The 113,573-nt window shown below is 64.5% G+C and carries 101 protein-coding genes (2 of these 101 only partly in view); 49 read left to right on the forward strand and 52 right to left on the reverse strand.

The features are described 5' to 3' along the window. From KUF59_RS43210 to KUF59_RS43225, 4 genes are all read right to left on the reverse strand, one after another. Positions 1-949 carry the 5' portion of a substrate-binding protein gene (locus KUF59_RS43210; protein WP_212458128.1) on the reverse strand. The gene continues 269 nt to the left of window position 1, outside the view, so only the first 949 of its 1,218 coding nucleotides appear in the window; it begins with the start codon at positions 947-949; the stop codon falls past the left edge of the window. Between the two features lie 4 nt (positions 950-953). After that, positions 954-1,811: a branched-chain amino acid ABC transporter permease gene (locus KUF59_RS43215; RefSeq protein ID WP_212458129.1), complete on the reverse strand. Its 858-nt coding sequence runs from the start codon at positions 1,809-1,811 to the stop codon at positions 954-956. A gap of 36 nt (positions 1,812-1,847) precedes the next feature. Continuing rightward, positions 1,848-3,362 carry an amidase gene (locus tag KUF59_RS43220; protein ID WP_212458130.1) on the reverse strand — a complete coding sequence of 505 codons (1,515 nt, stop codon included), beginning with the start codon at positions 3,360-3,362 and terminating at the stop codon, positions 1,848-1,850. A gap of 161 nt (positions 3,363-3,523) precedes the next feature. Beyond that, positions 3,524-4,711, reverse strand: coding sequence for a substrate-binding domain-containing protein (locus KUF59_RS43225; protein ID WP_258768051.1), 1,188 nt, complete (start codon positions 4,709-4,711; stop codon positions 3,524-3,526). A gap of 180 nt (positions 4,712-4,891) precedes the next feature. Between KUF59_RS43225 and KUF59_RS43230 the strand changes: the two genes are divergently transcribed. After that, on the forward strand, positions 4,892-5,335 hold the full coding sequence (locus KUF59_RS43230) for a MarR family winged helix-turn-helix transcriptional regulator (RefSeq protein ID WP_212458132.1): 444 nt from the start codon (positions 4,892-4,894) through the stop codon (positions 5,333-5,335). A 310-nt stretch (positions 5,336-5,645) separates the two neighbouring features. Here KUF59_RS43230 and secA read toward each other — a convergent pair whose 3' ends face one another. Continuing rightward, positions 5,646-8,495, reverse strand: a complete 2,850-nt coding sequence (gene secA / locus KUF59_RS43235; RefSeq protein WP_212458133.1) for a preprotein translocase subunit SecA — start codon at positions 8,493-8,495, stop codon at positions 5,646-5,648. A 359-nt stretch (positions 8,496-8,854) separates the two neighbouring features. Here secA and KUF59_RS43240 point away from each other — a divergent pair, with 359 nt between their 5' ends. Then, positions 8,855-9,766 carry a peptidylprolyl isomerase gene (locus KUF59_RS43240; RefSeq protein WP_212458134.1) on the forward strand — a complete coding sequence of 304 codons (912 nt, stop codon included), beginning with the start codon at positions 8,855-8,857 and terminating at the stop codon, positions 9,764-9,766. Between the two features lie 112 nt (positions 9,767-9,878). Further along, positions 9,879-11,120, forward strand: a complete 1,242-nt coding sequence (gene argJ / locus KUF59_RS43245; RefSeq protein ID WP_212458135.1) for a bifunctional glutamate N-acetyltransferase/amino-acid acetyltransferase ArgJ — start codon at positions 9,879-9,881, stop codon at positions 11,118-11,120. 164 nt (positions 11,121-11,284) lie between these two features. Here the strand turns inward: argJ and KUF59_RS43250 are convergent, their stop codons facing one another. Continuing rightward, positions 11,285-12,643 (reverse strand): TadE/TadG family type IV pilus assembly protein, encoded by a 1,359-nt coding sequence (locus KUF59_RS43250; protein WP_212458136.1) that lies wholly within the window; start codon positions 12,641-12,643, stop codon positions 11,285-11,287. Between the two features lie 145 nt (positions 12,644-12,788). On the opposite strand from KUF59_RS43250, the gene KUF59_RS43255 reads away from it, so the two are divergent. Continuing rightward, positions 12,789-13,199 (forward strand): (deoxy)nucleoside triphosphate pyrophosphohydrolase, encoded by a 411-nt coding sequence (locus KUF59_RS43255; protein ID WP_212405446.1) that lies wholly within the window; start codon positions 12,789-12,791, stop codon positions 13,197-13,199. 60 nt (positions 13,200-13,259) lie between these two features. Here KUF59_RS43255 and KUF59_RS43260 read toward each other — a convergent pair whose 3' ends face one another. Beyond that, positions 13,260-14,108 (reverse strand): methyltransferase domain-containing protein, encoded by an 849-nt coding sequence (locus KUF59_RS43260; RefSeq protein ID WP_212458184.1) that lies wholly within the window; start codon positions 14,106-14,108, stop codon positions 13,260-13,262. A gap of 214 nt (positions 14,109-14,322) precedes the next feature. On the opposite strand from KUF59_RS43260, the gene KUF59_RS43265 reads away from it, so the two are divergent. Genes KUF59_RS43265 through KUF59_RS43280 form a run of 4 tightly spaced genes read left to right on the forward strand, consistent with a single transcriptional unit; the run spans position 14,323 to position 16,800 of the window. Beyond that, entirely contained in the window at positions 14,323-15,123 is an 801-nt protein-coding gene (locus tag KUF59_RS43265) for a ComF family protein (RefSeq protein WP_212458185.1), read from the forward strand. A 35-nt stretch (positions 15,124-15,158) separates the two neighbouring features. Continuing rightward, on the forward strand, positions 15,159-15,434 hold the full coding sequence (gene grxC / locus KUF59_RS43270) for a glutaredoxin 3 (protein WP_212458137.1): 276 nt from the start codon (positions 15,159-15,161) through the stop codon (positions 15,432-15,434). Next, a complete protein-coding gene (locus KUF59_RS43275; RefSeq protein ID WP_258768052.1) occupies positions 15,431-16,321 on the forward strand; it encodes a carbon-nitrogen hydrolase family protein in 891 nt (296 codons plus the stop codon). Before grxC ends, KUF59_RS43275 begins: the two co-directional genes overlap by 4 nt. Further along, on the forward strand, positions 16,318-16,800 hold the full coding sequence (locus KUF59_RS43280) for a DUF1178 family protein (protein ID WP_212458139.1): 483 nt from the start codon (positions 16,318-16,320) through the stop codon (positions 16,798-16,800). Before KUF59_RS43275 ends, KUF59_RS43280 begins: the two co-directional genes overlap by 4 nt. A 97-nt stretch (positions 16,801-16,897) precedes the next feature. Here the strand turns inward: KUF59_RS43280 and KUF59_RS43285 are convergent, their stop codons facing one another. The 3 genes from KUF59_RS43285 to KUF59_RS43295 form a co-directional block, all read right to left on the reverse strand. Next, positions 16,898-17,797, reverse strand: coding sequence for an EamA family transporter (locus KUF59_RS43285; RefSeq protein WP_258770090.1), 900 nt, complete (start codon positions 17,795-17,797; stop codon positions 16,898-16,900). A gap of 288 nt (positions 17,798-18,085) precedes the next feature. Then, a complete protein-coding gene (ubiG, locus tag KUF59_RS43290) occupies positions 18,086-18,859 on the reverse strand; it encodes a bifunctional 2-polyprenyl-6-hydroxyphenol methylase/3-demethylubiquinol 3-O-methyltransferase UbiG (RefSeq protein ID WP_212458140.1) in 774 nt (257 codons plus the stop codon). Positions 18,860-18,874: 15 nt separating this feature from the next. Then, positions 18,875-19,342, reverse strand: coding sequence for a PH domain-containing protein (locus KUF59_RS43295; RefSeq protein WP_212458141.1), 468 nt, complete (start codon positions 19,340-19,342; stop codon positions 18,875-18,877). A gap of 149 nt (positions 19,343-19,491) precedes the next feature. Between KUF59_RS43295 and KUF59_RS43300 the strand changes: the two genes are divergently transcribed. The 3 genes from KUF59_RS43300 (at position 19,492) to prfA (ending at position 24,444) form a co-directional block, all read left to right on the forward strand. Then, positions 19,492-20,748 (forward strand): aspartate kinase, encoded by a 1,257-nt coding sequence (locus KUF59_RS43300; RefSeq protein WP_258768053.1) that lies wholly within the window; start codon positions 19,492-19,494, stop codon positions 20,746-20,748. Between the two features lie 284 nt (positions 20,749-21,032). Continuing rightward, positions 21,033-23,300 (forward strand): phosphoenolpyruvate--protein phosphotransferase, encoded by a 2,268-nt coding sequence (ptsP, locus tag KUF59_RS43305; protein WP_258768054.1) that lies wholly within the window; start codon positions 21,033-21,035, stop codon positions 23,298-23,300. Between the two features lie 58 nt (positions 23,301-23,358). After that, positions 23,359-24,444, forward strand: a complete 1,086-nt coding sequence (prfA, locus tag KUF59_RS43310; protein ID WP_212458144.1) for a peptide chain release factor 1 — start codon at positions 23,359-23,361, stop codon at positions 24,442-24,444. A gap of 144 nt (positions 24,445-24,588) precedes the next feature. On the opposite strand, the gene KUF59_RS43315 is transcribed toward prfA, so the two are convergent. Both KUF59_RS43315 and KUF59_RS43320 read right to left on the reverse strand, forming a co-directional pair. Then, positions 24,589-25,062: a MarR family winged helix-turn-helix transcriptional regulator gene (locus KUF59_RS43315; RefSeq protein ID WP_258768055.1), complete on the reverse strand. Its 474-nt coding sequence runs from the start codon at positions 25,060-25,062 to the stop codon at positions 24,589-24,591. A gap of 115 nt (positions 25,063-25,177) precedes the next feature. Next, the gene (locus KUF59_RS43320) at positions 25,178-25,660 is read right to left on the reverse strand and encodes a hypothetical protein (protein ID WP_258768056.1); all 483 of its coding nucleotides are present in this window, start codon (positions 25,658-25,660) and stop codon (positions 25,178-25,180) included. Positions 25,661-26,039: 379 nt separating this feature from the next. Between KUF59_RS43320 and prmC the strand changes: the two genes are divergently transcribed. Together prmC and KUF59_RS43330 are read left to right on the forward strand one after the other, a co-directional pair. Beyond that, positions 26,040-26,918, forward strand: a complete 879-nt coding sequence (prmC, locus tag KUF59_RS43325) for a peptide chain release factor N(5)-glutamine methyltransferase (protein WP_309500903.1) — start codon at positions 26,040-26,042, stop codon at positions 26,916-26,918. Positions 26,919-27,394: 476 nt separating this feature from the next. Beyond that, positions 27,395-28,162, forward strand: coding sequence for a DUF4167 domain-containing protein (locus KUF59_RS43330; protein ID WP_212458147.1), 768 nt, complete (start codon positions 27,395-27,397; stop codon positions 28,160-28,162). A 77-nt stretch (positions 28,163-28,239) separates the two neighbouring features. Here KUF59_RS43330 and KUF59_RS43335 read toward each other — a convergent pair whose 3' ends face one another. Then, the gene (locus KUF59_RS43335) at positions 28,240-28,983 is read right to left on the reverse strand and encodes a methyltransferase domain-containing protein (protein ID WP_212458148.1); all 744 of its coding nucleotides are present in this window, start codon (positions 28,981-28,983) and stop codon (positions 28,240-28,242) included. A gap of 108 nt (positions 28,984-29,091) precedes the next feature. On the opposite strand from KUF59_RS43335, the gene gloB reads away from it, so the two are divergent. The 3 genes from gloB (at position 29,092) to KUF59_RS43350 (ending at position 31,048) form a co-directional block, all read left to right on the forward strand. Next, on the forward strand, positions 29,092-29,859 hold the full coding sequence (gene gloB / locus KUF59_RS43340; protein WP_258768057.1) for a hydroxyacylglutathione hydrolase: 768 nt from the start codon (positions 29,092-29,094) through the stop codon (positions 29,857-29,859). Between the two features lie 9 nt (positions 29,860-29,868). Beyond that, the gene (locus KUF59_RS43345; protein ID WP_212458150.1) at positions 29,869-30,291 is read left to right on the forward strand and encodes a cupin domain-containing protein; all 423 of its coding nucleotides are present in this window, start codon (positions 29,869-29,871) and stop codon (positions 30,289-30,291) included. Positions 30,292-30,364: 73 nt separating this feature from the next. Continuing rightward, entirely contained in the window at positions 30,365-31,048 is a 684-nt protein-coding gene (locus tag KUF59_RS43350) for a flavin reductase family protein (protein WP_258768058.1), read from the forward strand. On the opposite strand, the gene yddG is transcribed toward KUF59_RS43350, so the two are convergent. The 3 genes from yddG to KUF59_RS43365 all read right to left on the reverse strand — a co-directional run bounded on the left by yddG (position 31,045) and on the right by KUF59_RS43365 (position 34,259). Further along, positions 31,045-31,926, reverse strand: coding sequence for an aromatic amino acid exporter YddG (gene yddG / locus KUF59_RS43355; RefSeq protein ID WP_212458152.1), 882 nt, complete (start codon positions 31,924-31,926; stop codon positions 31,045-31,047). The two genes, KUF59_RS43350 and yddG, sit on opposite strands and share 4 nt — an antisense overlap. 169 nt (positions 31,927-32,095) lie before the next feature. Then, positions 32,096-32,821 (reverse strand): acetoacetyl-CoA reductase, encoded by a 726-nt coding sequence (gene phbB / locus KUF59_RS43360; RefSeq protein WP_212458153.1) that lies wholly within the window; start codon positions 32,819-32,821, stop codon positions 32,096-32,098. Positions 32,822-33,080: 259 nt separating this feature from the next. Then, complete coding sequence (locus KUF59_RS43365) at positions 33,081-34,259, reverse strand: acetyl-CoA C-acetyltransferase (RefSeq protein WP_212458154.1); 1,179 nt, start codon at positions 34,257-34,259, stop codon at positions 33,081-33,083. 318 nt (positions 34,260-34,577) lie between these two features. Here KUF59_RS43365 and phaR point away from each other — a divergent pair, with 318 nt between their 5' ends. Together phaR and KUF59_RS43375 are read left to right on the forward strand one after the other, a co-directional pair. Then, positions 34,578-35,162 (forward strand): polyhydroxyalkanoate synthesis repressor PhaR, encoded by a 585-nt coding sequence (phaR, locus tag KUF59_RS43370; protein ID WP_212458155.1) that lies wholly within the window; start codon positions 34,578-34,580, stop codon positions 35,160-35,162. 366 nt (positions 35,163-35,528) lie between these two features. After that, positions 35,529-38,390 carry a PAS-domain containing protein gene (locus KUF59_RS43375; protein ID WP_212458156.1) on the forward strand — a complete coding sequence of 954 codons (2,862 nt, stop codon included), beginning with the start codon at positions 35,529-35,531 and terminating at the stop codon, positions 38,388-38,390. Between the two features lie 170 nt (positions 38,391-38,560). Here the strand turns inward: KUF59_RS43375 and KUF59_RS43380 are convergent, their stop codons facing one another. After that, on the reverse strand, positions 38,561-39,025 hold the full coding sequence (locus tag KUF59_RS43380; protein WP_212458157.1) for a MarR family winged helix-turn-helix transcriptional regulator: 465 nt from the start codon (positions 39,023-39,025) through the stop codon (positions 38,561-38,563). A gap of 95 nt (positions 39,026-39,120) precedes the next feature. On the opposite strand from KUF59_RS43380, the gene KUF59_RS43385 reads away from it, so the two are divergent. The 5 genes from KUF59_RS43385 (at position 39,121) to KUF59_RS43405 (ending at position 43,355) form a co-directional block, all read left to right on the forward strand. Next, a complete protein-coding gene (locus KUF59_RS43385; RefSeq protein ID WP_258768059.1) occupies positions 39,121-39,486 on the forward strand; it encodes an antibiotic biosynthesis monooxygenase family protein in 366 nt (121 codons plus the stop codon). A gap of 27 nt (positions 39,487-39,513) precedes the next feature. Further along, positions 39,514-39,960: a hypothetical protein gene (locus KUF59_RS43390; protein WP_212458159.1), complete on the forward strand. Its 447-nt coding sequence runs from the start codon at positions 39,514-39,516 to the stop codon at positions 39,958-39,960. Between the two features lie 245 nt (positions 39,961-40,205). Further along, positions 40,206-41,168, forward strand: a complete 963-nt coding sequence (locus KUF59_RS43395) for a tripartite tricarboxylate transporter substrate binding protein (RefSeq protein ID WP_212458160.1) — start codon at positions 40,206-40,208, stop codon at positions 41,166-41,168. A 188-nt stretch (positions 41,169-41,356) separates the two neighbouring features. Continuing rightward, positions 41,357-41,842: a tripartite tricarboxylate transporter TctB family protein gene (locus KUF59_RS43400; RefSeq protein WP_212458161.1), complete on the forward strand. Its 486-nt coding sequence runs from the start codon at positions 41,357-41,359 to the stop codon at positions 41,840-41,842. 4 nt (positions 41,843-41,846) lie between these two features. Next, positions 41,847-43,355 (forward strand): tripartite tricarboxylate transporter permease, encoded by a 1,509-nt coding sequence (locus KUF59_RS43405; RefSeq protein ID WP_258768060.1) that lies wholly within the window; start codon positions 41,847-41,849, stop codon positions 43,353-43,355. A 114-nt stretch (positions 43,356-43,469) separates the two neighbouring features. Here the strand turns inward: KUF59_RS43405 and KUF59_RS43410 are convergent, their stop codons facing one another. Beyond that, positions 43,470-45,164, reverse strand: coding sequence for a bifunctional diguanylate cyclase/phosphodiesterase (locus KUF59_RS43410; protein ID WP_212462449.1), 1,695 nt, complete (start codon positions 45,162-45,164; stop codon positions 43,470-43,472). A gap of 211 nt (positions 45,165-45,375) precedes the next feature. Between KUF59_RS43410 and KUF59_RS43415 the strand changes: the two genes are divergently transcribed. Next, entirely contained in the window at positions 45,376-45,639 is a 264-nt protein-coding gene (locus tag KUF59_RS43415) for a hypothetical protein (protein WP_212462450.1), read from the forward strand. A gap of 19 nt (positions 45,640-45,658) precedes the next feature. On the opposite strand, the gene KUF59_RS43420 is transcribed toward KUF59_RS43415, so the two are convergent. The 3 genes from KUF59_RS43420 to mtgA all read right to left on the reverse strand — a co-directional run bounded on the left by KUF59_RS43420 (position 45,659) and on the right by mtgA (position 47,561). Then, positions 45,659-46,300, reverse strand: a complete 642-nt coding sequence (locus tag KUF59_RS43420; protein ID WP_212462451.1) for a hypothetical protein — start codon at positions 46,298-46,300, stop codon at positions 45,659-45,661. A 141-nt stretch (positions 46,301-46,441) separates the two neighbouring features. Continuing rightward, positions 46,442-46,624, reverse strand: coding sequence for a 50S ribosomal protein L32 (gene rpmF, locus KUF59_RS43425; RefSeq protein WP_024509484.1), 183 nt, complete (start codon positions 46,622-46,624; stop codon positions 46,442-46,444). 262 nt (positions 46,625-46,886) lie between these two features. Continuing rightward, positions 46,887-47,561, reverse strand: coding sequence for a monofunctional biosynthetic peptidoglycan transglycosylase (gene mtgA / locus KUF59_RS43430; RefSeq protein ID WP_212462452.1), 675 nt, complete (start codon positions 47,559-47,561; stop codon positions 46,887-46,889). 160 nt (positions 47,562-47,721) lie between these two features. Between mtgA and KUF59_RS43435 the strand changes: the two genes are divergently transcribed. Next, positions 47,722-48,645, forward strand: a complete 924-nt coding sequence (locus tag KUF59_RS43435) for a polyprenyl synthetase family protein (protein ID WP_212462453.1) — start codon at positions 47,722-47,724, stop codon at positions 48,643-48,645. A gap of 123 nt (positions 48,646-48,768) precedes the next feature. Next, the gene (locus tag KUF59_RS43440) at positions 48,769-49,455 is read left to right on the forward strand and encodes a DUF1345 domain-containing protein (RefSeq protein ID WP_212462454.1); all 687 of its coding nucleotides are present in this window, start codon (positions 48,769-48,771) and stop codon (positions 49,453-49,455) included. 62 nt (positions 49,456-49,517) lie between these two features. Here KUF59_RS43440 and KUF59_RS43445 read toward each other — a convergent pair whose 3' ends face one another. Together KUF59_RS43445 and KUF59_RS43450 are read right to left on the reverse strand one after the other, a co-directional pair. Next, complete coding sequence (locus tag KUF59_RS43445; RefSeq protein ID WP_212462455.1) at positions 49,518-51,281, reverse strand: caspase family protein; 1,764 nt, start codon at positions 51,279-51,281, stop codon at positions 49,518-49,520. Between the two features lie 180 nt (positions 51,282-51,461). After that, entirely contained in the window at positions 51,462-51,902 is a 441-nt protein-coding gene (locus tag KUF59_RS43450) for a GFA family protein (protein ID WP_212462456.1), read from the reverse strand. 94 nt (positions 51,903-51,996) lie between these two features. Here KUF59_RS43450 and KUF59_RS43455 point away from each other — a divergent pair, with 94 nt between their 5' ends. From KUF59_RS43455 to KUF59_RS43465, 3 genes are all read left to right on the forward strand, one after another. Next, positions 51,997-52,371, forward strand: coding sequence for a nuclear transport factor 2 family protein (locus tag KUF59_RS43455; RefSeq protein WP_212462457.1), 375 nt, complete (start codon positions 51,997-51,999; stop codon positions 52,369-52,371). Positions 52,372-52,847: 476 nt separating this feature from the next. After that, complete coding sequence (gene bla / locus KUF59_RS43460; protein ID WP_212462458.1) at positions 52,848-53,705, forward strand: class A beta-lactamase; 858 nt, start codon at positions 52,848-52,850, stop codon at positions 53,703-53,705. Positions 53,706-53,752: 47 nt separating this feature from the next. Beyond that, on the forward strand, positions 53,753-55,360 hold the full coding sequence (locus tag KUF59_RS43465) for a Na+/H+ antiporter (protein WP_212462459.1): 1,608 nt from the start codon (positions 53,753-53,755) through the stop codon (positions 55,358-55,360). Positions 55,361-55,450: 90 nt separating this feature from the next. On the opposite strand, the gene KUF59_RS43470 is transcribed toward KUF59_RS43465, so the two are convergent. The 4 genes from KUF59_RS43470 to KUF59_RS43485 form a co-directional block, all read right to left on the reverse strand. Next, the gene (locus KUF59_RS43470) at positions 55,451-56,296 is read right to left on the reverse strand and encodes an N-acetylmuramoyl-L-alanine amidase (RefSeq protein ID WP_212462460.1); all 846 of its coding nucleotides are present in this window, start codon (positions 56,294-56,296) and stop codon (positions 55,451-55,453) included. A gap of 345 nt (positions 56,297-56,641) precedes the next feature. After that, positions 56,642-57,538, reverse strand: coding sequence for a TauD/TfdA dioxygenase family protein (locus tag KUF59_RS43475; protein WP_212462461.1), 897 nt, complete (start codon positions 57,536-57,538; stop codon positions 56,642-56,644). A gap of 153 nt (positions 57,539-57,691) precedes the next feature. After that, positions 57,692-58,969 (reverse strand): flavodoxin-dependent (E)-4-hydroxy-3-methylbut-2-enyl-diphosphate synthase, encoded by a 1,278-nt coding sequence (ispG, locus tag KUF59_RS43480; RefSeq protein WP_212462462.1) that lies wholly within the window; start codon positions 58,967-58,969, stop codon positions 57,692-57,694. Between the two features lie 12 nt (positions 58,970-58,981). Then, complete coding sequence (locus tag KUF59_RS43485; protein ID WP_258770092.1) at positions 58,982-59,830, reverse strand: DMT family transporter; 849 nt, start codon at positions 59,828-59,830, stop codon at positions 58,982-58,984. Between KUF59_RS43485 and KUF59_RS43490 the strand changes: the two genes are divergently transcribed. Next, positions 59,751-59,981 carry a hypothetical protein gene (locus tag KUF59_RS43490; RefSeq protein WP_258770097.1) on the forward strand — a complete coding sequence of 77 codons (231 nt, stop codon included), beginning with the start codon at positions 59,751-59,753 and terminating at the stop codon, positions 59,979-59,981. The genes KUF59_RS43485 and KUF59_RS43490 overlap by 80 nt on opposite strands. On the opposite strand, the gene KUF59_RS43495 is transcribed toward KUF59_RS43490, so the two are convergent. Continuing rightward, positions 59,966-60,457 (reverse strand): Fur family transcriptional regulator, encoded by a 492-nt coding sequence (locus tag KUF59_RS43495; protein ID WP_212462464.1) that lies wholly within the window; start codon positions 60,455-60,457, stop codon positions 59,966-59,968. The genes KUF59_RS43490 and KUF59_RS43495 overlap by 16 nt on opposite strands. Before the next feature lie 158 nt (positions 60,458-60,615). On the opposite strand from KUF59_RS43495, the gene KUF59_RS43500 reads away from it, so the two are divergent. Genes KUF59_RS43500 through KUF59_RS43510 form a run of 3 tightly spaced genes read left to right on the forward strand, consistent with a single transcriptional unit; the run spans position 60,616 to position 63,821 of the window. Then, positions 60,616-61,098: a MarR family winged helix-turn-helix transcriptional regulator gene (locus KUF59_RS43500; protein WP_212462465.1), complete on the forward strand. Its 483-nt coding sequence runs from the start codon at positions 60,616-60,618 to the stop codon at positions 61,096-61,098. Further along, on the forward strand, positions 61,091-62,260 hold the full coding sequence (locus KUF59_RS43505) for an HlyD family secretion protein (protein ID WP_212462466.1): 1,170 nt from the start codon (positions 61,091-61,093) through the stop codon (positions 62,258-62,260). The genes KUF59_RS43500 and KUF59_RS43505 overlap by 8 nt, the downstream gene beginning before the upstream one ends. 4 nt (positions 62,261-62,264) lie before the next feature. Beyond that, positions 62,265-63,821, forward strand: a complete 1,557-nt coding sequence (locus KUF59_RS43510; protein ID WP_212462467.1) for an MDR family MFS transporter — start codon at positions 62,265-62,267, stop codon at positions 63,819-63,821. Between the two features lie 148 nt (positions 63,822-63,969). On the opposite strand, the gene KUF59_RS43515 is transcribed toward KUF59_RS43510, so the two are convergent. The 4 genes from KUF59_RS43515 to pcaF form a co-directional block, all read right to left on the reverse strand. Next, entirely contained in the window at positions 63,970-65,034 is a 1,065-nt protein-coding gene (locus tag KUF59_RS43515) for a phosphotransferase family protein (RefSeq protein ID WP_249141025.1), read from the reverse strand. Positions 65,035-65,112: 78 nt separating this feature from the next. Beyond that, on the reverse strand, positions 65,113-66,798 hold the full coding sequence (locus tag KUF59_RS43520) for a methyl-accepting chemotaxis protein (protein ID WP_212462469.1): 1,686 nt from the start codon (positions 66,796-66,798) through the stop codon (positions 65,113-65,115). Positions 66,799-66,955: 157 nt separating this feature from the next. Then, positions 66,956-67,849 (reverse strand): dioxygenase family protein, encoded by an 894-nt coding sequence (locus tag KUF59_RS43525; protein ID WP_212462470.1) that lies wholly within the window; start codon positions 67,847-67,849, stop codon positions 66,956-66,958. A 121-nt stretch (positions 67,850-67,970) separates the two neighbouring features. After that, the gene (pcaF, locus tag KUF59_RS43530; RefSeq protein ID WP_212462471.1) at positions 67,971-69,179 is read right to left on the reverse strand and encodes a 3-oxoadipyl-CoA thiolase; all 1,209 of its coding nucleotides are present in this window, start codon (positions 69,177-69,179) and stop codon (positions 67,971-67,973) included. 216 nt (positions 69,180-69,395) lie between these two features. On the opposite strand from pcaF, the gene mutS reads away from it, so the two are divergent. After that, positions 69,396-72,134 (forward strand): DNA mismatch repair protein MutS, encoded by a 2,739-nt coding sequence (gene mutS / locus KUF59_RS43535; RefSeq protein WP_212462472.1) that lies wholly within the window; start codon positions 69,396-69,398, stop codon positions 72,132-72,134. Between the two features lie 41 nt (positions 72,135-72,175). Here mutS and KUF59_RS43540 read toward each other — a convergent pair whose 3' ends face one another. From KUF59_RS43540 to KUF59_RS43570, 7 genes are all read right to left on the reverse strand, one after another. Then, entirely contained in the window at positions 72,176-72,889 is a 714-nt protein-coding gene (locus KUF59_RS43540; protein WP_212462473.1) for a hypothetical protein, read from the reverse strand. 296 nt (positions 72,890-73,185) lie between these two features. Then, a complete protein-coding gene (locus KUF59_RS43545; protein WP_212462474.1) occupies positions 73,186-74,862 on the reverse strand; it encodes a methyl-accepting chemotaxis protein in 1,677 nt (558 codons plus the stop codon). Positions 74,863-75,158: 296 nt separating this feature from the next. After that, positions 75,159-75,962 carry a hypothetical protein gene (locus KUF59_RS43550; RefSeq protein WP_212462475.1) on the reverse strand — a complete coding sequence of 268 codons (804 nt, stop codon included), beginning with the start codon at positions 75,960-75,962 and terminating at the stop codon, positions 75,159-75,161. A 176-nt stretch (positions 75,963-76,138) separates the two neighbouring features. Then, complete coding sequence (locus KUF59_RS43555) at positions 76,139-76,648, reverse strand: OsmC family protein (protein ID WP_212462476.1); 510 nt, start codon at positions 76,646-76,648, stop codon at positions 76,139-76,141. Positions 76,649-76,703: 55 nt separating this feature from the next. After that, the gene (locus KUF59_RS43560) at positions 76,704-77,489 is read right to left on the reverse strand and encodes an ABC transporter ATP-binding protein (protein ID WP_212462477.1); all 786 of its coding nucleotides are present in this window, start codon (positions 77,487-77,489) and stop codon (positions 76,704-76,706) included. Further along, the gene (locus KUF59_RS43565; protein ID WP_212462539.1) at positions 77,489-78,337 is read right to left on the reverse strand and encodes an ABC transporter permease; all 849 of its coding nucleotides are present in this window, start codon (positions 78,335-78,337) and stop codon (positions 77,489-77,491) included. Before KUF59_RS43565 ends, KUF59_RS43560 begins: the two co-directional genes overlap by 1 nt. Positions 78,338-78,552: 215 nt before the next feature. Next, positions 78,553-79,527, reverse strand: coding sequence for an aliphatic sulfonate ABC transporter substrate-binding protein (locus tag KUF59_RS43570; RefSeq protein ID WP_212462478.1), 975 nt, complete (start codon positions 79,525-79,527; stop codon positions 78,553-78,555). Positions 79,528-79,714: 187 nt separating this feature from the next. Here KUF59_RS43570 and KUF59_RS43575 point away from each other — a divergent pair, with 187 nt between their 5' ends. After that, positions 79,715-82,504, forward strand: a complete 2,790-nt coding sequence (locus KUF59_RS43575) for a [protein-PII] uridylyltransferase (protein ID WP_212462479.1) — start codon at positions 79,715-79,717, stop codon at positions 82,502-82,504. Between the two features lie 130 nt (positions 82,505-82,634). On the opposite strand, the gene KUF59_RS43580 is transcribed toward KUF59_RS43575, so the two are convergent. Beyond that, the gene (locus KUF59_RS43580; RefSeq protein ID WP_212462480.1) at positions 82,635-83,165 is read right to left on the reverse strand and encodes a methylated-DNA--[protein]-cysteine S-methyltransferase; all 531 of its coding nucleotides are present in this window, start codon (positions 83,163-83,165) and stop codon (positions 82,635-82,637) included. A 101-nt stretch (positions 83,166-83,266) separates the two neighbouring features. Here KUF59_RS43580 and KUF59_RS43585 point away from each other — a divergent pair, with 101 nt between their 5' ends. From KUF59_RS43585 to KUF59_RS43595, 3 genes are all read left to right on the forward strand, one after another. Then, positions 83,267-83,629 carry a DUF1304 domain-containing protein gene (locus tag KUF59_RS43585; protein WP_249141030.1) on the forward strand — a complete coding sequence of 121 codons (363 nt, stop codon included), beginning with the start codon at positions 83,267-83,269 and terminating at the stop codon, positions 83,627-83,629. Between the two features lie 133 nt (positions 83,630-83,762). Then, positions 83,763-84,992: an ABC transporter substrate-binding protein gene (locus tag KUF59_RS43590; protein WP_212462481.1), complete on the forward strand. Its 1,230-nt coding sequence runs from the start codon at positions 83,763-83,765 to the stop codon at positions 84,990-84,992. Between the two features lie 342 nt (positions 84,993-85,334). Continuing rightward, positions 85,335-86,561, forward strand: coding sequence for an ABC transporter substrate-binding protein (locus tag KUF59_RS43595; RefSeq protein ID WP_212462482.1), 1,227 nt, complete (start codon positions 85,335-85,337; stop codon positions 86,559-86,561). A gap of 208 nt (positions 86,562-86,769) precedes the next feature. Here KUF59_RS43595 and KUF59_RS43600 read toward each other — a convergent pair whose 3' ends face one another. Next, entirely contained in the window at positions 86,770-87,195 is a 426-nt protein-coding gene (locus tag KUF59_RS43600; RefSeq protein WP_212462483.1) for a DUF1330 domain-containing protein, read from the reverse strand. Positions 87,196-87,342: 147 nt separating this feature from the next. Here KUF59_RS43600 and KUF59_RS43605 point away from each other — a divergent pair, with 147 nt between their 5' ends. Beyond that, positions 87,343-89,547: a transglycosylase domain-containing protein gene (locus KUF59_RS43605; RefSeq protein ID WP_212462484.1), complete on the forward strand. Its 2,205-nt coding sequence runs from the start codon at positions 87,343-87,345 to the stop codon at positions 89,545-89,547. Positions 89,548-89,830: 283 nt separating this feature from the next. Here KUF59_RS43605 and KUF59_RS43610 read toward each other — a convergent pair whose 3' ends face one another. The 4 genes from KUF59_RS43610 to KUF59_RS43625 form a co-directional block, all read right to left on the reverse strand. Continuing rightward, the gene (locus KUF59_RS43610) at positions 89,831-90,670 is read right to left on the reverse strand and encodes a M48 family metallopeptidase (protein ID WP_212462485.1); all 840 of its coding nucleotides are present in this window, start codon (positions 90,668-90,670) and stop codon (positions 89,831-89,833) included. A 217-nt stretch (positions 90,671-90,887) separates the two neighbouring features. After that, complete coding sequence (locus KUF59_RS43615) at positions 90,888-92,216, reverse strand: polyhydroxyalkanoate depolymerase (protein ID WP_212462486.1); 1,329 nt, start codon at positions 92,214-92,216, stop codon at positions 90,888-90,890. 123 nt (positions 92,217-92,339) lie between these two features. Next, a complete protein-coding gene (locus KUF59_RS43620; protein ID WP_258768062.1) occupies positions 92,340-93,158 on the reverse strand; it encodes an ABC transporter permease in 819 nt (272 codons plus the stop codon). Beyond that, a complete protein-coding gene (locus KUF59_RS43625) occupies positions 93,155-93,949 on the reverse strand; it encodes an ABC transporter ATP-binding protein (RefSeq protein WP_212462488.1) in 795 nt (264 codons plus the stop codon). Before KUF59_RS43625 ends, KUF59_RS43620 begins: the two co-directional genes overlap by 4 nt. 139 nt (positions 93,950-94,088) lie before the next feature. Here KUF59_RS43625 and KUF59_RS43630 point away from each other — a divergent pair, with 139 nt between their 5' ends. Further along, positions 94,089-95,411 (forward strand): ActS/PrrB/RegB family redox-sensitive histidine kinase, encoded by a 1,323-nt coding sequence (locus KUF59_RS43630; protein ID WP_212462489.1) that lies wholly within the window; start codon positions 94,089-94,091, stop codon positions 95,409-95,411. A 103-nt stretch (positions 95,412-95,514) separates the two neighbouring features. Further along, positions 95,515-96,069, forward strand: a complete 555-nt coding sequence (locus KUF59_RS43635; RefSeq protein WP_212462490.1) for an ActR/PrrA/RegA family redox response regulator transcription factor — start codon at positions 95,515-95,517, stop codon at positions 96,067-96,069. Positions 96,070-96,175: 106 nt separating this feature from the next. Here the strand turns inward: KUF59_RS43635 and KUF59_RS43640 are convergent, their stop codons facing one another. From KUF59_RS43640 to KUF59_RS43650, 3 genes are all read right to left on the reverse strand, one after another. Continuing rightward, a complete protein-coding gene (locus KUF59_RS43640) occupies positions 96,176-96,481 on the reverse strand; it encodes a Rossmann-fold NAD(P)-binding domain-containing protein (protein ID WP_212462491.1) in 306 nt (101 codons plus the stop codon). A gap of 153 nt (positions 96,482-96,634) precedes the next feature. Then, the gene (locus KUF59_RS43645; protein WP_212406122.1) at positions 96,635-97,126 is read right to left on the reverse strand and encodes an MmcB family DNA repair protein; all 492 of its coding nucleotides are present in this window, start codon (positions 97,124-97,126) and stop codon (positions 96,635-96,637) included. 196 nt (positions 97,127-97,322) lie between these two features. Beyond that, complete coding sequence (locus tag KUF59_RS43650) at positions 97,323-98,921, reverse strand: alpha-amylase family glycosyl hydrolase (protein WP_212462492.1); 1,599 nt, start codon at positions 98,919-98,921, stop codon at positions 97,323-97,325. Positions 98,922-99,077: 156 nt separating this feature from the next. On the opposite strand from KUF59_RS43650, the gene KUF59_RS43655 reads away from it, so the two are divergent. Then, positions 99,078-99,758: an MBL fold metallo-hydrolase gene (locus KUF59_RS43655; protein ID WP_212462493.1), complete on the forward strand. Its 681-nt coding sequence runs from the start codon at positions 99,078-99,080 to the stop codon at positions 99,756-99,758. A 3-nt stretch (positions 99,759-99,761) separates the two neighbouring features. On the opposite strand, the gene KUF59_RS43660 is transcribed toward KUF59_RS43655, so the two are convergent. After that, on the reverse strand, positions 99,762-100,130 hold the full coding sequence (locus KUF59_RS43660; RefSeq protein ID WP_212462494.1) for a winged helix-turn-helix transcriptional regulator: 369 nt from the start codon (positions 100,128-100,130) through the stop codon (positions 99,762-99,764). 125 nt (positions 100,131-100,255) lie between these two features. On the opposite strand from KUF59_RS43660, the gene KUF59_RS43665 reads away from it, so the two are divergent. Continuing rightward, positions 100,256-100,558 (forward strand): hypothetical protein, encoded by a 303-nt coding sequence (locus tag KUF59_RS43665; RefSeq protein WP_212462495.1) that lies wholly within the window; start codon positions 100,256-100,258, stop codon positions 100,556-100,558. Positions 100,559-100,642: 84 nt separating this feature from the next. Here KUF59_RS43665 and KUF59_RS43670 read toward each other — a convergent pair whose 3' ends face one another. Then, positions 100,643-101,815 carry an extracellular catalytic domain type 1 short-chain-length polyhydroxyalkanoate depolymerase gene (locus KUF59_RS43670; protein ID WP_258770093.1) on the reverse strand — a complete coding sequence of 391 codons (1,173 nt, stop codon included), beginning with the start codon at positions 101,813-101,815 and terminating at the stop codon, positions 100,643-100,645. Between the two features lie 128 nt (positions 101,816-101,943). Continuing rightward, entirely contained in the window at positions 101,944-103,347 is a 1,404-nt protein-coding gene (locus KUF59_RS43675) for an MFS transporter (protein ID WP_258768063.1), read from the reverse strand. 229 nt (positions 103,348-103,576) lie between these two features. Here KUF59_RS43675 and KUF59_RS43680 point away from each other — a divergent pair, with 229 nt between their 5' ends. Next, positions 103,577-104,815: an LLM class flavin-dependent oxidoreductase gene (locus tag KUF59_RS43680; protein WP_212462498.1), complete on the forward strand. Its 1,239-nt coding sequence runs from the start codon at positions 103,577-103,579 to the stop codon at positions 104,813-104,815. Positions 104,816-104,909: 94 nt separating this feature from the next. Next, on the forward strand, positions 104,910-106,286 hold the full coding sequence (locus tag KUF59_RS43685) for a cytochrome P450 (protein WP_212462499.1): 1,377 nt from the start codon (positions 104,910-104,912) through the stop codon (positions 106,284-106,286). 112 nt (positions 106,287-106,398) lie between these two features. Here the strand turns inward: KUF59_RS43685 and KUF59_RS43690 are convergent, their stop codons facing one another. Continuing rightward, positions 106,399-107,238, reverse strand: a complete 840-nt coding sequence (locus tag KUF59_RS43690; protein ID WP_212462500.1) for an SDR family NAD(P)-dependent oxidoreductase — start codon at positions 107,236-107,238, stop codon at positions 106,399-106,401. 179 nt (positions 107,239-107,417) lie between these two features. Here KUF59_RS43690 and KUF59_RS43695 point away from each other — a divergent pair, with 179 nt between their 5' ends. From KUF59_RS43695 to KUF59_RS43710, 4 genes are all read left to right on the forward strand, one after another. Continuing rightward, complete coding sequence (locus tag KUF59_RS43695) at positions 107,418-108,380, forward strand: sensor histidine kinase (RefSeq protein WP_212462501.1); 963 nt, start codon at positions 107,418-107,420, stop codon at positions 108,378-108,380. Between the two features lie 219 nt (positions 108,381-108,599). Then, a complete protein-coding gene (locus KUF59_RS43700) occupies positions 108,600-110,336 on the forward strand; it encodes a putative bifunctional diguanylate cyclase/phosphodiesterase (RefSeq protein WP_212462502.1) in 1,737 nt (578 codons plus the stop codon). A 293-nt stretch (positions 110,337-110,629) separates the two neighbouring features. Beyond that, positions 110,630-112,072: a sigma-54 interaction domain-containing protein gene (locus KUF59_RS43705; protein WP_212462503.1), complete on the forward strand. Its 1,443-nt coding sequence runs from the start codon at positions 110,630-110,632 to the stop codon at positions 112,070-112,072. 196 nt (positions 112,073-112,268) lie between these two features. Continuing rightward, positions 112,269-113,573: the 5' portion of an MFS transporter gene (locus KUF59_RS43710; protein ID WP_212462504.1), read on the forward strand. The gene runs 6 nt beyond the window's last position; the window shows 1,305 of its 1,311 coding nt (coding positions 1-1,305); it begins with the start codon at positions 112,269-112,271; its stop codon lies off the right edge, out of view.

The raw sequence follows: 113,573 nt of genomic DNA on the forward strand, positions 1-113,573 counted from the left end.
AGTTGCCGGGGAAATCCTTCTCATAGGCCGCCTGGATCTTGGCGTCGAACGGGTTCTCCTTGGTCAGCACTTTGAAATAGTCGAGACAGCTTGCAAGCCCCTCGATCTCCGCGGCCTGATTGATGTTGAGCGTGTTCTCGTCATAGTAGACGCAGGCGAGCCGACCGCCGTTCTTGAGGAAGCCCGCTTCATAGAGCTGCTTGAAGAAGGGCCCGACGCCGGGCGGAATGACGGTGTTGAAGACGACGTCGACCTTGTTGGAGATGACGCGGTTGACGGTCGCCGAGAAGTCGACCTGATCGAGCGGGTAGTATTCCTCGAACACGACTTCGCCGCCGTTCTGCTCGATCACCTTGCGGGCATAGACGTTGAGGGTGTGCGGCCAGACATAGTTCGCGCTCGGCAGCGCAAACCTCTTGCCGCCGTTCTTGATGAGCCAGGGGATGAACTCGTCGCACTGCTGCGCCGGCGTCGGTCCGGTGCAGAACAGGTACGGCGTGCACTCCTTGCCTTCGTAGAGTTGCGGGTAGATGTAGAGCGTCTTGCCGCGTGCGACGATCGGATCCTTGATCGCGTTGCGCATCGAGCTTGTGATGCCGCCCAGCACCATATCGACCTTGTCGCGCTGGATGAGCTTGCGGACATTGCCGACGGCGACCGACTCATTCGAGGCGGTGTCCTCGATGTAGAGCTCGAGCGGGCGCCCGAGCAGGCCACCGGCCGCGTTGATCTCCTTGATCACCATTTTTGCAACATTGGCGTCGGCGTTGCCGGCATAGGCGATCGGACCTGTGAGATCGGTCGCGATGCCGACCTTGATCGGGGCTTCGGCGGCATTGGCCCAGGGGGCCGGAATCACCCAGCTTCCGATCCCGGTTGCGACCGCGCCGGACGCAAAGGCGAAATTGGACAGAAAGCGGCGACGTGAGAGCTTGATGCGATCGAACATGTGACTAAACCCCTTTTCCAGCGATGAGGCCCTGCGGCCGGAATTTGATGAAGACGATGGCAAGAACGAAGACGAGGACGTCGGCGACGACAGGCGCCATGACCCAGGGCAGCGCCGCGCTGAGCGTGCCGATCACGCCGGCGCCCGCGACGGGACCGATGAACGATCCGACGCCGCCGACCATGACCGCGACAAAGCCCTGGATCAGGAAGCGGATGCCGAGATCGGCATAGAGGCTGAACACCGGTACGATCAGCGCGCCCGCAAGGCCCGCAAGTGCCGAACCGAAGGCGAAGGTGGCGCCGTACATCAACGGCGTGGAAATGCCCGACGCGCGCGCCAGCGACGGGTTTTCCAGCGTGGCGCGCATGCGCAGACCGAAACTCGTGCGCGACAACAGGAGATAGCAGGCGCCCATCACCAAAAGCGTGATCACGATGATGGTGAAGCGCCAGGCCGAGATGTGCATGGTGCCGATGTCGATCGAGCCGCCGATCGGCTCGGGCACCGTCAGATAGAAGCCGCCGATCAGGCCGCGCACGGCCTCGCGGATGATCAGGCCGAGCGCGTAGGTTCCGAGCATCGCCACGATCGGTGCGGCATAGAAGCGGCGGATGATCAGCGCCTCCAGCACGAAGCCGAGCGCGCCGACGACGAAGGGCGCCGCAACCATGCCGGCCCAGATCGGCGCGCCATGGCTGTAGGCGAGATAGGTGACGTAGGCGCCGAGCAGGACGAACTCGCCCTGCGCGAAGTTGAAGATGCCCATCATGCTGGCGATGATTCCGAGCCCCAGCACGACCAGGACGATGATCGCGCCGAAGCTCAGGATCTCGAACGCTGCGACGAATGCGCTAGCCATGCGTTGCGATCCATCCGGCCTGCACGACGACTCTCCTCACATCTTCTTCCAGTCGCCGATCTGCTCGAAGGCATGCGCTGCGCGATAGATCGTCGATTCCTCGAACATGCGGCCGACCAGCATCAGGCCGACGGGCAGCCCGTCGACCATGCCGCAAGGCAGCGACATCGCCGGATGATGCGTGATGTCGAACGGCGCGGTGTTGGAGATCATCTCGAGCGCGCGGGCGACGTATTCCTCGCGACTCGCGGTGGGCTCCGGCAGCTTGGTCGCCTTCATCGGCGTCGTCGGCAGCAGGAGGAGGTCGTAATCCCCGAACGCCTTGTCATAGGCGGCGGTGAGCCGCCGCGAGATGTTGAGCGCCTTGCCATAGAAGCGCGGGCCGAAATTGTTGTTGATGTAGGTGCCGAGCATCATGAACAGTTTCGTGGTCTCGGACAGAGAATCGGCCTGGCGGCGCCAGCCGCGATGAAAATCCATCAGCGACGTCGAATAGAGGTCACCGCGGCTGAGGCCGTAGCCGTCGCCGAACATCATGGTCTGGGTCAGACCTTCGGTGCCGATCGGGGTCCAGATCGCCGGACCCATCAGATGCATCGGGATCGACACCGTCTCGACGGTTGCGCCGAGATCCCTGAAGCGCTTGGCAGCCTCACGGACGCTTTCGTTGACGGCGGCCTCCGCGTTCGGCTGCTCAAAGCCTTCCTTGAGGATTCCGATCTTCATGCCCTTGACGCCGGCCCCCAACGCCTTGGTGTAGTCCTCGACCTTCGGCGACTTGATGCGGGGATCGTAGCCGTCGTCGCCGGCGATCACTTCCAGCAGCAGCGCGTTGTCGGCGACCGTCGCCGTCATCGGGCCGGTGTGGTCGACATAGATCTCGATGGGCATGATGCCGGTATAGGGGACGAGGCCCCAGGTCGGCTTCATGCCGTAGGTGCCGCAGAACGACGACGGCATGCGGATCGAACCGCCCTGGTCGCCGCCGATGGCCATGTCGACCTCGCCGAGCGCGACGACGACGCCCGAGCCCGACGAGGAGCCGCCGGCCGAATAGCCCATCTTGTGCGGATTGTGCACCGGCCCGTAAGAGCCGGTGTGGCTGCCGCCGGACAGGCAAAAGTGCTCGCAATGGGTTTTTCCGACGATCTCGGCGCCGGCATCCAGCATGCGCGTGACGATGGTGGCGTCGAAATCGGGCACATAGCCTTCCAGCGTCGACGAGCCGTTGGTCATGGGCACGCCGGCCAGCATGATGTTGTCCTTCAGAGCGACGGTCTTGCCCTTGAGCTTGCCGCTCGCCGCACCCTTCACGGTCGACTTGCGGTACCAGGCGTTGCGCGGGTTCTCTTCCGGCGAAGGCCGGTAGCCGGGCGTGCGCGGATATTTCACCTCCGGCACCTCATCGGGCATCGCGGCGACGAGATTGTAGGCGTCGATCGAGCCCTGCATCAGGCCGCGGAACGAGGCGACGTCTTCATCGGTCAGCGACAAGCCGCACTGCTCGGCGACTGCGCGAAGTTGGGTTGGCGTGGGAAGGGCAACTGACACGACGCTCTCCTGACGTTTTTTTGAATCCCTTTGGGCGAGGAGCCTTGGACCCGCGCGGTCATCGCGGGCCGTCCGGCTTCGTTCCGGTATTCAAAACGGAAATATTTTCCTTTTCAAGTATTATTTCGCATTTCCGCGCCCGCAGGCGGCGCGACCGTTTGTCAGACGGTCTTGATCAGCTTGAAGTCGAGACCGTCGGCCTCGGCGAGGTACATCGGCATCCGGGCATGGCCGTTGCGGACGGTGACGGGTCCGCGCGCGCCGCTGTAGACGACGTTGCGCGCTGCAGCGAGCATCGGCCCCATCGACAGCGTGCCGGCCTTTTTGGCCACCGCCTCGAGAAAGCACAGCCCTTCATAGCTGGATTGGCCGAGCGAACCGATCGGCGGAGCGTTGAGACCGAACATCGCGCTGTAGCGGCTCTGGAAGTCGTCATTGGCCCGCGAGCCGACCCCGGGAAAGTAGCCGGAGGCGCAGAACAGGTTCTCGCTGTTGTCGGCGCCGATGCCGAGCAGCACGGTCTCGTCCATCGCACCGGCCAGGCGCAGCGTGCTGGCACCGAGGCCGCATTCGCCGAACGCGCGGTTGAAGGTGATGCTGTCGGTCCCGATCAGCGAGATCAGCACCACGTCGGGCTTTGCGGCACGAATGCGCGCCAAATGCGGCTCGTGATTGTCCTCGCCGAGCGGGACGAACTCTTCGCCGACCACCTGCCCGCCGGTCTCGTTGATGTATCGCTTCACGGCACGATGCGACTGCCACGGCCACACATAGTCGCTACCGATCAGATACCAGCGCGATGCCTTCTTGACGTCCGCCAGCCAGTGGATCGACGGCCGGCTCTGCCAGCGCGGCGTCTCGCCAATCGCCATCACGCCCGGGGTCTGCTCGCCGCCTTCATAGACGGGCGTATAGATGTAGGGAATGCGGTTACGGGTGGTGACCTTGCGCAGGGCGACTCGGACCGCGCTGGTGTGCAAGCCGACGATGAGATCGACCTCGTCGAACGCGATCGCCTGCTCGGCGAGCTGCAGGATATCGTCGAGCGGCCCGCCTGCGTCGTAGATCGACAACTCGATCTCGCGTCCGAGGATGCCGCCGCGCTTGTTGATCTCGGCTACCGCGAGCTGCGCACTGCTGGTCGCGCACGGACCCCAGACCCCGGGCGAACCGGAGCAGCAGATGAAGCCTCCGATCCTGAGCTTGCTGCTGGCGCCGCGCCGCCTGAAGAAGACGCTATCGTCGGGCGACAACCCGCAATCGGCCGCCGGCGACGACAGATTCCTCAGCAGCAGGGACGGCGGAAATGTGGGCCCGCCGCGAGCCGGGAAGTTTACCGTCGAGCGCACGCCAACTCCTGTCTGGCACCAGACCTGAAAGCACATTCAGCGGGCGGCCCCGGCATCCGCCCTTTTGTTGGGCAATGATCCTATTTTGAAAATATTGAATATTCAAGAATTGAAGTGCATATAGATGCAGCAGCGATTGCAAGACATTCACTCATTTGGATCGATACGAAGTCGTAAGCCGTGGCCAAACCGCCGAAAGACAATTCCCCGATCACCGAGCATCTCGCCTACCTGCTGGCGCAGGCCAACCGGGAGATCAACCGCCAGTTGGAATCGCGGCTGAGCAAGGAGGGCGTGCCGGTCGAGCAATGGCGCATCCTGAAAGTCCTCTCCGACGGCAACGGCCACTCGATGGGGGAGCTGGCGGACGCCGTGCTGCTCAATCATCCGACCCTGACCAAGATGATCGACCGCATGGTGTCGGACGCGCTGGTCTATCGCCTGCAGGATCCGAAGGACCGCCGCAAGGTGCTGATGTTCGTCTCTGACCGCGGCAAGGCGCTCAGCAAGCGGCTCAACTCGCTTGCGGTCAGCCAGGAGGAGCACATCCTCGAAAGCTACGGCGACAAGTCGACGAACGAATTGAAGCGGCTGTTGGAGAGCCTGATCGACAGCTCGAATTGAGCATCTCACCTCGCTTCAGCGAGCACACCGACGCGGCGGATAACGCGAACACAATCGTAGCTGTCATCGCCCGCGCAGGCGATCCGGTATTCCAGAGACGGTTGTGATTGAACCGAGAAGCCGCGGCGTACTGGATGCCCAGCCTGCGCGGGGCATGACGGCGGAGAGTGAGGCGCGATGCTCGCCCCAAAAACTCGTCATTGCGAGCGCAGCGAAGCAATCCGGAATCTCTCCGCGGAAAGACCCTGGATTGCTTCGCTGCGCTCGCAATGACGGTGGAAAACGAGGCGCGCGCGTCGCGCCTCAGCCCTTAAGCATACCGCCCGTGGCAATGCTTGTACTTCTTGCCGCTTCCGCAGGGGCAGTCCTCGTTGCGGCCGACCTTGCCCCAGGATGCGGGATTTTTGGGGTCACGCAGGGCGGCATCCGAGGCGTTGGCCTGCGGGGCGAGGGAGACGTTGGCGAACGCCATCTCGTCCTCACCGGTGTCCGGATTGACCTTGTGCGCTTCCATCGCCGGCAGCACGGGGGCTTCCTGCTCCGGCGGCACGATCTCGACCCGCATCAACTGCGCGGTGACGGCCTCGCGCAGATGCGCGCTCATCTCCTGGAAGAGGTTGAACGCCTCGGTCTTGTACTCCTGCAGCGGATCGCGCTGGCCGTAGCCACGCAGGCCGATGACCTGACGCAGATGGTCGAGCATGATCAGATGTTCGCGCCAGAGATGGTCGAGCGTCTGGAGCAAAATGGTCTTCTCGACGTAGCGCATCACGTCGGGACCCCATTGCGCGACCTTCGCCGCCATGTGCTCGTCGGCTTTGGTCTCGATGCGCGTGAGCAGCTCCTCGTCGGCGATGCCCTCTTCCTTGGCCCACTCGTCGACGGGAAGATCGAGGTCGAGCACGCGCTTCAATTCTTCCTTCAGCCCCGCGACGTCCCACTGCTCGGCATAGGCATGCTCGGGCACGTGCTTGGCGACGAGGTCGTCGATGAAGGCGTGACGCATGTCGGAGATGGTTTCGGCGACACTCTCGTCCTTCATCAGGTCGACGCGCTGGTCGAAGATCACCTTGCGCTGGTCGTTCTGGACGTTGTCGAACTTGAGCAGGTTCTTGCGGATGTCGAAGTTGCGCGCCTCGACCTTCTGCTGCGCCTTCTCCAGCGCCTTGTTGATCCAGGGATGGATGATGGCCTCGCCCTCTTGCAGGCCGAGCCGCTGCAGCATGCTGTCCAGCCGATCCGAGCCGAAGATGCGCATCAGATCGTCTTCCAGCGACAGGAAGAACTTTGAGCGTCCGGGGTCGCCCTGACGGCCGGAGCGGCCGCGGAGCTGGTTGTCGATGCGGCGGGATTCGTGACGCTCGGAGCCGATGATGTAGAGGCCGCCCGGCTTCTTCACGGTCTTGGCGGGTTTTGAACCCTTCGCCGGCTCGAGCTCGACGGTCTCCTCGGCCTTCAGCACGATGTCGCGGAAATGCTCGATGTCGGCCTTGATCTGCTCGATCTTCCTGGCCTTCTCGGCCTCGTCCTCGATGCCGGCGGTCTCCTGCTTGAGGCGCATCTCGAGCGAGCCGCCGAGCTTGATGTCGGTGCCGCGTCCCGCCATGTTGGTGGCGATCGTGATAGCGCCGGGAACGCCGGCTTCAGCCACGATATAGGCTTCCTGCTCGTGGAAGCGCGCGTTCAAGACCGCGAACAGCTTTGCCGGCTTGCCCGCGCGGGCGGCAGCGTAAAGCTTCTCGAGCGCGCTCTCCTTGCCGAAATCGATCTGCTTGTAGCCGTTCTGCTTCAGGAACTCGGCGAGCACTTCCGACTTCTCGATCGAGGCGGTGCCGACCAGCACCGGCTGCAGCCGCGAATTGGCGCGCTCGATCTCGGCGAGGATGGCCGAGTATTTTTCCTTCTGCGTGCGGTAGACCTCGTCGTCCTCGTCGAGGCGCGCCACCGGCAGATTGGTCGGGATCTCCACGACCTCGAGCTTGTAGATGTCGAACAGTTCGTCGGCTTCGGTCGCCGCCGTACCGGTCATGCCCGCAAGCTTCTCGTACATGCGGAAGTAGTTCTGGAAGGTGATCGAGGCGAGCGTCTGGTTCTCGGGCTGGACCGCGACGTGCTCCTTGGCTTCCAGCGCCTGGTGCAGGCCTTCCGAATAGCGCCGGCCGGGCATCATGCGTCCGGTGAACTCGTCGATGATCACGACCTCGCCGTCGCGGACGATGTAGTCCTTGTCGCGGGTGAACAGCGTGTGTGCGCGCAGCGCCTGGTTGACGTGGTGCACGACCGAGACGTTCTCGACGTCGTAGAGCGACTCGCCCTTGAGCTGGCCGGCGTCGCGCAGCAGCGTCTCCAGCCGCTCCATGCCGCCTTCGGTCAGCGTCACCGTGCGCTGCTTCTCGTCGACCTCGAAGTCGGTCACCTTCGTCAGCTTCGGCATGAAGGTGTCGATGGTGTTGTAGAAGTCCGAACGGTCGTCGAGCGGGCCGGAGATGATCAGCGGCGTGCGCGCCTCGTCGATCAGGATCGAGTCCACTTCGTCGACGATCGCGTAGTAGTGCGGCCGCTGGACCATGTCCTCGAGCCGGTACTTCATGTTGTCGCGCAGATAGTCGAAGCCGTATTCGTTGTTGGTGCCGTAGGTGATGTCGCAGGCATAGGCCGTCTTGCGCTCGGAATCGTCGAGCCCGTGAACGATCACGCCCGTGGTCATGCCCAGGAAGCCGTAGATCTGGCCCATCCAGCCGGAGTCGCGGCGGGCGAGGTAGTCGTTGACGGTGACGACGTGGACACCCTTGCCGGCGAGTGCGTTGAGATAGACCGCAAGGGTCGCAACCAGCGTCTTGCCTTCGCCGGTCTTCATCTCGGCGATGTCGCCCTCGTGCAGCACCATGCCGCCGATGAGCTGGACGTCGAAATGGCGCTGGCCCAGGGTGCGCTTGGCCGCCTCGCGGACGGTGGCAAAGGCCGGGACCAGGATGTCGTCCAGCGTCTTGCCGGACGCGAGCTGTTGCTTGAACTCGTCGGTGCGGGCCTTCAGCGCTTCGTCGGAAAGTTTTGCAAGCTCGGGTTCCAGCGCGTTGATGGCGTTGACGCGGGACTGGTACCCCTTGATCCGCCGGTCATTAGCGGAGCCGAAAAACTTGCGGGCGAGCGCGCCGATCATACCGAATTCCTTGCCAAATTCCTGTGTTCGCGAATACCGCGTTGCAGCCAAGAGGTTGTCACCAACTTGCCTATCAACTCACCGTGACGCCTCGCGGCGCCAGCCCCGGATTGCGGGGTCATCCGCCATATGGGTGGGAATTAAGCAAATCTAGGTTCAACGGCCGAAAACGCAGCAAAATAAACGCCATCGCCATTGACGCGACCGGCCAGAGATATGGCCCGGTCGGGGCCTTGTCAACGGCGGGCGGATTGCGGCTAATTCATCATTTTGACAGACTTTTCGCGTTGCCAAGGCCCCCCGATTGGGCGAGTGTCCGCCCCGCTTTGAGCAGCCCTGCCTCAACATAAGGATTTTCCATGACCACCTCGTTCCCGGTAACCACCGGCCAGCGCGTTCGCCTTGCCTCTGCCCTGGCGGGATGCCTTGCACTGGCGCTGACCCTGGGGAGCCCCGTCCGGGCGGCCGACGATCCGGTGCTGGCCAAGGTCAATGGTGCGGAGATCAAGAAGAGCGATGTGACGCTGGCTGAGGAAGAACTCGGACCGAGCCTGGCGCAGATGGATCCGGCTACCAAGGACGAGAACGTCCTGGCCTTCCTGATCGACATGAAGATCGTCGCCAAGGCCGCAGAGGACAAGAAGATCGCCGACGGCGAGGAGTTCAAGAAGCGCCTGGCGTTCGCCCGCAACCGCCTGCTGATGGACAGCCTGCTGGCCCAGGAAGGCAAGGCGGCGACCAACGACGACGCCATGAAGAAGGTCTATGAAGAGGCTTCCAAGCAGATCACCGGCGAACAGGAGGTGCGCGCCCGCCACATCCTGGTCGAGACCGAGGACGAGGCCAAGGCGGTGAAGGCGGAGCTCGACAAGGGCGCTGATTTCGCCGAGCTCGCCAAGAAGAAGTCCAAGGATCCGGGCTCCGCCGACGGCGGCGACCTCGGCTTCTTCACCAAGGAGCAGATGGTGCCGGAATTCTCGGCGGTGGCGTTCACGCTCGAGCCGGGCAAGATCTCCGACCCCGTGAAGTCGCAGTTCGGCTGGCACATCATCAAGGTCGAGGAAAAGCGCGCCCGAAAGGCGCCGGACTTCGAGCAGGTCAAGGCCCAGATCGAGAATTACGTCACCCGCAAGGCCCAGGCCGACTACGTCGCCAAGCTGCGCACCGAGGCCAAGGTCGAGCGTCTCGACAAGCCGGCCGCGGATGCGGCCAAGCCGGACGCCGCCAAGCCGCCGGCCGACAACAAGATGGCGCCGCCCGCGAAGAAGTAAGAATTCGCTGTCACTTCGCTGACGCTGAGAGTATTTAGGAGTTGTGATGCCCGGGCTCGTCCCGGGCATCTGCATGTCTGCACCACCCGCTACCTCGACAAGGCGCCCTCCGATGTCCTCCACCGTCTCCCCGCTCGCCCCGCAGAACGTTCCCGACATGCCCGAAATCGCGGGCATCAGGCTGGCCACGGCCGAAGCCGGCATCCGCTACAAGAACCGCACCGACGTGCTGCTCGCGGTGATGGACAAGGGCACCGCGGTCGCCGGCGTCTTCACCAAGTCGAAATGCCCCTCCGCGCCGGTCGAATGGTGCCGCGCCAAATTGAAGGGCGGCAAGGCGCGCGCGCTCGTCGTCAATTCCGGCAACGCCAATGCCTTCACCGGCAAGACCGGCCGCCAATCCACCGCGCTCACCGCCGCGATCGCCGCCAAGGCCGTCGGTTGCAGCGCCAACGAGATTTTTCTGGCCTCGACCGGCGTGATCGGCGAGCCCTTGGATGCGACCAAGTTCGACGGCGTGCTCGGACGGTTGGCCGATGGCACTGAGCCCGGCGATTACCTGGCTGCGGCCAAGGCGATCATGACCACCGACACCTTCCCCAAGGTCGCGACCGCGACGGTGAAGCTCGGCAAGGCCAAGGTCACCATCAACGGCATGGCCAAGGGCGCCGGCATGATCGCGCCCGACATGGCGACGATGTTGTCTTTCATCTTCACCGACGCACCGATTGCGCCCGCGGCCTTGCAGGCACTGCTCAAGAGCGGCGTCGAGGACACGTTCAACGCCGTGACCATCGACGGCGACACCTCGACCTCGGACACGCTGCTGGCCTTCGCGACCGGCGCGGCAACCGCAAACGGCGCGCCAAAAATCAGCCGCGCCAGCGATCCGCGCCTGAAGGCGTTCACAAAGGCATTCCGCGAGGTGCTGGCCGATCTCTCCGAGCAGGTCGCACGCGACGGCGAAGGCGCGCGCAAGCTGGTCGAGATCACCGTGGAGGGCGCGACGACGAAGGCCTCCGCGCGGAAAATCGCGATGTCGATCGCGAACTCGCCGCTGGTGAAGACCGCGATCGCGGGTGAGGACGCCAATTGGGGCCGCGTGGTGATGGCCGTCGGCAAAGCCGGCGAGCCCGCCAATCGCGACAAGCTGTCGATTGCGTTCAACGGCATCCGCGTCGCCAAGAGCGGCGCGCGCGACCCGTCCTATGACGAGGCCCAGGTGTCGGAGGCGATGAAGGCGCCGAAGATCGCGATCAAGGTCTCGCTAGGCCTTGGCAAGGGCCGCGACCGCGTGCTGACCTGCGATCTCACCAAGGAATATGTCGCGATCAACGGCGATTATCGGTCGTAGCGGTCATCCGTCATCCTGAGATGCGAAGCGTGCGGTGCGAAGCAACGCCCGTGCAGCCTCGAAGGATGTACGGCCCCGCCGGCGCCGCACGGATGCAGCCGGGCCGTCGCCCTTCGAGGGCCGCTGAAGAAGCGGCCGCCTCAGGGTGACGGTGCTGATTCAGTTCAGCTCGAAATCCGGGCGTCGGCGACGGCCTTCTTGAACAGCGCGTTCATGGCGTCCGAGATGCCCTGGGTCGGGCTCACCTCGAAATAGAGGCCGGGCGAGGCACAGCTCTGCATGTTCTGCGCGACCTCGCTGTTTGGGGACGGGCCGAACGGCCCCTGATTGAACGGATCAATCCAGCTCATGTACCAGCTGTTGGTCGGAAGCTTCAGATAGGTGGTGTAGAGCACGGCGACCTTGATGCCGCGGTCCTTCAGCGTGGTGCAAAGCGCGGGATTGATCGGCGACTGGCAGCGCGACATGCTGCCCACCGTCTTGATCGGCTTGAGACATCCGGAATTGTTTTCATCCGCCAGGCCGTCGGAGACGAAGAACACATACTTCAGCGGTGCCGTCGACGTCCCCGCACCCGGCGCGCTGATCGCAGTGTTGAGCGCGGGAAACACCGTGCTGAACGGGGTGTCCATGTCCTTCGTGTAGGAATCGTTGTTGCCGTAGACGCCCATCAGGTCGATGTTTCCGGCCGCCGTCTTGGCGCTCGTCAGGCTGGAAGACAGCGAAAACAGCGCGCGCAGACCGATCGTCGCGGACGATGCACCGAAATCATAGATCGCCATGCGGAACTGATTCGAATAGGTCTGGGTCGCCCCCGCCGTGTCCATCAGCGATTGCGTGGCGCTGCGCAGCACGTCGATCCGCGTGGTCACGCCGAGCGTCTTGGCGAGATTGTAGTAGTTGTTGGAGTCGTTGTAGTCGTGACAAGCGAAGGCGCACTGGTCGTTGGGCTTGAAGCTGTTGCCCGTCGTTGCGTTGACCAGGGTCGTCACGTCCGTCGGCGTCGCCGCCACGCCCATCGACGGCGAATTGTCGAGCAGCAGATAGAAATCGATATAGAGCGGCATGTTGGCCGTCGAGGTCGACGTGCCCGACATCGTCAGCGTGCTCTTGCCGATCACACTGAGGAACATGGTGTTGATGCTGGCGGAATAGGTGACCGTGGACGTTATCGTCGAGCCGCTCTTGACCACGGTCGGGGTGACGCTGATGAGCGTGTAGCCGGTCTGGTTGTCGCGATTGCCGTCGAATATCTTGGTCGCGTCGGTGACGCCGACCGTGATCGGGCCATCCGACGTCATCGAGCCCGCCGCGATGAAAGCGGGCGAGGCCTTGGCGATCGATCCGACGCTCGCGGCGTCCGCGGCGGCCTGGAGTTTGGCGCGGATCTGCGTCGCACGGGAATAATCGACCGCACAGCCCACTGTCGTGATCAGCGGGACGCAGGCGAGCGCAAAAACGACCGAGATGTTACCGCGCCGGTCGCGGATGAACCGGCTGAAGGTGCTTCGCACAGGGCGCATGAAATCAGGTCCAGAGTGATAAAAGGCGTTTTCACTCTAGGAGCTGTCGATTAAATATGACTTATGGCAAAAGCGGTCCAATCGTTTAAGTCGGGTTAACGGACCGCTTGCTGCCTTCCCCACCTAACAGCATTCCCAAAAAGGCATGGCCGATCTCAAACTGACACTGGTGGTGGCCTGCGCCCTGATCGATGCGGACAAGCGCGTCCTGATCGCACAGCGGCCCGAAGGCAAGTCGATGGCGGGCCTCTGGGAGTTTCCCGGCGGCAAGGTCGAGCCGGGCGAACGGCCGGAACAGACGTTGATTCGCGAGCTGCACGAGGAGCTCGGCATTTCCGTCGCCGAGCCCTGCCTCGCGCCGCTGACCTTCGCAAGCCACGGCTATGACAACTTCCACCTCTTGATGCCGCTCTATGTCTGCCGCCGCTGGGAGGGATTTGCGGTCGCCCGCGAGGGACAGGCGCTGGCCTGGGTCCGCGCCAACAAGCTGCGCGACTATCCGATGCCGCCGGCGGACATCCCGCTGATCCCGCATTTGATTGATTTGTTGATGTGAGCGGCACTGTCATTCCGGGTTCGGTCCTGCGGACCGCCCCGGAATGACGGAGCTAGTGGCTCAACTCTTCCCCGCCTTCTTCACCGCCTCCGCCAGACTCGCTTTCGCCGAGCCGGGCTTCAGCGGTTGCTGCTGGCTCGCATGCGGGGCCCAGCCGGACAGCCAGACGATGTCGAAGGTGGTGCGGATGCGGCCGTCGGGATCGGCAAAGCGCTCCGCATAGATTTCCGCCATGCGCAGCAAGGTCCGCCGCCGCGTCGGCATGCGCCGGCGCTCCACCAGCACGTTGGCCGCGCCCATGCTGCGCAGATCCTGCATCAGGGCAAAAGCGCTTGCGTAACGCACCACGACGCGGTCGACATCGGTAACCGGCAGCGCAAAGCCCGCCCGCTGCAACAGCGCGCCGATGTCGCGCAGATCCGCGAACGGCGCCACGCGCGGCGACACGCCGCCCTCGCATTCGGCCTCCGCAGCGGCAAAGGCCTGCCGCAGCTCCGTCAAACTGTCGCCGCCGATCATCGCCGCGAGCAGCAAACCATCCGGCCTCAGCGCGCGCCGGATTTGCGCGAGCACGCCCGGCAGGTCGTTGACGAATTGCAGCGCCAGCGCCGACGCAATGAGATCGAGGCTTTCGGATGCGAAGGGCAGCTTCTCATCGCCGGTCGCATCGAGCTCGACCCGTTGAACCGACGGCAGACGCGCGCGCAGCGCCGACAAGCCCTCGCCCGGCGTCCAGAGGTCGGCCGCGGCGTGAAAATCGCGCATCACCGCGGCAAGTCGATCCGTCATGTCCTCGTTCACGCGATCCAGCAGGAAAGCGACCTCGCCTTGCGCCCGCGCGCGGCGTTGCCGCGCATGCAGCAGCGCGCGATCGAACAGGATGGGCGGAGTTTGCGGGTTTTGCGCCATTCTGCTGGTTACGCCGATCCAACCGGCAATGGCAACTCTCGTGTCCCGGACGCGACGCAGCGCGCAGCGGTGCGGCGCAGATCCGGGACCCATGCTTCCGCGCATCCGACTCCTGGGCCCCGGCTCAGCAGCGCACCGCAAAGAGCGCTGCGCTGCGTCCGGGGCACGAGAGAGCGGCTTGAGCGCGGCGTGCCACAGCGCTAGCCTTTCGGCCATGGAAGCCGACAGCGTTCCTACCCGCTCCCTGTGGCGCGCGCCGCTTGCGGCCGGCCGTCACATGCTTAGGCGTGTCGCACGGCTTGCGCTCGACATCGCGCTGCCGACGCTGTGCGTGTCCTGTCGCGAGCCGGTGGACGGCGAAGGCGTTTGCGCGGCGTGCTGGGCAAAGCTGTCGTTCATCGAGCCGCCCTATTGCCCGCGGCTTGGCATTCCCTTCGTCTACGATCCCGGCCCCGACATGCTGTCGATGGAGGCGATTGCCAGCCCGCCGGCCTATCACCGCGCCCGCGCCGCGGTGCGCTATGACGACGTCGCGCGCACCCTGGTGCATTCGCTGAAGTACCAGGACCGCACCGACCTCGCGCCGGCGATGGGCCGCTGGATGGCCCGCGCCGGCCGGACACTGCTGACTGAGGCCGACATACTGGTTCCGGTGCCGCTGCATTGGCGCAGGGCCTGGCGCCGCCGCTACAATCAATCGGGCGCGCTGGCGCAGGTGATCGGGCGCCAGAGCGGGGTGAAGGTGAAAGGGGACGTGCTGCGCCGGATCCGCGCCACCGAGCAGCAGATCGGCCTGTCGCGCACCCAGCGCGCCACCAATGTGCAGGGCGCATTCCAGGTATCCACCGACCGTCAATCCGAGGTGCAGGGCCGCCGAATCGTCCTGATCGACGATGTCCTGACGTCAGGTGCGACGCTGGATGCCTGTGCGCGGGCCCTGCTGCGCGCCAAGGCCGCCCAGGTCGACGCGCTGGTGTTCGCCCGGGTTGTCGAGAGCGCCTCGCGTCCCATATAATTCAAATAATTCAGGAAATGAGAGCGCCAGACGACATGAGCACTGCCGTCGAGATCTACACGAGGCCGGGCTGCGGCTATTGTTCCGCGGCCAAATCGCTGCTGACCCGCAAAAAGGCTGCATTCACCGAGTTCGATATCGCCAAGGATCCGTCCTGGCGCCAGCAGATGTATGACCGTGCCGGCAACGGGGCGACCTTTCCGCAGATCTGGATCGGCGACATCCATGTCGGCGGCTGCGACGAGCTCTACGGGCTCGACCGCGCAGGCAGGCTCGACGCCATGCTCGCCAGTGTGAAGGCCGTCTCATGAGCCAGAATCAAGCGCAGGACCGCAGCTTTACCGCTGCCATGGTGCAGATGCGGACCGGGCTTCTGCCCGAGCCGAGCTTCGAGCAGGCGAGCAAGCTGATCCGGCAGGCGGTTGCAGCCGGCGCCGATTATGTGCAGACGCCCGAAGTCAGCAACATGATGCAGTTGAACCGCAAGGCGCTGTTCGAGCATCTGGCGAGCCAAGACGACGACAAGTCGCTCAAGGCCTATCGCGCGCTCGCGGCGGAACTGAAGATCCATCTGCATGTCGGCTCGCTGGCGCTGCGCTTCTCGCCGGAGAAGGCGGTCAACCGCTCCTTCCTGATCGGGCCCGACGGCGGCGTGCTCGCGAGCTACGACAAGATCCACATGTTCGACATCGAGCTGCCGGACGGCGAGAGCTACCGCGAATCCGCGAATTATCAGCCCGGCGAGACGGCCGTGATCTCCGACCTGCCCTGGGGGCGCGTCGGACTCACCATTTGCTACGACGTGCGCTTCCCTGCGCTCTACCGCGCGCTGGCTGAGGCCGGCGCGTTCTTCCTCACGGTGCCCTCGGCCTTCACCCGCAAGACCGGCGAGGCGCATTGGCATGTGCTGCTGCGCTCGCGCGCGATCGAAACCGGCTGCTTTGTGTTCGCCGCAGCCCAGGCGGGCCTGCACGAGAACAAGCGCGAGACCTATGGCCACTCGCTGATCATCGATCCCTGGGGCGAGATCCTCGCCGAGGGCGACGTCGAGCCCGGCATCATCATGGCCAGAATCGACCCTGCCAAGGTCGAGACCGCACGGCGAGCCATTCCGTCGCTCCAGCATGGCCGCCGTTTTGGCGTTGCCGACCCCAAGGCGGGGCCGGACCATCTGCATCTGGTACGGGGATCGGCATGATCCGCTACGCGCTCCGCTGCGACCGCGACCACGAGTTCGAGAGCTGGTTCCAGAGCTCGTCGGCCTACGAGTCGCAGGTCAAGCGCAAGCTCGTGACCTGCCCGATCTGCAACTCGACCAAGGTCGACAAGGCGATCATGGCGCCGCGCATCGTCGGCAAGAAGGGTCGCGGCCGTGCCGCGCCGCCGCCCGAGGCCGTCGCCGCCACCACGCCCGAGGCTGCATCATCAGCGCCGACGTCGCTGATGATGGCGCAGGAGCGCGAGCTGCGCAGCAAGCTGAAGGAGCTGCGCGACCACATCGTGAAGAACGCCGACAATGTCGGCGAGCGCTTTCCCAACGAAGCCCGCGCGATGCATTACGGCGACAAGGAGCACCGCCCGATCTATGGCGAGGCCTCGCCCGACGAGGCCAAGGCGCTGATCGACGAAGGCATCGAAGTCTCGCCCCTGCCGACGCTGCCGGAAGACCGCAATTGACGCGCGAAGCGCGTCATCCCGGGATGGTCCGAAGGACCAGACCCGGGATCTCGAGATTCCGGGTTCGATGCTACGCATCGCCCCGGAATGACGGCAGTTACACACCCACCAGCACCGCGACGCCGATCACGATCAGCACGATGCCGATGAGCTCGCGCGGTGCGAGCGGCTGCTTGAACGAGTAGTAGGCAACGCCCTGCGCGAACAGCACCTCGACCAGCGCCAGCGTGCGGACATTGGCGGCGGCCGTCAGCGCGAACGACAGGAACCAGAATTGCGAGGCGAAGGCGCCCATGAAGCCGGCGAGCATCGACGGCTTCCAGAGGCCGAGGATGGCCCGCAGCACCTCCGGCGCGCGCCAGAGCAGATAGACCGTCAACACCAGCGTCTGCACGAACAGGCCGAGCACCAGCGTGAACGACGAGGCCGTTACGAAGGAGACGTTCGGTACGGTGATGATGGCGCCGCGGAAACCGATCGCGGAGAGCGCGAACGCCGCGGCCGCGACGAGGCCGATGACGGTCGGCTTCAACTCGGCAAAACTCTTCTCCCCGCCCGGCCGCAGCGCCGTGATGACAACACCGATTGTCGCGATCACGATCGCCAGCACCTTCAGCCAGGTGAGATGATCGCCGAGGAAGACGAAGCCGAAGATCGCGGTCTGGATCGCTTCGGTCTTGAGATACGCCGTCGTCACCACGAAAGAGCGCTCGTTCATGGCGAGCAGCATCAAGCCGGTCGCGACGATCTGGCTGAGCGCACCGAGCAGCAGCCACGGCCAGAACGCACCCGGTGGCGCGCTGAGATGGTCGCCGGAGACGACCAGCACGACGCCAAGAAACAGCACCGAGAAGGGGAAGCCGAACAGGAAGCGGATATTGGTCGCGCCCCACGTCCCCAGCGGCTTGGTCAACGACCGCTGCATCGCATTGCGCGCGACCTGCCCGAGCGCAGCAATGATGGTGAAGGGAATCCAGAGGCTGGTGACGGTGAGCATGGGTGGGATGGCGAGGAGGACGGTGGAGAGCTTGTGATGCAACGTGCCGCCGGCCGCCCGACAGGTCAATCATGCCCACGTCATAGGAGCGATGCTTTCGCCACAAACTCCGCCGTCGTCCTGGACAAGCGAAGCGCAGATCCAGGACCCATTACCCCAGGGAGTGGTTTGGCGAAGACTCGTGGTTACGAGGTTCGCAATACAACTTCTCCCTGGGGTAATGGGTCCTGGCCTTCGCCAGGACGACACCGAACGTTTGGAAGCAGAGTGGCCTCAACGGACCGCCCCTCACACCATCCCTTCCGCCACGACCATGTAGTTCACATCCATGTCGGAGGAGAGCGTCCATTTGTCGGCGAAGGGGCTGTAGACCACGCCGGTCTGCTCGGTGATGACGAGGCGGTTGTCGAGCAGGTGCTTGGTGAGCTCGTCGGGGGTGACGAACTTGTTCCACTCGTGGGTGCCGCGCGGCAGCCAGCGCAGCACGTATTCGGCGCCGACGATGGCGAGCGCAAAGCTCTTCCAGTTGCGGTTCAAGGTCGAGACGACCATCAGGCCGTTCGGCTTCAGCATCGCGGCGCAGCGGCTGAGGAAAACGCCGACATCGGTGACGTGCTCCACCACCTCCATCGCCAGCACGATGTCAAATCGCTCGCGCGGGTCGATCTCCTCCACCGTGGTGCAGCGGTAGTCGATCGAAAGATGCGCCTTGCCGGCATGAAGCTTCGCGGCGGCAATATTGCTTTGCGAGGGGTCGACGCCGATCACCTGCGCGCCGAGACGCGACAGCGGCTCGCACAACAGGCCCGCACCGCAGCCGATGTCGAGCAGGCGCAGGCCGCCGAGGCAGTTGAGGCTGCGCACATTGCGCTCGAACTTGCGGCAGGCGGCGTCGCGAATATAGCCGAGGCGCAGCGGATTGATCTTGTGAAGGGGCGCCATCTTGCCCTTCGGGTCCCACCACTCCGCCGAGAGCTTTGAGAATTTTGCGATTTCGGCGGCATCGACGGTCGAGCCCTGCGGGCCCATCGCCGTTGCGGAAGTATTTTGCTGCATGCTCATGAAGAACGCGCCGTCCTACCGCGCGGTGATCGAATTGCGGAACGCGAGCGGCGAGGCGATGGTGGTGATGGTCTCACGCCCCTCGCCGACGCCGTTGATGGTCACGTCGCCATAGTTGAGAATACGTCCAGGGATGGTCTGGTTGACGTCGACGCTCTCGACCTTGTCCAGCGCCATCTCGAAGGTCCGCCGCTTGATGAACCCGGTCTTGTGCACGACCCGCAGATTCGTCACGTCGGTCTCGGTGGTAAAGCGATGGAACCAGCCCTTGACGGTCCAGTACAGGGCGCCCAGTGCCGCCAGGCCGGCCGCCACGAGGCACAGCAGCACCACGCCATCAACGGTGGTCTGCCGGGACATGCCGAACAGCACCAGCGCCACGATCCAGGCCAGAATCGCCGGGAAATAGAAGATCCAGTGCGCATTGGTCGAATACAGCACCCGCTCGCCCGGCTGCAGGATCTCGTCGATATAACGCGCCATAACCTCGCTAAACCCATCCCCCGCACGGTCCCGAACCCGCAGGAACCCGCTTGCCCCCGGCCGCGCCGCTCTGTATACGCGCGGTCGGTATCCGCAGCATATCGCGCAGGTCACCTTACTTATCCTTATGAAGGAATGCACGCGTCGTCATGAGCCGCCTCGTGATGAAATTCGGCGGCACGTCCGTCGCCAATATCGACCGTATCCGCAACGTCGCACGCCATGTGAAGCGTGAGGTCGACGCCGGGCACGAGGTTGCCGTGGTGGTGTCGGCGATGTCCGGCAAGACCAACGAGCTCGTGGCCTGGTGCACCGAGGCCTCGCCCATGCACGACGCGCGCGAATACGACGCCGTGGTCGCCTCAGGCGAGCAGGTGACGTCGGGCCTGTTGGCGATCGTGCTTCAGGGCATGGGCATCCAGGCCCGCTCCTGGCAGGGCTGGCAGATCCCGATCAAGACCAGCGACGCCCATGCCTCGGCCCGCATCGAGGCCATCGACGGCACCGAGATCATCAACCGCTTCAAGGAGCGCAAGGAGGTCGCCGTCATCGCCGGCTTCCAGGGCATCAACCCCGAGACGGGCCGCATCACCACGCTCGGCCGCGGCGGCTCGGACACCTCGGCGGTTGCGGTCGCCGCCGCCGTCAAGGCGGACCGCTGCGATATCTACACCGACGTCGACGGCGTCTACACCACCGACCCGCGAATCGTGCCGAAGGCACGCCGGCTCGACAAGATCGCGTTCGAGGACATGCTGGAACTGGCGTCGCAGGGCGCAAAAGTCCTGCAGGTCCGTTCGGTGGAACTCGGCATGGTCCACAACATGCCGATCTTCGTCCGGTCCAGCTTCGACAAGCCCGAGGATATCGACCCGCACGCCAATCAGCCGCCGGGCACGCTGATCTGCAGCGAGGAGGAGATCATGGAAAATCACGTCGTCACCGGCATCGCCTTCTCCAAGGACGAAGCCCAGATCTCGGTGCGTCAGATCGAAGACAAGCCGGGCGTCGCCGCCTCGATCTTCGGCCCGCTCGCGGACGCCAACATCAACGTCGACATGATCGTGCAGAACGTGTCCGAGGACGGCAAGACCACCGACCTGACGTTCACCGTTCCGGCCGCGGACTATGCCCGCGCCAAGGACACGATTACCGCCGCCAAGGCCAAGATCGGTTACGCCCGGCTCGACAGCGCCACCGACGTCGCAAAAATCTCGGTGATCGGCAGCGGCATGCGCAGCCATGCCGGCGTCGCCGCCCAGGCGTTCTCGGCGCTCGCAGCGCGGAATATCAACATTCGCGCCATCACAACCTCCGAGATCAAATTCTCGGTTTTGATCGACACCGCCTATACCGAGCTTGCAGTGCGCACCCTGCACACGCTCTACGGTCTCGATCAGGTTTAGACGAATTTTCTCTTAGCGGTCGCAGCAAACGCGAAGGTGTACACACCTTCGCGTTCTGGCAGGCGTTTTGCTTGGCAAAACAAGCCTCAATTCGCTATACGGCGAACAGGGTGGGCTGCCGCAGACTGGGCCCAGTTCGGGTGGCGCTGATTCGGCGCAAGCTCTAAGTCGACAGAAGATTTGGGCTTGTACCGGCGCTGGACGAGCAAATTCGTTGTTTTTCTGGAGTTTTGGGCCAGCCGCCGGCCACCTGCCGGTCGGCACATGGAGGAGATTGACAGCACATGCGGAGCGCGTCGGGAGGTCCCCGCGTCTTGTTGAGACGGCTCCGCGAAACCATGGCGGAGCAGGTCTCGGCCCAGGAGCGGCTGGACAAGATCGTGGTGCTGATCGCCGCCAACATGGTGGCCGAGGTCTGCTCGGTCTATGTGCTGCGCGTCGACAACACGCTCGAGCTCTACGCCACCGAAGGCCTCAACCGCGAAGCGGTGCACCACACGGTGCTGAGCGCCCATGAGGGCCTGGTGGGCCTGGTCGCCAGCGAAGCCACCCCGCTCAACCTGAGCGACGCGCAGAGCCACCCGGCCTTCTCGTTCCGCCCGGAGACCGGCGAAGAGATCTACCACTCCTTCCTCGGCACGCCGATCCTGCGCGCCGGCAACACGCTCGGCGTGCTCGTCGTGCAGAACCGCGCCAAGCGCACCTATGTCGAGGAGGAGCTCGAGGCACTCCAGACCACCGCCATGGTGCTGGCCGAGCTGATCGCTTCAGGCGAATTGTCGGCGCTCGCCCAGCCCGGCCTCGAGCCGGCCGCGCGCCATTCCGTGCACAAGAGCGGCGCGATCCTGTCCGAGGGCATCGCGCTCGGCCACGTCGTGTTGCACGAGCCGCGCGTCGTCATCAAGGACTACATCGCCGAGGACCTGCCCAAGGAGATCAAGCGGCTCGACACGGCGCTGGCGAAGCTGCGCGCCGACCTCGACCGCATGCTGGAGCGCGGCGACGTCGCCGAGGGCGGCGAGCACCGCGACGTACTGGAAGCCTACCGCATGTTCGCCAACGACCAGGGCTGGTCGCACAAGCTGCATGAGGCCGTGGCCACCGGCCTCACCGCGGAAGCGGCCGTCGAGCGCGTGCAGTCCGACACCCGCGCCCGCATGCTGCGCGTGACCGATCCCTATTTGCGCGACCGCCTTCACGATCTCGAAGACCTCGGCTACCGCCTGATGCGGCAGCTCGTCGGCCAGGACCACGCGCCGTCGCGCGAGCAGATGCCCGACAACGCCATCGTGATCGCGCGCGCGATGGGCCCTGCGGCCCTGCTCGACTACGATCGCAAGCGCCTGCGCGGCATCGTGCTGGAGGAAGGCACCGCCAACTCGCACGTCTCGATCGTCGCCCGCGCGCTCGGAATCCCCGCGGTCGGCGAGGTGCCGAACGCGCCCGGCATTGCCGATCCCGGCGACGCCATCATCGTCGACGGCACCTCGGGCTCGATCTATGTGCGGCCCTCGCAGGAGATCGAGGCTGCCTATGCCGAGCGCGTGCGCTTCCGTGCCCGCCGCCAGGCGCAATATCTCGCGCTGCGCGACCTGCCCTGCGTCACCAAGGACGGCCAGAAGGTCGAGCTGATGATCAATGCGGGCCTCGCCATCGACCTGCCGCATATCGACGACACCGGCAGCGCCGGCATCGGGCTATTCCGCACCGAGCTGCAGTTCATGGTCGGCCAGAGCCTGCCGCGCACCAGCGACCAGCTTTCGCTCTATCGCACCGTGCTCGATGCCGCGGGCTCGAAGCCCGTGACCTTCCGTACCCTGGACATCGGCGGCGACAAGGCGCTGCCCTACATGGAGGCGGTGGTCGAGGAAAATCCCGCGCTCGGCTGGCGCGCGATCCGACTCGGGCTCGACCGTCCCGGCCTGTTGCGCGGCCAGATCCGTGCGCTGCTGCGCGCCGGCGGCGGTCGCGCGCTGCGGGTGATGTTCCCGATGATCTCGGAGGTCGCCGAGTTCGATTCGGCGAAAGCGCTGGTCGAGCGCGAGCTGACCTATCTGCGCCAGCACGGCCATACGCTGCCCGAGCGCATCGACATCGGCACAATGGTCGAGGTGCCGGCGTTGCTCTACCAGCTCGACGAGCTCCTGAAGAAGGTCGACTTCATCTCGGTCGGGTCGAACGACCTGTTCCAGTTCCTGTTCGCGGTCGACCGCGGCAACGCAAAAGTGTCCGAGCGCTTCGACACCATGTCGGCGCCGATCCTGCGCGTGCTGCGCGAGATCGCGCGCAAGTCGAACGCGGCGAAGAAGTCGGTATCGCTGTGCGGCGAGATGGCCTCAAAGCCGCTCGGCGCGCTGGCACTGATTGCGATGGGCTATCGCTCGCTGTCGCTGTCGGCGACGGCGCTTGGGCCCGTGAAGGCGATGATCATCGACCTCGACGCTAAAAAGGCCGAGGCGATGCTCGGCCCGCTCCTGGATGCGCCGGCCGGCACCGTCTCGATCCGGCAGAAGTTGACGGAGTTTGCGGAAGCCGAGGGGCTGTCGTTGTAGCGGGCCGGCTTCTGTCGATCCCGCCTCCGCCCCCTTTTCCGCCATTGAGACTGAACCGATGTCGTCACTCCCTGAAGCCAAACTGGACGTTCTGCTCGCGCATCACGCTTCGCTCGAGGCCGAATCGCTCGGCCAGCTCTCCTCCGAACGCTACGTGCAGATCACTCGCGAGCTCGCCGAGATCGCCCCGCTGATCGAGGCGGTGAAGACCTATCGTGCTGCCGTCAAGGAACTCGCCGACACCGAGGCGCTGATCGCCGATCCCGCGACCGATGCCGAGATGCGCGGCATGGCGGAAGCCGAGCGCGACGAGCTGACGCCGAAGATCGAGGAGCTCGTGCAGAAGATCCGCGTCGCGCTGTTGCCCAAGGACGCCATGGACGACCGCAACGTGGTGCTGGAAATCCGCGCCGGCACCGGCGGCGACGAGGCCTCGCTGTTCGCAGGCGATCTGTTCCGCATGTATGAGCGCTTCGCCAGCCTGCAGGGCTGGAAGGTCGACGTGATCTCGGCCAGCGAAGGCACGGTCGGCGGCTACAAGGAAATCATCGCCGAGGTGCAGGGCCGCGGCGCGTTCTCGAAGCTGAAGTTCGAATCCGGCGTGCACCGCGTGCAACGCGTGCCCGACACCGAGACGCAGGGGCGCATCCATACCTCGGCTGCGACAGTCGCCGTTCTGCCCGAGGTCGAGGATGTCGACGTCGACATCAAGAACGATGATTTGCGAATCGAGACCATGCGCGCGCAGGGCGCCGGCGGCCAGCACGTCAACAAGACGGAATCGGCGATCCGCATCACCCACATCCCGACCGGCATCGTGGTGATGATGCAGGACAGCCGCTCGCAGCATAAGAATCGCGCCTCCGCCATGAACATCCTGCGCTCGCGCATCTACGACGCCGAGCGCCAGCGCGTCGAGGCCGCGCGCTCCGCCGACCGCAAGGAGAAGGTCGGCTCCGGCGATCGCAGCGAACGCATCCGCACCTACAATTTTCCGCAGGGGCGCGTCACCGACCACCGCATCAATCTGACGCTCTACAAGCTGCCGCAGGTGATCTCGGGCGAAGCGCTGGGCGAATTGACGGACGCACTGACCACCGAGCACCAGGCTGCCCAGCTCGCCGCCCAGGGCGCGGCGGCATAGCGGCCGGCCCGCGCGTCTAAAGCGCGATGGCGTTAGGTCGAATCATCATCGCGCTTTAGGTCTTTGTTTGAGCATGATCTCCGCGCAAACGCGTTCCGCGTTTGTCGCGAGGGAAAACCGCTGCGCACTTTTCCGGATCATGCTTTAGCGCGATCTTGATCGAAACGATCGCAGGATCTTGCCGAGCGCCGGACTTGCGGCCCGCAATTCTTCCAGATGAATCCTTGAAAGGGCCTGCAGCTTCTGCTCGCCCTTGGCCGTCAGCCTGACGAGAACGCGCCTTGCGTCTTCGGGATCGGCGCCGCGGCTGATCAGCTTCAGCTTCGCCATGCGGTCCATCAGCTCGACCGCCGTGTGGTGCCGGATCAGCAGGAAGCGCGCGACGTCGCCGATGCTTGCGGCCTCCCGCGTCGCAAATCCCTTGATCGCCAGCAATGCCTGATGCTGTTGCGGCGTCAGGCCGGCCTTTTGGGCCGCGGCCTCGCTGAACGCCAGGAAGGTGCGGACCTGATAGCGGAATTGCGCCAGCGCCGCGTAGTCAGCTTCGCGCATCGCCGCGCCGGCCGAGCGCCGTGCCGGGACTGCCGCCGTCCGGCGCTTCGGCTTCGACTGGACCATGGCCACACCCCTTGCTTCGATCCCGTCACCCCGCGACAGGAGTTCGAAACTAGCAAGGTTGGCGTCCCCTAACCAACCGTCCGGCCGGCCGATGCACAGCTATCCGTCTCAGGATCTACTCGAAGCCCGAGAGCAAAATCTTCACCAGCACGACCTGAAACGCGACGGGAATGCGGACGCTCTTCCGCCTGATCGACCGTTGCAGGGCACCCACGATCTCGGCACTGGTCAGTGCGCCCGACGACGCATTGGCGATAAGCCCGGCCCACATCTCCGACAGCGAGCCGCCGGGCCGCACCGTCGGCCGGATCGTCACGCCGCAGCCTTGTGCCCAGGCGATGATCTCGCGCATCGTGCGCGGGCCGCAATTACGCGCGGTCGCGAGACGCTCCGCGGACAGTGCGAGAAGCAGCTCGCGCGACGGCGACCACGGCCCCTTCGGTGGCTGCTCGCCGGTGAGCTCGACCGCGAGCTCCTTGAGGACGTTCTGCGCGCGCACGCTCAGCGACTTCATCGGGCCGGGTACCGGCTTCGGCGGAGTCGGGGCTGCCGGCGGGCGCCGGCCAGCGGGCCTGACGCGCGCGTCCGGCGCGAGCAACTCCGCATCCTGTGGCCAGGAGCGTTGCGTCCTGGCACCTGCCGTTCTCGTTTGCCGCACCATCTCGCCTGCCGAACTCGCCCGTCACGTACCTATAAAGGCTAATATAGATCGTAACACGATATGTTTTTGCGAGACAATTTTCGTCGTTCGACCAAAGGCGAAATTGACTTGAGGTCATCACAAGCAAAGCTTGCGGCAAGAGCTACACGGGGATGTGACGTGCCCGGCTCTCGTCGCACAGGATCCTTGCGAAGACGTTTTGATCGTCATATGCAGTCATGGTGGTCACCCTGTCGCGCGATCAAACGCTGCCGGCTCCGTTGACGCAAGCATTGCTGCCGTCCTATCCACGCTGGCAGGCAAGATAGGCACAGTGGTGACCGAGACCCGTCCCAGCATCGAGACCGCGCGGCGCGCCCTTGTGGCGCGGCTGGCGGCGGCCGGCATCGAGGAGGCCGCGCTCGATGCGCGAATGCTCATCGGCGCAGCGCTCGGCCTCGATCTCACGGGCCTCGTGGCGCAGGCGAACCGGCAGGTCACCGCCGACGAAGCGGAGCGGCTGGAGCGTATTGTGCAGCGACGGCTGGCGGGCGAGCCTGTCGCGCGCATCCTCGGCATCAGGGAGTTCTGGGGCCTGCCGTTTCACCTCTCGCAGGCAACGCTGGTGCCGCGGCCCGACACCGAGACGGTGGTCGAGCGCGCGCTCGAGATCTATCGCGAGCGTCCAGCATCAATGCCGCCGCCACGCATCGTCGATATCGGCGTGGGGTCGGGCGCGATCCTGCTCGCGCTGCTACATGAAATTCCCGGCGCCTTCGGCGTCGGCACCGATCTCAACCTGGACGCGCTTCGCACGGCCAAACGCAATGCGGCCGCGCTCGGACTTTCCGACCGCGCGGCGTTCGTCGCCTGCTCCTATGTCGATGCGCTCGCCGGCTCCTTCGATCTCATCGTGTCGAACCCGCCCTATATCCGCTCCGCCGATATCGCGACCCTGAGCCGCGAGGTTCGCGAGCATGATCCGCATCTCGCGCTCGACGGCGGCCGCGACGGCTTTGATGCCTATCGCGCCCTGATCCCGCAGGCGGCCGCGCGTCTTGTGCCCGGCGGAGCCCTGATCGTGGAGGCCGGCCAGGACCAGGCCGGCGAGATTGAAACCTTGATGCGGGCTGCCGCGTTATGGATCGAGAGGCCGCCCAAGGCTGATCTGGCGGGCATCCCAAGGGCCGTGTCGGCCCGAAAAATGCCCCCATAAAAGCCCGATTGGGCTGCAAAAACCTCTTGGAATATCCCGTGGGAACGACTACGTTCCGATCAAACATCGGTGCCGGCCCCGTAGACCCACGGGCGAAAGCCGGGCTCTCGGGCGAGAGCTGCACTGTATTGAAGGTTCCAAGCCGCAGGTCCTGTTAAGCGCGATGGCCCATTGAGCTGCGCTGCTTCCCGACCGCAAAGTGAACGAAAGCCTGATATTGCGCTTGAAGACTTACGCAACAAAGCAGGGCTTGTTTCGGCAGGCAACATGAATGGGTTCGCTGGCGATGAGCGCTAGCGCGTGGGGAACGCGTCTTTGTTGAACGCGACGATTGACGGCATTGGCAGGCGATTGGGCAGGCACTTGAGCCGCATCCCGCGCGCGGTGCGCGTGCGAAGCTTGCGCCGCAGCAACCGCGGTCTCTCTCAACGGTAAGTAGTGCGTCTAACTTTCAGGGCTGGATTTAAAGGCAGGACATGAGAAACGGTCAAAACAAGCAGCGGATGCGCAACCGGAATAACAACAACAACAATAACAACCGGCGCGGCCAGAACCCGATGACCCGGGTTTACGAGTCCAACGGACCCGACATCAAGATTCGCGGCACCGCCTCGCACATCGCCGAGAAATATCTTCAGCTCGCGCGTGACGCGCGCTCCTCCGGCGACCCGGTCGCGGCCGAGAACTACTACCAGCACGCTGAGCACTATTTCCGCCTGATCGCCGCCGCCCAGGAACAGTTCCGCCAGAACCAGCAGCAGCCGCGCGGCGACGAGCCCGTCAGCACCAGCAGCGAGGACGGCGAGGACGACGGCGAGAATTTCTCCAACTTCGGCCAGGAGCCGGGCTTCGTCCCGCAGCCCCAGCAGCAGCCCTTTATGCGCGACAACCAGCAGCGCGATCACCAGCGTGACCATCAACGCGACCGCGACAACCAGCCCTACCAGCGCGATCAGCAGCAGCCCCGCGAGCATCGCGAGCGCGACCATCGTCAGCAGCAGCAGCCGCAATACCAGCCGCAACCGCAGAACCAGCCGCAGCCGGTGATTGCCGATGCTGGCAGCGTCGACCGGCTGCCCTCCTTCATCACCGGCGCGCAGCCGCAGGTGAATGGCAGCTTCGAAGGTGGCGGTAGTGGCGGTGGCGAGCGCTATCCGCGGCGGCGCCGTCGGCCGCACGGCCCGCGCCCCGAGCGCGAGGCGGCACCTGCCGGACAGGGCGACGATCACGCGGCGGGCGAGTAAGCCACGCGCTCTGTGCGAGTCTCGAGTTGCAAACGTCCCGGCCCCGCCGGGACGTTTTGCTTTTCGGATTTGCTTTTTCAGCGGCGCGTTGCTGCGGGCGAGGACGGCACCAGCACCGGCTTCAGCGACGGAATCAGCCGCGCGCGTTCGCGCGTGGCGGGGATGACGCGATAGACCTGCTTGGTCGCTTCGACGATGTGCACGCCGGCGAAGGGCAGCGACAGCGCAGCACCCGCCCGCTCCCACACCAGCGCCGACTTGAGCAGCCAGCCGCCGGCATAGGGCGGCATGAAGAGCGCCTCGCCCCAGGACGCCGGCGTGAACCAGGTCTGGCGCAGGAGGTCGGTGATCTGCGAACGCGAATAGGGCCGGCCGTGACCGAACGGCGTGCTCTCGGTGCGGGTCCAGACGCCACGCCGGTTCGGGATGACAGCCATGACGCGGCCCGACGGCGCCAGCACCCGCCATACCTCGCGCAGCAGCGCCGCCGGATCGTCGCACATCTCCAGCGCATGGACGAGCAGGATGCGGTCGAACGCCGCGTCCGGCAGCGGCAGCGAGAATTCGTCGACCAGCGCGGCCAGCGCAGGCCGCCCCGTGGGCCATTTCAGCACGCCCTGGGCCGCCGGCATGAAGGCGATGCAGCGCTCGGCGTCTTCGCGGAACAGGCCGAGATAGGGCGTGGGATAGCCGATCCCGAGCACCCGCTGCCCCTCGGCGCCAGGCCAGCGCTGCCTGATGCCGCGATTGATCAACTGCCGGGCCACGATGCCGAGGCGGCGCGAGTAGAAGTCGCGAAGATCAATCACGTCGATGGTCATGGCGGCAATGTAACATGCGAGCGGCGGATGCCGCGCGCGGAATATTGCATTGCCTGCGCAGCGTTAACGCCATATTTGTCTGACGGGGCTGAGCGCGATGGAGATGTCATGGCCGCCGAAATTCGTACTTTCACCTGTTTAAACGACAATTTCGGTTATCTCATCCACGATGTGGAAACCAAGGCGACCGCCTCGGTCGACGCCCCGGAAGCCGGCCCGATCCTGAAGGCGCTGGAGCGGGAGGGCTGGACGCTCACCGACATCCTCATCACCCATCATCACGGCGACCATGTCGGCGGCGTTGCCGAGTTGAAGCAGAAGTATAACTGCCGCGTCGTCGCCCCGCATGACAAGACGACGAAGATCGCCAATGTCGACCTCAGGGTCGTCAACGGCGACGTCGTGAAGATCGGCAATCTGCTCGGACGCGTGCTGGAGACGCCAGGCCATACGCTCGATCATATCTCCTACGTCTTCGATGCGGAGAAGACGGTGTTCGCCGCCGACACGCTGTTCTCGATCGGCTGCGGCCGGGTCTTCGAGGGCACCTACCCGATGATGTGGGATTCGCTTCTGAAGCTGCGCGCCCTGCCTGACGACTTCAATCTCTATTGCGGCCACGAATACACCGCCTCCAACGTCAAGTTCGCGCTCACGGTCGAGCCGGACAATCCGGCGCTGCAGGCCCGCGCGGCCGAAGTGACGAAGCTCAGGGCCGAGAACAAGCCGACCATTCCCTCACTGCTTGGTGATGAGAAGCGAGCAAACGTGTTCCTGCGCGCCGATGAACTCTCGGTGGCAACCAAGCTACACATGAGGGGCGCGGATGCCGCCGCCGTGTTCGGCGAGTTGCGCGAACGCAAGAACAAGTCCTGACGGGGACCAATGCCGACAGCAGCCGAGATCATTGCGCGCCTCGAGCTCCGACCACACCCCGAGGGTGGCCACTATCGCGAGACGTTTCGCGACCAGACCACCGATGCCAACGGGCGGTCGCGCTCGACTTCGATCTACTTCCTGCTCGCCCGCGGTGAGCGCTCGCACTGGCATCGCATCGACGCGGTGGAGGTCTGGCACTATTACGCCGGAAGCCCACTGACGCTGCGCATCGCCCATGACGGCTGCTCGCAGCACCTGGTGCGGCTCGGCACGGATCTCCTCGGCGGCGAGCGGCCGCAGGCGATCGTGCCCGCATGTGCATGGCAGGCCGCCGAGAGCACCGGCGAATGGACCCTGGTCGGCTGCTCCGTAGCGCCAGCCTTCGAGTTTGCGAAATTCGAGCTCGCGCCGAAGGGCTGGGAGCCGTGACGCAATCTGGAATCGGGTGGGATCAATCCATCACCCATCGTAGGACGGCGCTCGCAACGAACAGGAGCGCATCATGCACGGAACATTCGGTTCCCCGACGATCCAGATCGACCCCGCCATTCTCTATTTCGGGACGCCCGTCGTCCTGATCGGCTCGTCCAATGAGGACGGCTCGCACAATCTTGCGCCGATGTCCTCGGCCTGGTGGGTGGGATGGCGCTGTGTGCTCGGGCTCGCGCGCAATTCAAAGACCACCGAGAACATGATCCGCAGCGGCGAATGCGTGCTCAACCTGCCGTCCGCGGATCTCGTCGCTGCGGTCGATCGTCTGGCCCGCACCACCGGTTCGGATCCCGTGCCGCCGAGCAAGGCCTATCGCGGCTACCGGCACGAGAAGGACAAGTTCGGCGTGAGCGGCCTGACTGCAGTTTCAGCGGAGACCGTCGGCGCGCCGCGCGTGGCGGAATGCCCGGTGCAGATGGAAGCGAAGGTCGCGCATGTGCACGAGATGGCGCAGGACGACCCGATGTTTCGCGGCCATCTCACCGCAATCGAGGTCCGCATCACGCGCGTGCATGCGCATCCCGACATCATGATGGAGGGTGCGAGCAACCGCATCGATCCCGACAAATGGCGGCCGCTGATCCTGAGTTTTCAGGAGTTCTATGGGCTCACGCCGCAGCGCCTGCAGCGCTCAGAGCTCGGACAGATTCCGGAGGTGATGTACCGGCCGCCGGGCTGGCGGCCGGCGCTCTAGCCAGACTTAACCGTCTTCTTCCACACCATGTCCTTCGCCGCGATCAGGCCGCCGCCGGCGATCAGGATCGCGGCGATGGCGATATTGGCGCTGGCTTTCGCGTAGCCTGCGGCGATCAGGAATCCGGTCGAGAGCAGCGGCGTCGCGTAGGAGGCCGCGCCCAGCACGCGGATGTCGCCGCGCTTCATGCCGATGTCCCAGGCGTAGAACGCGGCACCCACGGGGCCGATGCCGAGCCCGAGCACCGCGAGCCATTGCAGCGTGGTTGTCGGCCACACGGTGGTCTCGACGCCGAGATGCACCAGCGCTGCGAGCGCTGCGGTTGCCAGGCAGAAGCCCGCGACCGCATCCGTCGGCACCGCCTTCAGGCGTCGCGACAGCACCGAATAGGCTCCCCAGACGAAGGCGGCGACGACGGCTGCGATCAGCCCGGGCACTTGTCCCGGTGCGAAGCCACTGGTGTTGCCCGCAAACAGCGTCACCGTGCCGACGAGACCGAGCACCGCGCCGATGACGTGATGGACGGCGAGCCGCTCGCCCGGCAGGAACGAGGAGAACAGCACGATCAGCAGCGGCCAGAGATAGTTCAGCAGGCCCGCTTCTGCCGGGGGCGCGAAGCGCAGCGCGAGGAAATAGAGCGCGTGATAGCCGAACAGCCCGCCGATGCCGACCGCCCACACCACAGGCGGCTGACGCAGGCTGGCCGCCGCCTCGCTGCGTCCGATCCAGGTGAGGAGGCCGACGAGGCCGCCAATCGCGAAGGTCATTGCGGCGAGTTGGAACGCCGGAATCGTGCCGGTCGCAACCGTTAGCAACGCGAGCAGCGACCAGAGCAAGATTGCGGTCAATCCGATCAGCGTGGCGGTACGGGAAGTCATCGAAGGAGGCCTTGTCATTCCGGGGCGGCTCGAAGAGCCGAGCCCGGAATCTCGAGATTCCGGGTCTGGCGCTGTCGCGCCATCCCGGAATGACAGTGCATGCGCAGATGCCCGGGACAAGCCCGGGCATGACGACGCGGCTGATATCAGAGGACGTGATGCGTCCGCATCACACCATGTATTGCCCGCCGTTGACCGACAGCGTCGAGCCGGTGATGGCGCCGGCCTCGTCGGCGGCGAGGAACACGACCGCGCGCGCGATTTCTTCCGGCTCACCCAGGCGCCCGATCGGGATCAGCGGCAGGATCGACTTTTCAAGCACGTCCTTCGGCACCGCCTGCACCATCTCGGTATTGATGTAGCCCGGGCAGATCGCATTCACGGTGACGCCGCCCTTGGCATTCTCCAGCGCGAGCGCCTTGGTGAATCCGATCTCGCCGGCCTTCGCCGCGGAATAGTTCACCTGGCCGAACTGGCCCTTTTGGCCGTTGATCGAGGAGATGTTGATGATGCGCCCGAACTTGCGTCCACGCATCCCTTCAATGACCTGACGCGACATGTTGAACAGCGAGCCGAGATTGGTACCGATCACTGCGTTCCATTGTTCCTGGCTCATCTTGTGGAAGGCACCGTCCTTGGTGATGCCGGCATTGTTGACGAGCACGTCGACAGGGCCGACCTCGGCCTCGACCTGCTTCACGCCCGCGGCGCAGGCATCGAAGGAACTCACGTCCCATTTGTAGACGGCAATGCCGGTCTCGGCCTTGAACTTCTCCGCCGCCGCGTCATTGCCGGCGTAGCTCGCCGCGACCTTGTAGCCCGCAGCCTTCAGCGCCTTGCTGATTGCAGCACCGATGCCCCGCGTACCACCCGTGACCAATGCGACACGTGCCATATTGTATTCCTTCCCTCAACGTTACTTAGGACGTTTACTTAAACGCATAATTCGACGTTTCCGACGATTTCAGCGATCGTTTTAATGACGGATTATGCGGGTCATTTGACGGACATCAAGAACAAAACGCCCGGCGGTGAGCCGGGCGTTTGTCTTTAGTCGAGGCTTACGCGGTTGCGAAGAATATTTGAGATGCAACCGCCGCCTTTTTAGCCGCGTGCAGCGCACGCGTTACTTTTTAGTCGCGAGCCAAGGCTTTTTAGTCGCGGGCCAAGCACATCGCGATGCCCATGCCGCCGCCGATGCAGAGCGTGGCGAGGCCCTTCTTGGCATCGCGCTTCTGCATCTCGTGCAGCAGCGTCACCAGCACGCGCGCGCCGGAAGCGCCGACGGGATGACCGATCGCGATCGCGCCGCCATTGACGTTGACCTTGGACGTATCCCAGCCAAGGTCCTTGTTGACGGCGCAGGCCTGCGCCGCAAAGGCTTCGTTGGCCTCGATCAGATCGAGATCGCCGACGCTCCAGCCGGCCTTCTTCAGCGCGGCGCGCGAGGCCGGGATCGGGCCCGAGCCCATGATCTTCGGATCGACGCCGGCCTGCGCCCAGGACACGATGCGCGCGAGCGGCTTCTTGCCTTCCTTGGCCGCCTGCTTCGCCGTCATCAGCACCACGGCGGCAGCGCCGTCATTGATGCCGGAGGCCGAACCCGCGGTGACGGTACCTTCCTTCTCGAAGGCGGGACGAAGTTTTGCCATCGCCTCGAGCGTTGCACCATGGCGAGGATATTCGTCGGCGCTGACCACCACATCGCCCTTGCGGGTCTTGATGGTGACCGGAACGATCTCGTCGTTGAACTTGCCGGCCTTCTGCGCGGCTTCCGCCTTCTGCTGCGAGGCGACCGCGAACTCGTCCTGCTGGGCGCGGGTGATCTGCCACTGCCGCGCGACATTCTCGGCGGTGTTGCCCATATGGTAGCCGTTGAAGGCATCCCACAGCCCGTCCTTGATCATGGTGTCGACGAACTCGAGCGCGCCCATCTTGACGCCGCCGCGCAGGTACTGGGCGTGCGGGGCCATGCTCATGGATTCCTGGCCGCCGGCCACGACGATTTCGGAATCGCCGTTGAGCAGCGCCTGGTAGCCGAGCGCAACCGTGCGCAGGCCCGAGCCGCAAAGCTGGTTGACGCCCCAGGCCGGGCTCTCCACCGGGATACCGGCCGCGATCGAGGCCTGGCGAGCCGGGTTCTGGCCCTGAGCAGCGGTCAGGATCTGCCCCATGATGACTTCCGAGACCCGGCCGGGCTCGATGCCACCACGCTCCAGCGCGGCCTTGATGGCGATGGCGCCGAGGTCATGGGCGGGAAGGGTCGCGAAGGCTCCGTTGAAGCTTCCGACCGGGGTGCGGGCGGCGCTGACGATGACGACATCGTCTGACATGGGCATCTCCTGGGGCTTGAGGTTCTTTTTCGAAGGGGCAGGCGAGCGATCGAAATGGGTTCGCCAGTCTCGAATGTCATCCTGTTAACGTCGTTGCGGCATGTCAATCGGCCGGAGACCGGTTTTACGCCGCACCGCATTCAAAATAGCGTTCTTGGCTGTTTCGCAAGCAACTTTTTGCTCCCCGATTAACCGTGGCGCACAAAACGGTAGCGTGAGGCCGTTGAAAATGCTTATTTTGTTGCGTTGCGTACTCTTCCCGCCCTGCGGCAATTGCCGTCGGGTTCCCCGTTCTCAGCGTTGTTCAAGTGAGAGCCCATGGCGAAATCAGACCAACCCACCACCATCAAGAAATACGCGAACCGCCGGCTCTATAACACCGGGACGAGCACCTATGTGACGCTGGAAGATCTCGCCGCCATGGTGAAGGAAGGCGAGGATTTCCTGGTCTACGACGCCAAGACCGGCGACGACATCACCCGCTCGGTGCTCGCGCAGATCATCTTCGAGCAGGAGAACAAGGCCGGCCAGAACCTGCTCCCGACCACCTTCCTGCGCCAGCTCATCCGCTTCTACGGCGACAGCATGCAGATGGTGGTGCCGAAATATCTGGAGCAGTCGATCGCGACGCTGACCCAGGAGCAGGAGAAGTTCCGCAAGCAGATTGCGAGCACTCTCTCCGGCACGCCCTTCGCGCCGCTGGAAGAACAGGTCCGCCGCAACATGGAGCTGTTCCAGCAGACCTTCTCGATGTTCAAGCCGTTCGCCCCGCGCACCGGCTCGCCGGAGCCCGAGCCCGACGCCGGCGCCGAGCCGCCCAAGGACGCCAACATCGACGAACTGCGCCAGCAGATGAAGGACATGCAGGAGCGGCTGGAGCGGATGTCGAAGAAGGAAGAGTAGGTTTTTCTTTCGTACGCCGCGGCCTGTCTGCAAGCCGCTTTACCAATACCAACCCCACGATGTCGTCCTGGCGAAAGCCAGGACCCATACCGCGTGATCTCTCGATCGCGTGCAGTGTGAATACCGGCTGAAATTCCACGACTGCCAATCTTCGCCAAACCCTCCCTGGGGTAATGGGTCCTGACTTTCGCCAGGACGACGTTGGGGCTTGCTTCCCCAATCCCGTCATCGCGCGCGCAGCATCCCAACCGCAGTCACCCTCCGTAAACTACCGCGCTTAAGGGAATTTTCCCGGATCGCCGCTACGCTCAGCGCCTCAGTTACGTTGCGTTAAGTGTGTTGGCCCGCCCGAGAAGCTCCTCACCGATGACGACGAACCGCAAGACCAGGCCGGAGGCCGCCGGCACGGAAGCCCTGCTCGCGCTGAGCCAGCTTGCGCTCGATCGCATGGAGCAGGGCGTCTGTGTCTACGACGCGGACAACCGGGTCATACTGTTCAACCGGCGCTATCTCGAGCTGTTCAACATGTCGGCCGACGTGGTGCGGACAGGCGCGAGTTATCGCGATGTGCTCGCGCACTCGGCCTCGCTCGGCAACTTTCCCGTGAGTGAGGTCGACAATCTCTTCCGCGAGCGCATCGCGCTGCTTTCGGCCGGCAAGCCGTTTCGCGCGGAGCAGAGGCTGTCGAACGGGCTAGTGCTGGCGCTCGACCTGAAGCCCCTGCCCGAGGGCGGATGGATGACGATCTGCGACGACGTCAGCCGCCTCGCCCGGCTCGAGGCGGAGTTGCGTTTGCAGGCCGAGCGCAGCCGGCACGCGCTCGCCAACATGTCGCACGGCCTCGTGATGTACGATGCCGAGGGCAGTCTGATCGTCTGCAACAACCAGTTCATCGAGCTCTATGGTCTTGATCCCGACATCATCAAGCCGGGCGTGGCGCACCAGGCGCTGGTCGAGCACTGGTTCGCACGCGGCAATTCGGCCGAGACGCCGGCCGAGACATTCCACGACAACCGGATGAAAGAGGTTCGCCGGCAAAGTCCGAACATGGTGTTTCTCAAGCGCTTCGACGGACGGATCACGCAGGCCGTCTCGCGCTTCCTGCCCGAAGGCGGGTGGGTGACCTCGCATGAGGACGTCACCGAGCGGCGGAAGCAGGAAGAGGCGCTGAAGCAGCAGAACATGCTGCTCGATGGCGCGCTCGAGAACATGGCGCACGGGCTGTGCTTCTACGACAGCGACATGCGGCTGCGTCTCAGCAACAACCGCTATCGCGAGATCTACCGGCTGTCGGAAGAGGAGGCCCGGCCCGGCACGCATCTCGGCGAGCTGATCGAACGCTCGATGGCCAACGGCGCCTTCTCCTCGGAATACTCGCCGCAGCAAATTCTCGATGCCGCTCGCGCCCGCATCAAGAGCCGCGACCACTCCGCGATGCGCCGGCGCATGGCTGATGACACCGTGGTCTCGGTGCGCTATTGCACCTTGCCCGAGGGCGGCTTCGTCGCGACCTATGAGGACATCACCGAGCGCGAACGCGCGATCGAGGAGCTGAGCGAGCAGTATCGCCGGTTCGACGCGGCGCTCAACAATATGAGCCAGGGGCTGTGCATGCTCGACAGCCATCTGCGCGTCATCGTCTGCAACACCCGCTACATCGAGATGTACGGCCTCTCGCCCGACGTGGTGAAACCTGGCATCTCCATGCGCGAGATCATGGAGTATAGCTGCTCGCTCGGCATCCACCCGAACACCACGGCGGCGCAGCTCTATGCAGATTATGTCGAGCGGTTGCGCGAGGGTGAGCACACGCTGCACCGTCACCTCAGCGACGGGCGCATCATCAAGCTGAACCACAAGCGGATGGCGCATGGCGGCTGGGTCGTCACCTATGAGGACGTCACCGAGCGCCACAAGGCGCAGGCGCGCGTCGCCCATATGGCGCGGCACGACTCATTGACGGAATTGCCCAACCGCACGCTGTTCCGCGACAGGATGAACGACGGCCTGGCCGAGATCACGGTGTCCGGCGGCGAGATGGCGGTGCTGTGCCTCGACCTCGACAATTTCAAAACAGTCAACGACCGGCTCGGCCATGCTGCCGGCGACCGCCTGTTGCGCTGGGTGGCCGCGCGGCTGAAGGAGCATGCCGGCGAGCACGACACGGTGGCGCGGCTCGGCGGCGACGAATTCGCGCTACTGCAACGCGGACCGCAACCGGAATCCGCCGAACGGCTGGCGCGCCGTCTGGTCGAGATCATCGGCCGGCCGCCGCCGCTGGAGAACCAGTCGATCCATGTCGGCGTCAGCATCGGCATTGCGCTCGCGCCCGAGCACGGGCTCGACGCCGATGAATTGATGAAATGCGCCGACCTCGCGCTATACCAGGCCAAGGCCAAGGGCCGCGGCGCCTACCAGCTCTTCCAGCCCGAGATGGAGGAGCTGGCACGCTCGCGGCACGCGCTGGAGCACGATCTGCGCGGCGCGCTGGAAGCGCGCGAATTCCATCTCGTCTTTCAGCCGCAGGTTCGCCTCGATAGCTCCGAGCTGACCGGCTTCGAGGCGCTGTTGCGCTGGAAGCACCCGGTGCGCGGCATGGTGTCGCCCGCCGAATTCATTCCGATCGCGGAGGAGACCGGACTCATCATTCCGATCGGCGAGTGGGTGCTGCGGGCGGCCTGTGCAACCGCGGTCACCTGGCCCGAGACCATGACCATCGCAGTGAACCTGTCGCCGGTGCAGTTCCGCTCCCGCGGGCTGGTCGCCATGGTCACGAACGCGCTGGCCGAAGCCGGCCTGCCGCCGCAACGGCTCGAGCTCGAGGTCACCGAGACCGCGCTGCTCGACGACAACGAGACCACCATCGACACGCTGCACCAGCTCCGCGCCCTCGGCGTGCGCATCAGCCTCGACGATTTTGGCGTCGGTTATTCCTCGCTGAGCTACTTGCGCAAGTTTCCGTTCGACCGGATCAAGATCGACCGCTCCTTCGTCGGCACGCTCGGTGAGAGCCCGGAGAGCGTGGCCATCGTCCGCACCATCGCGAGCCTCGGCTCCGTGCTTGGCGTCGAGACCACGGCCGAAGGCGTCGAGACCTCGGACCAGCTCGAATTCGTCCGCGCATCCGGCTGCACCGCCGTCCAGGGTTTTTACTTTGGCCGCCCCTGCCCCGCCGCGGAGATCGATCGCATGATCGAGAGCCTGAGCGCGATCCGCCGCGTGGCGTAAAGCTGCAACCTCGAAGGAATCGTAGGGTGGGCAAAGGCGCGTCAGCGCCGTGCCCACCATCTCTCTACGCCTCGAAAGAAGTGGTGGGCACGCTTCGCTTTGCCCACCCTACGGACTCCGCGCAAGCCGGGCGAGGGAGCCCCGCGAGTCGCGCGGTAACAGCTCACGCCTCACTCCTCATCATTGCCCTCCAGCCGGTCGCGTAGCGCCGTCACCACGCGATGCGCGGTTTCGATCTCCTTGACCGATAGTCCGTCCGCGAGACCATTGACCCACGGCGCCTGCAGGCGGAGCGCCGCGTCGAAGGTCTGCTGCCCCTTGCCGGTGAGGACGACGAGCTGCGCGCGGCGATGATGCGGATTGGTCTCGAATGCGACGAGCCCGTCGCGTTCGAGATCGTTGACGATGCGCTGCACGTTCTGGCGGTTGGCCCCGAGGTTGCGGGCGAGCCAGGCGACCGGCTCGGGCCGCTCTGCACTGACGATGGCCCCCAGGATCTGCCAGCGAGCGCTGGTCAGGCCGAGCTGCGCCACCAGCCGGTCGCCGGCCGTGAGAAGCAGGCTGTTGGCGCGGAACAGCTCGAGAATGCAGTCGGTCAAGGCGTCGCCCGCCGGGGTTCTCTTGGTCCTGGTCATTCGTCACCATATTTCTATCTTGACATCATCATGTCAATTAGCTACGACCTATCATACCGAATTGACATCATATACCCAAATTGACGGAACCGACCATGGCCCTGCGTCCTCTCGACCCCGCCTTCCCGATCGACCGGCAGATCGCGATCGATGCCGGCCCCGTCGTGCTGGTGAATTTGTTCACGCTCGACAAGGCCGACGAACAGCAGTTCCTGGAAACCTGGCAGGACGACGCCGCCTTCATGAAGCGGCAGCCCGGCTTCATCTCCACCCAGCTTCACCGCGCGCTCGGCGACAGCCCGACCTATCTGAACTACGCAGTGTGGGAATCGACCACGGCCTTCCGCGCCGCGTTCACACATTCGGAATTCCGGGCGAAGATTTCGGCCTACCCATCCTCCGCCGTCGGCAGCCCGCATCTGTTCCAGAAGGTCGCGATTCCCGACATCTGCGTCGCGTAGGCGTCGCGCGCGCGAGGACAACACGACATGATCAAGAGCATCCATCCCATCGCCGGCGCTGTCGCGATCGTCACGATTGCGGCGTTCTGGCTATCGACGGCGCTGACCGAGCTGTTCGCGCCCCACGGGGTCGTTGCGCTGGTCAAGACCGCGATACCATGGGGTTTCCTGCTGCTCATTCCGGCGCTGGCCGCGGCAGGAGGCTCGGGATTCGGCCTGGCCAAAGGGCGGCGGGCCGGATTGGTCGGGGCGAAGATCAAGCGCATGCCGTTCATCGCTGCGAACGGCATTTTGGTTCTCATCCCCTCGGCACTGTTCCTCGCGTCCAAGGCGAACGCTGGCGAGTTCGATACAGGCTTCTATGCCGTGCAGGCGCTCGAACTGGCCGCAGGCGCGACAAACATCACGCTGCTCGGCCTGAACATGCGGGACGGCCTGAGAATGAAGGGCAGGCTTCGCCGCCAACCGGCGTGACGCACCGACGATCGCGACGCTGAACGTCTGGTCGCCCTGTCGGCTCCGTTGAAAATTCCGTGTCTCGGCACGTGCGCGCAAGACCAATTGTCGCACGTGCTTTCTGCCGCGGAAATCGTCCGTCTCCGAGCGCTGCGCGATTGGCGCGATGCGCTTTTCTTCTCCGGCTTTTTCAGGGACAATCCTCCCTGCAAGAAAACCAAGAACAGCGGTCGGTCGACGACGACCGCGAGGGAGGCGTTGCGATGTCGCGTTATCGGCTGGGAACGATTGTATTTGCCATGGGTGCGCTGCTCTCCGTTGCGGCCGGCGCCCAGGATTATCCGACCAAGCCGATCACGCTGATCGTGCCGTGGCCAGCCGGCGGGTCGACCGACCTCTCGATGCGCGCGATCGCCGACAGTGCCTCGAAAGTGCTGGGCCAGCCGATCGTGATCGACAACAAGGCCGGCGGCAGCGGCACGGTCGGCCCCGCGACCATGGCGGCGGCGGCAAAGCCCGACGGCTACACCATCGCGCAGATCCCGATCACGGTGTTCCGCCTGCCCCTGATGCAGGAAGTGTCTTGGGATCCGGCGAAGGATTTTACCTACATCGTCCATCTCACCGGCTACACGTTTGGCGTGACTACCAGCGCGGAGTCGCAGTTCAAGAGCTGGAAGGACGTGGTCGACTTCGCCAAGGCCAACCCAGGCAAGGTGACCTATGCGACGCCGGGCACCGGCACCTCGCTGCATATCGGCATGGAGCAGATCGCCGCGATGTCCGGCATCAAGCTCACCCAGGTGCCGTTCAAGGGCGGCGCGGAGACCAACGCCGCGGTGCTGGGACAGCACACCATGCTGCAGGCCGACTCCACCGGTTGGCGGCCGCTGGTCGACGCCGGCAAGCTGAAGCTGCTGATGGTGTGGACCGGCGCGCGTTCGCCGAACTATCCCGACGTGCCGACGCTGAAGGAGCTCGGCTATCCCATGATCTACGACTCCCCGTTTGGAGTCGCGGGTCCCAAGGGCATGGACCCAAAAATCGTCGCCAAGCTGCACGATGCCTTCAAGAAGGCGGTCGAGGACCCCGCGGTCATCGCCACGCTCGCCAAATACGACATGGTGCCGAACTACAAGAACACCGAGGACTACAAGAAGTTCGTCGTCGAGGTCACGGAATCCGAGCGCAAGGTCATCGACACGCTCGGGCTGGCGAAGAAGTAGACTGGCGAAGAACAACTTGAGTTGCCGCAAATTCCGGCGTCATCCTGAGGTGCGAGCCGCCCTTGCGGCTCGCCTCGAAGGATGGACACGGGCACCGTCGCCCTTCGAGGGCCGCTGAAGAAGCGGCCACCTCTGCGACAACGGCTTCGCCGTTGCGCGAGGGTGGCGGTGGTCTGGAGGCGCTTCACATGGACAACGACCGCAACGTCAAACTCCGCCTCAGCAATTCCGAACTCTGGGGCGGGCTGATCGGGCTGGCGCTCGGCGGCTTCGTGATCTGGCAGGGATTGAAGCTCAAGCTCGGCACCATCAACGATCCCGGCTCCGGCTATGTGCTGTTCTACACAGGCATTTTGATGTGCGTGTTCGCGGCCGCCATCATCTTCTCGGCGATCACCGAGGGCGGGCCGACGCTGGCGTCGCGCTGGGAGAATACGCGCTGGACCAAGCCGCTGCTGCTGATCGCCTGCCTCACCGCGTTCTCCTTCGCGCTGGAGCCGCTCGGCTTCCTGCTGTCGTCGATCCCCTTGATGCTGCTGCTGTTGCGCCTGATCGATCCGGTGCGCTGGACGCTTGCGGTCCCGATCGCGGTGCTGGTGCCATCAGGCATGTGGTGGGTGCTCAAGCGCCTCTTGTTGATCCAACTGCCTTCGGGCCTGTTCGGGATCGGTTGATCGCATGGATACGCTTGCCAATGTCGCGCACGGGTTCGGCGTCGCGCTGACCGGAATCAACCTGCTCTACTGCTTCATCGGCGTCTTCATCGGCACGCTGGTCGGCGTGCTGCCCGGCATCGGGCCGATCTCGGCGATGTCGCTGCTGCTGCCGGTGACGCTGTCAGGCACGCCGGAATCCGGCATCATCATGATGGCCGGCATCTACTACGGCTCGATGTATGGCGGATCGACCACCTCGATCCTGGTCAACATCCCCGGCGAAGCGGCCTCCGTCGTCACCTGCATCGACGGTCACCAGATGGCGAAGCAGGGCCGCGCCGGCCCCGCGCTCGGCATCTCCGCCTTCGGCTCCTTCATCGCCGGCACGTTTGCGCTCGTCGCCTTGATGCTGGTGGCGCCAAAGCTTGCGAGCATCGCCATCGCGTTCGGGCCTGCGGAGTATTTCAGCCTGATGGTGCTCGGCCTCGTCGTGCTCACCTTCCTCACCCAAGGCTCGATGCCGAAGGCGCTCTTGATGGCCTGCATCGGCGTGGTGCTCGGCCTGATCGGGCTCGACAGCATCACCGCGCAGCCGCGCCTCACCTTCGGCCGCATGGAGCTGATCGACGGCATCGGTCTCGTGCCGGTCGTGATGGGGCTGTTCGGCGTCGCCGAGGTGCTGCTCAACACCGAGCAGGTGATCAAGCGCGACATCATCAACACCAAGATCACGCAGCTATTGCCGAACAAGGCGGACTGGCAGGCCAGCACGGGGCCCGTGGCGCGCGGCACGCTGCTCGGCTTCCTGCTCGGCATTTTGCCGGGCGGCGGTGCGGTCGTTGCCTCGTTCGCCTCTTATGCGCTGGAGAAGCGGCTGTCGAAGACGCCGGAGCGCTTTGGCCATGGCGCGATCGAGGGCGTCGCGGGTCCGGAGTCCGCCAACAATGCGGCGGCCGGCGGTGCGTTCATTCCGCTGATGACCTTGGGCATCCCACCGAATGTAGTGATGGCGCTGCTCTTGGGTGCGTTCGTCATCCACGGCCTGCAGCCGGGGCCGCTGCTGATTACGCAAAACCCCGGCCTGTTCTGGGGCATCGTCGCCAGCATGTATATCGGCAACCTCATGCTGCTGGTGCTCAATTTGCCGATGATCGGCATGTGGGTGCAGCTGTTGAAGCTGCCCTACAACATCCTGTTCCCGCTGATCATCCTGTTCACGATCCTCGGCGTCTACTGCTCGAGCAATAACGTGTTCGACGTCTATGTGATGATCGCCTTCGGCGCGATCGGTTACTTCATGCGCAAGCTCGGCTTCGAGCCGGCGCCGCTGGTGCTGGCCTTCGTGCTGGGGCCGATGATGGAGAACAACTTACGCAAATCGCTGATCCTGTCGCAGGGCGACCTCTGGACCTTTGTGCAGCGACCGATTTCGGCGACGTGCCTCGCGCTGGCGCTGGTGCTGTTGATCGCGCCGCTGTTGCCCGCGCTGCGCAAGAAGCGCGAGCTGGTGGCGCTGGATGAGGGGGCGTGACGCGAATTCCGGCGTCGTAGGGTGGGCAAAGGCGCTCTTCCGCCGTGCCCACCATCTTTCCGCGATTGCGACAGAGGCGGTGGGCACGCTTCGCTTTGTCCACCCTACAAATTCCTACCCTGCCGCGGGCAGCGCGCTGTCCGGCGGCGCGCCCCACGGACGCTCAGCCGACGCAAGGCCGATCAGCCGGCCTTGGATGAAATCGCAACCCCAGTCGCGCAGCAGGTTGGCGGCCTCCTCGTCCTGCACCCATTCGGCAACCGTCTTGATGTCGAGGCGGCGGGCGAGGTCGATCAGCGTATGCACGAAGGCGCGGTCGTCGGCGGAATGGGTGATGTTCTGCACGAAGGCGCCGTCGATCTTGACGATATCCACGCCGAGCTTGCGCAGGTTGCGGAACGAGGTGTAGCCGGCGCCAAAATCGTCGATGGCAATGCGGCTGCCAAAATGCTTGAGGCGCCCGACGAAGGCGCGGACGTCGTCGATGTCCTGGATCGCGACCGTCTCGGTGATCTCGACGATCAATCGCTCGGCGACGCCGGGATGGGCAAGCATCAACGATTCGATGGAAGCCCACCAGTCCGGATCCATGGTGGTGTCGGGCGAGATGTTGAGGCTGAGCTGCACATGCGGCGAGGCCGCCAGCTCGGCAACCACGAGCTCGAGCACGCGGTGATCGACGAGCCGGATCAGGCCGAGCCGTTCGGCGACCGGCACGATATCGGGCGCGAGCAGCGTTGAGCCATCGCCCTGCTCCATCCGCACCAGGCATTCGTAGAACGCGCCCTCGCGCGAGGCGGCCGCCACCACCGGCTCATAGGCGAGCACGATGCGGCGTTCGTTCAGCGCGGTGACGATCTCGTCGGTGACGCGGATGTTGACGCGGCGCTGCGCATCGCGCTCGGCGTTCGGACGCCAGATACCGAACGAGCCGGCGCGCCGGCGCTTGGCGGCATCCAGCGTCTCGTGGGCGCGGTTGACCGCCTCGTCGGCGTTGCGCGCGTAGCGCGGCACGCTGACGGCGCCGATCGAGGCCGTGACCGAGACCGGTCCGGATCTCGTCGGCACCACATCGTCGCGGATGCCGGCGAGGAAACGCTCGGCCGCGACGTTCATGTCGTCGATGGTGCAGTTCTTCAGGATCAGGCCGAACTTGTTGCCGGAGAAGCGGCCGAGCACGTCACCGCCGCGTAAGCGCGCGCGGATGCGCTTGGCGATGTCGAGGATCACGGCGTCGGCGACGTCGAAGCCGAAGGCGTCGTTGACGCGGGCGAGATGATCGATGCCGACCAGCATGAAGGCCGCGGTCGAGCGGAAGCGGGTCGATTCTTCGATGGCTTCCGCGAGCGCGGCGATCAAATGGGTGCGGTTGAGTTCGCCGGTGAGCGGATCGAGACGCGCGAGCCTCACCAGCTCCTCGTCGCGGGCATGGCGCTCATTGTTGACGCGGACGATGCCCTGCGCGCGCACCGGCCGGCCGTCAGGGCCGGCGAACCAGCGCCCGGTCTCCTCGATCCAGAGCAAAGGCTCGGAGGCGCTCATGCGCACGCCGTATTCAACCCGGTAGGGCGTGCCGTCGGCGCCATGCACGGCGGAGGTCTGGGCTAGCGCGGCGGTCCGGATCGACTGCGCGGGCTCGATCAGTTTTGAAAATTCGGCACCGGAGGCGAGCCGCTCCGGCGGGATGCCCGCAAAAATCTGGCCGGCCTGGTCGCCCCACTGGATGGCGTCGCTGGCGAGGTCCCAGACGAAGACCTCCTGCCCGAGGGAGGCGAGGATGTCGGAGGCCTGCGGCACTAAAAGGGTCAAGATCGCCTCGTTTCGGGACAGCGGGAGCCTTCCGCCGGCTCAGGATAGAGCCAGAATCGCCCCCGACCCTAGGCAAAGTTCATTAACAGTCTGGAAACCACGTTCGGAAAGGCCATGGGAACCATTTCAGCCCGTCCGGCATAGGCCTTGCGAGTACATGACACGCAGAGGGCGTCGCGTCCCAAAACGCGACAGTCGAGCCGGATATGCGATGTTGAGTACCGAACGACCAGACGAGGCAGGCGAGCACGGCACGGGTACCGCACTGGTCCCGCTGACGCCGACGCTGACGTGGGTCCACAAGAGCGTGCTGCCGCGGCCCGACCCGAGCTTCGTCACCCAGTTGATCGCCAACGCCGAGCATGTGCCGCAGGCAAGCCGCTTGCGCCGGGCTTCGCCCGCGGATGCGAACATCGCCTATGGCGACAAGCGCCCGCTGGCCAGCGTCGTTGCGCGAACCCGACAGGTTGCTTGAACTACACCAATTGAATCAGTTAGCGCTGCGGCTGCTCGGGCGGGGCCGGCGTACCGTTGCTCGGCTGGAGCTGCGGCGAGACTTCCGGCGCGGTCGCGGGGCGCGGCGCGGGATGATCCTTCAGCACGGATTCAGCGACAGACTGGGCTGACGGCGCAGGAGGTGCGGGCTGCGGCGCAGGTGCAGGCACAGGTGCCGGCTGCTCGATCGGCTCGAAGTCAGGTGCCTTCGCGGCCTCCTCGGCTTCGCGACGGCCCGCCTTGCGTGAGACGGGCGCGGCCTCGGCGTACGCGACACGGCGGCGCGTGCGCTGGGCGATGCCGCCGAAGAAATCGGCCATCGCAAGCAGCGTCAGCAGGAAGAAGGTGGAGTTGCCGAACTTCGGCCACATCACGAATTCGGCCGCAGCCGCGCCGAACACGATCAGCGACAGCAGATGATCCATCAGGAATTTGCCGCCGGGCCGCGCGCCCTTCACGACCTCGAGCAAAAGCAGCACGATGCCGAGCGCAAGCAGGAGGTCGTTGAGCGTGACCGACCAGGCTTCGCCCGTGATCATCGGCACCCTGAACAGCACGTCGCCAAAGGACACGGTCGGCATCAAGAAGGCGATGATGTTGTAGACCGCGAGCGGGATGAGGAGCAGCGGGAAACCGACCATCGCGTTTGGGCCTTCCTGATCAGGACATCCCGGCAGGACAATGCGGCGGCGAAGCATTGGCTCCGCCGCCGTCACCGTCTTAACTCACTGGTTGGCCGAATTCAGGCGGGTCAAAACGTCCCGCCCGAGAACACACCGGCCTCAGGACTCTTTCTTCTTCAGGACCTGCCGGCCCTTGTACATGCCGGTCTTGAGGTCGAGATGATGCGGACGGCGGAGCTCGCCCGAGTCCTTGTCTTCCACGTAGGTCGGCTTCTTCAGCGCGTCCGCCGAGCGGCGCATGCCACGGCGCGACGGCGAGGTTTTACGTCTCGGAACGGCCATTTCGATATCCTCTAGGGATTGGTGTTCGGGGGCATCGTCCGGAGGACGGCTCAGCACCCAAACGGGGCGAGCGGAATGCCGATCAAGGCCGCGCTTATAGAGGAAGGCCGGCCGTAAATCTAGAGCGTTTTCGAGCAAAGTGGACGCCGGTTCGCGTCAAGAAAACGCGTCAAAACAAGAATCTAGAGCCCGTTCCGATTCCATCGGAACGGAAGGGGCTCTAGGGTTTTGGACCGGAAAAAGTGCCCGAAAAGGGCTGAAATCAACGATTTTCCCGCCAGCAGGTCTGCAATGAGCTGGCTTGCGCCCGCGCCACATAGGTTACGGCCAGCCGCCGAACGCCCGGCCCGGGGGTGCGGGCGCTACGCTTGACCGGATTGGGCAGGATCGAGGCCAACAGCGCCGCCTCCCGCGCCGAGAGGTTCGCGGCCGATTTGCCAAAGGCAAAGGCGGCCCCGGTTTCGACGCCGAACTGCCCCTGGGGCCCGAGCTCGGCGATGTTGAGGTAGATTTCCAGAATCCGCTGTTTGGGCAGCACCAGGTCGATCCACAACGCCAACGGGAACTCCAGCACCTTCCGGATGGGGTCCCGGCCCTGCCAGAGGAACAGGTTCTTCGCCACCTGCTGGGTGATGGTGGAGGCGCCCCGGAACGGCGTGCCATCCTCCTGCGCGTCGTCGATCGCCTCGCGCAGCGCGCCCCAGTCGATGCCGTGATGCTTGCAGAAATGGGCATCTTCCGCGGCGACCACCGCGCGCGGCAGGTAAGGCGACATGTCAGACAGATCGATCCATTGCCGGTGCATCGGCGCGCCGCGCAGGGAACGCCAGGCCATCAGCGTCGAGACGGGATGGCCGGTGCGGTAGAACGGCGTGATCAGATAAGGCACCAGAAGCGCGACGAGACACACCAGCAACAGGATTTTGACGACGCGCAAGCGGGCTTTCCGGGCGTGGCACTGAAGCTTAACAACGGCTCGGCTATTAAGTCTGTGATAATTCGGGTCTTTTCCAGCGCTTTTAAGGCGTTCCAAATGATTGACTGACACGCCCGCATAAAGGATTGTCCGGCCAATTTCGCATTTGGAGCCTTTCTTGATGACCGGCACGACCCCGCCCGACTTCGCCAAACGCCTGGACAAGACCGCCGACGATACCGAAGCCCTGCTGTCCCGGCTGTTGTCGGACGACGTCCTGCCCGACGAGATCGCGCGGCCGAAGCGGCTGATGGACGCGATGCGCTATTCGAGCCTTAACGGCGGCAAGCGGCTGCGCCCGTTCCTCGTGGTCGAGAGCGCCGCCGTGTTCGGCGTGCCGCGCGAGGCCGCATTGCTCGCCGGCGCGGCGCTGGAGTGCATCCACTGCTATTCACTGATCCATGACGATCTGCCGGCGATGGACAATTCGGACCTGCGCCGCGGCCGCCCCACCCTGCACAAGAAGACCGACGATGCGACCGCGATCCTCGCCGGCGACGGCCTGCTCACGCTCGCCTTCGACATCATCACCCGCGACGAGATCCATCGCGACGCCAATGTGCGGCTGCTCTTGACGCGCGCGCTGGCGCGCTGCGCTGGCATTGGCGGCATGGTCGGCGGCCAGATCCTCGATCTCGCCGGCGAAGGCCGCTTTGGCGGCAACGAGCCGATCGATGTCGCCCGTATTCAGCAGATGAAGACCGGCGCGCTGCTCCGCTATGGCTGCATCGCCGGCGCGATCCTCGGCCAGGCCTCGCAAAAGGAATATCAGGCGCTCGACGATTACGGCCGCGCGCTCGGCGAAGCCTTCCAGATCGCCGACGATTTGCTCGACGTTGAAGGTGATGCGGCCGCTCTCGGCAAGCCCTCGGGGCAAGACGCTGCACTCGGCAAGACCACCTTCGTCACCCAGCTCGGCATCGAAGGCGCCAAGCAGCGCGTGCGCGATCTCCTGGCGCGCGCCGACGCCGCGGTCTCAATCTTCGGCGACCGCGCCGCGGTGCTGCAAGCCGCCGCGCACTTCGTCGCCGAGCGGAAGAACTGATATCGACGAGGCCGATCGAATCGGCCTCCCGTCGGGTTTTCTTCATCTCGCCCCGCTTGCGAGGCGAGGGAGTGCACGGCCGCTGCGGTCGCAGCGAAAGTTCAACGAGAGGGCCGCAACCCCATGGGCATCGACAAAGACGATCCTGTCCTTGTCCGCTTCCGAAACATGTCGCGGCCGATGCGCGTGGTTTATGCGCGGCCGCGCACCTTCATCGCGCTCGGTACGGGCATCCTCGTCTGCCTGCTGCTGCCCGGCTCGTTTCGGCTGGTGACGCGGCTGTTGATCGGCTGGGATGCGCTGATCGCGACCTACCTCGTGCTGGTCTACGGCATGATGCTCAACAACGATCACCGCCATATCGGCCGCGCCGCCGCGATGCAGGACGACGGGCGCTTCGTGATCCTGCTGGTGACGGCGATCGGCGCATTCGCGAGCATCGCGGCGATCGTCTCTGAGCTTGGCGTGCCGCACCGCGGCGTGTTCGAACTGACCATCGCGATCACCACCATCGCGCTATCCTGGGCCGCCGTGCACACAACCTTCGCCCTGCACTATGCCCACGACTATTATCGTCACCCGGTCGGCGGACTGCAGTTTCCGAGCGGCGACAAGGACGATCACGCGGACTACTGGGATTTTGTCTATTTCTCGTTCGTCATCGGCATGACCGCGCAGGTCTCCGACGTCGGCATCACCGACAAGACCATCCGCCGCACCGCGACCGCGCACGGCATCGTCTCGTTCATCTACAACACGGCGCTGCTGGCGTTGACGGTGAACATCGCGGCGAGCGCGATTTCAAACTAGCTCGCCGTCCCGGGCAGGTCGTGCAATTGTGCACGTGGGCCGGGACGACGGCAGAGAGTCGGCTACCGGCAGACCTCGGCATTGGGAATGGCGTAGGGGCCGCCGCCGCCGCGGAATTCCAGACGGCAGCCGCGCGCGACGGGACGGCAATGGAGGGTGTCGCAATAGATCTGTCCGCCGCCTGCACCGGCCGCCGCACCCGCCTGCGCGCGCTGCCGTGCCGGACGCTCCTGCTGCTGCTGGCCGTCATCGCGCTTCGCGGTCGTGGGCTTGCCCGCACGCTTCTTCTCGCACTCATTGTCGTCGTTCAGCACATAGCCGTCGCGGCAGACGATCTTCGTACACTTGTCGCCGTCGGCCTTATAGCCTTGCTCGCACACCATCGGGCAGACGCGCGATTGTTTGGTCTTGATGCTATCGAGCGCATCGGTGCTGGCAACCTTCACGTCGAGCTTGGTGCCGGCATAGCGGTTGAACAGCGTCAGCGAACGTTGCGAGGCCGCATTCCAGTTGCCGTCGGCGGAGCCCGAGTAGCAGCCGACCCGGCCGAGCTCGGATTGCACCGATTTGGTGAGATCGAGCTGCGAGGTCGCAGGCGTCAGCGCGGCGACAGTAGTGCCGCCCGGCGCCGTGCGCGCCGCCGAATTGTCCTGGGTCGTCGTTGCAGCAAGATTGACGCGCTGCTGCTCGGCGGCAGCCGCCTGCTTCTGCGCCTGCTCCTTGGCCTGCTGCGCGGCAAGCTGCGCCTGCTCGGCAGCCTTGGCATTGGCTTCGGCTTTGGCCTGTGCATCCTTCTGCGCGCCGGCCGCGGCGAGACGATCGCGCTCGGCCTCCGCCTGCTTGGCCTTCTCCATCGCCGCCGCATGGGCCTGCTCGGCCGCGATCTTGTCGACCTGAAGCCTTGCAAGGCTCGAATAGAAGCCGTCCGGATGCTGCGCCAGGAACGCGTCCCACGCCGCCTTGTTGCCGACCTGGAGCGCAAGTTCATAGTCGCGCCGCACCTCGGCCTGCGGATTGGCCGGAGGCGCGGTCGGCGCCACGGCGGCGACCTTGGCCGGCACCAGCGGCACGTCGTCGCCACCGAGCGAGCCGTACACGAACGGCTCCTGCTTGTTGTTGGTGGTCTTGAGCACGTCGTCGCGCACGAAGCCGAAAGCGCGACGGACGTCGAGGCCGGGCGTCGTCAGATGGTTCGACAGCGCGACGGTGAACGGGCTGTTGGCGCCGTCGCCGTCCTGCGCCGTAAAGCCGGCCTTCGCGGAATAGGCGATCAGCGTGTTCGGGCTCGCCGGCTCGACCTGGGCGAGACCGCGGCCGATGCCGCGCGAAGCGATCGTGCGCTTCATGGACTTCGCAAAGGGATTGTCGCGGCAGGCATCGAGGATCACCAACCGAAGCTGTTTTGCGGGGTCGATCGCGACCAGCACGCGGTCGAGCGACAATGCTTCGTCATAGACGTCGGTATCGCGCTCGAGCTTGGCGTCGACCGGGATCAGATAGTTCGAGCCGTCGACCTCGATGCCGTGGCCGGCGTAATAGACCACGGCGATGTCGGCGCTGCGCGCGGCATCGGCAAAGTCGCGCAGCGCGCGCCGCGTATCCAGCGCCGACAAATCGTGGCGGGAGTCGACGACGTCGAAGCCGGCGTCCTTCAGCGTCTTCGCCATCACACTCCCGTCGTTGACCGGGTTCGTAAGCTGTGGCGCGTTTTGATAGGCGGAATTGGCCAGCACCAGCGCCACGCGTTTGGCGGCAAAGGCGGGCCCGGCGCCAAGCAACAGCGCGAAAGCGAGAAGAAGCGGGCAAAACCTGAACAGATTGCGCATGACACGGCTTCCAAAAAACGAGGGGAATTCGACACCCTCTCAGCCTTGGTAGCAAGATCCGGCCCGGACGCTTGTGAGGGATATCACGAAGCCAGCGCCGGGAACCCTTTTCATTAGTCTCGCCAAACCTCTAGCGGTTCGTTTGCGCCTGCCCCGGGGCGGTTCCCTGCCCCGTCCGCCTCACCCGGCGCCGACATGCCCCTGATATTGTGGCAGATCGTCCGTGATCTCGTACCAGGGCGCCTTGGAGCCCACGAAAATGTGGGCGGTCGGCCGGATCGTGGGGGCGTCGACCAGCGTTCCCATCGCCACGTGCATCCATTGGCCGTCGCGCACCACGGAATAGAGCAGCGAACCGCAGCGCCGGCAGTGCGCGTCATGGTTCGTTTCTTGGGTGGTGTCATCGCCATAGATCAGGCGCGCGTTTTCGCCGCCGACGACGCGAAACTTGCTCCGCTCGATGCCTGCGAACGGCTTGAAGGCGGCGCCGGTGGTGCGGCGGCAGTTCGAGCAGTGGCAGTTCAGCGCGTAGGCGAATTCGTCCGCAACCTCGTATCGTACGGCGCGGCAGAAGCATTCGCCGGCAAGGATACGAGCGTTCTTTTCTTTTAATGCAGCCATGACGAAATCCCACCGCGGACGACCAAGTCACCCATAGCGCAATTGGGCGCGCGCGACTAAGTTTGCCGCGAACAGACATTCGGGAGGATAACCGATGAGCTATGACCGTTCGAGCGTCGAGGCCGTGGTGCAGGGCTATTTCGACGCGCTCTACGAAGGCGATGCCGACAAGCTCGGCGCAGTGTTTCACCCCAGCGCTGATCTGCGCTGGGTGGAAAAGGGCGAGCTGAAGATCCTGACCGTGCCGGACTGGCTCGCCTGGGTGCGCAAGCGCGCCTCCGCGAAGGCCGAAGGCAAGCCGCGTGATGATTTCATCGTCACCATAGACCGTTCCGACGACAAGACCGCCTTCATCAAGGTCAAGTGCCAGCTACCGCCGCGCTATTTCACCGACTATCTCGTCGCGATGAAGCTCGCCGACGGCTGGCAGATCGTGTCGAAGTCGTATCGGTATGACCTGAAGGATTGAGTGCTTTCTCCCTCTCCCTGTTCTTACGAGGAGAGGGGCCGTCTCCGCAAAGATGGCATCAGTTGGAATCGCGGAGACTCCCCCTCACCCGGAATCCGCACTACGCGCGCATTCCGGCCTCTCCCCGCGAGCGGGGCGAGGCGAAAGGACCGAGAACTGCGTCCACAAACTCGTCATTGCGAGCGTAGCGAAGCAATCCAGACTGTCACCGCGAAAAGATTCTGGATTGCTTCGCTGCGCTCGCAATGACGGAGACTGCGGGTAGAGCGAAAGTCCCCCACAACACCTGCGCGCCGTCTCCTTCGCACCGCGCGGCCTGGCGGCCGCGGGCGAGTAGACCATGGGCATGGCGTCTTGCGGAGCAGGTTTTCGGTCACGCTTGCGCGAAGCGTCATAAATTTGTCAGGACACTGTCCGAAACCAAAATCGGCCGCTTCCGTCGCGTGCCGCCTCGTTCATCTCGGTTAAGGATTCCCATGACCCTGGATCGTCGTTCCCTGCTGGCAGGCCTTGCCCTCATGGCTGTCGGCCCCGCCCGCGCGCAGGAAGCCCCGCCCGAGCTGGAAGCGTACGAGCGCCAGAGCGGCGGCAAGATCGGCGTCCATGCCGAAAACCTCCTAACCGGCGCAAAACTCTCCTGGCGCGCCGACGAACGCTTCGTGATGTGCAGCACCTTCAAGGCCTCGCTCGCGGCCTGCGTGCTGTCACGGGTCGATCGCGGCGAGGAAAAACTCGACGCGATGATCTCTTACGGCAAGGCCGACCTGCTCGACTACGCGCCGGCGGCGAAGGAGAACCTTGCCTCCGGCGCGATGTCTGTCACCGACATGTGCAAGGCGATCGTGGAGATCAGCGACAACACCTGCGCCAATCTGTTGCTGGCGCGAATCGGCGGCCCGGCCAAGCTGACCGCGTTCTGGCGCAGCATCGGCGACAACGTGTCCCGGCTCGATCATGACGAGCCGGAGCTGAACCGCTCGCCGCCCGGCGATCCCAACGACACCACGACGCCGGCGGCAATGATTGGCAATCTCCGTCGCCTCGTCATCGGCGACGCCCTGTCCGCGACGTCGCGCGCGCAGCTCACCGAGTGGATGGTGAATTGCAAGACCGGCGCCAACCGCCTGCGCGGCGGCCTGCCCAGTAGCTGGCGGATCGGCGACAAGACCGGCAACAACGGCAGGGACGCCTCGGGTGACATCGCGGTGGCCTGGCCAAAGCCTGATGCACCGATCCTGATCGCGGCCTATACGCAAGGCGGCAAGCCTGACGCCGCGCAGCTCCAGGCGGTGTTTGCCGGCGTCGGGCGCATGGTGGCACAAAAGCTGGGCTGATCCGGCCGGATTGACCAGGCCTGCGCTTCCGAGGCAAGTGAACGGTCATGGAAGCCAAATTTCAGACCTTTCTCATCCTGCTTGCGGTGCTTGCGGGCACGGCGCTCGCGGCGCGGCGGTTCAACGTCGCACCGGCCATTCTACTGATGCTCGCAGGCGTCGGGCTCGCCTTCGTGCCGGGCATGCCGCCGGTCGAGCTGCCACCGGAACTCGTGCTCTTGATGGTGCTGCCGCCGCTGATCTACTCGGCGAGCGTCGCCATGAGCTGGCGCGAGTTCAAGAACAATCTGCGCCCGATCGTGCTGCTCGCGGTCGGCTGCGTGATCTTCACCGCGGCGATGGTGGCGACGGCCGCGCACTATCTGATCGGCATGCCCTGGACCATCGGCTTCCTGATGGGCGCGATCGTCGCGCCGCCTGACGTGGTCGCGCCGCTCGCGATCGCGCGCCGGCTACACATGCCGCGACGGCTGCTGGTCATCCTCGAAGGCGAAGGGCTCGCCAACGACGCGACCGCACTGATCCTCTACCGCTTCGCGCTCGCTGCGATCATGACCGGAAGCTTCTCGCTGCCGCTGGCGGCCGGCGAATTCATGCTCATCGTCGCCGGCGAGATCGCGTTCGGCATCGGCGTCGGCTGGCTCTCCTTGCGCGCCCGCAAATGGGCGCGGGATCCGCAGGTCGAGCTCACGCTCTCGCTGATCACGCCCTACATCGCCTATTGGCTGCCCGAGCATGTCGGCGGCTCCGGCGTGATCGCGACTGTCGCCTGCGGCCTCTATGTCAGCTGGAACGGGCCGCTCTGGATCTCGTCGGCCACGCGCCTGCAGGGCATCTTCTTCTGGGACCTGATCATCTATTTGATCGAGGGCATCCTGTTCCTGCTCACCGGCTTCCAGATGCGCGATCTCTACGAGAAGTCGAAGGCGTTTCCGCTGGACGAGATCATGATCGCCACCGCCGTGGTGATGGTCGTGATCATCGTCGCGCGCTTCGCCTGGCTGTTTCCGGCGACCTACCTGCCGCGAATGCTCAGCAAGTCGCTGCGCGAGCGCGATCCGTCGCCGCCCTGGCAATGGCCGTTCACGCTCGCCTTCACCGGCGTGCGCGGCGCCGTCTCGCTCGCGGCCGCGCTCGCGCTGCCGTTCGCCTTGCCCGGCGGCGAGGCCTTCCCCTATCGCGACTTGATCCTGTTCGTCGCCTTCGGCGTCATCTTCATCTCGCTGATCGGTGTCGGCCTCACCTTGCCGCCGGTGGTGCGCTGGCTCGGCATCGCCGATGCCGGCCGCCACGAGCATGTCGCCGAGCATGAGGCCGAGATTTCCGCGCGCAGGCAGGCGCTCGAAGCTGCGCTGAAATCGCTCGACACCATGACCGAACAGAAGGACATCTCGGATGAGGTCATAAGACTGCTGCGGGCTCGCCACGAGATCCGCACCAACCAGCTCCCCGATTCGCTCGACCCCTCGCACCACGACGTCTCCGCCACCGGCACCGCGCTAACCCGCGAGCTGATCGCCGCCGAGCGCAAATTCATCCACGTGTTGCTGCGCGACGGCCAGATTACCGACGAGACCCGCCGCCGCATCGAGCGCGACCTGGATCTGGAAGAAGCAAGCCTCGCGAACCGGGAATATAAGGGGGCGCCGCTGTAGCGGCACTAGCAGCCTCGTCCCGGACAAGCGCAGCGAAGCGGAAGCGCAGATCCGGGACGACTACCGAGAGTGCCGATAGCTCTCGTCCGACTACTGCCGCCTCTCGCAAAACTCCTTCATCGCGTCCGCCACCGCCGCTGCAATCAACCCATGCCGCTCCGGCGAGTTCATCGCCATCTCCTCGTCGCGGTTGATGATCGAGCCGCCTTCCAGCAACACCGCCGCGCTTCTGGTGCGGGAGAGCACGACGAGCTGGTCGTAGCTGTAGACACCGACATCCTTGTCCAGCAGCGGATGCCGGTAGCGGCCCATCAGCGGCAGTGTGTACTGGGTCGCATAGTGCAGGCCGCGCTCCTTCAGCTCCTTGCCGAGCAGGCGCGCGAACATCATGCTGATCGCAAAGTGCGGGTTTTGCCGGGACACGAACAGCGAGTGGCCGGAGAAGCGGTCGCTAAAATGGCTTTTTGCACCTTCGAACTCCCATTCCTCGAGCAATTTGTCCGGTACCGAATCGTGATGAACGGACAGGAAGAAATCCGCTCTCGCGTCGTTGGCGACACCGACACGCCTCAGCAGGCTCACCCTCGCCTTGCCGTCCGTGACCAGCAGGCGCGTCGCGGCAAAGCCTTCGGACTTGAGCTTGCCGACGATCAATTTCGCCAGCCTGAGATTGAAGCCGAATTCGGGATCGTTGCGCGCGCTCAAGGCGCCAAACGACTCCGAGGTGTGACCGACATCGACAAAAATCCGGAACTTTGGCTTCTCGCACTTCACCGCCGGCAGCGGCGCCGGCTTTGACTTCGGTTTTGGCTTGGCCTTCGGCTTGACGAGCGGAGGCTTCTTGGCCGTGGCCGCGACGCTTGGACCTGCCGGCGCGAGCGTCAGCACGACGAGCGCTGCGACGAGGCCGGCGATGATGCTCCGCGCCTGCCGCAAGCGCTACTCCGCCGCCGCGATGCGGGGACGCCCGACAAAGCCCGCGACATAGGCGTCGCGCTCGCCTTGCGTCAACGGCCGCTCGCCCATGCCGTCCCCGGATCTGCTTCGGTCAGGAATTTGTTGTCCTCCGCGCGGAGCATGGTGGATTCTCCGGACGTTATTTTCGGCAAGATTGGCGCGGGAGTGGAGGAACGTCAACGCAAGAACGGCTCTCGTGTCCCGGACGCGACGCGGCATGAAATGACGCGACGCAGACCCGGGATCCATTGTGGCTGGGTGGGCCCCGGCTCAGCAGCGCACCGCTGAAGAAGCGCTGCGCTGCGTCCGGGGCACGAGAGCGAGCTATACCGGCCTCTCCCCCTTCACCGTCACCCGCGTCCCTGACCTCGTGTGGGGCCAGTAGTCCCACATCGCGCGGTGCTGGGTGCAGCGGTTGTCCCAAAAGGCGATGGCGTTCTCGGTCCAACGAAAGCGGCATTGGAACAGCGGGTTCTCCGCGTGCTGGTAGAGATAGGCCAGCATCGCGTCGCTCTCGTCGCGGGGAACGCCGTTGATGTGACGGGTAAAACCGCGGTTGACGTAGAGCGCTTTCTTGCCCGTCACCGGATGTGTACGCACCACCGGATGCTCGGCGTTCGGATAGGAGGGCCTGTCGGCGACGCCGTAATTGGCGTAGAGCCCGCGATAGATCGGCTCGCCGTCATGCAGCGCCGTGAGGCCGTCGAGATAGGCCTTCATGCGGTCCGACAGCGCCTCATAGGCCGCATACATGTTGGCGAACAGCGTGTCGCCTCCGCGCGGCGGGCATTGCTTGATGTAGAGGATCGAGCCCATCGGCGGCTCGAGGTCACACGACACGTCGGAATGCCAGCCCTCGCCGTTCGCCCGCGGCGAGTTCTTGTCGGCATAGATCTTCATCAGCGCCGGGTCTTCATCCTCGTGGGGCGCGGCTGGATGAAAGTGCAGCTCGCCGAACTTGCGGCCAAAGGCGAGATGTTGTTGTGGCGTGATCTCTTGGTCGCGGAAGAAGATGACGAGGTTTTCGGCGAGCGCACGGTGGATCTCGTCCATCTGCCGGTTGGAGCGCGCCTCGCCATCGACGAGCTTGCCGATGTCGACACCGGAGATTTCCGCGCCGATGATCGGCGTGAGCTTTTCGACGGCGATCGTCTCATAGGCCGCGCCGTCCTCCGCCATGTGGCGATAGCGCGGGCCTTGCTTGCCGGACAAAGAGCTCATGGGCGGTGTCTCCCGATCGTTCTTGATTGGAAGGCATCGTAGCAATGTCGGGCGGGTTAGCGAAGCGTAACCCGCCGCTTCGCGCGCGCAAAAAAAATAGGGCGGGTTACGCTTGCGCTAACCCGCCCTACGATTCCTGACCTTGGAGGAAACCTACTCCGCCGCAGTCACCGGCACCTTGGCGCCGTAGCGCTGGTCGATGTAGTCGATCACCAGCGCCTTGAAGTCGGCGGCGATGGTCGGACCGCGCAGCGTGCGGAACTTCTTGCCGTCGACGAAGACGGGCGCGGCCGGCGCTTCGCCGGTGCCGGGCAAGGAGATGCCGATATTGGCGTGCTTGGATTCGCCGGGGCCGTTGACGATGCAGCCCATCACGGCGACGTTGAGCTCTTCGACGCCCGGATATTTCGTCTTCCAGGTCGGCATCTCCTCGCGGATGAAATCCTGGATCGAGCCTGCCAGCTCCTGGAACGTGGTCGAGGTGGTGCGGCCGCAGCCGGGGCACGCCGCGACCAGCGGCACGAAGGTGCGGAAGCCCATGGTCTGCAACAGCTCCTGGCCGACCTGCACCTCGCGGGTGCGGTCGCCGCCGGGCTCCGGCGTCAGCGAGATGCGGATGGTGTCGCCGATGCCCTGCTGCAAGAGGATGCCGAGCGCGGCGGACGAGGCGACGATGCCCTTGGTGCCCATGCCGGCTTCGGTGAGACCGAGATGGATGGCGTAGTCGGAGCGGCTGGCGAGAACTTCATAGACCGCGATCAGATCCTGCACCGCCGACACCTTGGCCGACAGGATGATGCGGTCCTTGGGCATGCCGAGCTCTTCGGCGCGCGCCGCCGAGAGCAGCGCGGACTGCACCATGGCTTCGCGCATCACCGCGCGCGCATCGCGCGGATTGGCCGAGGCCGCGTTCTCGTCCATCAGCTTGGAGAGCAGCTCCTGGTCGAGCGAACCCCAGTTCGCGCCGATGCGGACCGGCTTGTTGTTCTTGTTGGCGATCTCGATGATGTCAGCGAATTGCGTGTCGCGCTTGTCCTTGAAACCGACATTGCCGGGATTGATGCGATACTTGGCGAGCGCTTCGGCGCAGGCCGGATAGGCCGCGAGCAGCTTGTGGCCGATATAGTGGAAGTCGCCGATCAGCGGCGTATCGATGCCGCGCTTGAGCAGGCCGTCGCGGATATGCGGAACGGCGGCAGCGGCCTCCTCGCGATCCACGGTGATGCGGACCATCTCGGAGCCGGCGCGGGACAGCGCTGCGACCTGGGCGATGGTGCCGTCGATATCGGCGGTGTCGGTGTTGGTCATCGACTGCACGACGATCGGCGCGCCGCCGCCGACGGCGACGTTGCCGACCTTGACCTGAGTGGTGTGATGGCGCGGCTGCGGCCCCGCGATGTCGGAATCGATGGTGTTTTCGGGCTTGTTCATGGCGTCCAAATATCAGGTTTTGGTGACTTTCAGCAATGCATCAGCGGGCGCCTGCACCACCGGACTCGGCCGATTAACCAGAAAAAGTCCAGCAATTACAAGGAGCGCCGCGGCACCGAAGGCCAAGCTTAGATTGTCATGCATGATGAAATAACTACCCACCACGCCAAACAAAGGTGTGATGAAGGTAAAAGCCGACAATTTGCTGGCCGAATAAGCCTTTACCAGCGCGAACCAAAGCGTGAACGTCGTTCCGACCACCCAGACGGCCTGAAACACCATCAGGGTCAGGGAGAGCGGACTGGGCTGGTGCGTGATGGATTCGCCGAACAAATAGGCCGCGAGCCCCAGAATCGGGATCGACATCGCCACCTGATAGCCTAGCGCCTTCTCCGGCGCCGCAAAACGCAGCCGGGTCGACTTGGCAACCAGCGTGGTCGCCGCCCAAAGCGAGGCGCCGCCGACGATCATGAGATCACCGAGCAGCACTTTTGCGTCGACGTCCGCTTGCGGCACGCCGATCGCCAGCGCCACACCGGCAAAGCTCACGGCCAGGCCCAGCCATTGCGTTCCGCTGAGCCGCTCGCCGAGCACCTGATAGGAGCCGAGTGCGACGAAGAACGGCGCGGTGTAGAGGAACACGACCGCGCGGGACGCCAAGGTGAAGCGAATGCCCTGATAGATCAGGACGAACTCCACGCCGAACATCAGCCCGGCGATGACGCCGGCCTGCCATGTGCCGTCACGCTCGAAGAATTTTACGCCGCGCAAGGTGCCGACGATGAACAGCACCGGCAGCGCGCCCATCGAGCGGATCATCGCCTGCAGCATCGGCGGGATATCCGGCAGAACCAGCTTCACCGCGATCTGGTTAAAACCCCAGGTCAGGCACAGCATGAGCATGAGGGCGATGGCGCCGGCACTGAGGGGGCGCCCGGCGGACGGACTTGTTGGTTCTGACATTTCTTCCCGGGACCGGCTTCTTGCCGTGTTGTTCTATGAGCTTGTCTGACAATGGGTGCAGGTGCCTGTGATCTCGACCACGGACAGTCGTGGCGCAAAGCCGGAACTGCGCGCCGCCTGGTTGAGGCCTTGCGCGAAGGGCGCGGCCTGGATCTCGCCGACCAGGCCACAGCGCTCGCAGATCAGGAACGCCACCGCCGAGGTCGCGTCGTGGTCGTGGGCGCAGGCGAGATAGGCATTGCGGCTTTCGATGCGGTGCACGAGACCGTTGGCCATCAGGAAATCGAGCGCGCGATAGACCGTGATCGGCGCGGGCCGCGGCATCGACTTCGCGAGCTCGTCGATCACCTCATAGGCGCCGAGCGGCCGGTGGCTGGAGAGCAGCGCCTGCAGCACCTGGCGGCGGATCGGCGTGAACTTTTGCGACCGCTGCTCGCAAACCGCTTCGGCATGCGTCAGCGCGTCCGCAGTGCAGCGGCCGTGATCGTGATCGGGCGCAGGAAATGCCGGCTTTGTGAGGCTCATCGCAGCCCATTTGTAGCATTTCGGCCCGGGAACCCAAAGCGCGCCCCCGCAATCGGCTGCCAGCCATGCTTTGGCGGCGGAGCAGCGTCCCGTTAACCCGGCATGCGGGAGATCGTAAGCTTACTTATAATATCGCAAGCTTATTGGAGACCAAGCATATGAGCCGCGGTTCCGTGGACCACAACTTCCTGTTCACGCTGGGCGAGGTGTTCCGGCTGATCCGGGTCTATGCCGACAAGGAGGCGTCCCGCTTCGGCATCACCCGCGCGCAATGGGCGGTCCTCGCCAAGGTCGAACGCAGCGAAGGCATGAAGCAGTCGGAGCTCGCCGAGCTCCTGGAGATGCAGCCGATCACGCTGACCCGCCTGATCGACAAGCTCTGCGACAACGACTGGATCGAGCGCCGCAGCGACGCCAGCGACCGCCGCGTCAACCGTCTCTATCTGAAGAAGGCCGGGCGCGCCTTGCTCGGCAAGATGAGCGGCCTGCGCTCCGAGCTCACCGCCAACGCGCTCGACGGCATCAACCCGGCCGATGCCCACCGCCTCCTCACCCAACTCGAAACAATCAAGGAAAACGTGCGCACCGCGATCCAGAATTCCGGCGCGGAGCAAGTGCGTAAGGAGCCACGCTATGGCTGATCAGGTCATCAAATTCGCACCCGAGCAGAAGGGCGCGCCGAGCGGCAAGCCGACCAAGAAGCTCGCCGCAGAACCGCGCCGCCGCCTGATGGCCGGCATCCGCCGCTATCGCCGCTTCCTGCTGATGGTCGTGCTGCCGTCCGTGGCCGCAATCGCCGGCATCACCTTCTATCTGCACGGCGGCCGCTACGTCGGCACTGACGATGCCTATGTCGGCGCACAGAAGGTGCTGATCACCCCTGACATCTCCGGCAAGATCGACAAGGTCGTGGTGAAGGAGGGGCAGGTCGTCAAGGAGGGCGACGTGCTGTTCGAGATCGACGCGGTGCCGTTCCGTCTCGCGGTGGACCAGGCCAAGGCCACGCTCGACCAGGCGCGCACGACCTATGACAATCTCGTCGCCAACATCAAGATCTACGGCCAGATGCTGGACCTTGCGCAGCAGGGCATGGACCTGAAGCAGAAGGACGTCGAGCGCAAGCAGGCGCTGGTGAAGAACAATTTCGGCTCGCAGCTCGACCTCGACAACGCGTCGACCGCCGTGGTCACCGCCGGCGCCCAGGCGCAATACGTCAAGCAGCAGCTCTCCAACGCCACGACGCAACTGCTCGGCAATCGCGAGCTGCCGCTGGAACAATTCCCGCCCTACGCTCAGGCCAAGGCCAAGCTCGACGAGGCCCAACGCAACCTCGACCACACCGTGCTGCGGGCACCGATGAGCGGCGTGGCGACGCAGGTCGAGCAGATCCAGCTCGGCCGCTTTATTTCCGCCGGCACGGCAGTGTTTTCGATCGTCGACATCGCCCACCCCTGGGTCGACGCCAATCCGAAGGAAAGCGACCTCACCCATGTCACGGTCGGCCAGAGCGTGACGCTCGAGGTGGACGCATTCCCCAACCACGTCTTCAAGGGCAAGATCGGCTCGCTGTCGCCCGGCACCGGCGCGCAGTTCGCGATCCTGCCGCCGCAGAACGCCACCGGCAATTTCGTCAAGGTGGTGCAGCGCGTGCCCGTGCGGATCTATTTCGACGACAACGACAAATACGTGAAGAAGCTGAAGGCCGGCATGAGCGTCTATGCCACCATCGACACCGGCCATCAGCGCACGCTGACAGGTCTGCTCGGCCTGTCGGCCACCGCGAACCAGGACAAGGACGACTGATCCGATGTCCGGTCCTGCGGCAAACCTGATGGTCCCCGGCCTGCGCCGGAACATGGTGACGATCTGCGCCATGACCGCGACCATCATGCAGGCGCTCGACACCACGATCGCCAACGTGGCGCTGCCCTACATGCAGGGCACGCTGTCGGCCTCGCAGGACCAGATCAACTGGGTGCTGACCTCCTACATCGTCGCCGCCGCCATCATGACGGCACCGGTGGGGTGGATCGCCAACCGGTTCGGCCGCAAGCGCATCTTCATCATCTGCTCTGCAGGTTTCACCTTCGCATCCGTGCTGTGCGGTCTCGCGCAGGACATCAACCAGATGGTGCTGTTCCGCCTGCTGCAGGGCGTGTTCGGCGCGGCGCTGGTGCCGCTGTCGCAATCGGTGATGCTCGACTATTACACGCTCCAGGAACGCGCCAAGGCGATGTCGATCTGGGGCATGGGCGTGATGATGGGCCCGATCATGGGCCCCTCGCTCGGCGCGTGGCTCACCGAGACCTATTCCTGGCACTGGGTGTTCTTCGTCAATCTGCCGTTCGGCGCGATCACCGTGATCGGGCTGATCGTCTTCATGGACGAGACGAAGAAGGATCTGACCCTCAAATTCGACTGGTTCGGCTTCGCGGCGCTGGCGGTCGCGATCGGCGCGCTGCAGCTCGCGCTCGACCGCGGCGAGCAGCTCGGCTGGCTCGAATCGCCCGAGATCGTGGCCGAGTTCGTCGTCTCGGCGGTCGCGTTCTACTACTTCTTCGCGCACTCCTTCACGACGTCGCGGCCCTTCATCCGGTTCGAGCTGTTCAGGGATCGCAATTTCGTCACCGGGTGCATTTTCATGACCGTGATGGGACTGGTGCTGTTCTCGACCATGGCACTCTCCTCGCCCTTCATGCAGAACGTGATCGGCTATCCCATCATCACCGCCGGCATGCTGCTGGCGAGCCGCGGCGTCGGCACGTTCTTCGCCATGATGCTGGTCGGCCGCCTGATGCGCTACATCGAAGCGCGCACCCTGATCATCTCGGGTCTCAGCCTGACGGCAGGATCGCTGTTCTACATGACCGCGTGGACCGACCTCACGCAGGTGCCGGAGATCATCACCGTCAGCGTCATTCAGGGATTTGGCTTCGGTCTCGTGTTCGTGCCGCTTTCAACCGTGGCGTTCCTGACGCTGTCAAATAATCTGCGCACCGATGGCACGGCGATGCTGACGCTCGTGCGCAACGTCGCGAGCTCCGTCGGCATTTCCGTCGTCATCGCCGAGCTGACGCAGGGCACGCGGAAGACCTATGCGATCCTCTCCGAGCACATCAACCCGTTCAACCACGCGCTCCAGATGCCTGATGTGCGGGGCCTCATCAACCTCTCCACCGATGCCGGCCGCGCCATGGCCGACAAGATCATCACCATGCAGGCGCAGATCATCGCGTTTGCACACGACTACCAGCTCGTGATGCTGTTCGTGCTCTGCACCATCCCGCTCGCGCTGATGATCGGCTCGACCAAGGCCACGCTACGCAAGCAGGCGGCCGGGCCGGAACATGCGGTGATGGAGTAAAGCGACACAGCACCCCATTCTCCACGGTCATGCCCCGGCTTGACCGGGGCATCCAGTACGCCGCGGCCCTTCCGTATTCGTCGCTGTCTCTGGGATACTGGATCGCCCGGTCAAGCCGGGCGATGACAGCGAGTGAATGGTGCGAGCATCAATCCAGCAGCTCCCTACAGTTCAGATCATCCACCGCCATAAAAACCCGCTCGAGATTATTCCACCAGATCACCGGCGGGATGTTGCCGACCCATTGCCAGACCGGCTTGGTGATGTGCCAGAGCACCGACCAGCGATAATCCTGCGCCAGCGCGTCGCGGTCGTAGCCCTCGACGCCGTGGCCGAGCAGCGTCTCGTGATAGATGTCGAGCAGCGGCTCTTCGAGCGCGCGCCTGCGGTCGGGATACCAGTGCAGCGCCATCATATAGGCGAGGTCGCCGGTCGGCACCCCGATGCCCCACAGGTCGAAATCGAAGATGCGCACGGTGTCGGCGCCGACATCGCGCGGCAGCAGGAAATTCCAGACATGGGCGTCACCATGCGTGATGCTCATGTGACGGCGCGCATGGTAGCGCTGCGCGAGGCGGGCGGACCGATCGATCAGGCGCTCATAGGTGTCGCGCCGCTCGCCGTCGAGGCGATCGCCGAGATGATCGGCAAAGCGGGCGAAGTGTCCGGCGAATTCCGCATTGTTCCGCGTCATGGCATCCTGATCGAGCCAGACGCCGATACTCTCGCCAAGGCGGGCATCGTCCCACCAGCTCGCATGCATGCTCGCGAGCGCACGCACGATCGCGATCGTCTCTGCGGTCGATGGCGGCACCGGCCATGTGGTGGCGATATGATGCGTGTCGGTAAGGTCCTCGAGCAGCAGGTGCCAGGCGAGCGTGTCCTCGTCGAACTTGCCGTCAAAGCAGCGCGGGACAAGGAACCGCGGCATCAAGGGTGCGAGCCTGGTGTAGAAGGCGACCTCGTGCCGGCCGCCATTCGCAAAGCTCTTGCCGAAGGTGGCATTGGGCATCTTGAGAAGCAGCGATGACGGCGCGCCGGCGGCGTCGCCGACATAGCGCAGCCCAATGCGGATGATGTGCGACAGCACCGTGTCGCGCGCATGCAGCAGCTTGACCTCGCGCACAGCGCCGGCATCGAGTGCGCCGGCCTTGCGCAGCAGGCTGGTGAGCGTGGCGGCGTCGGCCACGGGTGGCAGTTGCGGATCTGTCATAAAGATGCGGTGCCCCGGATGCCGGGCCATCCTGCACGATCGCGCGCGTGAGCACCAGCGGCCGCCGTCACATCCGGCTTACGCCGCGGTCGACTCCCGCACGGTACGGACCAGCACCGACTGAAGCAACGACAGGTTCGTCGACACGCCGGAGATCGCCTGGCGCATCTCGCCGGCCCGCGCATTGACGGCGTCGGCATCCCGGCTGACATGGGCGATCTTGGTGGAGACCTCCTTGGCGGCAGAGGCGGATTCCGAAATCGAGCGCGCGATCTCGCGCGTCGCGGCATCCTGCTCCTCCATCGCTGAAGCGACCGAGGTCGCGACGCCGTCGATCTCGACGATGTGGCCGCCCATCTCCTCCACCGCGTTGACCGCGGCCTGGGTCGAGGCCTGGATCTCCGCGATCAGGCGCGCGATCTCCTCGGTCGATTTGGCGGTCTGGTCGGACAGCGACTTGACCTCGGCGGCGACGACCGCAAAGCCGCGGCCGGCCTCGCCCGCACGCGCCGCCTCGATCGTGGCGTTGAGCGCCAGGAGATTGGTCTGCCCCGCGATGCCGCCGATCAGGTCGGAGACCTCGGCGATCTTCTTCACCGAGCCCGACAGCGCCTGGATGGTCGAGCGCGCCTGCTCGCGGCCGGCGACGGCCGCCTTGGTGACGTGGCTGGTGCGCGACACCTGGGTCGCGATTTCGCGAATCGAGGTGGTCAACTGCGCGGCAGCGGCGGACACCGTCTGGGCGTTGGAGAGCGCCTGCTCGGAGGCGGCGGCGACCGACTGCGATTCCGTCGACAGCGCGCGCGCAATGTCCGACAGGCCGGAGGCGGCCTGCTCCACATGCTGCGTCGTCCGGGCCGCGGTCTCGACCGAGGCGCCGGTTTCACGTTCGACGGTCTCGGCCATGTCGAGCAGGGCCTTGCGCTTGGCGGCGCTCGCCTCCTGCTCGGCGCGCAACTGCTCGTCGCGAAGGCGGGCGTTGTCCTGCCCGCTGTGCTTGAACACGGCGAGCGCGCTCGCCATCGAGCCGACCTCGTCGCGCCGGCTGGCATAGGGGACTTCGGCGCTGAGATCGCCGGTCGCCAGCTTTTGCATCGCGTCGGTCATGCGCCCGATCGGACGGATGACGCCGAGCATGATGAAGGCAAGGCCGGCGGCGATCAGCGCCAGCACGGCGGCCGACACGCCCCACACGACATAGGAGATCGAGGCGTCGCGGTCGGCGGCAAGCTTCTCCATATCGGAATTCTGCTTGTTGGCGCGCTCCACGATCCAATCGATGACGGCGCGGTGAGCGGTATAGGCCTCCTTGAGCTGGGCATAGGCGCGCTCGGCCGCCGCGGTGTCCTTGCTCTTCAGCGCCGGCACGAGCTGATCGGCGGCCTTGAAGAACTTTTGCACCTCGGCATCGGACTTCTGCACCAGCGCGGTCTTCAATTCGGCCGTCAGGCTGGAGCCGGTCCAGAAGGTCTTGCGGTCGTCATAGTCCTTGCGGAGCTGGACCAGGCGTTCGCTGTGGGCGGCCAGCTGATCCGGCTCGCGCATCGCCAGCGTCGCCTCGAGATAGGCTTCGATCACATAGGCCGGCGGCGGCAAAATGTCGGCGACGAGGTCGTTGCCAAGCTTGATGTCGGAATAGAGCGGACCACCGACCTTGAGCTCGCGTAGCGCGTAAGCACCGGTAGCGACGACGGCGGTGAAGCCGAGCACGAGCAAGAGACCAAAAGCAATGATGGCTGAGGAAATCGACAGGCGCATTTTCATGGGCAATCCGACATTAGGAATCGCCAGAAGATACGTGCCACTCGTCAACGGAAGCTGAAGAGTCGGGTCAGAACCCGGAAAAGTTGTAGACCGTAGAACAACGGAGCCACAGCCGTTGCGTGCGCTGAGCAAGAAGTCGGGCAGTCCTAGAGCCGCGCTACTTGATCGGCGGCCGCGGCAGCACGGCTTCGCCGGCCTCCAGCCGATAGACATGGTCGAGTGAGTACCACGGCGCCGTCACGCTGCCATCGCTTGGGTGCGGCGCGTCATGGCGTATGAAATTACCGATCAGCGCCTTGGTCACGCCGAACTGCACGTCGCTGTCGAGATGCGGGTCGTTGGGATCATAGACCTGCGAGATCAGCACCTTGAATCCCGGTTTGAAGATCAGCGCATGCAGATGCGCGGGACGATAGGGATGGCGATCCTGCGCCTTTAGAAGACGGCCGACGACGCCGTTGGTCGGAATGGGATAGCCGACCATCATCACCGAACGGAACGAGAAGCGGCCATCAGCGTCGGTCGTGAACTTGCCGCGCAGGTTCATGTCGGCCTGCTCGGGATCCTGGTTCTCATAGAAGCCGACCGGCGACGCATGCCAGACGTCAATCTCGGCGCCCGCGACGGGGCGGCCCTGCCTGTCCACCACGCGCCCTTGAACGAACAGCGTCGCGCCGGGCGTTTCGGAGCGGACGATCGAGCCACCGTTCTCCACCCGCGGCGAGTTCATGCGCCAGAACGGACCGAGCAAGGACTGGTCCGTCTCGGTGTTGCCGTCGTCACCGTTGTTCAGAAGGCAGACGAGCGGGGAGACGCCGAGCGAGCCCGCCATCAGCACCGCTTCATTATGCGTGTCGTTGGTGAGCTTGCCTAGCTCGACCAGGATCGCAGCGGCCTCGCGGAACTCCGCCTCCGTCAGGCGAACGTCGCGGACGAAACCGTGCAGATGCTTCACCAGCGAGATCATGATCTGGCGCAACCGCGGATCGGACGTCCGCTCCATCACGGCAAGCGCTGCGACTGTCACGTCCTGCTCACGCTCGATGATCATGCGGGCGCTCTCCATTTACTCCGTCATTCCGGGATGGTCCGAAGGACCAGACCCGGAATCTCGAGATCCCGGGTTCGGTGCTAACGCACCGCCCCGGGATGACGGGCCACTGCGTGGCCCGTCAATTCAGCTTCTCGATCGCCACTGCGACGCCCTGGCCGACGCCGACGCACATGGTGGCGAGTGCGAGCTTGCCGCCGCGCTTCTCCATGCCGTGCACGGCGGTGAGTACCAGCCGCGCGCCGCTCATGCCGAGGGGATGACCGAGCGCGATGGCGCCGCCATGCGGATTGACGAAATCGGCATCGTCGGCGACGCCGAGCTGGCGCATGCAGGCGATGCCCTGCGAGGCAAAGGCTTCGTTCAGCTCGATCAGGTCGAAATCGCTGATCTTCTTGCCGAGCCGCTCCATCAGCTTGCGCGTCGCCGGCACCGGGCCGATGCCCATGATGCGCGGCGGAACGCCGGCCGAGGCAAGGCCGAGGATGCGCGCGCGCGGTGTAAGACCATGCTTCTTCACGGCAGCTTCCGACGCGAGGATCATCGCGGCGGCGCCGTCATTGACGCCGGAGGCATTGCCGGCGGTGACCGTGCCGGGATTGCGCACGATCGGCTTCAGTTTTGCGAGGCCTTCCAGCGTCGTCTCGGGGCGCGGATGCTCGTCCTTGTCGACCGTGACAGGTCCGGCCTTGCCGCCGGGCACCGAGATCGGCGTGATCTCTTCGGCAAAGTAGCCGGCCGCGATCGCCGCGCCCGCGCGCTGCTGCGAGCGGATCGCGAAGGCGTCCTGGTCGGCGCGCGAAACCTGGAACTCTTCGGCGACATTCTCGCCCGTCTCCGGCATCGCGTCGACGCCGTACTGCGCCTTCAAGAGCGGGTTGATGAAGCGCCAGCCGATGGTGGTGTCAAAGATCTCGGCCGAGCGCGAGAAGGCCTCCTGCGCCTTGCCCATCACGAAGGGCGCGCGCGTCATGGATTCGACGCCGCCGGCAATGGCGAGCTCGATCTCGCCGGAGCGGATGGCGCGGCCCGCCGCACCGACCGCGTCGAGGCCGGAGGCGCAGAGCCGGTTCAGGGTCTGGCCGGGAACCGAATCCGGCAGGCCCGCCAAGAGCAGCGCCATGCGCGCGACGTTGCGGTTGTCCTCGCCGGCCTGGTTGGCGCAGCCGAAGAAGACCTCATCCACCTGCGACCAGTCGAGCTTGGGATGCTTTGCCATCAGCGCCTTGATCGGGGCTGCCGCAAGGTCGTCGGCGCGGACCTTTGCGAGCGAACCGCCAAAGCGGCCGATGGGGGTGCGGATCGCATCGCAGATAAAGACATCACGCATCGGACTTTCTCCCTGAACGCCGCCGTTCGGCCAAATTTCTTCAATGTCGGCGGAGTTTTAGGAGGCCGCCCGCAGCCGGTCAATTGACGGATACGCGCGCGGCCGCATGGCTTGGCGCTCCGTCGCGCATGCCGCCGTGCGGACAGCGTGGAAAACCCGCGTTCCCCGGCCAAAGCGATAGGAGGTAAAGGCGAAATTGGATAGGTTGCGCCGCCTATGACAGTGCAACAGCCCATTCCCGTCCCAGATCCAGAAACCTCGCCCGTGCCACAGGCGGAAGCGCCCGCGCGCGTCACGCCGATGATGGAGCAATATCTGGAGATCAAGGCTGGCCATCCCGGCCTGCTCCTGTTCTACCGGATGGGCGATTTCTACGAGCTGTTCTTCGAGGACGCCGAGATCGCCTCCAAGACGCTCGGTATCGTCTTGACCAAGCGCGGCAAGCACCAGGGCGCAGACATTCCGATGTGCGGCGTGCCGGTCGAGCGCTCCGAGGATTATCTGCACCGCCTGATTTCCGCCGGTCACCGGGTCGCGGTGTGCGAGCAGACCGAGGATCCCGCCGCCGCCAAGGCGCGCGGCAACAAGAGCGTGGTGCGCCGTGGCGTGGTGCGGCTGGTCACACCGGGCACGCTGACCGAAGACACCCTGCTCGACGCGCGCGCCAACAACTATCTGCTCTCGATCGCCCGCGCCCGCTCCTCGTCCGGCGGCGACCGCTTCGGCCTCGCCTGGATCGACATCTCGACCGCCGAGTTCATGGTGACGGAGTGTTCCGGCGGCGAGCTTGCCGCGACGCTGGCGCGCATCAACCCGAACGAGGCCATCGTCACCGACGCGCTCTATAATGACAGCGAGCTCGGGCCCACCTTGCGCGAGCTGCCGGCGGTGACGCCGCTGACCCGCGACGTCTTCGACGGCGCTACCGCCGAGAAGCGCCTGTGCGATTACTTTGCGGTCGCGACCATGGACGGGCTGGCGCAGCTCTCGCGGCTCGAAGCGACCGCCGCGGCTGCCGCCGTCACCTATGTCGACCGCACCCAGGTCGGAAAACATCCGCCGCTGTCACCGCCCGCGCGCGAAGCCTCGGGCGCCACCATGGCGATCGATCCGGCGACCCGCGCCAATCTCGAGCTGACGCGGACCTTGGCCGGCGAACGCCGCGGCTCGCTGCTCGACGCCATCGACTGCACCGTGACCTCGGCCGGCTCCCGCCTGCTCGCGCAGCGGCTCGCAGCGCCATTGACGGACTCCGCAGCCATCGCGCGGCGGCTCGATGCCGTCAGCGCGTTCGTTGGCGACTCGGCCGCGCGCGAGGACATCCGCAGCATTTTGCGCGGCGCGCCGGACATGTCGCGCGCGCTGGCGCGGTTGTCGGTCGGCCGCGGCGGTCCGCGCGACCTCGCCGGCCTGCGCGACGGCATTTTGGCCGCCGACCAGGCGCTGGCGCGGCTCGCCGAGCTCGACCAGCCGCCGCAGGAGATCGCCGCGGTCATGGCGGCGCTGAAGCGGCCGTCCCGCGAGCTCGCCGCCGAGTTCGAAACTGCGCTTGCCGAACAGCTTCCGCTGATCAAGCGCGACGGCGGTTTTGTCCGCGAGGGCTACGAGCCGGCGCTCGACGAGGCCCGCAGCCTGCGCGATGCCTCGCGCCTGGTCGTGGCCTCGATGCAGGCGCGCTACGCCGACACGACCTCCGTCAAGGGTCTCAAGATCCGGCACAACAACGTGCTCGGCTATTTCGTCGAGGTCACCGCGCAGCACGGCGACAAGCTGATGTCGCCACCGCTCAACGCAACCTTCATCCATCGCCAGACCCTCGCCGGCCAGGTCCGCTTCACGACCTCGGAACTCGGCGAGATCGAAGCCAAGATCGCCAATGCCGGCGACCGTGCGCTCGGCCTCGAGCTCGAGATCTTTGACCGACTCTCCGCCAAGGCACTTGCCGTCAGCGAGGACTTACGCGCCGCGGCGCATGCCTTCGCGCTGCTCGATGTCGCGACCGCGCTGGCAAAACTAGCGGTCGACGAGAACTACGTGCGACCCGAGGTCGACGAGTCCCTCGGCTTTGCGATCGAGGCCGGCCGCCATCCGGTGGTCGAGCAGGCCTTGAAGCGCAATGGCGAGCCGTTTATCGCCAATGCCTGCGATCTCTCGCCTGCGCCCGCACAGAAGTCCGGCCAGCTCTGGCTGCTCACCGGCCCCAACATGGCCGGTAAATCGACCTTTTTGCGCCAGAACGCGCTCATTGCGCTGCTCGCCCAGATCGGCAGCTTCGTGCCGGCGGCACGCGCCCGCATCGGCATTGTCGACCGCCTGTTCTCGCGCGTCGGCGCCGCCGACGATCTCGCCCGGGGACGTTCGACCTTCATGGTCGAGATGGTCGAGACCGCGGCGATCCTCAATCAAGCCGGCGAGCGCGCGCTTGTCATCCTCGACGAGATCGGCCGCGGCACCGCGACCTTCGACGGCCTCTCGATCGCCTGGGCCGCGATCGAGCACCTGCACGAAAGCAATCGCTGCCGCACGCTGTTCGCCACCCACTATCACGAGCTGACCGCGCTCTCGGCAAAGCTGCCGCGGATGTTCAACGCCACGGTGCGCGTCAAGGAATGGCAGGGCAACGTCGTGTTCCTGCACGAGGTGCTGCCGGGCTCGGCCGACCGCTCCTACGGCATCCAGGTCGCAAAACTCGCCGGCCTGCCGCCAGCCGTGATCACGCGCGCGAAATCGGTGCTGGCAAAGCTGGAGGCGCAGGACCGTGGCCAGACCGCCCGCGCGCTGGTGGACGATCTGCCGTTGTTCGCCGTCCCCTCACGCGCGGCGACCGAAGACGCACCGCCGAGCGAGGCCGAGCTGTTGATGGACGCGGTGAAGGCGCTGCATCCTGACGAGATGTCCCCGCGCGAGGCGCTCGATGCGCTGTATGCGTTGAAAGCGAAACTGCCGAAGCAGTGACGGTGCCGTAGGGTGGCTAACCCACCCTACGCTTCTGGCGGTCAGCGGCCCGCTTTAGCAAAGGGCTCGATCAGCTTCAGGGTGGCGGCGAAGCGGATGCTGAGCTTGCCGACGAGCGCGGTCGCTTCCATGTCGGCGCCCTTGTCATCGCAGCGGCCGGAGAAGCCGATGCCGACCTCATAGCCACCGAACAAGGGATGCTCGCTCTTCGCCGGCGTGTGTTCCTGATTGACGAATTCGCCCTTCCAGCGGCCGTTCGCCGAAGAGTAGGCGCCGAGATAGTAGAAGAAGGCATCGCCGCCGAGGATGCGGCCCTCGCGCAGCAACATCACGCCGGTATGGCCGCCGGCAATTCCATCCAGCATCCGGATGTCGATCGAATAAAGTCCGCTGACGATGCCGCCCTCGCCGACCCGACCAGCCGGTGGAACGTCATCGTCGCCGAGCGGCGTCATCACGGCGCGAAACCTTGAGGCGTCCTCGACCACTTCTCCCTCGAAGCGGTAGAGCTTGCCCTGCGGCCTGCCGCGAATGCTGATTGTGACCGCGTCGGAACTGACCAGCGACCTGTGGTGCGGCGACCGGCTGTGGCGCTTCGTCCGGATCCTGGCGACGATTTCGCCATCCACAATCTCGTAGGTGCCGAGGTGGGCGAAGGCCGTGTTGCCGCCAAGCATTTTCCCGGCATGGGCGTACAGCACGCTGCGGCCGGAGCCGTCGTTGATATCGTATTCGACCTTGTACAATCCCTCCACAGCATGCCCCAATCTTGCGCTGTGGCCACCTTAGCGGGTCTGCCGGCCCGGGTAACTATCTATCCTGACGCAGGGCTGAGATCACAAGCGCAACGTGCCTCGCCTTGCGAAGCACGCACGACCAGGGCCGTAGGGTGGGTCAGCCTCGCGGCTGCGCGTTGCCGAAGATGTGAACGGTGCCGTAGCCCTGATGAGCCAACGGGTCGGCGCGAAGCGCCGCCCGATGACAGGCTCCGCGACATCCGGGACACATCGACCCGCATGTCGCTGCGCTCATGCGGGCTACAGATGTAACGCTACGCCCTCGCCGCGATCGCGGCGGCTTCCGCTGCCGCGCGCTGCATGCTGGTCGACATCTCGTTCGTCACCGTGCTCTGCTCCTCGATCGCGGCTGCCGTCGAGGTGACGTATTCGCTGACATTGTTGATCGCCTGCTTGATCGAGGAGAGCGCGCTCACGACGTCGCCGGAGATGCCGTTGAGGCTGCCGATCTCCTGGCCGATCTTGTCGGTCGCCTGCTTGGCCTGGTTGGCGAGGCTCTTGACTTCGGAGGCGACCACCGCAAAGCCCCGTCCGGCTTCGCCCGCGCGCGCGGATTCGATCGTGGCGTTGAGCGCCAGCAGGTTGATCTGGCCGGTGATGTTGTTGATCATGTCGACGATGCCGCTCATCGACTGCGCGGCTTCGGTCAGACGCTGCGCCTGCGAATCGGCTGCGGCCACCTGGTCCACCGCGCTCATCGCGGTCTCGCGCGACTTGGTCATCGCCTCCGAGATCTCCCGCACCGAGGCGTTCAACTCCTCCGAGCCGGCGGCGACCGATTCCATCATGCCGCGGACGCGCTCGTTGCCCATGCGGACCAGCACCTGCTTGGTGGTGTCGGTGGCGTATTTCACGACCTTGAACGGCTTGCCGTTGAGATCGAGGATCGGGTTGTAGGAGGCCTGGATGTAGACTTCCCTGCCGCCCTTGCCGATGCGCTTGTATTCGGCGGCCTGGTACTGGCCGCGGTTGAGCGCCGCCCAGAACTCGCGATAGCCGGAGCTGTCGCGCTCCGACGGCTCGACGAACATGCTGTGATGCCTGCCCTTGATCTCGGCCAGCGAATAGCCGAGCGCGCCGAGGAAGTTGCCGTTGGCCGTGATGATCGTGCCGTCCATGTTGAACTCGATCACCGCCTGCGCCTTGTCGATCGCCGCGAGCTGACCCGCGAGGTCGGCGTTCTTCAGCTTCTCCGCGGTGATATCGGTCGCGAATTTGACGACCTTGAACGGCTTGCCCTTCTCGTCGAGCACAGGGTTGTAGGAAGCGAGGATCCAGACCTCCTTGCCGCCCTTGCCGATGCGCTTGAATTCGCCGGCCTGAACCTCGCCACGGCGGAGAGCGGCCCAGAACTCCTGGTATGCGGCGCCGCCGCGCTCGGCCTGCGGCATGAATTGGCTGTGATGCTTGCCGCGGATCTCGTCAAGGGAGTAGCCGAGTGCCTTCAGGAAATTGTCGTTGGCGGTGATGACGGTGCCGTCGAGATCGAATTCGATCACCGCCTGCGCGCGGCTGATGGCTGCGGCCTGCGCTTCATAATTGAGATTTTGCAAACGGACCGACGCATTGGCCCATTCGACCACCGTGCCGGCGCGTCTGCCGTCGGGATGTTTCAGCGGTGTCGCAACGAGGTCGAAGGACCACTTGCCGATCCTGATCGTGGCACGGTGTTTCGAGCTGAGAGCTCCAAGCATCTGCCGCTGGTGGCTTGGATTTTTGTGGAACACGTCAATGCTCGTTCCGACGAGGTTTTCGACGCTGAACCGCGGCAGTTCCTTCCTCAAATCGGCTTCGGCTTCGCGAAGCATGCTCTTCACGGCATCGTTCAAATAAACGATGTTCAGTTTTTCGTCTGCAATCATGATGTTTGCGTCGACCACTTTGGCCGCGAGAAACGTGTAGGCATCTCCATGGGACTTACGACCAAACATCGAAACGATCTCCAGATCAAACCGTGGTCATGGTCGGGCCGCCCGCGGTTGCAGGCGTCCTCGACGAGAAGCGATTGGAGCTTTCGGCGGACCGATCACTCGCGTCTACTGGCTGAACTTGCAGCCCCATCACGCAACGCGGGACCGACTTGATGCCGATCTCCGCACAATCGCGGAAACGGCGACGACTATGATTATCGGCTAGGCACAAAGATTAAATTAACGGCGGCATCGGAAACAGGCATTAGATCACCGAAGAAATACCGACCGGCTTTTCCGCGAGATCTTCGTCGGGACTACTTGCGGTTCAGTGAAAGCTTCCTCCGGCCAATCCACCACAACGTCAGATTCCACGCGATGCACGTGGTGAGTGCGAGACTGAGTCCGATCGTCGAGCCGAATTGCGCAACCGCGACGTGCAGCACCGCGATCGCCATGCCGAAGCCGAGCAGGCCCCAGGCCGCATTCGCAAGCACCGCAGCGGTCGGCGGACCGCCGATGCGCGGATGCAGGATGATCATCATGCTGGTGAAGACGATCGGATAAAGCGCCATGATGCCGCTGATCTTCGGCCCGACCCAGCCCGAGGTCGACACCACGATCGCAACAAGCGTTGCCACCAGCGAGGCGCGGAACGGCACGTCGTACCAGCGGCGCGTGACCAGCGGCATTTTCACATGGCGGTAGCGCGCCAGTAGCGGAATGCAGATGCCGAAGGCGACGAAATTGACGGCAAGACCCGCGGTCAGCGACCAGTCGAACTGGCGGATGATCGAGGCGAGCGCGATCCAGACCAGCACGGCTGCGCCGCAACTGATGGTGAGACCGTACCGCTGCGCCAGCACGACATAGATCAGCGCCAGCACGATGGTCGCGCCGTTGATGGGCAGGCTCGCGAGCGCACCTTGCGCGATGAAGGCGGCGTCATGATCGAGCGCGAGAAAGACATAGGAGGGACCTGCCGAGATCGGCAAGGTCGCAACCAGCGCGCCGATCACCGGACCGGAGCGCTCCGCGATGATCGACGCCGTCACCACGAACGCCGCCGCGATCGCCATGCGCAGGAGAAGGAAGATGATGAAGGAGAGTTCGGCGGACATTTTTTGTTTCTTACCCTCCCCTGGAGGGGGAGGGTCGGCTCATATTGAGCGTAGCGAAATGTGAGACGGGGTGGGGTGACAGTCTCTCGACGGAAGCGGTGCCCGAGTGGAGAGATCACCCCACCCCGCTCGCGCTGCGCGCGATCGACCCTCCCCCTCCAGGGCAGGGTGGACAGCTACATCCTCTGCATCGACACCGAAATCTTCGGGCCGTTCTTGATGGTCTGATAGACCACGCAATAGCGCTCGGTGAGCTTTAGCAGCAGATCGAGTTTGTCCTGCGGCGCTGGCGTGTCGACCTCGAAGCGCAGCCGGATCTCGGCGAAACCGACCGGGGTCTCCTTGTCGACGCCGAGCGTGCCGCGGAAATCGAGGTCGCCTTCGGCATAGACGTTGCCGGTCTTCAGCGGCACCTCGATCGCAGTCGCGACCGACTTCAGCGTGACGCCGGCGCAGGCGACCAGCGCTTCGAGCAACATGTCGCCGGAGCAAAGCTCGAGCCCGGACCCGCCGGTGGCCGGGTGGAGACCTGCCATCGCAATCGCGCGGCCGGTCTCGACCTTGCAGGCGATGCCGTCGCTGTCGGTCGAGCCCTTCGCCTTCAGCGTGATCAACGCCGTTTTCGGATCGGTCTTGTAGCGTTCCTTGATCGGGGCCTGCATCTGGCGGAGCTGTGCGGCGTCCATTTTTGTTCTCTCCCGGAAAAATCGCCTTTCGATGTACCGGCTCAGGAGAAGATTGTCACCACCACATCGCCTGTCCGGGACCCTGGGTTGCGTCACGGTCGGGCACGCTGCGATCGAGCGAGCGGTCGAGCGAGGTCAGCACGTTGCGCTTGAAAGTCTCGAACAGCGGCGAATTGCGGTCGCGCGGCCGCGCCAGATTGATCTCGATCTGGTCGAACAGCCTGCCGGGTCGCGGCCGCATCACCAGCACCCGATCGGCCAGCACCACGGCCTCGTCGACATCGTGGGTGACCAGGATCAGCGTCGGCCGCGTGTCGGCCCAGAGGTCGAGCAGATGGTCCTGCAGATCGCGCCGCGTGAAGGCATCGAGCGCCGAGAACGGCTCGTCGAGCAACAGCACTTCGGGCTGCGCCACCAAAGCGCGCGCGATCGCCACGCGCTGCGCCTGACCGCCCGAGAGCTCGCGCGGCCACGCATTGGCCTTGTCGGCGAGGCCGACGCGCGCAAGCGCCTGCGCCACCTTCTCGCGCCGCTGCGAGGCCGGGAGGTCGGCAAGGCCGAAGCCGATATTGTCGGCGACGCTGAGCCAGGGCAGCAGCCGCGGCTCCTGGAAGATGATGCCGATCTTGGCATGCGGCGAGGTGATGGTCTCGCGATCGAGCGTCACCGCGCCCGAGCTCGCGCGGTCGAGGCCTGCGATGGCACGTAAAAGGGTCGACTTGCCGCAGCCGGACCCGCCGATGATGGCGACGATCTCGCCTTGCGCGATCTCGGCCGAGAAGCGCGCCAGCGCATGCACGCCGTTCGGATAGGTCTTGTCGACGCGATCGAACACCAGCATCACGCCCCTCCGCGCTCGCGGCCGAACGCATCCTGCCAGCGCAAGAGCGGCGCGGTCGCGATCTCGATCAAATAGTCCGTGGTCTTGCCGAGGATGGCGAAGATGACGATGGCGGCGACGATCTGTGCGGGCTTGCCGAGCTGCTGGCCGTCGATCAGGAGATAGCCGAGACCCTCGGAGGCGCCCATGAATTCGGCGGCGACCACGAACATCCAGCCCAGGCCAAGGCCGACGCGCAGCGAGACGACATAGGCCGGCAGCACTGCGGGCAAGAGGATACGACGGATCATCGCCGGGCCCGACAGGCGGAAGATACGGCCGACCTCGACGATCTTGCGATCGACCGAGAGGATTGCGCCCATCACGCCCAGATAGACCGGGAAGAACACGCCGACCGCGATCAGCGCGATCTTCGAGGTCTCGAAAATGCCGAGCCACAGGATGAACAGCGGCACCCAGGCGATCGAGGGAATCGCGCGCAGCGCCTGCACGGTCGGATCGAGCAGCCGGCGCGCCAGCGACCAGTAGCCCGCGATGGCGCCAAGCACGGTGCCGGCGACCACGCCGAGCACGAAGCCGAGACCGACGCGGTAAAGCGTCGCCCAGATATGCCGCGTCAGCTCACCCGAGCGGGCGAGCTCGACGATAGTGGCAAACACGCGCGAGGGCGGCGGCACCAGCCGGCCGTTGGAATAGCCGAGCCAGACCGCGAGTTCCCAGCCGAGCGCGAGGCCAACCGGCAGCACGAAACCGAGCAGCGGCCGCGCATAGCGCGACAGCCGCGAGGGCGCAGGAGCGCTCTCGGCTCGTTCCGAGGTTTGCTGCAGGACTGGCGCGTCAGAGATCATGGCCATAGCAAGCGCGTCTGGTCAGGGAATGCAAGGGAGCTGCCCACCCTCCCCTGGAGGGGGAGGGTCGGATCGCAGCGCGCCAGCGTTGCGAGACGGGGTGGGGTGAAGGTGCATCCGCAAAGACGCTGCGTGCCGAGTGGAGGGACCGTCACCCCACCCCGCTCGCGCTCCGCGCGATCGACCCTCCCCCTCCAGGGGAGGGTAAGAGAGTCTCAGTTCGTCGGCAGCGGGACCTGGTCGTCGATCAGGGCGTCGAGCGTGGCCTTGACGTCGACCTTGGCGTCGATGACGCCGGCCTGCTGGAGTGCGATGCCGGCGGCGAGGATGGAGTCGCGTTGCGGCGTGCCGATGCGGCTGTGGGTGAGCTCGGTACGCTCCTTGAGCTGCTTGTCGACGACCGCATCGGGCAGCTTGGTCACGCCGATGAAGGTCTTCTTCAGTTCGTCGTAATTCGCCAGCGAATATTTTCGCGCGTCCTCGTACACGGCCAGCACGCGGCGGACGATCTCCGGATTGTCCTTCAAGAACTGCTCGCGCACATTGAGGATGCCCCAGGTGTTGGCGTCGGCCTTGCGGTAGAACAGCTTGGCGCCCTCCTCCACTTCGGCCTGCGCCATCATCGGATCGAGACCGGCCCAGGCGTCGACGTCGCCGCGGATCAGCGCGGTCTTGCCGTCGGCGTGCTGCAGCAGCACCGGCGTGATGTCCTTCTCGGTGAGACCAGCCCCTAACAGCGCGCGCACAAGGAAGATGTGCGGATCGGTGCCGCGCGTCACCGCGACGCGCTTGCCCTTCAGGTCAGCGACACCAGCGATCTTGGAGTCCTTGCCCGTCACCAGCGCGGTCCATTCGGGACGCGAATAGACATAGATCGACTTGATCGGGTTGCCGTTGATCTTGGCGACCAGCGCCGCCGAGCCGGCGGTCGAGCCGAAATCGATCGAGCCGGCGTTGAGGAATTCGAGCGCCTTGTTGGAGCCGGCCGACTGCACCCAGGTAACGGTGATGCCGTCCTTGGCGAATTCCTTCTCCAGGAGGCCCTTCTGCTTCAGGACCATCGACACCGGATTATAGGTCGCCCAGTCGATGCGAATTTCCTTCACGGGCTCCGCCGCGAGAACCGCGCCCGGCATCAGCATTGCAGCACTTGCCCCCGCCATGAGAGTCCGTCGTGAGATCAACGCCATGCCCATCCTCCTTTAAAACCTTATTTCTTTTCAATGAGTTATGCGCTGAGGTCAACGAGAAAATCCGTGCCGTCCGGCGCGCGGCGCGAGAAGAACCTTACTCAGAGCGGGCGTTATCCAGCAAGGAACGACTATTGCCTGACAATGCCGGGTGACAGCGCCCGCCGCCTCTTATATTCGGGTTTCCATGGACAGCATCGCGAGCGAGCAAAAGGACGAGGTGGACGATCGATTCGACAGCGCGCGGGTCACCGCCGCGGTCGATGCGCTCGCCGAAAAGCACGAGGGCCGAGAGGACGCGTTCCGCTCCGCGGTCGCGCAACTGCTCAAGGCCGAGCTGATCGCGGCGCGCGCGAAGGCGCAAGAAATCCTGCTCAGGGATCGCCACGGGCGGCACTGCGCGGAGCGGCTTTGCTTCGTGCAGGACGAGATCATCCGCATCCTGTTCTCGGCGGCGACCCGCCATCTCTACCGCTCGCCGATCCCGACCGGCGCCGAGCGCATGGCGGTGGTTGCAACCGGCGGCTATGGCCGCGGTCTGATGGCGCCGGAATCCGACATCGATCTCTTGTTCATCCTGCCCTACAAGCAGACCGCCTGGGGCGAGCAGGTCGCCGAAGCCATCCTCTATTGCCTCTGGGACATGGGGTTGAAGGTCGGCCACGCCACGCGCTCGGTCGATGAATCGATCCGCCAGGCGCGCGGCGACATGACGATCCGCACCGCGATCCTGGAGACGCGCTTCCTCACCGGCGACAAGCCACTCTATGACGAATTGGTCGAGCGCTTCGACAAGGAAGTGGTGCAGGGCACCGCGTCGGAATTCGTCACCGCAAAGCTCGCCGAGCGCGAGGAGCGGCACCGCCGCGGCGGCCAGTCGCGCTATCTGGTCGAGCCGAACGTCAAGGACGGCAAGGGCGGTCTGCGCGACCTGCACACGCTGTTCTGGATCGCGAAATATGTCTACCGCGTGCGCGACACCGACGAGCTGGTCGAGCGCGGCGTGTTCGACGCGCAGGAATACCGCACCTTCCGCCGCTGCGCGGATTTCCTCTGGTCGGTGCGCTGCAATCTGCACTTCTTCTGCAACCGCGCCGAAGAGCGGCTGTCCTTCGACCTGCAACGCGAGATCGCCGTCCGGCTCGGCTATACCTCGCATCCCGGCATGCAGGACGTCGAGCGCTTCATGAAGCACTACTTCCTGGTCGCCAAGGAAGTCGGCAATCTCACCGCCATCCTGTGCGCCAAGCTGGAGGATCAGCAGGCCAAGCCGGCGCCGGTGCTGAGCCGGATGATGGCGCGCCTGCGGCCGAGCACGGTGAAGCGGCGGGTGCCCGATAGCGACGACTTCATCGTCGACAACAACCGCATCAACCTCGCCGCGCCCGACATCTTCAAGCACGATCCGGTCAATCTGATCCGCATCTTCCGCCTGGCGCAGAAGAACAACCTCGCCTTCCATCCCGACGCGATGCGCACCGTGACGCGCTCGCTCAACCTGATCAACGCGCAGCTCCGCGAGAACCCGGAAGCCAACCGTCTGTTCATGGAGATTTTGACCTCCAACGACGCGGAAACCGTGCTGCGGCGGATGAACGAGACCGGCGTGCTCGGCCATTTCATCCGCGCCTTCGGCAAGATCGTCTCGATGATGCAGTTCAACATGTATCATCACTACACGGTCGACGAGCACCTGATCCGCTGCATCGGATTCCTGCAGGACATCGAGCGCGGCGGTATCGAGGAGTTCACGCTCGCCAGCGACCTCTTCCGCAAGACCCGGCCCGAGCACCGGCCTGTGATCTACATCGCGACGCTCTTGCATGACGTCGCCAAGGGACGACCGGAGGATCACTCCATCGCCGGCGCCAAGGTGGCGCGGCGGCTGTGCCCGCGGCTCGGCTTCAGCCCGGCCGACACCGAGCTCGTGGCCTGGCTGATCGAGGAGCACCTCACGATGTCGACGGTCGCGCAGTCGCGCGACCTGTCCGACCGCAAGACCATCGAGAATTTTGCCGCGGTCGTGCAGTCGGTCGAGCAGATGAAGCTGCTCACGATCCTGACCACCGCCGACATCCGCGGCGTCGGGCCCGGCGTGTGGAACGGCTGGAAGGCGCAGCTCCTGCGCTCGCTCTATTACGAGACCGAGCCGGTCCTGACCGGCGGCTTCTCGGAAGTGGACCGGGGCAAGCGGCTCGCGGCGGCGCATGCCGAGTTCCGCATGGCATTCGCCGAATGGCCGACGGAAGAGTTAGATGCCTATATCGGGCGGCATTATCCGGCCTATTGGCTCAAGGTCGAACTGCCGAGAAAGATTCGTCACGCCCGTTTCGTGCGGTCGAGCGAACAGGCTGGCCACAAGCTCGCGATCAATGTCGGCTTCGACGAGGTGCGCGGCGTCACCGAGCTCACGATCTTTGCCGCCGACCATCCCTGGCTGCTGTCGATCATCGCCGGCGCCTGCGCCTCGGCCGGTGCCAACATCGTCGATGCGCAGATCTACACCACGACCGACGGCCGCGCGCTCGACACCATCTCGATCTCGAGGGAATACGACCGCGACGAGGACGAGGGCCGCCGCGCGACCCGCATCGGCGAGATGATCGAGGACGTACTCGAAGGCAAGCTGCGGCTGCCCGAAGTGGTGGCGCGGCGCACCGTGCGCAGCAAGGCGCGCCCCTTCGTGATCGAGCCGGAAGTGATCATCAACAATCAATGGTCCGACCGCTACACCGTGATCGAGGTCTCCGGCCTCGATCGCCCCGGCCTGCTCTACGAGCTGACCACCGGTCTGTCGAAGCTCAACCTCAACATTGCGTCGGCGCATGTCGCGACCTTCGGCGAGCGGGCGCGCGACGTGTTCTATGTCACCGACCTCCTCGGCGCGCAGATCAACGCCCCGACCCGGCAGGCTGCGATCAAGAGCGCGCTGATCCACGTGATATCAGGCGAGAAGGCGGTCCAGCCGGCGGCGTAGCCCCCCTCGTCATTCCGGGGCGCCGCAAAGCGGCGAACCCGGAATCCATCTCACCACCGACATCGCAGACAAATGGATTCCGGGCTCGCGACTTCATCGCGCCCCGGAATGACGAGGGGAGAGAGGCGGACTACACCTCCACCCCCTCATGCCTGAGCAGCCAGCGCTTGCGCTCCAGGCCGCCGCCGTATTTCACCAGCGAACCATCCGCACCGATCAGGCGGTGACAGGGCAGCACGACGCTGATCGGGTTGGAGCCATTGGCGTGGCCAACCGCACGCACCGCCTTGGGCATGTCGAGCCGCGCCGCCAGCGCGCCATAACTCATGGTGGCGCCGGCGGGAATTTTGGCGAGCGCGGTCCAGACCTTGCGCTGGAACGGCGTGCCGGCAACGCGCCAGGCGATCGCCTCGAGCTGCACGAGATCGCCATCGAAATAGCCTGACAGCGCGGTGCGCATCGCAGCCGGCGCTTGCTGCGTGCGCAAATCGACGGCGCCGTAGTGCAGGCGCAAGAGCTCGCGCATGCGGTGCTCATAATCCTCCCAGTCGAGCGCGCGCAGCACGCCGTCGACATCGGTGACGAGCAAGGCGATCCCGATCGGTGTCTTCAACCGGTCGAGAGCAAAGCGTCTTGGGCTATCAGCGGATCGGGCAGACATCGGGACATCATCGAAAGCAAAGGGCTGTCGCACTTTCCATCGCGCGCGTGCTATCGTCCACCCGAAACCTGATCCGTCTGATAATTCGTCTTGGGGGCACTTTGATCTGGATCGCAAATCTCCTGATTGCGCTGGTCGCAGCGCTTCACGTCTATTTCCTGATCCTCGAGATGTTTCTCTGGACCAAGCCGCTCGGCCTGAAGACGTTTCGCCAATCGATCGAGAAGGCAACCGACTCCGCCGTGCTCGCCGCCAATCAGGGGCTCTATAACGGCTTCCTTGCCGCCGGCCTGGCCTGGGGCCTCATCCATGGCAACCCGGCCTTCGCATTCCAGATCAAGGTGTTCTTCCTGCTCTGCGTGATCGTGGCCGGCGTCTATGGCGCCATGACCGTCAGCAAGCGAATTCTGTTCGTGCAGGCGCTGCCGGCGGCGATCGCACTGGTCGCGCTGTATTCCGCCTGAAGCAATTTGGCGCGACGTCGCGATCTTTGCGCGGCGCCCGACCTTCCTCCACAATCTCTGACAGCGATGGCAACCGTTGCAATCAACGGGATAAAGACCATCGGCAAAATTCCGTCAGGAGGAAGATTCCAAGATGAACAACAACCGTAGAGCCTTTCTGGCCGCAACGACGGCGCTCGTCTTCGCCCTCTCCGCGTCGCAGGCCCTTGCCCAGAAGAAATACGACACCGGCGCGACCGACACCGAGATCAAGATCGGCCAGACCGTGCCGTTCTCGGGTCCCTACTCGGTCTATGCCAATATCGGCAAGACGCAGGCCGCTTATTTCAAGATGATCAACGAGCAGGGCGGCATCAACGGGCGCAAGATCAACCTGATCCAGTATGACGACGCCTATTCGCCACCGAAGACGGTCGAGCAGGTCCGCAAGCTGGTCGAAGGCGACGAGGTTCTCTTCACCTTCCAGATCATCGGCACCGCGGCGAACGCCGCCGTGCAAAAATATCTCAACGGCAAGAAGGTGCCGCAACTGCTGGCTTCGACCGGGGCCGCGCGCTTCAACGATCCGCAAAACTATCCCTGGACGATTGCCTATAATCCCAACTACGTGTCCGAGGGACGGATCTACGCAAAGTACATTCTCGCCAATCACCCGAACGCCAAGATCGGCGTGCTCTACCAGAACGACGACATGGGCCGCGACTATCTCGCGGGCCTCAAGAGCGGGCTCGGCGACAAGGCCGGCAGCATGATCGTCGGCGAAGTGTCCTACGAGGTCACCGATCCCACCGTGGATTCGCAGGTGGTGAAGCTAAAGTCGATGGGCGCCGACCTGTTCTATGACGCATCCACACCGAAGTTCGCCGCGCAGGCGATCAAGAAGATTGCCGAGCTCGGCTGGACGCCGGTGCACATCCTGGACATCAATGCGAGCCCAATCTCGGCGACGCTCAAGCCGGCCGGCCTCGACATCTCCAAGGGCATCATCTCGACCAATTACGGCAAGGAGCCCAGCGATCCCCAGTGGAAGGACGATCCGGGCGTGAAGACCTTCTTCGCGTTCATGGACAAGTACTTTCCCGAGGGCGACAAGCTCAACACGGTCAACACCTATGCCTATTCGGTGGCCGAGCTGTTGACCCAGGTGCTGAAGCAGTGCGGCGACGACCTGACGCGTGAGAATGTCATGAAGCAGGTCGCCAACATCAAGGGCCATACGCCGAGCCTCGCGCTGCCCGGCATGTCGATCTCGACCGGCCCGAACGACTTCCGCGTCAACAAGCAGATGCAGATGATGAAGTTCAACGGCGAGCGCTGGGAGCTGTTCGGCCCGATCATCGAGGACACCGGTCCGTCCGGCTAGTACGGCGGGCGATTTCGTAGGGTGGGTTAGCCTTGCGATTGCGCGAAGCGTAATTTGCTGGGCGTAACCCACCACGTCTGTCGAGACGTGGAACGTAAAGAGGTGGGTTACGCCGAGCGGACTGCGCTTCGCGCAGCCTTGAGGCTAACCCACCCTACGAACTGAACTGTCAACCACATCGGCAAGTCGACCCCGGCCGTGCGACTAAAGTCGCCGCCCAGCCCGTCCAGCCATCTTGCGTCGCAGCAACCGCTCCTCCACTATCGCGCCCAGCGGTGACGTCCGCCGAGCCGCAACAGCCGGCCGGACAGATCATCGGCGATAACAACCGAGGAAATTGCGATGAGGAACAGAGTTTTGCATCTGGTGACTGGCACGGCGCTGGCCGTGGCGCTGTCGGTTTCGGCGGCCAGTGCCCAGAAAAAATATGACCCGGGTGCCAGCGACACCGAAATCAAGATCGGCCAGACCAACCCGTTCAGCGGCCCCGCTTCGGCCTATGCCACCATCGGCAAGACCCAGGCCGCCTACATGAAGATGATCAACGATCAGGGCGGCATCAACGGCCGCAAGATCAATCTGATCCAGTATGACGACGCCTACTCGCCGCCCAAGGCCGTCGAGCAGGTGCGCAAGCTGGTCGAGAGCGACGAGGTGCTGCTGACCTTCCAGCTGCTCGGCACGCCGTCGAATGCCGCCGTGCAGAAATATCTCAACGCCAAGAAGGTGCCGCAGCTGTTCGCGGCGACCGGCGCCTCGAAGTTCACCGACCCGAAGAACTTCCCGTGGACGATGGGTTTTAACCCGAACTATTTCGTCGAAGGCCGCATCTACGGCCAGTACATCATCAAGAACCATCCGAACGCCAAGATCGGCATCCTCTATCAGAACGACGACCTCGGCAAAGACTATCAGAACGGCATCAAGGCCGGCCTCGGCGACAAGGCCTCCACGATGATCGTTGCGGAAGCCTCCTACGAAGTGTCCGATCCGACCATCGATTCGCAGATCCTCAAGATCAAGGCGGCAGGTGCGGACTTGTTCTTCAGCGCCACGACGCCGAAGCAGGCCGCGCAAGCCATCAAGAAGATCGCCGAGCTCGACTGGCATCCGGTGCACATTCTCGATATCAACGCGACCTCCGTCGGCGCGGTGATGAAGCCCGCGGGCCTCGAAGCGTCCAAGGGCGTGATCAGCGTCGGCTACGGCAAGGATCCACTCGATCCGACCTGGAAGGACGATGCCGGCATGAAGAAGTATTTTGAGTTCATGACCAAGTACTATCCGGATGGCGACAAGGACTCGAGCTTCAACAGCTACGGCTACATGACCTCGCAGCTGATGGTCTACGTGCTGCAGAAGTGCGGCGACGACCTGACCCGCGAGAACGTCATGAAGGTTTCCACCAGCCTGAAGGACGTCCAGCTCGACCTGTCGCTGCCGGGTATCGTCGCCAACACCTCGCCGACCGACTACCGCGTCAACAAGCAGCTTCAGATGATGAAGTTCAACGGCGAGCGCTGGGAGCTGTTCGGTCCGATCATGGAGGATGCGGGTCCGGCGGGTTAGTTGTCACACAATTCGAGACGACGATCGGCGGCCGCAGGGCCGCCGATTTTTTTGATCCGTCACCCTGAGGTGGCCGCCTCTTCGGCGGCCCTCGAAGGGCGACGGCCCGCCTGGTAGCCATACCGAAGCATCGGGGCCGTACATCCTTCGAGGCTCGCAAGAGCTCGCACCTCAGGATGACGGGGAGAGATCGTGGATTTGTAGGCTTCTATTTCGGCACTTCCCCAAAATTCTTCCCCACCGGCAGCACGGCGTGGCGGATCAGGCGCGAATCCTCCACCGCGGCCTGGCGGTGCTTGACCGCCTCGCGATAGACGGGATTCCGGATCATTTCGACGAAGGCGGCGACGCTTGGGTATTCGGCGATGAAGCAATGGTCCCAGCGCTCCTCGCTTGGGCCGATCAGCATCAGCTCGAACCGGCCCTGCCAGACGATGCGGCCGCCGAGGCGCTCGAACACCGGGCCGCTCTCGCGGCCATAGGCGGCATAGGCTTCGGCGCCGGTCGCCTTGCGGCCGTCGGGATAAGCGGCCTCCTTCCGCAGGCGCACGAGATTGAGCATGTGGATCGGACCGGGGCGGTCGTTCTCCCGGAATTGCGCAAAAACGTCCTTGGTCGGATCGATATGGCCCATGCGGATGTCCTCTTCTTTTGATGCCGCCGATCCTAGCGTTGCGGAACCGCTGCCGCAGCTCCTAATGCCGCGTTAAGCTTTGCGTAACCGGGCTTTAAACAGCCACCGCTAGCGTGCGGCGGGGCGGACTGACCGGGCGTTTTGCGTATGGCGTGGGCGAAGAAAAAAGGCGGTGGACGCAAGGAGCCGCTATTCGGCCTGCCTGCGGCGCTCGCCGATCTGCGCCTGACCGCCGCCGACCGCATCCCCAACGCCGAAGACAAGCCCAAGAAATCTACCAGCCAATCGTCCGCCAAGCGCAAGAGCGACAATTCAGACGACGAGCCGCCGCGCGAGCGGAAGCCTGCGCCTGCCCGCAGCGGCTCAAAACGCCGGTCGAAGTCGCGCCTGCGCGTCGGCATCGGCCGTCTGTTCTACTGGAGCGCGGTGCTCGGCCTCTGGGGCGCGATCGCCGTGATCGGCGTCGTGATCTGGGTCGGCGCGCATCTGCCGCCGCTGCAGTCGCTGGAAATCCCCAAACGGCCGCCGACCATCCAGATCGTCGGCGTCGACGGCAGCGTGCTGGCCCAGCGCGGCGAGATGGCGGGCGCCAATGTCGCGCTGAAGGACCTGCCGCCTTATCTGCCAAAAGCGTTCATCGCCATCGAGGACCGCCGCTTCTATTCGCATTTCGGCATCGACCCGGTCGGCATCGCGCGCGCGCTCGTCACCAACGTCATGCATCGCGGCGTCTCGCAGGGCGGCTCGACGCTGACGCAGCAGCTCGCCAAAAACCTGTTCCTGACCCAGGAGCGCACCATGCAGCGCAAGCTGCAGGAAGCCGAGCTCGCGCTCTGGCTGGAGCGCAAGCATTCCAAGAACGAGATCCTCGAGCTCTACCTCAACCGCGTCTATTTCGGCTCCGGCGCCTATGGCGTCGAGGCCGCCGCGCAGCGCTATTTTGGCAAGTCGGCCAAGAACGTCACGATTCCCGAGGCCGCGATGCTCGCCGGTCTGGTCAAATCGCCGTCGCGCCTTGCGCCGAACCGCAACCCCGAAGGCGCCGAGCAGCGCGCGCAAATCGTGCTGGCGGCGATGGCGGACGCGAAATTCATCACGGAAGCCCAGGCGCAGGCCTCGATCGGCCATCCCTCCTACAATGTGAAGCCGGCCGGCGCCGGCACGGTCAACTACGTCGCCGACTGGATCGGCGAAGTCTTGGACGATCTCGTCGGCCAGATCGACCAGAGCATCGTGGTTCAGACCACGATCGATCCAAAGCTCCAGAGCGTGGCAGAGGCCGCCATCATCGACGAGCTCGCCGCCAAGAGCGTGAAGTTCAATGTCAGCCAGGGCGCGCTGGTGGCGATGACGCCCGACGGCGCCGTGCGCGCCATGGTCGGGGGGCGGAACTATTCAGAGAGCCAGTATAACCGCGCCGTCACCGCGAAACGGCAGCCGGGCTCCTCGTTCAAGCCGTTCGTCTATCTCACAGCGGTCGAGCAGGGGCTGACGCCCGATACCATCCGTCAGGATGCGCCGATCGAGGTCAAGGGCTGGCGCCCCGAGAACTACACGCATGAATATTTCGGCGCGGTGACGCTGACGCAGGCGCTCGCCATGTCGCTCAACACGGTCGCCATCCGCCTCGGCCTCGAGGTCGGACCGAAGAACGTGGTGCGCACCGCGCACCGGCTCGGCATCTCCTCAAAGCTCGAGCCCAACGCCTCGATCGCGCTCGGCACCTCCGAAGTCTCTGTCGTCGAGCTGGTCGGCGCCTATGCGCCCTTTGCCAATGGCGGGCTCGCGGTGTCGCCGCATGTGGTGACGCGGATCAAGACGCAGGAGGGCAAGCTGCTCTACATGCGCCAGCCTGAGGACCGTAACCAGGTGATCGAGCCGCGCGCGGTTGCGATGATGAACAGCATGATGCGGGAGACCCTGATCTCCGGCACCGCCAAGAAGGCTGAGATCCCCGGCTGGATGGCCGCCGGCAAGACCGGCACCAGTCAGGATTACCGCGACGCCTGGTTCATCGGCTACACCGCCAACCTCGTCACCGGCGTCTGGCTCGGCAATGACGACAACTCGCCGACCAAGAAGGCGACCGGCGGCGGCCTGCCGGTGGAAGTCTGGACCCGCTTCATGCGCACCGCACACGAGGGCGTGCCGGTCGCGGCGTTGCCGAACGTGCAAGGCGGCTGGGGCCTGTCGAACCTCGCACAGGCGGCCTCGCAGGTGTCAGCGCCGACGCCGCCGGCGCCGGTGAGTGGCGGCTATCGTCCCGCACCGACACGCACCAATGTGAGACCGGAGCCCGCGGCAGGTCTCGACGGCTGGCTGATGGACCGACTGTTCGGCGGGAACCGGTAGCGCCTCACGCGCGACGGGATCGCGCCGCCTACAAGAGCATCGAAACAACCCCATGCACAGTAGCCGGCGATTCTCGGCGTGATGCAGGGTGGAGTTTGCGAAGGCGTTGATACGACGGGGCGAATTGCAAGAACGACGCCATCGCCCATTCTCAACTGTCATTCCCCGCGAAGGCGGGGGATCCAGTACGCCGCGGCTTCTCGGTATGACGCACGGCCTCTGGAATACTGGATCGCCCGTTTTCGCGGGCGATGACACCTTCCAAGACTGCACTAGCGGCGGCCTAATCCTCGATCCCGTACCGATGCAGATCGTTGCCGTAGGTATCGAGCCACTTCTTGGCGCGCTCCATCGACGGGCACACCTTGCCGCACACGCGCCAGAACCGCGGCGAGTGGTTCATCTCGACGAGGTGGGCGACTTCGTGGGCGGCGAGATAGTCGAGCACGAAGGGCGGTGCGAGGATCAGGCGCCAGGAGAACGACAGCGAGCCTGCCGAGGTGCAGGAGCCCCAGCGGCTCGACTGGTCGCGGATCGAGAGCCGCTTCACCCTGACGCCGAGCTCGGCGGCATAGGCCTGCGCCGAACGCTGCAGATCGTGGCGCGCCTCGCGCTTGAGCCAGTCATGGACACGGCGGTCGATGTGCTCGTAGCCGCCGGCGACACAAAGAATGCGTTCGCCGCTGTCGCGCACCTCGGTCCACACCGTGCCGCGCTCGCCGGCGCGATGCACGATCCGGTGCGGCACGCCGCGGAGCGGTATCACCGTTCCCGCCTGGAAGGGCGCCGCCTTCGGCAAACGCCCGAGGCGCGCTGCGATCCAGCCGCCGTGACGTTGCGCGAAGTCGCGCGCATCGGCCAGCGTGCCGCGCGGCGGCATGGTGAGGATGGCTTCGCGATCGCTGGGATGGATTCTCAGCGTGTAGCGGCGGGCGCGGCGGTGCCGGCGCAGCCGGATCGCAAAATATTGCGAGCCATGCTTGATCAGGAGAGTCGAGGGTTCGTGAGGCCGCCGATAGAGGAGCGCGCGAGTGGCCATGTCTGTCAGTCCGGGGAGGAGAAGTTCGCCCGGATTCTGCCATAACCGCCGCCAGGGAAAGCGCTCGGCGCAAAAACAAATCATTTGCCCAATATACAGGGGTCCGCCGCTCGCGAGACCCTACAGGCTGGGGTTGGAACCGGCTTTTTTCGCCCGCTCTGGGCGCATGCGGCCTCCCCAAAGGCTGAGGGCGGACTCACTCCTATAAAGCTACCTAAATACCGCGAATCTGGACCGGCTTCGGGCCTCCCGACGGGGTCGGAGGAGGCCCGAATTCCGCGCTATCGGCGGGATTTTTCGCCTATTCGGCCGCTGCAGCGAGCGAAGCCTTGGGATTCGCGGCCGAGATCATGAAATCGTGGATGCGCGGAACGATTTCCGACTTGAAGCGCGAGCCGTTGAACACGCCGTAATGTCCGACGCCCTGCTGCACATAGTGCACGCGGCGACGCTCGGGGATCGAGCTGCACAAACCATGCGTGGCTTCGGTCTGACCGAGGCCGGAAATGTCGTCTTTCTCGCCTTCCACCGTCATCAGCGCGACGCGCGTGATCTTGGACGGGTCCACGCGTGTGCCGCGATGGGTCATCTCGCCCTTCGGCAGCGCATGCTTCACGAATACGGTGTCGACCGTCTGCAGATAGTACTCGGCGGTCAGGTCCATGACCGCGAGATATTCGTCATAGAAGTCGCGGTGCTTGTCGGCGAGATCGCCGTCGCCCTTCACCAGATGGGCGAAGAGCTGCTTGTGCGCATCCATGTGGCGGTCGAGATTCATGCTGATGAAGCCGTTGAGCTGCAAAAATCCCGGATAGACGTCGCGCATCATGCCCGGATGCGGGAACGGCACCTTGGTGATGACGTGATTGCGGAACCAGTCGATGCCGCGCTGTTCGGCGAGCTTGTTCACGGCGGTCGGATTGCGGCGGGTGTCGATCGGGCCGCCCATCAGCGTCATCGAGGTCGGCACGAAGGGATCGCGCTGCGCTTCCATGATCGAGACGGCCGCCACGACAGGAACCGAGGGCTGGCACACCGCCATCACATGGGTGTTGCCGCCGAGCACGTGCAGCATCTCGATGACGTAGTCGATGTAGTCGTCGAGATCGAAGCGGCCTTCGCTGAGCGGCACCATGCGGGCGTCGGCCCAATCGGTGATGTAGACCTCATGCGCCGGCAGGAACGCTTCGACGGTGCCGCGGAGCAGCGTGGCATAGTGACCGGACATCGGCGCCACGATCAGCACGCGCGGCTGCGGGCTGCGCAACGGGCGGGTGAACTTGCGATCGAAATAGAGCAGCCGGCAAAACGGCTTTTCCCAGACCGAGCGGACCTCGACGGGGACGCGGATGCCGTTGACCTCGGTGTCGTTGAGGCCCCATTCCGGCTTGCCGTAGCGGCGCGTGGTGCGCTCGAACAATTCGCAGGCCGCCGCCAGCGACTTGCCGACATCGGTGTGCGACCAGGGATTCAAGGGATTCTGAAACAGGATCTTGGTGGCGTCGGTCACCGCGCGTGCCGGATTGAGAGAGGCCTGCGCCATCTCGTACATCCAGTACATCGGCGTCGTGATTACCGGACTGCCTTCGGCCACTAAGGGCGGTGCGCCGCCAAACTCACCAATGGGCATTATCGTTTCATCCTCTTGCATCGCAGCATACTGCCGAATGCGTAATATTGCGTCAATGCACGGTTCCGTACATCTACGTGCTCAAGACGCAAAAATGAGCCAGAAATCCACGGGTAAGTGGCGCTATTCGCTACCGGACAGCAATGAGCCGTTTTTCTTGGCGCTGCGCAAAAGGGCAAGGAATGCCCCAAAAGATGCAACCAGCAGGAGGCCATTGATGAGGATTGCAGCCAGCATGAGGTCGGTTCGGAAGGTGCCCTCGATCAACAGCGCCCGCATGCCCTCGAACACATAGGTCGGCGGCAGCGACCAGGCGACGTATTGCAGCCAGGCGGGCAGCACACTGACCGGATAATAGATGCAGGCGAGCGGCATCAGCGCGAACATCAGCGTCCAGACGATGCTTTCGGCCCCAAGGCCGTTCCTAAGCACCAGGCCCGAGACGAAGATGCCGACCGACCAGCTCGTGAAGATCAGATTGCAGAAGAACGCGATCAGCGGCAGGCCGAGGCTGTAGAGATTGAAGTGAAACAGGAACAGCGCCAGCAGCGTCATCGGGATGATGCCGATCGCGAGCCGGATCAGGCTCATGATCATGAGCGCGAGCAGAAACTCGATCGGCTTCAGCGGGCTCATCATGAGATTGCCGATGTTGCGCGACCACATCTCCTCCAGGAAGGAGATGGAGAAGCCGAGCTGGCCGCGGAACAGGATGTCCCAGAGGATGACGGCGCCGATCAGCGTGCCGCCGGCGCGCGCGAAGAAATTGGCGTTCTCAGCGATATAGAGCTGAAGGAAGCCCCAGGTGATGATCTGGAGGATCGGCCAGTACAACAGCTCCAGCAGCCGCGGCCAGGACGACAGCAGCAGATACCAGTAGCGCAGGATCATCGCGTTGATGCGGTGCATCGCCAGGCCGCGATGCAGCGTGAGCTCGTTCATCGCAACGTCTCCTGAACCCGCCCGCGCGCGACGTCCAGAAACACCTCTTCCAGCGTCGAGCGATTATAGCGGGCCATGATGGCGTCGGGCGTATCATCGTCCTCGATGCGGCCGCGCTTCATGATGATGACGCGGTCGCAGAGACGCTCGACCTCGAGCATGTTGTGCGAGGCGAGCAGGATGGTCGCGCCATTGTCCCTGCGATAGGTCTCCAGATGCGCCCGCACCCAATCGGCCGTATCCGGATCGAGCGAGGCGGTCGGCTCGTCCAGGAGCAACAGCTCGGGCTCGTTGATCAGGGCTTTCGCCAGCGCAACGCGGGTCTTCTGCCCGGCGGAAAGTTTTCCGTTGGCGCGGTCGAGGAATTCGTTGAGGTCGAGATCTTCGGCAAGTCTTGCGATGCGCGCCTTCAGGTCGCTCACCGCATAGAGCTTGCCGAAGATGGTCAGGTTCTGCCGCACGGTGAGGCGCATCGGCATGTCGACATAGGGGCTCTCGAAGTTCATCCGCCCGAGCACGTCGGCGCTCTCCTCCGGCATCCGATGGCCGAGCACGGTCACCTTGCCCGAGGTCGGCAGCACCAGGCCCATGATCATCGCGATCGTGGTGGTCTTGCCGGCGCCGTTGCCGCCGAGCAGCCCGGTGATGCTGCCGCGGGAAAGGGAAAACGAGATGCCGTCGACGGCGCGGGTCTGCTTGTAGACCTTGACCAGACGATCGACCTCGATGGCCGCGGGGAGCCTGCGATCCGCGACAGTCGGCCAGCTTGAAGCCTTGTCATTCTCGGTCATGCTGGCCGTTCTTCTGCTATTGCAGCGGGGAGCGCAAGACTTGAACTAACAAGACTTGACCTGAAAAGACTTGTGACCCGGCGGATTGTGTGAGCCGCCATGTTTGTGATCGGGCTCTCGCGTCGCTAGATAGGTTGCCATGACCGAAATTGCCGCCTCCGAGTTTCGCCATCCGCAGCGACACATCCGCCTGGATACGATCCTGCGGCTGCGCTGGCTCGCGGTGCTCGGCCAGCTTGCCGCCATCTTCATCGTGGCGCAGGGGCTGGAATTCAACGTCGCGATCATCCCCTGCGTCACCATCATCGGGCTGTCGGCAGCGCTCAATCTGGCCCTGCAAACGGCGGTCAATCCGATGCAGCGGCTGGAGCCGGCGCAGGCGGCAGGCCTGCTCGCGCTCAATATCGTGGAACTGGCCGCGCTGTTGTTCTTTACCGGCGGCTTGCAGAACCCGTTCTCGTTCCTGTTCCTGGCGCCGGTGCTGATCTCGGCCACCGCGCTGCCGGCGCGACTGACGTTCGGCCTCGGCCTGCTCGCGGTCGCCTGCGCCTCGATCCTGTTCTTCTATCATCTGCCGCTGCCGTGGGATTCCGACGACCCGCTGGTGCTGCCGCCGATCTATCTGGTCGGCGTCTGGCTCTCGATCGCGCTCGCGATCGGCGTCACCAGCCTCTACTCCTTCCAGGTGACCGAGGAGGCGCGCAAGCTCGCGAACGCGCTCGCCGCAACCGAGCTGGTGCTGACGCGCGAGCAGCATTTGACCCAGCTCGACGGGCTCGCTGCCGCCGCCGCGCATGAGCTCGGCACGCCGCTCGCAACGATCTTCCTGATCTCGCGCGAGCTCGAGAAGACGGTGAAGGACCCGACCCTGGTGGGCGACTTGAAGACCTTGCGCGAACAGACGCAACGGTGCCGGGACATCCTGAGCAAGATCACCCAGCTGTCCTCGACCGGCGCGCCGTTCGACCAGATGAAGGTGTCCGAGCTGATCGAGGAGGTGGTGGCTCCGCACCGCGATTTCGGCGTCGCCATCAAGGTCAGGATCGCAGTCGCCGCTGCCACGGAACCGGTCGGCTCGCGCAATCCGGCGGTACTTTATGGTGTCGGCAACATCGTCGAAAATGCCGTCGATTTCGCGCATACCACCGTGGAGGTGAACGCCTGGTGGAACAACGACACCATCGAGATCGTGATTTCCGACGACGGGCCGGGCATTCCGCCCGACCTGCTGAACCGGATCGGCGAGCCCTATCTCTCGCGACGACGGCCGCAGGATGAGAGCGGAAGCGAGCGGCGTGGCCTCGGCCTCGGCGTGTTCATCGCGCGCACGTTACTCGAGCGGACCGGCGCCAAGGTCTCGTTTACCAACCGGACGTTCCCGGAGCACGGCGCCGTGGTGCAGATCGCCTGGCCGCGAGAGCGTTTTGAGACTATCGAGACGCTCGAAGAAACAATAGGATAGACCGCGACCTTGCGTCGCACAAAACCACTGGTCGACCATTGGCGGCCTTGGCATCGCGCGATTGCGCCGCCATATATAGACGCGTTGGAGAGAGGAAAAAACCTTGAACGCCATCGCCGAACTGAATGAACAGACCGACCGCTCGCTTCTGATCGTGGAGGACGACAAGCCGTTCCTGGAGCGGCTGTCGCGTGCCATGGAGACGCGCGGGTTCACCGTAACATCGTGTGACACCGTGTCGGATGGATTGGCTGAGATCGGCAAGGCCGCGCCTGCCTTCGCCGTGGTCGATCTGCGGCTCGGCGACGGCAACGGCCTCGACGTCGTCTCGGCGCTGAAGAAGAAGCGCCCCGAGGCGCGCGCCATCGTACTCACGGGCTACGGCAACATCGCGACCGCGGTAACAGCAGTGAAGATGGGCGCAATCGACTATCTCTCAAAACCTGCTGACGCCGACGACGTCGTCGCGGCATTGCTCTCGACCGGGACGGAAAAGTCCGAGCTGCCGGCGAATCCGATGTCGGCCGACCGCGTGCGCTGGGAGCACATCCAGCGCATCTACGAGATGTGCAACCGCAACGTCTCGGAAACCGCGCGCCGCCTCAACATGCACCGCCGCACGCTCCAGCGCATTCTGGCCAAGCGCGCGCCGAGGTAAGGTTGGACCCTGTAGGGTGGGCAAAGGCGCAAAGCGCCGTGCCCACCATCTGTCCGCGACGGAGATAGTAGTGGTGGGCACGGTTCGCCTTGCCCACTGTGCAGACTTACTCGATTGTTGAGGTAATTTCGCGGGCTCCACTTTTCGCACCGCCATAGCGCCTTCTCACTTGGGCGCCCTTCATGAAAGAATGGGCGCGAATGATCGGCTCTACGACTGCAAACAGCCGATCAGCATCCGGACCATACATGTAGAGACTGCCATCGCTGCCATCGACGGCGATTTCATTGCCGTCGTATTCGCCGACCTCGGCCTTCGAGATGGCCGCGTCCAATTGGCCTTCCAATTCAAAAAGCCTATCCAAATTCGTAGATCCGTAGCGAAATCTTATGATGACGGCATGTTCGGTCATATGAGTTCCTACATTAATCCTGCGATCGAAGGAATGATCCTCGAGGCCTATTTCCAGAAGGGGCCTCAGGGCCCATTTTACGAACGCGGTCGTTAAACGATGGTGGGCACGCTTCGCTCTGCCCACCCTACGGCTGCTGCATTCGCGGCACCCCTACTCCCAAAACTCCGCATGGCCCTGCGGATCGACCAGCCGGTTGATCCTGAGCGCGGCCGCCATGGCAAAACGCACCGTCATCTGCTTGCGGGTGGCCGCCGCAAGCTTGTGCTCGGGCGCCTCGCAATGCAGATGCGCGCCATAGGCGTCCGCGATGATCAACCCGGTGCCTTCAGGAAAGATCTCGCAGGGCAGATCCTGCGTGAAGGCGAAGAACAGCCGGTCGCAATGGGCGCGGTAGTCCTGCCATTTCTGATCGGCGCGCAAATCCTCGACCGACGACTTGATCTCGACGATCCAGATCTCGCCACGCTCGTTCAGCGCCACGAGATCGGCTCTGCGGCCTGACGGCAGCGGCAATTCGCTGATGCAGGTGAAGCCGAGCGAGCGCAGCAGCCGCGCCGTGCCGCGCGCAATCGCAAGCGCCGTCTCGGATTGACGGCCATCGGGCGGCGGCACGAGGGCGAGGTTGCGGGCGGTGGAGTCCATGGGAGGGAGATTAGCCGATTCCGTGGGGTGCGGACACCATTCACTCGTCATTCCGGGGCGCGCGAAGCGCGAGCCCGGAATCCATAGCCACAGGGAGACCTTGGGGCGCGGAACTGGTAACCACGAGTCTTCGTCAAACTCGATCCTGTGGTTATGGGTCCCGGGCTCGCGACTTCGTCGCGCCCCGGGACGACAATCAAGGTGGCGCGACGATGACTCCCTCGCTGCCCCGCAGGTCCAGCACGCTCTCGAGCCGTTCGTCTTCGCGATCGAGATAGGTCGACACCAGGATCTTGCTGCCGAAGCCGATGGTGCTGGTGGTGAGCGCGACCGGCTCTGCACCGAGATTCAGGGCGACGGTCACCGCCTCGCCCTCGTACTCCCGGCGGTAGATCAGGAGATCGCCCTGCGCCGCGATCGGATGATAGGTGCCGGCAACAAGCGGCGGACATTGCTTCCTGAAGGCAATCAGGCGCTTGTAGAGATTGAGGATCGAGAACGCGTCGGCTTCGAGGTTGACGACGTTCTCATGCACATGGATCTCCGGCAGCGGCAGCCACGGCTTGACCCCGGAAAAACCGGCACAAGGCGATGAATCCCACTGCATCGGCGTGCGGCAGCCGTCGCGGCCGACACCGATGCCGGGCACGTTCTTCTCGAAGGGATCGCGCAAATCCTCAGGCGCGATCGTGACCTGCCGCATGCCGATCTCGTCGCCATAGTAGAGAGTCGGCGTGCCGCGCAAGGTGAGGAGCAGCATGGCCGCGACGCGCGCCTGTTCGGAGCCGACCCGGCTTGCGACGCGCGGGCGATCGTGATTGCCGAGCACCCAGTTCGGCCAGGCGCCCTTCGGCAACGCCTTCTCGTAGTCCTCGATGATCTTCTCGATCGCGCGCGCGCTCCAGAACGTCGACAGCAGCGCGAAATTGAACGGCATCTGCGCGCCGGTGAGATCGTTGCCGTAATAGGCCATGAGCCGGTGCAGCGGCAGATAGATCTCGCCGATCAGCACGCGGGCGTGGAACGCATCGGTGACGCGCCGCATCTCGGCGATCACCTCGTGCACGTCGGGCTGGTCGGTGGAATATTGCGTGAGGATCCTTTCGTGCGGCGGCCGGCCCTCGACATAATGCGGGTTCGGCGGATTGTCGCGAAACTCGGTGTCCTTGATCAGGTGCCAGATGACGTCGACACGAAAACCGTCGACGCCCTTCTCCAGCCAGAACCGCATCACGTCATAGATCGCCTCGCGCACCTGCGGGTTGCGCCAGTTGAGATCGGGCTGCTGGGCGAGGAAGGCGTGGTAGTAATATTGGCCGGTCGCCTCATCGAACTGCCAGGCGCTGCCGCCGAATTCCGACACCCAGTTGTTCGGCGCGCTGCCATCGTCCTTGCCGTCGCGCCAGATGTACCAGTCGCGCTTGGGATTATCGCGCGAGGACCGGCTCTCGATGAACCAGGGGTGCTGGTCCGAGGTGTGGTTCGGCACGAGGTCGAGAATCACTTTCAAGCCGTTCTCGTGCGCCACCGAGAGCAGCGCGTCGAAATCCGCCATGGTGCCGAACAGCGGATCGATGGCGGTATAGTCGGAAATGTCGTAGCCGAAATCGGCCATCGGCGAGGGAAAGATCGGCGACAGCCAGATCGCATCGACGCCGAGCGATTTGACGTAAGGCAGGCGCCTGAGGATGCCGGTGAGGTCGCCGACCCCGTCGCCATCGCTGTCCTGAAAGGAGCGCGGGTAGATCTGATAGAAGATGCCGTCGCGCCACCAGTTGCCATCGCCCTGAGCCATGTCACCACCCTGTGATCCACTTTGCGCAATGCAACGCGCCTGATACGCCTGGGTTCAGAGCAGCAGGGCATTGGGACGGTGGTATGACGCTGTTCCGCCGTCGTGGGGCGCGAATCTTTTGCTTGGCGGGCGGGCAAAAATCAGCATTGTGAGGCCATGACCCAAGAAAACGACACTGGACAAGATACTCAGGCCAAGGCGGGTGCGGTCATCGTCCCCGTCACGCTGTTCGAGCAGAACTGCACCATCATCTGGAACGAGCCCAGCAAGAAGGCGGTCGTGATCGACCCCGGCGGGGACGTGCCAAAGATCCTCGACGCGATCAAGCAGACCGGCGTCACCGTGGAGAAGATCTGGCTCACGCATGGCCACATCGATCACGTCGGCGGCGCGGCCGATTTGCGCGATGCGCTGAAGGTGCCGATCGAGGGCCCGCATGTCGCGGACAAGTTCCTGCTCGACAACGTCGTCGAGAGCGGCGCGCGCTTCGGCATGACCGGTGTACGCAACTTTGCGCCGGACCGCTGGCTCGAAGAGGGCGACACGGTCGCGATCGGCGATCTCTCCTTCGAGATTTTTCACTGCCCCGGCCATTCGCCCGGCAGCGTGGTGTTCTTCAACAAGGAGTTGCGCTTCGCCCATGTCGGCGACGTCCTGTTCGCGGGCTCGGTCGGACGCACCGACCTGCCCGGCGGCAGCCACGCCACGCTGATCAACTCGATCAAGACAAAGCTGCTGCCGCTCGGCGACGATGTCGGCTTCATCTGCGGCCATGGCGCCGGCTCGAGCATCGGCCAGGAGCGGATGACCAATCCGTTCATCACCGGCGAGATGTAGGACCTACTCAGCGGCCTCGGCGAGCGCCGCCGGCTCGCTTAGGTGACGCTCGCCCCAGTCTCTGATAGCCGCGATCACAGGCACAAAGCTCTTGCCCTTGCGGGTCAGGCGATATTCGACCTTGGGCGGCACGACCGCATAGTCCTTGCGGTCGATCAGGCCGCTCAGCGTCAGCGCTTTCAATTCGCGGCTGAGCACGCGCGGGGTGATTTCCGAGCTGCCATCGGTGCCGCGCAACAATCCGCTCCTGATCTCGCCGTAGCGGCGCGGGCCGTCCTTGAGGTCCCAGACGATCCTGAGCTTGTATTTGCCGCTGATCATCTTCTGGAACGCCGCAACCGGGCACGAGCGGAGCATTTTTGCTTTCGCCATGGCGCACCTCCTTTGGAGTGAGGATAGGAGCGGCACGAAAAAAGTCCATACTATCAATTTTGTCCATACTTGCAGAACGGCTCCCAAGGGGCAGATGATCCCCACACGACGAAAGGGAGCGTCACATGAAGCACTTCATGATCAAGTACGAGTTCAGGAGCGGCACCAAGGACGCCTGGCACGCGGAGATCGCGCGCTTCATCAAGGCGATCGAGAACGATCCGGAACTGAAGGGCCGGATCAGCTATCGCTGCATGAAGAACCGCGACGACGGCAGCTACTTCCATCTCGCAGGGGTCACGGACGATGCGGCCCAGAAGACGCTGCAATCGCGCGACTTCTTCAAGCACTATACGGAGATGACACGGACGGTCGCAGGCGGCGAGGTGACGGTGACACCGATCGAGATGATCGACGCCACGGCGTAGTGTGGATTAATGCGGCGGTGCCGCCAACAACTCCGCCGTCGTCCCGGACAAGTGTAAGCGCAGATCCGGGACGACGGCGTTGCGCTACTTCATCAGGCCCGCGGCCGTGAGCGCGCGCGTAATGATGGCGCCGAGATCGAGGCCGCGCTCGCCCTCAGTCTTCTCTTTCCTGGCCTTCGGCGCGGCCTCCGCCTTGCGGATCGAGCGTGCAAGATGCGGCGCCGGCGACAAGGCCGGTGCCGGCTTCGCCGCAGCAGACTTCGGCGACGGCGCCGAGGCTCTGTTCCACTCGGTCAGTCCGAAGAATTTTGCGATGTGGTAGGACGAGGAAATGCCGGCCTCGATCAGGAAGGCGCCTTCGCTACCGTAGCGATGGTCGTTGTCGGCGATGCCGAGCGGCGTGCCGTGCGCCATGTCGGTGATGGTAAAGGACTCGACGACGGTCTCGCCGTCCTTGTTCCACCAGGCCTGACGCGGATAGCCGTCGACCATGGCTTCGGCCATCGCCGCCTGCGGCAAATCGTGCAGATCGAGCCACTGCTTGACGATCTCGTCGGCATTGCCGGGATTGACGGTGCGATCGGCGGTGCCGTGCCAGACCGACATTTTTGGCCAGGGGCCGCGATGGGTCGAGGCCTGACGCACGAGATCGCCCAGCGCACGCGCGGGCCGCTCGGGCGAGTGAAACATGCCGTCGAGCGCCTGGCGCAGGTTCGAGGCCACGCCGAACGGCAGGCCGGCGATGACGGCACCCGCCGCAAACACTTCCGGATAGGTCGCGAGCATCACCGACGTCATGGCGCCGCCGGCGGAGAGGCCGGTGATGAAGATTCGGCGCGCATCGATGCCGTGCGCCGTGACCATGTGCGCGATCATCGCGCGGATCGAAGCCGCCTCGCCCTTGTCGCGCGCGACGTCGTCCGGATTGAACCAGTTGAAACAGGTGTTGCCGTTGTTGGCGCGCTGTTGCTCGGGCATCAACAGTGCAACGCCGTAGTGCTTTGCGAGCGTCGACCAGCCCGCACCGAGATCGTAGCCCGCGGCCGTCTGGCCGCAGCCGTGCAGCACGACGACGAGCGCGCGCGGCTGCTGCAATTGCGGCGGCACGAACGAGAACATGCGCAGCTCGCCCGGATTGGCGCCGAAGGCGGTGACCTCCGCCAGCGGGCTGTGCAGCCCGGCGCTTCGTCCACCGACGCGCAGACCGCCACGCTTTGGCAGACGTCTTAAGAGATCGACATTCCTGGCTAACGACACCGACAGCTCCCCCATGGGCGACTTCCAACGTCCACCCAAAGCAAATAGTTGCTGCGGCGCAAAATAAAAAGAGTGTGTGCTGTCACACTACCCGGTAATTCACGGGGATTAACCGAATTGCCAAAAGTTCATGCATGAGCGCGACGCATCCATGTCAGAAATGCGACGCAGATCATGATTAACGTCGCAAACAAGGCGAGCGAAATCAAAAATGCTGCACGCGATGAGTGTGCAGATTCGACAGCGAAATACACCGCGCCGATTGCGGCCACACCGGCCGCATTACCGATTTGTATTGTTGTGCCGTACATGCCCGACGCAGAGCCTGCGGCTGCAGGCTTCACCGTCGAGAGCACGGCGCTCGACAACGGCGCCATCACGAGGCCCTGGCCGTAACCGAAGACGATCAGGGCGAGCGCGAGCGACAGGGACGGCGCGTCGATGCTTGCTGCAGCTAGCGCAAGCGCGGCGAGGCCGACGGTCTGCAACACGCAGCCTTCGATCAGGACCTTCGTGCCGCGATGCCGCGCCCGCGCGCCGCTGTGGCGCGACGCCAGTACGAAAGCGAACGCGAGCGGAAGCAACACCATGCCCGCCGTGAGCGGCGCGATGTGCAGGCCCTTCTGCATGAACAGGGTCAGAACCAGATAGAACGAGAGATTGGCGACAAAGAAGAAGAAGGCCGCACCCAGCCCGCGCAGGAAGGCCGCATCCGACAACAGCGAGAGATCGATCAGCGGCATGCCGCCGCCGTCGGCAATCGCCCGCTCGAGCCGCAGGAAGGCGGCAAGGATCGCAACGCCGATGCCCATCACCGCCCACAGCCATGGCGTCCAGCCGAGATCATGGCCGAACAGCAGCGGCCCGATCAGGCACAACAGCCCTGCGAACAATACCAGGCTGCCAACGATATCGAGCCGCGTGCCGGCACGGCGCGGCACCGACGGCATGATTTTTAGCGCGGCTGCCGCGATCATCAGGCCGAAGGGTACGTTGACGAAGAAGACCGAGCGCCAGCCGGTATCAGCGAGATCGATCGTCACCAGGAGGCCGCCGAGCAGGAAGCCGGCGGCGCCGGCAAGCCCGAGCACGATGCCGTAGATCGCGAAGGCGCGGCTGCGTGATTCATCGGCGAACAGCAGATGCAGCGTCGCCAGCACCTGCGGCACCATCAGCGCGGCGGTGGCGCCTTGCGCGAGCCGCGCGAAAATCAGCTCGGGGCCTGATTGCGCAAGGCCGCACCACAGCGACGTGAGCGTGAAGCCGAGCACGCCGGCCAGGAACACGTTCCTGGTGCCGGGGATGTCGCCGAGCCGCCCGCCGGTCACCACCAGCGTCGCATAGGCGATGAGGTAGATCGCGATGACCGATTCGATCTGGGCCGGCGTCGCATGCAGATCGACCGCGATGGTGGGTATGGCGACGTTCACGACAAAGGCATCGACGCCGAACATGAACTGGGCGGCGACGACGGTCGCCAGCACCCACCAGCGGCGTGACGTATCGATTTCTCTTGCGACGATCTGATGCATGGGGGTTCGTTGGCGGGCTCGTTGCGCTGGGATGACTCGCCAATGATCCCAGACCTGCATCACGCCTGCGATTACGTCGGAGGTAAGCAGCCCTTGCAGATATCGCCGCGCAGGCATGGCCGGCGCGCATGACATTCCACGCGGCGGCATTCGCTGCGATTGCGTCGTGCCCGCCCAGCACGTAGCGTGGCCCGCACCAACCAACAAGAAATCGACCGGAGAGAAACCCATGGCGCGCCTGAAATTCGGAGCCTTCCTTGCCCCGCATCACCCGATCGGGGAGCATCCGATGTTGCAGTTCCGGCGCGACCTCGACCTCGTCGAGCAGCTCGATGCGCTCGGCTATGACGAGTTCTGGTGCGGTGAGCACCATTCCTCCGGCTGGGAGATGATCGCTTCACCGGAGATGTTTTTGGCGGCGGCCGGCGAGCGCACCAAGCGCATCAAGCTCGGCACCGGCGTCGTCTCGCTGCCCTATCATCATCCCTTCAACGTCGCCCAGCGCATGGTGCAGCTCGACCACATGACGGGCGGCCGCGCCATCTTCGGCTCCGGCCCCGGCGCTCTCGCCTCCGACGCGCACACGCTCGGCATCGACCCGATGACGCAGCGCGACCGCCAGGACGAGGCGATCAGCGTCATCCGCCGCCTGTTCAACGGTGAGCGCGTCACCGCGAGGAGCGACTGGTTCACCATGAACGACGCGGCGCTGCAGATCCTACCCTTGCAGGAGGAGATGCCGTTCGTCGTGGCCTCGCAGATCTCGCCCTCGGGCATGACGCTGGCCGGCAAATACGGCATCGGCATCATCTCGCTGGGCTCGATGACGACGCAGGGCCTGATGTCGCTGCAGCAGCAATGGCAGTTCGCCGAGGACGCTGCCAGGAAGCACGGCACCAAGGTGAGCCGCGCCGACTGGCGCGTGCTGCTGACCTGGCACGTCGCCGAGACCCGCGAGCAGGCGCGCAAGGAGGCCGGCGCCGGCCTGATGCGCTGGCACAACGAGTATAATGTCGGCACCTTGCAGCGCCCGGGCCTCACCGCGTTCTCCTCGCCCGACGAGGCCGTCGACAAGACCGCTTTCGTGGAAGGCGCGGCGTCCACCATCGGCACGCCCGACGATCTCGTCAAAACCATCAAGAACGTGCTGCAGGTGTCCGGCGGCATCGGCGCCGTGATCGGCTTCGTGCACGACTGGGCCAACCCGGAGAACACCCGCCGGAGCTGGGATCTGGTCGCGCGCTACGTCGTGCCCGAGATCAACGGCTACATCGACGGCCTGCGCAAGTCGCAAAAATTCGTGATCGAGAACCGTGCGATCTTCGAGCGCGCGGGACAGGCGGTGATGGCCAAGATCATGGAGAACGACAAGGCTGCCGAGGCACTGAAGGTGACTGGCCCCGGCCGCGTCGCGATTCCCGCCGTCAATGCGCCGGATCTCCAGAAGGAAGCCGCCAAGCGCGGATGATGGCGCAGTGCGGCAGCCCTAACTGTCGCACGTCATTCCACGCGGCCTGTGCTAAGCTGGCCCGGCCTTCGCTAGCCCATCGGAGCCCTCAGCCATGACGATGCAGAATGTGGCCTCGCCCGTGACCAGCTTCACGCCGATCAAGCGCAATCAGCTCAAGCACATCCCGGGCGACGAGGGCTGGCCGATCATCGGCAAGACGCTCCAGGTGCTGGCCGATCCAAAGGGCCATATCGAAGCGTGCGGTGCGAAATACGGTCCGGTCTATCGCAGCCACATTTTTGGCGAGACCAGCGTCGTGCTGCTCGGGCCCGAGGCCAACGAGCTCGTGATGTTCGACCAGCAAAAGCTGTTCTCGTCGACCTTCGGCTGGGAGCGCGTGCTCGGCCGGCTGTTCCCGCGCGGCCTGATGCTGCTCGATTTCGACGAGCACCGACTGCATCGCAAGGCACTGTCGGTCGCCTTCAAGTCCGGGCCGATGAAGTCTTATCTCGGTGAGCTCGACAAGGGTATCGCGGCGCGCGTTGCGCAGTGGCGGGCCAAGCCTGGCACGATGCAGCTCTATCCGGCGATGAAGCAGCTCACGCTCGACCTCGCCGCGACCTCGTTCCTGGGCGCCGACATCGGGCCGGAGGTGGACGAGATCAACCGCGCCTTCGTCGACATGGTTGCGGCCGCCGTCACACCGATACGTTATCCCATTCCCGGCACGCAGATGGCGCGCGGCGTCGCGGGCCGAAAGCGCATCATCGCCTATTTCAAGCAGCAGATTCCACTGCGCCGCGGCAATCACGGCGGCGACGATCTGTTCTCGCAGCTCTGCCGCGCCACCCATGAGAACGGCGTGCTGCTGTCCGAGCAGGACATCGTCGATCACATGAGCTTCCTGATGATGGCAGCGCACGACACGCTGACCTCATCACTCACCTCCTTCATCGGCGAGCTCGCCGCGCATCCCGACTGGCAGCAGAAGCTGCGCGACGAAGTCATGGCTCTGAACCTGAGCGCCGACGCGCCGACCGGCTTCGACGATCTTGAAAAAATGCCGCTGTCGGAGATGGCCTTCAAGGAAGCTCTGCGCATCAAGCCGCCGGTACCATCGATGCCGCGACGAGCCGTGCGCGATTTCACCTTCAAGGGATTTACGATCCCCGCCGGCACCTCGGTCGGCGTCAATCCGCTGTACACCCACCACATGAAAGAGATCTGGCCGGAGCCCGATCATTTCGATCCGCTCCGCTTCACCGAGGACGCCCAGCGCAACCGCCATCGCTTCGCCTGGGTGCCGTTCGGCGGCGGCGCGCATATGTGCCTCGGCCTGCACTTCGCTTATATGCAGGCAAAATGCTTTGCGCGGCACTTCCTGCAGAACATCGAGGTGTCGCTGGAGCCGGGTTACAAGCCGGACTGGCAGATGTGGCCGATCCCCAAGCCGCGCGATGGGCTGAAGGTGACGGTGAAGGCGGTGTGAACGACCAACACCGTCATTGCGAGCGAAGCGAAGCAATCCACGTCTCCGCGGAAGCAGTCTGGATTGCTTCGTCGCAAGAGCTCCTCGCAATGACGGTGGATGCCGCGCGCTCCTACCCGCCCTGATCGAACGCCTTGCGCAAGGCGACATAACCCTGCTGCTGCTGGGTCCAGTTGCGGCCGCCGGTCATGGCGCCGTCGATGACGAGGTCGTGGCCGTTGATGAAGCTCGCTTCGTCGCTCGCCAGGAACACCGCAGCATGCGCGATGTCATCGGGCAGGCCGGCGCGCGGGATCGGCTGCGCGCTCTTGTAGACCTCGCGCATCACGGCCGGCGTCTTCTCGGCGGCCTCGGTGGATAGGCCCAGCGCCTTGCCGAAGATGCCGGTGGCGATCGCACCCGGCGAGATCGAATTGACGCGAACGTTGGACTCGCCGAGCTCCATCGCCACGCATTTGGTGAGATGGATGACGGCCGCCTTCGCCGCGCCATAGACCATCGAGGAGGAGAAGCCGGCAAGCCGGCCTGCGATGCTGCCGTTGTTGATGATGCTGCCGGATCCCTGTTTCTTCATATGCGGCGCGGCGTGCTTCATGCCGAGCATGACGCTGCGGACCAGCGTCGCCATCGCGGCGTCGAAGCGCTCGACCTCGAGTCCCTCGATGCCGCCGGTCTGTGCCGGGCCGCCGGCATTGTTGAACAGGCAATCGATCCGGCCGAATTTTTCCACCGCGAGATCGATCAGCGCGCGCATCTGGTCTTCGACCGTCACATCGGTCTGGCGGAACATGCAGGCAGCGCCGAGCTGCTTTGCCAGCGCCTCGCCTTCAGGTAGGCGCCGCCCCGCGATCACAATTTTGGCGCCTTCGGCAACGAAGACTTCGGCAGTCCGCAGTCCGATTCCGCTCGTCGCCCCCGTGATCACCGCAACCTTGCCGTCCAGCCGTCCCATGGCATGTTCCTGTTTTCTGATGATTTGACGCCAATTGACGGGCACCGCGCGGCGCCGTCGTCGCAGCGGACACTATTCCCGCCCGTCCGGGACAAGGCAAGCTATGCTTGCGCGGGCAGAATGCGTAACGTTCATGCCAGTGGTCCCCTACACGCATTCGCTACGCGGTCAGGCGACGCATGGTGAAGTTGATCGACGAATTCCGGCGCGGCTGGCAGGGCACCTCCCCGCCGTCGATTGCCACGAGCATCGCCTTCGCTGCCGCATGCCTGCTGCTCGCAACCCTGGTGCGCTGGGGTCTCGCTCAGGTGCGGCCGGACATCTTCTTCACGCCGTATTTTCCGGCCGTATTCTTTGCTGCCGCCTTCGGGGGCCTGCGGATCGGCGTCTTCACCGCGCTGGTCGGCGGCATGCTCGGCATCGCGGTCAATTTCGGCGAGACCCATCTCGATCGCGCGCGGTTCGTCCTCCTGGTGCTGTATTGGGCGGTCAGTGCGCTCACGATCTGGGGCGTCGAGCACTACCGCTCGCTGCTGATCGAGCAGCGCCGGATTTCAAAACGGCTGATCGAGGAAGAGCATTACCGCAAGCTCGTGGTCGACGAGCTGCAGCACCGGCTGAAGAACAAATTGTCTACCGTGCACGCCGTGCTGCACCAGGTGCTGCACGACCAGCCGCAGGTCTGGGCCAGGATCGATCCGCGGCTGCGCTCGCTGGCATCGACCGACGATCTGATCGCCAAGGTCGACAATTCCGGCTGCGACATCCGCGACCTCCTCATCTCCGAGCTCGGCCCTTACGGCCATGTCCGTTTCACGCTGAACGGCGACCGGCTGTTCCTCCCCGCAAAGCTCGCGGTCACGATGTCGCTGATGTTCCACGAGCTCGCCACCAATGCCAGCAAATATGGCGCGTTCTCCTCGCCGCGCGGCCTGCTGCAGGTGTCGTGGACCGTCTCCGACGGCCGCCTCATCATCACCTGGGACGAGACCGAAGGCCCGATCATCGACAAGGTCTCCCCGCCCGGCTTCGGCACCAAGCTCTTGAAGTCGGCGCTCCTGGCCTTCGACGGCAAGACCGAGATCTCCTATTTGAGGACCGGCGTCCACTGCATCATGCAATGCCGGCTTCCAAAGGTTTGACGCACTCCTCGAAGCGAAAGGCCGAGCGCCGCTTTCGCCCGCAGTTTCACAAGCGCCGTTGACACTCTGTTAATGACGATCGTCAGCGCCTGCCGCCGCGCCAAATTATAGACCGAACCAGCCCCGTATTTCTGCGTACCCCTTAACCAAAACTAAGAGGGAACCACGCAAGATCGCGCGCATTGCAAAGCGCGCCTGACAACAAGATTCATGACTTCTATGAACGACAGCAAGTATTCCAGCGCGACTGAAGCCGAGCTCGGATTCCTCAAGGAAATCGTTAGAATGCTGCCGGCCGGCGTGACCGTACACGACGACCGCGGCGACCTGCTCCTGGTTAACGACGCCGCAGCCGCCCTGCTCGGCATCGACGGAAGCCGCCCCTTGCACGATCTCGCCCAGCGCCAGGAGGCCTGCGTGCAGGCACTCCGGGGCGGCCGGTCCGTCGTAACCGAAGAATCCCTCCAGTCGGGCGCCGCACGCCAGGTGCTGCTGACCACCCACCGCCCGGTGCGCCTCGCCGGCCGCGACCTCCTGATCTCGGCCTCGTCAGATATCACCGAGCAGAAGAATTTTGAGGACCAGCTCTTCCGCTCGGCCTATTTCGACGAATTGACCGGGCTGCCGTCACGGCGCGTGATCGAGCACCGTGCCAACAGCATCTTGTCGCGCGACAATAGCGGCGACCGTTTTGCGCTGGCCTTCCTCGACATCGACAATTTCAAGCACATCAACGACTATTACGGTCATTCCGTCGGCGACGCGCTGCTCGTCGAGTTGTCGAAGCGGCTCGGGCGCGACTTGCGCGACTCCGACATGCTGTCGCGGATCTCCGGCGACGAATTCCTGCTGCTGCTCTCGCCGATCGAGACCCAGCAGGAAGTTGCTGAATTCCTCCAGTCGACCCTGCAGCGGCTCACCGCGCCGTTCTTCATCGACCATTCGGAGATTTTTGCCTCCACCTCCGTCGGCGTCAGCCTCTATCCGGACCACGGCCGCAGCTTCGAGGTGCTGCGCCAGAATGCCGACATCGCGATGTACCGCATCAAGAACAGCGGCAAGGGCACCGCCGCCTTCTTCGATGCCAGCATGGAGCGCGAGGCGCTGGCGCGCACCAGGATCGAGCAGTCGCTGCGGCTCGCTATCCTCGAAAAGCGCTTCTGCTGCGCGTTCCAGTCCAAGGTCGACATCCGAACCCAGGCCGTCAAGGGCATCGAGGCGCTGGTACGCCTGCGCGACGACGAAGGCGTGATCCAGGCGCCGGGCTCGTTCATCAATCTCGCAGTCGAGCTCGGGCTGATCGACGAGCTCACGCATCTGGTGCTGGCGGAGATCGTCAAGTCGATCGACCTGATCAACGACACGTTTGGCGCGGACGCGACTATCAGCATCAACGTCGCCGCCAAGCAGGCCGGCAATCCCGAATTCATGCGCACCTTCGCGCAGGCACTGGACGACACCGGCTTTTCCCAACGCTTCATGATCGAGGTGACCGAAGACGCCTTCGTCGCCAAGAGCCATTTCCAGGCCGAGATCCTGCCGATGTTCCGCAAACTCGGCGTCGGCATCTCCATCGACGATTTCGGGACCGGCTTTTCCTCGCTCTCGGCGCTCGCCGACATCACGGCCGATGAGATCAAGATCGACCGCTCGTTCATCACCGACATCCATAAGCGCCCACGCAGCCAGGGCATTTTGCGCGCGATCGAATCGCTGAGCGAGGCACTGGGCATCGCGGTCATCGCCGAGGGGATCGAATCCTACGAGGAGCTCGCCTATCTCCAGGCGGCGACCAAGATCCGCTACGCGCAAGGCTATTATTTCGCGCGGCCGATCTTCCTCGAAGAATTGAAGCTCGCAACGCCCGCCTCCAGCGAGTCGCGCGGCAGCATGGCAAGCCGGCCGGCGCAGCAGAACCGCCAAGGCTATTCGCGGGCGAGCGGGTATCGGCGGTAAGGGAGCGCGAGGTCCGTGCGCCAATCTCCGTGTCGTCCTGGCGAAAGCCAGGACCCATTACCCCAGGGCGCAGTTGTGGCGCGAGATGGTGGTTATCAATCTTCGCCAAACTTCCCCCTGGGGTAATGGGTCCTGGATCAGCGCTCCGCTCTGGACAACGCTGCGCGTTGCCAGGAGCTGCGCTTGTCCAGGACGACGAGCTGGGGGTTGGCCAGCACCGTTCCCCCTGATTTCGTCCTTTGAATCTATTGCCCTTTTGGTAATAAGCAGACGGGCTTCCCCCGAGGTACGCCATGTCTGCCTCCACCTCCGCCGTCAACGATCCCGCCTATATCCGCGCCCGTGCGATGGAGACGCTGTTCGAGCGGCTGGAGAATCTGTGCGAAGGCGCGATCGCGATCGATCGCGCTGGCCGCGTGGTCTACGTCAACGAGAAATATCTTGCCTCGCTCGGGCTGAAGCATACCTCCGAGGCGATCGGCCGGCCGATCGAGGAGATCATCCCCAACAGCCTGATGCGGAAGGTGGCGGAGACCGGGGAGCCGATCCTGCTCGACATCATGGAGCTTGGCGGCGAGCAGCTCGTGGTCACGCGCATGCCGATCGAGGACGAGAACCGGAAGGTGATCGGCGCGATCGGCTTCGTGCTCTACGACCATCTGGAGAGCCTAAAACCCCTGCTCGCCCGCGTGGCGCGGCTCGAGAGCGATCTGCGGCTGGCGCGGCGGCAATTGTCCAATCCCCGTTCCGCGCGCTTCACTTTCGCCGATTACGTCGGCGCGACGCCGGGCATCGCACAGGCCAAGGAGCTCGCCGCGCGCGCGGCACGGCAGAGCGTCACGGTGCTGCTGACCGGCGAGACCGGCACCGGCAAGGAGATGCTGGCGCAGGCGATCCACAATGCCTCGTCGCGCGCCGAAAAGCCGTTCGTCAGCGTCAACGTCGCAGCTATCCCTGACACCCTGATCGAATCCGAGTTTTTTGGCACCGCGCCGGGCGCTTACACAGGCGCCGACCGCAAGGGTCGCGAAGGAAAATTCCGCGTCGCCGACGGCGGCACGCTGTTCCTCGACGAGATCGGCGAGATGCCGCTCCAGCTCCAGGCCAAGCTGTTGCGCGTGCTGCAGGAGCGCGAGATCGAGCCGCTCGGCTCCGACAAGGTCTCCAAGGTCGACGTGCGCGTGATTGCCGCCACCAATGTGGACCTGCACAAGCGCGTCAGCGACGGCGCTTTCCGCGCCGACCTCTACTACCGTCTCAATGTGCTCTCGATCGACCTGCCTCCCTTACGCGACTGCCTCGACGATCTCCCCGACATCTGCACGCGGCTGCTCGACGACATCAGCATGACCGGCGACTATGTCGGCGCCAAGATCACGCCGAGCGCGTTCGCAGCGCTCGCCCGATATGACTGGCCGGGCAACGTCCGCGAGCTCCGCAACATCCTGGAGCGCGCACTGATCCTGAGCGATTCAGGACGGCTGACCGGCGACGATTTTGCGCGCATTTTGCCTGTTGGCACCGATGCCCGGCCGGTTGCACCGGCGCGGCCGGCCGGCCTCGTGGTGCCCTATGCCGAAGCGGAAGCCGAGTTCGAGAAGCACACGCTCGAACAGGCGCTCGCCGCCAGCAACGGCCAGATCTCGGAAGCGGCCAAGATGCTGCGCATCTCGCGTGCGACCTTCTACAAGAAGCTCGCCAAGTTCGGCCTCGCCGCAGGTCCGGCGTCCGTCTGAGTTTCGAGACACGGACGTGTCCGGAGTCTCAGATTCCTGACACCGCGCCTTGCGCTCTTTTTCCCCTCCCATCGCGCTAACTGCCGGATTCTTGGCCATTTGCCCATGCGCGCCGCAACTGGCGCGGCGCTTGCTTTTTGCTCCGCACAAAGACGCACACCGCAAGTGCGCGTTCATCAAACAGGGAGAACGCAAGATGAGTGGAGCGATCACAGTCAATCAGCTTCAGGCAAAACATCCGTCGCATGTCACCGTCGCCACCGCGAGCCTGATCGGCACGGCCATCGAATGGTACGACTTCTTCCTCTACGGCACCGCCGCGGCGCTGATCTTCAACAAGCTGTTCTTTCCGAACTTTGACGCGATGGTCGGCACGCTGCTGGCTTTCGCGACCTATGCGCTCGGCTTCGTCGCGCGCCCGCTCGGCGGCCTCGTGTTCGGTCACTACGGCGACAAGATCGGCCGCAAGACCATGCTCTATCTGACGCTGCTGATCATGGGCGCGGCGACGGCGGCGATCGGTTTCCTGCCGACTTATGAAACCGCGGGCATCTGGGCCGCGGTGCTGCTCGTCACCTGCCGGCTGATCCAGGGATTTGGACTCGGCGGCGAATGGGGCGGCGCCGTGCTGATGGCGGTCGAGCACGCGCCCGAGGACAAGAAAGGCTTTTACGGAAGCTGGCCGCAGCTCGGCGCGCCACTCGGCCTCGTGCTCGGCACGCTGGTGTTTTCGGTGGTGTCCGCATTCCTGACCGACGCGCAGCTCTACGCCTGGGGCTGGCGCATTCCGTTCCTGTTCTCGATCGCGCTGGTGCTGGTCGGCCTGTGGATCCGCTTCACCATCGCGGAATCGCCGGAGTTCCAGAAGGTCAAGGACACCAAGCAGGAAGTACAGATGCCGATCGTCGAGGCGATCCGCATGTATCCGAAGAACATCCTGCTCGCGATGGGCGCGCGCTTCGCCGAAAACGGCTTCTTCTACATCTACGCGACCTTCGTGCTCGCTTATGCGACACAGTCGCTCGGCATGAACAAGCAGGACATGCTGAACGGCGTGTTGATCGCAGCCGCGATCGAGACTTTTACCATTCCCGCCTTCGGGGCATTGTCCGATAAGGTCGGGCGGCGGCCGGTCTATATCTTCGGCGCGGTATTCTCGGCGCTGATGTCATTCCCGCTGTTCATGCTGCTGGCGACCAAGAACCCGCAATATGCCTGGATCGCGATCGTGCTCGGCCTCGCCATCGGACACGCCGCGATGTATGGCCCGCAGGCGAGCTTCCTCTCGGAATTGTTCGGCACAAAAGTGCGCTACAGCGGCGTCTCGCTCGGCTACAACCTCGCCTCGATCTTCGCCGGCGCGCTGTCGCCGCTGATCGCGACGGGGTTGATGACGGCCTATGCACCGGCGACCTGGCCGATCTCGGTCTACATGATCGTGCTCGCGCTGATCACTATCGTGTCGGTCTATTTCGCCACCGAAACACGCAAGATAGTTCAG

This window comes from Bradyrhizobium arachidis (genome assembly GCF_024758505.1).
GTDB classification, from domain to species: domain Bacteria; phylum Pseudomonadota; class Alphaproteobacteria; order Rhizobiales; family Xanthobacteraceae; genus Bradyrhizobium; species Bradyrhizobium manausense_C.

What these genes read in the sequence shown, in the direction of transcription:
- KUF59_RS43215 (WP_212458129.1), bottom strand. Translation starts at nt 1,811, where the DNA reads ATGGCTAGCGCATTCGTCGCAGCGTTCGAGATCCTGAGCTTCGGCGCG.
- secA (WP_212458133.1), bottom strand. Translation starts at nt 8,495, where the DNA reads ATGATCGGCGCGCTCGCCCGCAAGTTTTTCGGCTCCGCTAATGACCGG.
- KUF59_RS43240 (WP_212458134.1), top strand. Translation starts at nt 8,855, where the DNA reads ATGACCACCTCGTTCCCGGTAACCACCGGCCAGCGCGTTCGCCTTGCC.
- argJ (WP_212458135.1), top strand. Translation starts at nt 9,879, where the DNA reads ATGTCCTCCACCGTCTCCCCGCTCGCCCCGCAGAACGTTCCCGACATG.
- KUF59_RS43250 (WP_212458136.1), bottom strand. Translation starts at nt 12,643, where the DNA reads ATGCGCCCTGTGCGAAGCACCTTCAGCCGGTTCATCCGCGACCGGCGC.
- KUF59_RS43255 (WP_212405446.1), top strand. Translation starts at nt 12,789, where the DNA reads ATGGCCGATCTCAAACTGACACTGGTGGTGGCCTGCGCCCTGATCGAT.
- KUF59_RS43260 (WP_212458184.1), bottom strand. Translation starts at nt 14,108, where the DNA reads ATGGCGCAAAACCCGCAAACTCCGCCCATCCTGTTCGATCGCGCGCTG.
- KUF59_RS43265 (WP_212458185.1), top strand. Translation starts at nt 14,323, where the DNA reads ATGGAAGCCGACAGCGTTCCTACCCGCTCCCTGTGGCGCGCGCCGCTT.
- grxC (WP_212458137.1), top strand. Translation starts at nt 15,159, where the DNA reads ATGAGCACTGCCGTCGAGATCTACACGAGGCCGGGCTGCGGCTATTGT.
- KUF59_RS43275 (WP_258768052.1), top strand. Translation starts at nt 15,431, where the DNA reads ATGAGCCAGAATCAAGCGCAGGACCGCAGCTTTACCGCTGCCATGGTG.
- KUF59_RS43280 (WP_212458139.1), top strand. Translation starts at nt 16,318, where the DNA reads ATGATCCGCTACGCGCTCCGCTGCGACCGCGACCACGAGTTCGAGAGC.
- KUF59_RS43285 (WP_258770090.1), bottom strand. Translation starts at nt 17,797, where the DNA reads ATGCTCACCGTCACCAGCCTCTGGATTCCCTTCACCATCATTGCTGCG.
- ubiG (WP_212458140.1), bottom strand. Translation starts at nt 18,859, where the DNA reads ATGAGCATGCAGCAAAATACTTCCGCAACGGCGATGGGCCCGCAGGGC.
- KUF59_RS43295 (WP_212458141.1), bottom strand. Translation starts at nt 19,342, where the DNA reads ATGGCGCGTTATATCGACGAGATCCTGCAGCCGGGCGAGCGGGTGCTG.
- KUF59_RS43300 (WP_258768053.1), top strand. Translation starts at nt 19,492, where the DNA reads ATGAGCCGCCTCGTGATGAAATTCGGCGGCACGTCCGTCGCCAATATC.
- ptsP (WP_258768054.1), top strand. Translation starts at nt 21,033, where the DNA reads ATGCGGAGCGCGTCGGGAGGTCCCCGCGTCTTGTTGAGACGGCTCCGC.
- prfA (WP_212458144.1), top strand. Translation starts at nt 23,359, where the DNA reads ATGTCGTCACTCCCTGAAGCCAAACTGGACGTTCTGCTCGCGCATCAC.
- KUF59_RS43315 (WP_258768055.1), bottom strand. Translation starts at nt 25,062, where the DNA reads ATGGTCCAGTCGAAGCCGAAGCGCCGGACGGCGGCAGTCCCGGCACGG.
- KUF59_RS43330 (WP_212458147.1), top strand. Translation starts at nt 27,395, where the DNA reads ATGAGAAACGGTCAAAACAAGCAGCGGATGCGCAACCGGAATAACAAC.
- KUF59_RS43335 (WP_212458148.1), bottom strand. Translation starts at nt 28,983, where the DNA reads ATGACCATCGACGTGATTGATCTTCGCGACTTCTACTCGCGCCGCCTC.
- gloB (WP_258768057.1), top strand. Translation starts at nt 29,092, where the DNA reads ATGGCCGCCGAAATTCGTACTTTCACCTGTTTAAACGACAATTTCGGT.
- KUF59_RS43345 (WP_212458150.1), top strand. Translation starts at nt 29,869, where the DNA reads ATGCCGACAGCAGCCGAGATCATTGCGCGCCTCGAGCTCCGACCACAC.
- KUF59_RS43350 (WP_258768058.1), top strand. Translation starts at nt 30,365, where the DNA reads ATGCACGGAACATTCGGTTCCCCGACGATCCAGATCGACCCCGCCATT.
- yddG (WP_212458152.1), bottom strand. Translation starts at nt 31,926, where the DNA reads ATGACTTCCCGTACCGCCACGCTGATCGGATTGACCGCAATCTTGCTC.
- phbB (WP_212458153.1), bottom strand. Translation starts at nt 32,821, where the DNA reads ATGGCACGTGTCGCATTGGTCACGGGTGGTACGCGGGGCATCGGTGCT.
- KUF59_RS43365 (WP_212458154.1), bottom strand. Translation starts at nt 34,259, where the DNA reads ATGTCAGACGATGTCGTCATCGTCAGCGCCGCCCGCACCCCGGTCGGA.
- phaR (WP_212458155.1), top strand. Translation starts at nt 34,578, where the DNA reads ATGGCGAAATCAGACCAACCCACCACCATCAAGAAATACGCGAACCGC.
- KUF59_RS43375 (WP_212458156.1), top strand. Translation starts at nt 35,529, where the DNA reads ATGACGACGAACCGCAAGACCAGGCCGGAGGCCGCCGGCACGGAAGCC.
- KUF59_RS43380 (WP_212458157.1), bottom strand. Translation starts at nt 39,025, where the DNA reads ATGACCAGGACCAAGAGAACCCCGGCGGGCGACGCCTTGACCGACTGC.
- KUF59_RS43385 (WP_258768059.1), top strand. Translation starts at nt 39,121, where the DNA reads ATGGCCCTGCGTCCTCTCGACCCCGCCTTCCCGATCGACCGGCAGATC.
- KUF59_RS43390 (WP_212458159.1), top strand. Translation starts at nt 39,514, where the DNA reads ATGATCAAGAGCATCCATCCCATCGCCGGCGCTGTCGCGATCGTCACG.
- KUF59_RS43395 (WP_212458160.1), top strand. Translation starts at nt 40,206, where the DNA reads ATGTCGCGTTATCGGCTGGGAACGATTGTATTTGCCATGGGTGCGCTG.
- KUF59_RS43400 (WP_212458161.1), top strand. Translation starts at nt 41,357, where the DNA reads ATGGACAACGACCGCAACGTCAAACTCCGCCTCAGCAATTCCGAACTC.
- KUF59_RS43405 (WP_258768060.1), top strand. Translation starts at nt 41,847, where the DNA reads ATGGATACGCTTGCCAATGTCGCGCACGGGTTCGGCGTCGCGCTGACC.
- KUF59_RS43415 (WP_212462450.1), top strand. Translation starts at nt 45,376, where the DNA reads ATGTTGAGTACCGAACGACCAGACGAGGCAGGCGAGCACGGCACGGGT.
- KUF59_RS43420 (WP_212462451.1), bottom strand. Translation starts at nt 46,300, where the DNA reads ATGGTCGGTTTCCCGCTGCTCCTCATCCCGCTCGCGGTCTACAACATC.
- rpmF (WP_024509484.1), bottom strand. Translation starts at nt 46,624, where the DNA reads ATGGCCGTTCCGAGACGTAAAACCTCGCCGTCGCGCCGTGGCATGCGC.
- KUF59_RS43435 (WP_212462453.1), top strand. Translation starts at nt 47,722, where the DNA reads ATGACCGGCACGACCCCGCCCGACTTCGCCAAACGCCTGGACAAGACC.
- KUF59_RS43440 (WP_212462454.1), top strand. Translation starts at nt 48,769, where the DNA reads ATGGGCATCGACAAAGACGATCCTGTCCTTGTCCGCTTCCGAAACATG.
- KUF59_RS43445 (WP_212462455.1), bottom strand. Translation starts at nt 51,281, where the DNA reads ATGCGCAATCTGTTCAGGTTTTGCCCGCTTCTTCTCGCTTTCGCGCTG.
- KUF59_RS43450 (WP_212462456.1), bottom strand. Translation starts at nt 51,902, where the DNA reads ATGGCTGCATTAAAAGAAAAGAACGCTCGTATCCTTGCCGGCGAATGC.
- KUF59_RS43455 (WP_212462457.1), top strand. Translation starts at nt 51,997, where the DNA reads ATGAGCTATGACCGTTCGAGCGTCGAGGCCGTGGTGCAGGGCTATTTC.
- bla (WP_212462458.1), top strand. Translation starts at nt 52,848, where the DNA reads ATGACCCTGGATCGTCGTTCCCTGCTGGCAGGCCTTGCCCTCATGGCT.
- KUF59_RS43465 (WP_212462459.1), top strand. Translation starts at nt 53,753, where the DNA reads ATGGAAGCCAAATTTCAGACCTTTCTCATCCTGCTTGCGGTGCTTGCG.
- KUF59_RS43475 (WP_212462461.1), bottom strand. Translation starts at nt 57,538, where the DNA reads ATGAGCTCTTTGTCCGGCAAGCAAGGCCCGCGCTATCGCCACATGGCG.
- ispG (WP_212462462.1), bottom strand. Translation starts at nt 58,969, where the DNA reads ATGAACAAGCCCGAAAACACCATCGATTCCGACATCGCGGGGCCGCAG.
- KUF59_RS43490 (WP_258770097.1), top strand. Translation starts at nt 59,751, where the DNA reads ATGAACAGCACCGGCAGCGCGCCCATCGAGCGGATCATCGCCTGCAGC.
- KUF59_RS43495 (WP_212462464.1), bottom strand. Translation starts at nt 60,457, where the DNA reads ATGAGCCTCACAAAGCCGGCATTTCCTGCGCCCGATCACGATCACGGC.
- KUF59_RS43500 (WP_212462465.1), top strand. Translation starts at nt 60,616, where the DNA reads ATGAGCCGCGGTTCCGTGGACCACAACTTCCTGTTCACGCTGGGCGAG.
- KUF59_RS43505 (WP_212462466.1), top strand. Translation starts at nt 61,091, where the DNA reads ATGGCTGATCAGGTCATCAAATTCGCACCCGAGCAGAAGGGCGCGCCG.
- KUF59_RS43510 (WP_212462467.1), top strand. Translation starts at nt 62,265, where the DNA reads ATGTCCGGTCCTGCGGCAAACCTGATGGTCCCCGGCCTGCGCCGGAAC.
- KUF59_RS43515 (WP_249141025.1), bottom strand. Translation starts at nt 65,034, where the DNA reads ATGACAGATCCGCAACTGCCACCCGTGGCCGACGCCGCCACGCTCACC.
- KUF59_RS43520 (WP_212462469.1), bottom strand. Translation starts at nt 66,798, where the DNA reads ATGAAAATGCGCCTGTCGATTTCCTCAGCCATCATTGCTTTTGGTCTC.
- KUF59_RS43525 (WP_212462470.1), bottom strand. Translation starts at nt 67,849, where the DNA reads ATGATCATCGAGCGTGAGCAGGACGTGACAGTCGCAGCGCTTGCCGTG.
- pcaF (WP_212462471.1), bottom strand. Translation starts at nt 69,179, where the DNA reads ATGCGTGATGTCTTTATCTGCGATGCGATCCGCACCCCCATCGGCCGC.
- mutS (WP_212462472.1), top strand. Translation starts at nt 69,396, where the DNA reads ATGACAGTGCAACAGCCCATTCCCGTCCCAGATCCAGAAACCTCGCCC.
- KUF59_RS43545 (WP_212462474.1), bottom strand. Translation starts at nt 74,862, where the DNA reads ATGTTTGGTCGTAAGTCCCATGGAGATGCCTACACGTTTCTCGCGGCC.
- KUF59_RS43550 (WP_212462475.1), bottom strand. Translation starts at nt 75,962, where the DNA reads ATGTCCGCCGAACTCTCCTTCATCATCTTCCTTCTCCTGCGCATGGCG.
- KUF59_RS43555 (WP_212462476.1), bottom strand. Translation starts at nt 76,648, where the DNA reads ATGGACGCCGCACAGCTCCGCCAGATGCAGGCCCCGATCAAGGAACGC.
- KUF59_RS43560 (WP_212462477.1), bottom strand. Translation starts at nt 77,489, where the DNA reads ATGCTGGTGTTCGATCGCGTCGACAAGACCTATCCGAACGGCGTGCAT.
- KUF59_RS43565 (WP_212462539.1), bottom strand. Translation starts at nt 78,337, where the DNA reads ATGATCTCTGACGCGCCAGTCCTGCAGCAAACCTCGGAACGAGCCGAG.
- KUF59_RS43570 (WP_212462478.1), bottom strand. Translation starts at nt 79,527, where the DNA reads ATGGCGTTGATCTCACGACGGACTCTCATGGCGGGGGCAAGTGCTGCA.
- KUF59_RS43575 (WP_212462479.1), top strand. Translation starts at nt 79,715, where the DNA reads ATGGACAGCATCGCGAGCGAGCAAAAGGACGAGGTGGACGATCGATTC.
- KUF59_RS43580 (WP_212462480.1), bottom strand. Translation starts at nt 83,165, where the DNA reads ATGTCTGCCCGATCCGCTGATAGCCCAAGACGCTTTGCTCTCGACCGG.
- KUF59_RS43590 (WP_212462481.1), top strand. Translation starts at nt 83,763, where the DNA reads ATGAACAACAACCGTAGAGCCTTTCTGGCCGCAACGACGGCGCTCGTC.
- KUF59_RS43595 (WP_212462482.1), top strand. Translation starts at nt 85,335, where the DNA reads ATGAGGAACAGAGTTTTGCATCTGGTGACTGGCACGGCGCTGGCCGTG.
- KUF59_RS43600 (WP_212462483.1), bottom strand. Translation starts at nt 87,195, where the DNA reads ATGGGCCATATCGATCCGACCAAGGACGTTTTTGCGCAATTCCGGGAG.
- KUF59_RS43605 (WP_212462484.1), top strand. Translation starts at nt 87,343, where the DNA reads ATGGCGTGGGCGAAGAAAAAAGGCGGTGGACGCAAGGAGCCGCTATTC.
- KUF59_RS43610 (WP_212462485.1), bottom strand. Translation starts at nt 90,670, where the DNA reads ATGATTTGTTTTTGCGCCGAGCGCTTTCCCTGGCGGCGGTTATGGCAG.
- KUF59_RS43615 (WP_212462486.1), bottom strand. Translation starts at nt 92,216, where the DNA reads ATGCCCATTGGTGAGTTTGGCGGCGCACCGCCCTTAGTGGCCGAAGGC.
- KUF59_RS43620 (WP_258768062.1), bottom strand. Translation starts at nt 93,158, where the DNA reads ATGAACGAGCTCACGCTGCATCGCGGCCTGGCGATGCACCGCATCAAC.
- KUF59_RS43625 (WP_212462488.1), bottom strand. Translation starts at nt 93,949, where the DNA reads ATGACCGAGAATGACAAGGCTTCAAGCTGGCCGACTGTCGCGGATCGC.
- KUF59_RS43630 (WP_212462489.1), top strand. Translation starts at nt 94,089, where the DNA reads ATGACCGAAATTGCCGCCTCCGAGTTTCGCCATCCGCAGCGACACATC.
- KUF59_RS43640 (WP_212462491.1), bottom strand. Translation starts at nt 96,481, where the DNA reads ATGACCGAACATGCCGTCATCATAAGATTTCGCTACGGATCTACGAAT.
- KUF59_RS43645 (WP_212406122.1), bottom strand. Translation starts at nt 97,126, where the DNA reads ATGGACTCCACCGCCCGCAACCTCGCCCTCGTGCCGCCGCCCGATGGC.
- KUF59_RS43650 (WP_212462492.1), bottom strand. Translation starts at nt 98,921, where the DNA reads ATGGCTCAGGGCGATGGCAACTGGTGGCGCGACGGCATCTTCTATCAG.
- KUF59_RS43655 (WP_212462493.1), top strand. Translation starts at nt 99,078, where the DNA reads ATGACCCAAGAAAACGACACTGGACAAGATACTCAGGCCAAGGCGGGT.
- KUF59_RS43660 (WP_212462494.1), bottom strand. Translation starts at nt 100,130, where the DNA reads ATGGCGAAAGCAAAAATGCTCCGCTCGTGCCCGGTTGCGGCGTTCCAG.
- KUF59_RS43665 (WP_212462495.1), top strand. Translation starts at nt 100,256, where the DNA reads ATGAAGCACTTCATGATCAAGTACGAGTTCAGGAGCGGCACCAAGGAC.
- KUF59_RS43675 (WP_258768063.1), bottom strand. Translation starts at nt 103,347, where the DNA reads ATGCATCAGATCGTCGCAAGAGAAATCGATACGTCACGCCGCTGGTGG.
- KUF59_RS43680 (WP_212462498.1), top strand. Translation starts at nt 103,577, where the DNA reads ATGGCGCGCCTGAAATTCGGAGCCTTCCTTGCCCCGCATCACCCGATC.
- KUF59_RS43685 (WP_212462499.1), top strand. Translation starts at nt 104,910, where the DNA reads ATGACGATGCAGAATGTGGCCTCGCCCGTGACCAGCTTCACGCCGATC.
- KUF59_RS43690 (WP_212462500.1), bottom strand. Translation starts at nt 107,238, where the DNA reads ATGGGACGGCTGGACGGCAAGGTTGCGGTGATCACGGGGGCGACGAGC.
- KUF59_RS43695 (WP_212462501.1), top strand. Translation starts at nt 107,418, where the DNA reads ATGGTGAAGTTGATCGACGAATTCCGGCGCGGCTGGCAGGGCACCTCC.
- KUF59_RS43700 (WP_212462502.1), top strand. Translation starts at nt 108,600, where the DNA reads ATGAACGACAGCAAGTATTCCAGCGCGACTGAAGCCGAGCTCGGATTC.
- KUF59_RS43705 (WP_212462503.1), top strand. Translation starts at nt 110,630, where the DNA reads ATGTCTGCCTCCACCTCCGCCGTCAACGATCCCGCCTATATCCGCGCC.